Here is a 115,343-nt window from a genome sequence, read left to right on the forward strand (position 1 = left end):
GCTGTGATGCGCGTCCGGCAGCGATCAGCGCCTGAATGGAAGGCGTGCTCAGCCCGTAAATCGTTTCAACTGCATAATCATGATCAGACATCAAAATACTCCGTGACAACATTTATTTACTAACCGGTAAAATAATGTATGAGGTACAATGATGTAAATTGTTTTTATACTGATCGGTAATCAAATGGCACAAAAAGGCAGACCCCGGAATTATGACAGTGCCGCCGCACTGGATAAAATCATGGCTCAGTTCTGGCGCAAAGGGTATACCGCAACGTCTCTCGATGAACTGGCCGCAGAAACGGACATGAGAAAACCCAGCCTGTACGCCGCTTTCGGTAATAAAGAACGGCTTTATCAGCTGGCAATGGATAGGTTCGGTGAAATAGCTCAGGCGCATTATTCCGCAGCACTGGCACCAAAGACGCCCGGTGAGCCGCTGGCCGCCCGCCTGACCCGCTGGTTACAGGCAACAGTCACCCTTTATACCGGAGAGCACGGCCCTGCAGGATGTATGGTGTTATCGACAGCCGCTGCGGAAGTGTACGACCCTGCTATCCGTAAACGTCTTCAGGAAGTCATTGCGGCACAGGAGATAATGGTGCTGGATTGTCTGAATGAAGAGAAAACCGCGCTGCGCGATCCCGATTCCGCCCCGCTGCTGGCGAAAACACTGACCGCGTTTCTGCACAGTATTTCCCTGCGCGCCCGGGCCGGTGAAAGTGCGGAGCAACTGGCAGCGATGGTTCGTGCCGGTCAGATGGTATTGCAGTCTGCACTGACATCACCGGCGGAATGATATCCGCCGGCGGGTATTTCTCAGCGCAGTGAAACCTGACCCCGGATACAGTCTGTCACAGCACCGCCGACCCAAATCCCGTCTGCATCCTGCCGGACACTCAGCCAGCCGTCACGCTTCACACTTTCTCCCTGCCGCGCCAGATAGTGCGGCGGTAATGTGCCGTTGCTGATAAGCCATTGTGCCAGCGCTGCATTCAGGCTGCCGGTTACCGGGTCTTCCGCCCCTCTGCGGTTAATAAATGCCCTTACCGCAAGTGCGGCATCACTGCCTGCGGGATACCGGGCACACACGCCGATTTTATACAATGCCTTATTCCCTGACTGGCTGATCAGGCCATAATCCGGTGTAATTGCCAGCAGGCGGGCAACGGAATCCACTTCAACTCCTGTCCATGCCGGGCCGTTATCAATAAATTTTGCCTGTAAAACAGCACTGCGGGGGATGCCGTATGCCGATGCAACCGTATTACACTCGTCTTCTGTCAGATCCCGTCCGTTAATCATCGGCGGTGCGGCAAAAGCAGTTCCCTGTTCAGACTGACGCAGCGTGATAAGCCCGGCGGCGCATTCCTGAATGATATCCCGCGTTTCACTGAAACCGGTATGCTGCTTCCAGACATGGCAGCTACCCAGCGTCGGGTGTCCGGCAAACGGCAGCTCACCGTCCGGGGTGAAAATCCGGACACGGTAATCAGCCTGCGGATCCTGCGGTTTGAGCAGGAATGTGGTTTCGCTGAGATTTGTCCAGCGGGCAAAGCGATGCATCTCTTCATCCGTCATATCATCCGCATCAATCACCACCGCCAGCGCATTGCCGAGCAGCGGTACATCAGAAAAAACATCAACCTGGTAAAACTGATAAGTGCGGGTATTCAACGTTATTATCCTTTTTATGTGGTAACAGAGCAGAGCTGATGATTTTTATCACAGAAAACGATTATGATGAAATCATTAACCATCATTGTGACCAATCGCTCATGCAGAAAACGGATTCTTTTTCCGGGATTACCGCCATTGCCGCCGCCTGTTGCCGGACTTTCAGCCGCACTGAGATAAAAGCTGCCGCCGCAAAGGCAATTCCCGCCCAGATAATGGTTTCAACACCAAAACTGCGGATCATTCGTCCGCCTGCCATTGCCCCCAGGGTGATCCCGAGATTGGAAAAACCGATATACAGGCTGTTGGCAAACTCCGGTGTATTTCCGGCCTCACGCAGCAGCCAGGTCTGACTGACAATCAGCCCGGACGTATGCAGTATTCCCCAGAGCACCACCACCGGCACCATCAGCCACGACGAAGCACCACAAAGCCAGACTGCCAGATAAATCAGGATAAACAGCAGCGGATACAGTGACGTGGTTTTAATGACATTGCGCTGCAAGTACCGGCTGAAAATAAAGTTGCCGAAATAACCACTGATGCCGAATACCACCAACAGCGCACTGGTCATATTGTTGGAAAAACCGGTGATAGTGACGAGATAATCGGCAATATAGCTGAATCCTGCAAACATTGCGAAAAAAATCAGTGTCACTGCCGCAATACTCAGCCACACATCACCGCGTTGCAGAATCGCCAGCTGTTCACGCACTCTCAGTACCTGTGTCACCGGTAATGACGGCACAAACAGCGCGATCCCCGTAAAAGCAACCACACTGGTCAGCGCACCGAACCAGAATGCGGCACTGAGTGTAAAAATTTCCGCAATAAAGGCACTGAGAGGCATTCCCGGTACCATCCCGACAGCCACTCCGGAAAAAACAATGGCAATCGCATGGGCGGATCGTGCAGGCGGTACCACATTGGCTGCCACCACCAGGGCAATGGCAAAAAATACAGCGTGCGTCAGTGCAGGTAAAATACGGAAAAATAGAATCACATCATACTGATGCGTGATGGCAGGCCCGGTAATGGCGACCACCACAGCATAGATACTGACCAGAAACCCGACCTGAGGTGCCGTGATCTGCAACTGTTCCGTCAGTTGCGGCAGCAAACCTATTACCGCCACTTCAGTGGTAATGACACCAAACACCGCCAGTGACAGAGAAAGTAAAATCAGCATAACGTTATTTTGCATAGAGATACCCGCAGGAGACACGATATTTGTCCCTGATATAAATAATGTGAATTAAAAGTGCGGATATATCCGGTGCTTATCCTGCCAAATCTGCGGTCCGCACGGAAGATCAGTCACGGAAACTGTCAGTAGCAAAAAAGTTGACACTGACCGGAACACACAGTGTCATAATGGCTGCAAAGCACACATTCACCCCGGTGATAAAGGAACTGCGATGAGCGCAAAAATGATCGATAAACTGGCGTTAATTACCCTGAAAGACGGCAAAGTGGCGATGGTACGCTCCCATAACAAAACCCTGTTCTACGCGCCGGGCGGCAAACGTGAAGCCGGTGAAACTGACGAACAGGCACTGTGCCGCGAAATTGATGAGGAACTGACGGTAACCCTGGAACCGGACACCATTACGTTTTACGGGGAATTCACCGGCCAGGCGGACGGCAAACAGGATGGCACACAGGTGCGTATCCGCTGTTATCAGGCGGAATTTACCGGCGTACTGCAACCGGCAGCGGAAATTGCTGAACTGGACTGGCTGGACAGCCGTGATCTGCCCCGCTGTTCTCTGGTCGCGGCACTGATTGTGAAAGACCTGGCGGCACGGAAACTGATCGGCTGATATCGTACGGCTGCGCAATTTTGTACAAGACAGAATGTAACGCAGTGTGATAATAACCGGTTACCGTAAAGACAGAGCAGGACACACCATGCAGAGTGACGAACACGCCCGCGAACAGGCGGACTATTTTCATCTGGACGATTTTTATGGTCTCGGGATGATCTCTGCGCGTTATTATCAGCAAAAATTCAGCCGCCATACGCACGAAGGCTTTTGTATTGGTGTGATTGACGAAGGTGTTCAGCAGTTTTTCCGTACCGGCAGTAATCATTATGCCCCGACCGGCGATATCATCCTGGTGAATTCCGATGAAATCCACACCGGTTCCTCGGCTCTGGAAACCGGCTGGGCCTACCGCGCGATTTATCCGACACCAGAGATGCTGAACACGCTGATGCAGGATCTCAAATCTGCCGATCAGGGCTTTGTCCCCTGGTTTTCTCACGCAGTGGTGCATGATCCCGGCCTTGCCGCGCAGTTACGCCTGTTGTTTGATGTATTGCTGAAGCCGGATAACCGGCTGCTGAAAGGTTCCCTGTTGCTCTCAACGCTGGCCTGGCTTATCACCCGCCACAATAAAAAAGGCTTTCGCCCGGCGGAGATCACCCCGGCCGGTCAGCGCCTGCAGCATATTGCTGAGATGATGAACAGCCATCCGGAAACCGATTACTCCCTGGATGAACTGGCTGCAATGGCGAATCTCAGCCCGTGGTATTTTCTGCGCCAGTTCCGTCTGCGTTACGGCATGCCGCCCCACGCCTGGCTGATTCAGGCGCGTCTGCGCAAAGCGCGTCAGCTGTTGCAAAACGGCGGACGCCCGGCGGATGTCTCTTTACAGTGCGGATTTACCGACCAAAGCCACTTTACCCGCCATTTTAAACGGGCAATGGGGGTCTCACCGGGCAAATTTATGCAGCGCCGCTGATCCCGCTGAACAATTTTGTACAATCTTCCTGTTATCGTGTCATGGCAGAGTATCCGGACTGTTTTACGCTGTACGGATGATAACAATGACAACCACCACAGATTTACCCGCCTCTCCGCTGAAAGATTTCCTCACCGGCGCACTGCATATGACCCCGCTCAACCTGGCCGTGGTGCCGTGGGCGATCCTTGCCGGATCGATGGCGGTGGATAGCGGCCTGACCTTTGCACAAAGTGTCGCGATGTCCGCCATGGTCTTTGCCGGTGCCGCCCAGCTGGTGACACTCGGCCTGCTTAACAGCGGCGCCGGGGTGATCACCATTATCGTCTCAGTCTTTTTTATCACCTCACAACATCTGCTGTACGGGCTGACGCTGCGCCCGCATGTGCGCCTTTTTTCCCCGCTGCAACGGGCTGGTATCGGCTTTCTGCTGACGGATGAACTGTTTGCTGTCAGTGTCGCCGGGCGGCAGCGCCTGAGTTTTGCGTATCTGTTCGGTGCCGGACTGAGTTTTTATCTGGTCTGGGTGCTGGTCAGTATTCTCGGCATTGTGCTGGCACACAGCATCAGCGACCTGAGCCAGCTCCGGCTCGACTTTTCGGTGGTGGCGACATTGCTGGCGATTGTTGTGCCGCTGATCAAATCAAAAAGTGCGCTCGCCGGGGCCCTGTTCTCCTTTATGGTCACGATTATACTGACCCGCGCCGGAATTCAGGGCAGCGCGGTGATTGCCGGGGTCAGCGCTATGCTGCTGGCGGTTCTTCTGGGACGTAAATGGGGGGATGTAAAATGAGCTGGGGATTGATACTCGCACTGACACTGATGCTGTTTTCACTGCGCTTTATTTTTCTGATCCCGGGATTACCGCTGCGGCTGCCGGTCTTTATTCAGCAGGCACTGACCTATTCCGCCCCCTGTCTGCTGGTGGCTATTTGCGCGCCGATTGTATTATTAGAGGAACAGCAGTTCCGTGATATCAGTGATAATCCGTATTTATGGGGTACGCTGTTCTGTATTATCGCTGCACGGCTGATTAAAAATACCCTGCTGACTGTGGTCCTGACGCTGGTATTTTTTTACACCCTGATTTATCTGTTCTGATTATTTAACTGTCCGCACCGGAAACCCGGTGCGGAACTCAGTAAACATTACGGTTTTTCGTGAATTTCCTTTGCCAGTACCGGCAAAATATCAATTGAACGTGGTCCGGGCACCAGTTCAGACAGATTGACTTTAATATAATTTCTGTTTTTCACCGCTTTTACGCCCTGCATTTCCGGCATGGCTTCAATAAACGCGACTTTCTGATCATAATCATCATCATTACGGAAACCTTTATAAACAGGAATAATGATCACTTCCGGATCAGACATAATCACATCTTCCCAGTTGCCGACTGCCCAGGTTTTTCCGGTATTTTTACCGGCAAAAATATTCTTAACGGAAATCAGTTTCAGCATCTCTGAGGTATAACCATCAAAGAAGGTATAGGGTTTGCCGTCCTGAGAATCAAAAATAAAGGCGGTTTTTTCCGGATACGCCTGAATCTGGCTGATAACGGTATTTAGTTTTTCTTTTTCTGCCGCCACGTATTTTTCAGCCGTCTCTTGCACACCGAAGATCTCACCAAATTTCAGCATATCGTTAAAATAGGTATTCACATCTGCTTTCGGTGATGTCATGGATTCCGGCACATAAACGGCAACCCCTTCCGGCACAATTTTATTGGCTTCCAGTGCCAGTTTCGAGAATGAGTTTGCCCAGCCGGTGGCGAAATCGGGTTTGACGGACATAAAGACTTCATAAGACGGCCATTTTTCTGCCAGTACAGGAATTTTGTCATACGCCGCTTTAACCGGCGGATAAATCGGCTCTTCCAGAAAAGCGGTACCGACCATACGGTCCCCCAAATCCAGCGCCAGCAGCATTTCGGTGGTAATCTGACTGAGAGAAACAATACGCTGCGGGGATGTTTCCGGTTTAAAGTGATATTCGTTGCCATCCAGCTTTGCGCTGAATTCAACCGGGACGTAAGCCTGTTCTGTTTTATTTTCCGCAGTGGCTGTCACGGAAAATAATGCGGAGATAACCAGAGTACTCAATAATAATTTTTTCATCATTCCCTCATCCGGATTATAAAAATATGGCGACACGGTCTTCGACCGGTAATACCGTAAATTCCACACCAAATACATCAAACAGACACTCCCGGGTTAATACTTCCGCCGGTGTGCCCTGTGCATAAATTTTCCCGTCATTCATCAGAATCAGATGCTGACAGTATTTTGCGGATAAATTAATATCGTGAATGGTCATAATCACCGTGGATTCTGATGCGGCCAGCGCTTTCATTACTTCCACTTTATAGCGGATATCCAGGTGGTTGGTCGGTTCATCCAGGATCATAATATCGGTTTCCTGGGAAAAACATTTCGCCAGCATCACCCGCTGTTTCTCACCACCGGACAGCGCGTGATACTCTTTATTTTTCATTTTTTGCAGACCAAACAATGCCATGTAGTTGTCTGCAATCACAAAATCCCGGTCGCTGTAATCCACGTAGTGTTTTTTATACGGCATTCGTCCCATCACCACGATTTCCTCAATGGTCAGTTTGCCTTCCACCTGGTCATTAAACTGTGTCAGTACCGAGATATTGCGGGCGAGTGATTTGACGGAGAACTGAGCCACATCCGTATTATCAAAAAAAACGGTGCCCCGTGTTTTGATATCCCGGTAAATATGCCGTAATAAGGTTGTTTTACCGGAGCCGTTAGGCCCGACAATACCGATCACTCTTTTGCCGGAAAATGATAAATTAATGTCTTTCAGTATTCCGTTATAATTCAGGTCAGTAATATCAACAGTACTCACGTTACCGGCTCCTGTTCGCTTTAATAATGATATAAACAAACAGCGGTGCACCTATCAGTGAGGTCAGAATACCTACCGGAATCTCCTCCGGTTTAAACCAGCTGCGGGAAATCGTATCAATAATCACCAGAAATGCACCGCCGACCAGGCAGGAATAGAGCGATAACTTAAAGTGTTTCACCGAAATGGTATTACGGACAATATGCGGAATAATAAGTCCTATAAACGCAATAACACCAACGTTGGCCACAATAATAGACACCACAAATGATGATAAAATAATCACCGCCAGCTTGATGGCTCCGACATTTACACCTAATTGTGCAGATGCATCCGCCCCTAACAATAACGTATCAAGTACATTGCTGAATAACAGACAAAAAATTAATACTGCAATTAATGCCACCAGCGGCAGCGGTATATAAGACCATTTAATACCGGAGAAACTGCCCAGCATCCAGAACATCGCGCTTTTAACCTGACTTTCATTCTTGGACAGATAAATAATGGCAGTAGTGATAGCAGAAAACAGACTGGAAATACCGATACCAATCAGCACCAGATTGGTCATATTACTCTTTTTGAAATTAAATAAGACAATAATGGCAGTGGAAATCAGTCCCCCGGCAAATGCTCCGATATAGACATTATACGGTGACATAAATGCAAATAATCCGAGTACAATGGCCGATACCGCCCCTGCGCTGGCTCCGGAGGAAACCCCGAGAATATACGGGTCGGCCAGTTCATTGCGGGTTATCGTCTGCATCAGGATCCCCACCAGTGACAGGGATGCACCGGTAATCGCCACCAGGATAATCCGGGGCAGACGGATATTATAAATGATGGTTTCATACGGCAGGAGGTCATCACCGTTGATGCCCCCGGTAATAATTTTGATTACCGTATCCAGCTTCTGATGAAACTCCATATTGACGCTGCCGTAAAAGAGTGAAAAAAACATGGCAGCAAGTAATACAGACAGACAGATAAAAAATTGTGAAAAATTCCGGCCATTCAGTTTCTTTTTACGCTGAACGGGTGTTTCTTTTACTGCTTCACTCATTACTGTTAACCTGTATTTCATCAGATCAGAGTCTGTTAACAGATTTACGGAAATATCACATTATGATAACGAAATACCGCCATAATTTGCCTGTCAGTCTCTGTTTCCACTATTTTTCTGATTATAGCGGAGAATACGTCGCGGTTATGTACTCCCCCAGAGTATATTCCGGGAAATAATCAGTAAATATCCATATTTAATGATCTGTATCTGATTAGCACAGAATAAAACGCCGGAATATTCTCCGGCATTTTATTAATCTGAATAACATTATTTTACCGCATCAATATTATTCTGCCGGAAAGTCGTGCAGCGAGTACCCGTCGCTGAAGTGGTTCTCTGGAATTTTAAAAAACCGGTTCTTTTCTCATCCCGTTCAGCATATTACAGTACAGGAAAGCAAAACAGCGCGGAGAGAGAATAAATGAGTCAGATAAATGCGTTCGGACAAATTGTCGGTGATATCGTTCCGGACTGGAGCGCCCGCCCTTACCCTGCCCGCATCAGTGCGGAAGGCCGTCACTGCCGGATCGACCCGCTGAGCCCGGCCCATGCGGATGACCTGTACCGGGCATTTTCACTCGCCCCTGACGGGCGTTACTGGACCTGGCTGCCGGATGAGCCGCCGGCTGATCTGAATGAATACCGCGCCCGCACCGAAAAAAATGTGCAATCGTCGGATCCGCTGTTTTTCACGATCTCGGATAAACACACCGGCAAAGCCGTTGGTCTGTTTTCCCTGATGCGGACCGATGAGAAAAACGGCGTCACCGAAGTCGGCCACGTCCATTTTTCCCCGCTGCTCAGCGGCACTGTAATGTCAACGGAAGCCCACTGGCTGCTGATGAAATATGTATTTGATACCCTCGGTTACCGCCGCTATGAATGGAAATGTGACAGCCTCAATGCACCGTCACGCAATGCGGCACTGCGTCTGGGTTTTCAGTATGAAGGCTGCTTCCGTCAGGCGCGGGTGGTCAAAGACCGCACCCGTGACACCGAATGGTTTTCCATTATTGACAGTGAATGGCCGGTAGTTAACCGCGCCCTGGAACAGTGGCTGTCAGCGGATAATTTCACCCCGGACGGCAAACAGATCCACTCCCTGGCATCTCTGCGTGATGCAGTATGAAAATGATTAATATCGGCCGTGTCGCTGAACTGACCGGCCTGACAACCGCCACTATCCGCTATTATGAAAGCAAAGGCCTGATCACGCCTGCAGGGCGTAAGGGCCTGACCCGCATTTATGATGAAGAGGTGCTGACCCGGCTGTCCCTGATCATTCTCGCCAGACAGGGACATTTTTCACTGGATGAAATCGCGGTAATGCTCAGCGAACTGCCGTCGAAAGGAATTGAACGGACGGCAATTCAGGCAAAAATCACAGAAATTGACCAAAAAATCCGCGAAATGCAAAATCTGAAACAGGGATTGCTGCATATTGAGCAATGTCCGGCAGAAAACCATCTGGCGTGCCCGAAGTTCCGCAAAATCCTGAGTGTCAGTCTGAAAAAAAACAGAAGCAAAGCGGTGAAAAACCCCGCTTGACTTAAAGTTAACTTGAAGTTGTATCATCCGGCATACTGATTTCCGTCTGATGTCATTATTCACTTTTTCTGTTGAATAATAAGGAATTATTATGCCGCGTTCTGTTTACTGGCTCTCCGCCGCCTTAGCTTTATTTACCACCGGAAATGCCCTGGTGCTTTCCGTTGCCGTCCTTATCGGATCACAACTGGCGGAGGATCCGGCACATGCCACGATCCCGCTGCTGGCACAATATATCGGCCTGATTTCCGCCTCGGTGCCGATGGCTCACTTTATGATGCGCTTCGGTCGCCGCGCCGGGTTTATTCTCGGTAATATCGGCGGGCTGACCGGTGCATTACTGGCAATCGCCGGTATTTATACACACAACATGCTGCTGTTCTCTGCGGGAACGTTCTTTACCGGTATTGCCATCGGTACCGCCCAGCAATACCGCTTTGCCGCACTGGAGGAAGCCCCTGCCGCTCTGCGGGCAAAGGCTATCGGCGTAGTGATGAGCGGCGGGATTATCGCCGTGCTGATAGGGCCGTCACTGGCGATGTCCACCCGGACACTGGTGGCGGCTTATCCGTTCCTCGGTACGTTCGGGGCGCTGACGGCTATCTATCTGATGGCTTTTATTCTGCTGACATTCTTACCGCTGAAAGCTCAGCTTCCTGCTCAAACCGGTAATACAACGGCAAACCGGCCTTACCGGCAGTTATATTCCCAGCCGCTGCTGATCCTGATCGCGGTGGTCAGTGGAGCCGGATATGCATTAGTGGTATATATGGCCGGCGCGTTCCCGCTGGCAATGAAAGCACAGGGATTTGAATTCCCGGCAATCGCCTTTGTATTTCAGTGTCATATCCTGGGAATGTTTGCCCCCTCTTTCTTTACCGGGCAGTTGATCAGCCGGGCCGGGGTAAAATGCTTTGTCTGGCTTGGGGTGATTTGCCTGTTAATCAGTAATGCAGTCAGCCTGACCGGCAACAGTTATGCCCATTTCCTGATTGCCATGACCTCGCTGGGACTGGCCTGGAATTTTATTCTGATCAGCACCACGCATCTGTTGCCGCGCACTTATACCGGCAATGAACGGGCAAAAATCCAGGGCGCGACCGATTTTCTTATCTTCAGTTTCGGGGCGCTCGGCAGTCTGCTGGCCGGGTTCGCCTTCTATTACGCGGGCTGGTATTCCGTTAATGTCGCCGGGCTGGCAACCGGTATTGTGATTCTGGTGGTGATGTTTTTACTGCGCCACAGTATGAATGAATCTCCGGCAGAAAATACAGCCTGACGATCCCGCCGCCGCTGTCGTTACAAACAGCGGCGGATGTGCTTACTGCACAGGTGAGGTGGCATACTCCAGTCCGTCACGGTTTCCTTTCGGAGTACTGCTGTAGTTACCGTCAGGAAAATAAAACAGTCGGTTGTGCCATTTATCAAATAACGCGGTTTCCCCGTATGCTTTCGTGAGTGCCGCTGCGCTATTCCAGTTCTGCCCGCCATCATCCGATACCCGGGTGTCTGAATGTAACTCAGCTATCAGTAGCTCAGTGCCGGCATACAAACCGGAAATATAACTGCCGCCGGTTTCCAGTACCGGTGAATAATCCCCGTTACAGTTCAGATGATTCACACTTTGACGCCTGCGCTCTTTTTCTGTCAGTGTGAAATAAAATTCACCGCCGGTTGTGCTGTCCAGTGCACCTATCTCCCCCGGGATAAGCAGATCAGACTCCGTTTTCAGTGTCCGGGTATTAAAGCAGACCAGGGCAACATTTTCCGGGTCGTTTCTTTCATCCGCCATCCATGCCGCGACCTGCCCGTTACCGTTATAGTGCCAGTAAATGCTTTTCAGGCTGACATACTGTTGCCCGTAACGGTCGGTGGTTCTTTTTTTTCGGTGGTTCATACTGAACAACAGACGCCAGTTTTGTCCGTAATCACGCGTCTGATACAGTGTGTTGTTCTGAACCATAAGTCCGCTGCCCGGTGCGGTAACGGCGATAATCTTTGCATCACCCGCGACTTCCGGCATCTGCCACTGCGATAACCAGCGCCAGTTCTGACCACCGTCCCCGGAATAGAAAACATAATTTTTGTACGACCCGTAATCCTGAAACAGGATCAGGCACTGACCCTGCTTATCACAGGCCTGGCTTTCTGCCCGTCCCATAAACATAGCACTGACCCGCAAATCGCCGTCCTGCTCCGTCATAATATAGGTTACCGGCACCAGCGGTCTGCTGCCGTAGACTTCACTGCGTCTCAGTTCATAGGTCTGTTTTTCCAGATAATCACTGATCGCTTTTTTATCCGGAGATATTTTCAGGTTCAGCAGCGGAATATCCGTGTCTTTTACCGGGTCAAAACCCACATTTTTACTGTGGCGGCACGTGCGGGTTTCCCTGTCGCAGCTCTCCAAATCAACCCGCATAGCATCTCTGACACCGGTTATCATCACTCCGTTCTGAAAAGAGCTGATGACCCGTGAGGATAATTTTACGGTTTCTTTTTCCGGCTGATAACTGCGGATGCGTTTTCTGTCCGGCGCGGAAAAAAACGAATCTGAAAACGTCAGCATCAGTGACGTTATAAACACAATGGCCAGAAGCGTAATCCGGGTGCGTCCGTCTGCAAACATCAGTTAATTTCCTGTACAACTGTGTTTTTGCCGTTCCGGATTCTGAGCTGTATCAGCATCTGCCTGACAAAAACAAAACGGGCCGCCCCTGCTGAATTTTTCCGCACAAGCAGCGTCACCACTTCAATCAGCAGCAGAATTCCGCTGATAACCATCATAAACATCAGTGCCATACCACCCAGTGATTTTGCAGCATGCAGCCAGTCCCATTTATCCGGGGTGCCTTTAATACTCCACAAATCATTGAATATAAAAATCATCATCAGCAGCATCATCACCAGAAAAATACCGGTAAACATCTTATACATCAGTTTCACCTGCTGTGAGGATATCGCCATGCCGTCCGGTTTAAGGTAAGCACTGTGATCACGTTCATTATAAAGACCGGTAATGACACCTTTCTGCTGATTGACAATCAGATTGACAGGATCATCCGCGGCAATAAAAAACGGATGGCTGCGGAAAAACAGCGGATTGATATCTTCTGTCATTGAGCTGTAATAGTTACGCAGTGTGAACGGAACGCCGCTGCACAAAAAATAATATTCAATATAGTCGCGGCGGGATTTACCGCTGCCGGTAAAATCGCGGACAGAACGGAGATCTGTAACGGTTCCCTGCACACCGGTCAGTGTCAGGTTTTCCGCATAGCGGTAATCTTCCGGGCGGACCGAATCCAGTTCATTGAAACGTTCTTCATCCCCCGGCTTCCGGGACAGGGCGTTTTTCGTTGTACCGGGCAGCAGATATTCAGCCTGAGAACAGATAGCGGTATTCCCCGCTTTAATCTGTGTCAGACCGTTCAGAAGATGCTTCATGGTTCTGCTGTTGGTCACCAGCAGTGCCTGAACTGACGATGCCAGCATCCACAATCCCGCGCCGAAAACGAGCATCAGTATCAGCGCGGCAATCACACCCGACAGTTGTGTGAAAAACAGCCAGACAGATAAAATGACCATCGCCAGGGAAAGTGCCAGTTTTTTCAGGTTACGCAGATTACCGGTGCCCTCTGTCACCGGGTCCAGATTACCGTGCTCCGGCGATACCAGCCAGTGCAGCCAGTAACTGCCGTCAGCCAGCGGACGGGCACCGATAAAGACCCGGTCCCCCTCCTGCAATTTTTTCAGCACGGCTTTGTCACTGAACTGAGAAGCAAAGGTATAAAACACGTAGTCACCCGCCAGGATACGGCGGTAATTATGTTCCGGTTTAGCGTTGTGATCCTGCCGGACAAAGGGAAGATCAAAAAAACAGACTTTTTTCATAACGGAAAGAGTACCCGGTAATCACTGATTAATTACCCCGAGTTTATCGTTTCAGTGCGTTGCAGAAAACCGTACAGGCCGCAATTCACCGGAGAAAGCCTGTTTTTAAGGTATTTCTCAGTGTTTCAGGTTAGTGTCGGGGAATCATCACTCCCGCTGACCCGGCGCAAGGACAGATAATTAATGACCACACAATATGATGACCCGCGTTACCGCGCCCCTGAGCTGGCGCAGTTTTATGATATGGATAATGAATGGCGGACCGGTTTTGATATGTATCTCACCCGGGTGGCCACTGCCGGACGGATTTTGGATCCGAGCTGCGGGCTGAGTGAGTCACGGCAGACTGCTATTCTGCATCTGCTGGCGGATGCCCTGCACGGTCATACAGCAGCGATCCGCCGGACAGATTACACCATTGAACAGAGCCGGGCGCTGTTTCAGCCGGTACTGGCATTAATTACCGAACTTATTGAAAGCCACGGAGCATCATTATCATGAATATCCGCCCGGTTACCGGTTTACCCGGTGATTTACCGCTGCTGGAAAGCATTGCTCAGGTTTTACATCAGGAATGGCAGGAACTGCCGCAGTGGCAGACAGCGGAAATTATCCTGGCGCGTCTGATAAAACGGATGAACGGTGATAACGGTGAAATACTGTTTGTCGCCACCGATAAAAACGGCGCACTATCGGGGACAGCCAGCCTGATCTGGCGGGAGCTGAAAACCTGCCGCATGGCAAATGCGGACTGGTGGACGGGCGAGATTTACACCCTGCCCGCTGCCCGCGGACAAGGCCTCGGCAGCGCACTGACACAGGTCGTCTTTGCCGCCGCCGGAGAGCGACGCCTGGCAGCACTGAATCTTTACACGCCGGATAAACAGGCCATGTATGCACGGATGGGCTGGCAGGCTATGTATGATGATGTGATCAATGACGAGCTGGTCACAGTGATGCAGCGGACAGTCAGCGAAGCGTGATTCAGGGCTTCAGCGCCTTTCTCAGCAACACCTGCAATCCGCAGAGAAACGCCTCACGGCTGAACTCAGGTTCCATCAGTTCCCGCCCCAGCGTGCCGTCCGCCATCACCAGCAGCCAGGACGCAGTTTGTGCCGGATCCAGCTGCGGATCAATCTCTCCGGCGGTCATCCCGCGTTTGAGCACATCACAGAATTTTGCGTGCAACCGCTGCTCATTAACAACAAAAGCCGTATTCAGCTCAGGGTTACGGCTTGCCTCGGTGATAATCTCCAGGCTGAGGCGGGTATAACCCGGCTCGTTATACAACATAATCAGTGCCGTTATCATTTTTTCAATGATATTTACGGCATGGCCCTGCTCATCACCGATACTCAGAATCGCCTTGTGGTCATCTTCGTCCAGTTCCGCAATCGCTTCAATGATGGCGTATTTAGTCGGATAGTAATGAAACAGATTCCCGGGGCTCATCCCGGCGGCTTTACAAATCTCTGCCGTCGAGGTGGAGTGAAAACCTTTTTCGATAAAACAATGCATTGCAGCGTCAAGGATCTGACGGCGTTTGCGCTGCTGCTTTTCCGTTAATTTTTCCATAAGGAAGTCTCCCCTAAAAGCCGGATAATAAAAACCAGACTGATTACTCTATCTATTATAATACCACATTTTCTGTATTGAAGATTATGACAAACATAATAAAAAACAGTACCTCTGACGCTGATAACGGCAGACTAATAACAGAATGTCTGGATGAAACCGGGTTAGAGCCTGCCACTGCCCTGTTTTATCAGGCATTTTCATCCAAATTCAAAACGGTCAGCACCATGCCGGATGCACAGCGTCAGGCCGTGCTGGCTATGTTCTGGCAGCGCGGACTCAGTGACCCGTATGACCGTCACTTTCAGGTGAAACGTAACGGTAAACTGGTTGCCGTGTACGGCCTGACTTACGGGGTCAGACACCCGCCGCAGAATGCTCCGGCACAGGTTTCTTCTCTGGCTATCCTGCGCAGGGCCGGTTTTATTCCCTTTCTGAAAATCCGCCGGATTTTTCAGATGTTTGTCCATATTCCGGCAGCGGACACGGCTTATCTGTCCTACCTGTGTGTGGATGAATCACTGCGTGGTACCGGGATCGGCAATCAGATTCTCGATGAGATCACCGCACAGTTGCGGGCGGATCCTGCCATTCACCGGTTATCACTGTATGTCTCTGACTTAAATATAAAAGCCAGAGAGTTATATCTGCGCCGGGGTTTTCAGGATGTGAAATACGAAACCTCACGCACCACCGAACGCTATATGGATATTTACGGCTGGTATTACATGGCCTTACCCACACTATAATGAGCTGATTATGTTTATTCTGCCACAATGATGAGTGACGCTGTCACTTGTATCGAATGCCCGTCGGATGATATCAGGCTGAATGGGGTCCGTAATTATGATATTACTGATGCACATATTGATTTTTATGCACGATGCATAATTCTTTTACCAGCGACGGACAGACACATGACACCGATTAACTGGCAGACTGCCGCCCTGCACGACCTCTCCCCGCAGACACTCTACCGCCTGCTGGCGCTGCGCAGCGCGGTATTTGTGGTTGAACAGATCTGCTGTTATCTCGACCCGGACGGTGCCGATCTCACCGCACTGCACGTTTGGGCGGAACAGGACGGTGAAATTATGGCCTGCTGTCGTATTCTGCCGCCGGAAAACAGCACGGCACCGGCAGCTATCGGCCGGGTGGTCATTAATCCGTTATTTCGCGGGCAGAAACTGGGCTATCCGCTGATGGCGGCCGCTGTACAGGCGGTACACCGGCATTTCGGTACACGGCGGATTATTATCAGTGCGCAGGCACATCTGACCGCGTTCTATGAAAAATGCGGTTTTACCGTCTGTTCAGACGTTTATGATGAAGACGGTATTCTGCATTGTGATATGTTCCGCCCGCCACTGCTGCTGTCGGCTCAGGAGCGGCAGGATGTGATGACCTTCGCGGACAGTGATCCGGATGAAAACTCGTGGGTTGCCGGAAAACCCCGCACAGCAGAGATTACGGTCAGTGAATATGATCCCGCCTGGCCCGCCGTTTATGCACAGGAAAAACAGCGCATTCTGGATGCACTGGGTGATAAAGCTCTGCATGTCGAACATGTCGGCTCGACTGCGGTTCCCGGGCTGGCGGCCAAACCGGTGATTGATATCGACTTGATTGTCACCGACCCGGCCAATGAAGATGCCTGGCTTCCGGCTCTGATTGCTCTCGGCTATGAACATACCGTCCGCGAGTCCTCGTGGTATCAGCACCGGATGCTGAAACAGGAGCAGCCGCAGGTCAATCTGCATGTATTTGCCCCGCGCTGCCCGGAGCATCTGCGTCATATTTTGTTCCGCGACTGGCTGATAAGCCATCCGGACGATCTTGCCGCTTATGCACAAAGTAAAATGACGGCAAAAGACGGAGTCAGTAACACCATGGATTACAACCGGAAAAAACACGACACCGTACAGCAGATTTATACCCGGCTGTTTGCCGCATTGTCATAAAACAAACCTTAAGGCCGTTTAAGCACCGCCATTGTCTGTTATTCACAGGCAATGGTATGATGCCTTTATCCATCAACTCAAAAAATAAATAAGGAGGCTAATTATGGTATTAAGTTATGTGATTGAATTCTCACATTTCTTTGGTAATCGTCAGAACTTAGGCTTTTCTGTTAACGCTGTGCGTTAATCCTGCCTGAGTGAAGCTTTACTGAATTTAACATCCTTCCTCAGCTTACAGGGTTATCGCGTTTTATGACCCATGGCATTGTTATGCCTGAAATTTGAGTAAGCTATGAGCACATTATTATCAACCCGTAATCTGTCATTCCATCCCGGTCACACGCCGTTGTTAACCGATATTTCTGTCGCCCTGAATCAGGGGGAAAAGATCGGCCTGATTGGTCATAACGGCTGCGGGAAAAGTACCCTGATGAAGCTGTTGTCCGGCCAGCTGACGCCGGATGAAGGCACCATTACCCCGGCCAACCGCGTCATTATGGCGTATATCGAACAGCATCTGCCGGAATCCCTCAATACCCTGTCACTGGCAGACGCCGTGCTGGAAAAATTACCGGCGGAACAACATCTGTCCGAAATGTGGCGGGCGGAAATGCTGCTGACAGAGATGGGGTTCGATCCCGTACAGTGGCAGTTACCGGTCACCGCACTGAGCGGCGGCCAGCATACCCGGCTGTTACTGGCACGGGCGCTGATCAGCCAGCCGGATTTATTATTACTGGATGAACCGAGCAACCATCTGGATCTGCCGACCATTTTGTGGCTGGAACAGTTCCTGAAAAACTGGCGCGGCAGCTTTATCCTGGTGTCTCACGATAATGCCCTGCTGGATCACGTCACCAACTGCACCTGGGTGCTGCGGGACGGTAACGTTTCAGTGTTCCGTCTGCCCTGCACACAGGCGCGGGAAGCGCTGGCGCAACAGGATGAAAGTGATGAGCACCGCCACAATGCGCAGCAGAAAGAGATCGACCGGATTGCGGTAAGTGCCAAACGGCTGGCGATATGGGGAAAAGTGTATGATAACGAAGCCCTTTCCCGTAAAGCCAAGCAGATGGAAAAACAGATAGACCGGTTGCAGGATGACCAGGTTGAGCTGGCGATCGGCAGTCAGTGGCAACTGAAACTGACCGGGGATGCCCTGCGGGCAGACCGGCTGTGTGCCTTTAATCAGTTATCTGTTATTCCGGCAGAAAATTGTCCGCCGCTGTATGTGACAGACAATGTATCGGTGAAATCCGGTGACCGCATTGCTGTTATGGGCGCGAACGGTACGGGGAAATCCTCACTGCTGAGGATGATCTGGTCGCAGTCTCAGAAACCGGAAGCGACACTGCCGGACAGCCCGCTGGTGCTGCATCCCCGTGTGCATTTGGGGTATTACGATCAGAAACTGGCGCAACTGCATGACGGTGATTCACTGATGAATGCACTGAAGCCATTCGCGTCACTGATTGATGAGCAGCGGAAGATGGCACTGATCAGCGCCGGTTTCCCGTATCTGCGTCATCAGCAGACGGTGTCGGCCCTGAGCGGCGGAGAACGGGCGCGGCTGCTGTTTGTCGGACTGAGTCTGGCCAATTACTCCCTGCTGATGCTGGATGAACCGACCAACCACCTGGATATGGACGGAAAACAGGCGCTGGCAGAGGAAATCAGCCGGTTTGAGGGCGGTCTGATTCTGGTCAGTCACGACCGGGAACTGATAGAAAAAAGCTGTAACCGCTTCTGGTATATCGACGGTAACCGGCTGACGGAATACCACGACCTGGATCAGGTCTATGATGCAATCCTCGCCCTGAATGCGGATTCCGGCACCGGCCATAGTGCATTACCGGCGGCTCTGGTGCCGTCCGTACCAGTCTGTGATGAGGAGGATTCGCTGGCGGCACTGATTACGCTGGAGGAAAAACTGGCGGCGGATTTGCAGCGCAAACCTGCACATCAGAAACCGGCTCTGCAACAGCAGTGGCGCGAACAAATTGCGCAACTGCGGAATGAACTGGGGCTGTAATATGCCATTATAAATGCAGGCCGTTACGTTTTTTGTAACGGCCTTTTTTCGGTTTATCCGTATAAATTCCGGAATATCCGGTCAAGATCAGGCTGTACCCATTTATGTTCTCTGACCGACCAGAGCCATAAACCGGTTTTTCCGGTTTTATATTTACTGTAATCAAATGCAGGAATAATGACGTCCGCCTGCTCATTTAGCAGCATAATCCGGTCATCCATACGGATAATATAAAATGTTCCCTGCGGTAACGTAATGGTTTCGGTAACCACCGGATTTTCTGATGTGGTGCCATCATCATTAAGCCACCGGCCGCTGTCAATTGTGCCGTCAAAGATAAGAATCTGACGGTTTTTGGCCGATGTGATAATCGATGTTCCGTAGCCGAGAATGTCACCCCGGTGATTAAATATAACCTTAGCGGGTTGCCGGAACTGCACTTTGGCAATATAGAAACCATTATAATCGGCTATATAAGCAAACTGTGGTTCAATCAGCCACTTCCGCGAATTCAGATCAAATACCCCGGTTCCGCAGCACTGTGTCACGGTAACCGCATTCCCCGCATCATTAAATTCAACGCGTCTGCCGCTGACAATAAATTCGCCTTTTTGGGTATACAGTTTCAGGGTATCGCCGTCATGTTTTAAATTCGCATCACGCGCCTGAATCAGGCCGTTTTCCCGCGTGTAAACCGTATGATTTTCCGGCGGATTACGGATAATGACGTCACCGGTATCTGCACGCAATAACAGGCTGTTGAAACTGATAAATTCATTATCTTCTGTGGTTCTGTATCCCGGGCTCATATAACGTTCGTCCATCTGATACTGCTGAAAATGCGTCAGACGGGCAGGATCAACAGGACTAAGCTGTAATGGCGAAATCTGACGTAATAACTGCGCGATAATCACCTGAGTCATCAGGTCATTCCCGGTGTCACTCTCTGACTGAAATGTATACTTCAGTGTCAGTCCGGTATTTGTTTCCCCGAGAAAATAAAAAACCGGCGGTGAGTCGTTAATGAAAACATCACGGTAAATCCGGCCCTGCGGATATTCTTTTTTCAGTTCCGTCAGCAATTCTGCGGTTGTCGCTTTATGTAACGTTGCAAATACGGTTACCGGGTTATCCGTAAAGAAACCGGATAAACGGCTTAAGCCAATTCCTATTCTGCCGTTTGTTGCGTTTTCCGGATAACGGAAAAAGAATTCCGGTGAAACAATGGCGTTATTCACCTTGTCTGTCACCATTCCGGCCAGACTGTCTTTATTACTATAATCATTCAGCGGTGATTTGAATTTTTTCTCAAACGTCGCGTTGTCTGCTGCCAGATCACTTTCCTGAACCATAATACCGGCGTTATCCGGATTCAGTGTGCGGATAACCGTATAATCGCGGAGAAAAGAGTCAGAAACCGCTCTGAAACCATCAGATAATACAGCAAGATACAGAATGCGCGCCGGGGCATCGTAATAATAATACAATCCGGTGAGCGATTCCGTATCAGAATAGAAAACCGCCCCCTGTCCTTCATCAAAAACGGTCGCATTCATTTTTTTGAGAACCGGCTGCAAATCTGTCACCGGATCACTGTCTTTTACTGCGATTATCACGCCTTTATGATAGCGGCTGCCGGTATAATGATAAGTACGGATACTATCCACCTGATACGGCAGATTAAACCAGGATAAATACGTTTTGATATCGTCATCATCATCCGGTTTTATTTCAGTCAGCGTGTCACTGAAATTCAGCTTCAGGCTGTGCGGGGATATGTCCGGCCAGCCGATATTAACGTGCCTGCCGTTAAAACCGGCCGGAGGATATTGTGTAAATGCGTCCGCCTGAGACAAATATCCTGCCGACAGCAGTACGGTCAGCATCGCGTATTTTGCTTTTATCAGCCGGATCTCATTGCCGTTCTCCGTCACCGGTTTCAGTGTCATCGTAATGGCACACTCCCGGATGCAGGCACTGTTTTTATCAAAAATGAGCTGCGGTTTATCCGGATTGGCGTTATTTAACCTGAACCGGTTGATATCAATAGTATAATAACCGTCATTGTCCGGATGAATAACGTTTTCAGTCCGGTGTGTGTACCAGGTCAGTGATTTATCCGGCTGAACCCGCAGATACATATTATCGCCGCTTTTTTTTATATTACTGACAATACCGGCATATTCATCAGCCGGTTTATCATCAAATAACTGAATGTTAAAATCGCTGACAATATAATACTGCTCACCTGACGATGTTTTTTCTTTGCATCCTGACAGAAATACACCACTGAGTAACAGTGCCGCCGTTAAAATCCGCTTTTTCATCTTTTAAGTCCGTCTGCTTCCAGCCACCCTTCCGTGACCTTGCCGGTCGCCGGATGTATATAACGGCCATGAACAAATCCCTGATACGGCTGAGGACGATCCACCCAGATCGCATCATCTTTCACCACAAAATCCGCAGCATCAGTAATACACGCCTTATCCGGCGCATCATAAAAACGCAGACGTTTTTGTATCACACTGTATTTGTATGAGGAGGGTTTGTTGTTTTTCAGGCCGGCCTGATACTGTTTATCCGCTTTTTCGCTTGCCGTATCACACAGGTCGTCCTGCGACGCCAGCCGGTTAACATTAATCCAGCCCTGCGCATTGCCGTAAGCCACCAGCAGCCAGCCTTCTTTTTCCCCTTTCACCGGCTCCGTTGCCCGTAATCCGACCACCTGAAGCACATCCCCCGGCACCACAAAGGCATTATCATTGCGGCACTGTTCCGCCGGCGCTGCATAAAAATAAGCCCGGCCTTTGCCGGTAACGCGCCACTCCGGCGACATGGCAATAAAGGGTTTTAACCGGAGCGTACTGAGGATCTGCCGGCACGTTTTCTCTTTTTTCAGACAGGATTGCAGGCGCTCACCTTGTGCCGCACTGAAAGTCAGCGGGACGGGATGCTCCACATCCGCCCCTGTCGCCATCAGGGTATTTTCTTTGATATTGTAAGTCACCCAGCCCAGTTGCCCCGCGCCCGGTGACTCCGGCGAGGGCTTTTGCCGTGTATCAGAGAGCTGAATCGCCAGCTCATTGATATCCCGGTTTTCAATATAAATCCCCAGCCTGTCGGCAGTGACCTTTTCCGCGCGGACGAGCCCGTGATTGCTGCCCGCAATCAGCTTTATCAGTTCTCTGTCACAGTCAAATAACGGGCCGGACGCTGTCGCAGGAATTGTTGCGTCATTATCCATAATAACCTCCGCCGTTGCCGGTGCGGCGGCTGCCATCACCGGCAGAATGGCAAAAAATAAACTGCTCCCTAACATTGTTGTGCGAAAACCTGCTGTACGAAAACGCATCCGTATTCCTTTTTTAACTGATTTCCTGCTGCAATGCCTCGCGCTGCAACAGCCGTTTTTTCCGTTCGATCCCCCAGCGGTAACCCGCCAGTTCCCCGCCGGTTCTCACCACCCGGTGACACGGGATAGCGACCGCCAGGCAGTTCGCCGCACAGGCGCCGGCCACCGCCCTGACCGCTTTTGGTGAGCCGATCCGCTCTGCGATCTCCCGGTAACTGACAGTGGTACCCGCCGGGATGGACTGCAATGCCTGCCAGACCCGGCGCTGAAATGCAGTTCCCCGGATATCCAGCGGCAAATCAAGCCCGGAAGACGGTGCTTCCACAAACCCGATAACCCGTGAAACCACCTGTTCAAACTGTGCGTCGCCGCCGACCAGTTCCGCATTGGGAAACTGATCCTGCAAATCCCGCAACAGCGCTTCCGCATCATCCCCCAGCAGAATGGCACAAATGCCTTTTTCACTCTGTGCCACCAGGATATCCCCCAGCGCACATATCGCCAGGGCAAAGAAAATCCGCGCCCCTTTGCCGCCTGCCCGCCAGCTTTTCGGGGTCATGCCGAGCAGTGTATCTGAAGATTCATAAAACCGGCTGCCGGAACTGAAGCCGGACTCGGCGATTGCTCCGGTGATTGTCGTCTGTTTTGTCAGTTGTTCCCGCAGTTTATCCCCGCGATAGGCTTTTGCCCATGCCGCCGGTGTCAGCCCGGTATGTGACCGGAAAATACGGTGAAAATGAAACTGGCTCACGCCGCACAGTGTGGCCAGCTCTGCCAGTGACGGCAGCGGTTCGCCGTTATCGATCCGCGCTTCCAGCTCACGGCAGGCCAGCACCACCTGTTCCGCATGGCGCTGCGTCATGGCCTCACCGCTGCGCTGACGGCGTTTTCCTGCGCGGTAGCCGTGAGCCTCCGCCTCTTCCGGTGTGGCAAAAAATTCGGTATTTTCCCGTTTCGGCAACCGCACAACAGTGGACGGAAATCCCCATGTCTGTGTGGTTTTCACCGCATACACAAACAGCGTATCGGCTGTTTTATCCCGGGCGACCAGCGCGGCCCAGCACGCATCGTCTGAGAGTATTGTCTGTTTTGTCATCCTGCTTCTCCGTTACCGCGCGCAGCGGAAAGTCAGATTAAACCGCCGGGCACCCGCAAGCGGATGCACCCCGGCTCTTACCGGACGGACAGCATGGTAATTCAGACGGGAACGGCCGCCCCATACCAGTACATCTCCGTGCTCAAGCGCAAAGGTTTTCAGGGGATGATGGCGCTCACTGCCCCCGAACTGAAACTGCACCGGCAGACCGAGTGAAAATGACACAATCGGCTGACGGCGATCCGGCTCATCCCTGTCCTGATGCAGAGACATACCGGCGCCCGGTGCATAACAGTTAATCAGACAGCTGTCCGGCGAAAATCCGTGAAACCCGGCACGCTCCGCCGCCTGCTGCGACAGTGACAAAAACACATCCGGCAGCGGCGGCCACGGATTGCCGGTCAGCGGATCGGTCGGGGAGTAGCGGTAACCTTTGGCATCGGAGATCCAGCCGCATGTGCCGCAGCTGCTCATGGCCGCAGACATCCGGTATCCGCCGGGGGTCTGCATATGGCGGAACGGTGAAATGGCGGTCAGGCGGCGGATTTCCGCCAGCAGCATCTCATCCTCATCACTGAGAAAACCTTTGAGCAGATACGCATCGGGTGCCACTGCAAGCGGTTCATCGTGAGCAAAGAGATCTGACATAACGCCTCCGTTCTGTTTCCTGTGTCTTTCCGGTGATGACAGTATTGCAGGCCGGATACAGACAAACACTCCGGCTCTTGCTTTTCAATTCTGAGGCACAGTATATAGCGGCGGGCAGTCAGGATGAAATGTTCTGTTCCTGTTTCAGGCGGCGCCATAATGTGGTGCGGCTGATACCCAGCCAGTCGGCGGCGGCGCGGCGATCTCCCCGGAAACGGGCCACCGCTTCCGTTGCCGTGGCAGTATTGACCGGCGCCGGCGGGTGATCCGGTAATGGTGCGGGAGCGGCCTCTGTCCGCCGCTCAGGAGAAAGTTTCAGTAACAATGATTCGCTGATAATTTTATCCGGATAGGCGCTGCAATACAGCGCCACCCGTTCCATCAGATTACGCAGTTCGCGGGCATTTCCCGGCCAGCGGTAGTGATAGAAAAAGTCACTGCATGCCAGGATTTGCTGCAAATGGCCGCGGTGCAGCGGTAAATCCAGTTCGGCAAACGCCAGCTTGAGCAATTTTTCTGTCAGCAGCAGAATATCCGCCCCGCGATCACGCAGTGCAGGAAGTTGCAGACGCAGAACGCCCAGACGGTAAAACAGATCCGCACGGAATGTCCCCGCCGCCACACGGTTGTCCAGATCATTGTGAGTGGCACAAATTACCCGCACATCCACAGTGATCGGTTTATAGCCGCCGATACGTACGATAGCCCGGTCTTCCAGCACCCGCAGCAGGCGGGTTTGCAGAGAAACCGGCATTTCACCGATTTCATCCAGAAACAGTGTGCCACCGTCCGCTGCCTCAAATAACCCGGCACGGCCGCCCCGCCGCGAGCCGGTAAATGCGCCCTCCTCATAACCGAATAACTCCGCTTCCAGCAGACTCTCCGGAATAGCCCCGCAGTTCACCGCCACAAACGGTGCAGCGCGTTTCATCCGTTTATGTTTGTGAAACAACGTATATTCATGATGAATAGCTTGTGCCGCCATCTCTTTACCAGTGCCGCTTTCCCCCTGGATCATCACTGTTGCTTTCGAACGTCCGAACAGCGTGATAGTTTCACGCACCTGCTCCATCACCGGCGAGGTGCCGAGAATATCGTTCAGTATATGGCGGACATTCAGCGATCCCGCTGCCGGCAAAGGCATATTTTGCGGCTGGTCACGGATGCGCGTCAGTTCTATCGCATCGGTGAATGCCCGGCGGACCGCATCATTGGAATAAATAAAAATACAGGTCATACCGCACTCTGCGGCGATATCAGTAATCAGTCCCGCCCCCACCACCACAGAAATACCGTCCGCTTTCAGGGCAAGGCAGGCTGCCCGTGCATCCTCGGCAGTCACATAACTGCGCTGTTCAATCTGCATGCCGAAACTCTGCGCCAGCGAGTCCAGCGCCGGAAACGTATTACGGTAATAAATGAGGCCGATGCGCTGACTGAGCTGCCGCGCCCGTGCCAAAGCCTGCATGATGTCGAACCCTCCGGGGGCTGCGACTATCACCGGCACCGGCAGATGCTGTTTCAGATACGCGCCGTTAGAGCCGGCACTGACAATCGCATCACAGCGTTCTGTTTTCAGCCGTTCACGAATCGCCTCCACCGCAGCATCAAATCCCAGATTAATCGCGCTGATACTGGCACGGGCACTGAATTCCGGGCTGATATCACGGAACAGGGTAAAAAGACGCGAAATGGAGACCGTCCAGATCACCGGTTTGTCACTCTGAGCCATGTGTTTCTCCCCTGTTTCATGCGTTTCAAATGTTTCATTTATATTTCATGAAACACACTAGCAGCTATTTTGAAACATAAATAGCATCATCATCACAGAAAGCCAACATCCTGCTTGTCAGACGGAATCGGCAAATTCTATAGTGGGTAACGTAATGACAGGATAAATACGCCAAATGCGTGATGTATCTCGCATTTTAGTTACCTTACCCGGCTGATTGGCATAGCGATTGCTTTATAACATCTGAGTATCAAACTAATAACAAGGTGAATATATGGCACTTTATTCCGCAGGACGCGCATTCCGCGACGCTGTACAGTCTGAATCCCCGCTGCAGCTGGTCGGTGCTATTAATGCCAACCATGCACTGCTGGCAAAACGTGCGGGTTACAAAGCGATTTATCTCTCCGGCGGCGGTGTTGCTGCAGGCTCTCTGGGTATTCCTGACCTGGGCATTTCCACACTGGATGATGTACTGACGGATGTCCGCCGTATTACGGATGTGTGTGATCTGCCGCTGCTGGTGGATGCGGATATCGGTTTCGGCCCGTCAGCCTTTAACGTGGTGCGCACCGTGAAGTCCCTGATCAAAGCCGGGGCTGCCGGGATGCATATTGAAGACCAGGTCGGCGCAAAACGCTGTGGTCACCGCCCGAACAAAGAAATCGTCTCAAAACAGGAAATGGTTGATCGCATTAAAGCGGCGGTCGATGCACGGACTGATGAGAATTTCGTGGTGATGGCGCGTACCGATGCGCTGGCAGTGGAAGGCCTGGAATCCGCGCTCGACCGCGCACAGGCTTATATCGATGCCGGTGCGGATATGCTGTTCCCGGAAGCGATTACAGAGCTGGCAATGTATCGTCTGTTCACTGACAAAATCCGGGTGCCGGTACTTGCAAACATTACCGAGTTCGGTAAAACGCCGCTGTTTACCCTGGATGAGCTGCGCAGTGTGAATATCGCTATCGCCCTGTACCCGCTCACCGCCTTCCGCGCCATGAACAAAGCCGCTGAAAATGTCTATAACACCCTGCGCCGTGAAGGCACGCAACAGAGCCTGATTTCACAGATGCAGACCCGTGATGAATTATACCAAAGCATTAACTACTACGATTATGAAGATAAGCTCGACGCACTGTTTTCGCAGAAAAAATAACCTCTGAAAGATAACGCGAAGCAGGTTGTACACTCACTATAATAATAAGGATCACCCGTCATGAATGAACAACTTAGCAAACCTGAACCTGCACTGAAGAAAGGCAAAAAATCCGTCGCACTGTCCGGCGTTGCTGCCGGCAATACTGCACTCTGTACTGTGGGGATTAACGGGAACGACCTGCATTACCGCGGTTATGACATTCTGGATTTAGCCACACAATGTGATTTTGAAGAAGTCGCTCATCTTCTGATCCATGAAAAACTGCCGAACGCAGCAGAACTGGCCGCTTACAAGGCGAAACTGAAATCACTGCGCGGCCTGCCGCACAGTGTGAAGAAAGCCCTGGAAGCGCTGCCGGCCTCCGCTCACCCTATGGATGTGCTGCGTACCGGCGTGTCTATTATGGGCTGCGTCCTGCCGGAAAAAGAGGGTCATCCGTTATCCGGTGCCCGTGATATCGCCGATCGCCTGCTCTCTTCCCTGACCTCCATGCTGCTTTACTGGTATCACTATGCGTTTAATGATCGCCGCATTGATACCGAAACCGATGACGACACCTGCGGCGGCCATTTCCTGCATCTGCTGCACGGCAAGAAACCGTCTGAAAACTGGGTGCGTTTTATGAACTCTTCGTTCATTCTCTATGCAGAACATGAGTTTAACGCCTCCACCTTTGCTGCCCGTGTTATCGCCGGTACCGGAACCGATTTTTATTCCTCCATCACCGGTGCGATTGCCGCACTGCGCGGACCAAAACACGGCGGTGCCAACGAAGTATCTCTGGAGATCCAGAAACGTTACAGCTCACCGGATGAAGCTCAGGCCGATATTCTCGCCCGCCTCACCCGCAGTGAAGTCGTGATGGGTTTCGGTCACCCTGTGTATACCATTGCTGACCCGCGCCACCAGGTTATCAAAGCGATTTCCCGTGAGTTATCCGAAGAAGCGAAAGATTTCCGTCTGTTTGATATTGCGGATCGTATTGAATCCGTGATGTCTCAGCACAAGAAGATGTTTCCGAACCTCGACTGGTTCTCAGCGGTGGCGTATCACCTGATGGGTGTGCCGACCGCCATGTTTACCCCGATTTTTGTTATTGCCCGTTCCGCAGGCTGGGCTGCACACATCATTGAACAGCGTCTGGATAATAAAATTATTCGTCCGTCCGCCAATTACACCGGACCGGAAAACCAGACCTTCGTACCCCTTAAAGCGCGCTAATTATTGATTAAAAAGGAAGATAAAGTATGTCAGCATCTTTTACCCCGCAGCATCAAGAGTACGACAAGGTCATTCAGGACATCACTGATTATGTTCTGAATATGGACATCAGCAGTGATCGCGCTTATGACACCGCGTATTACTGCTTCCTGGATACCCTGGGCTGCGGTCTGGAAGCCCTGGAATATCCGGCGTGCAAAAAAATGCTCGGCCCTGTTGTGCCGGGAACCATTGTCCCGAACGGAGCCAAAGTGCCGGGTACCCAATTCCAGCTGGATCCGGTTCAGGCGGCCTTCAATATCGGTGCCATGATCCGCTGGCTCGATTTCAACGATACCTGGCTGGCGGCGGAATGGGGTCATCCGTCCGATAACCTCGGCGGTATCCTGGCGGTCGCAGATTGGTTATCCCGTGAGGCGATTGCCAAAGGCAAAGCACCGCTGCCGCTGAAACGCGTGCTGACCGCCATGATCAAAGCCCACGAAATTCAGGGCTGCCTGGCACTGGAAAACTCATTTAACAAAGTCGGCCTTGACCACGTTGTACTGGTGAAAGTTGCCTCCACTGCCGTTGTCGGTGAAATGCTGGGACTGGATCGTGAACAGTTATTAAGCGCGGTTTCTCATGCATGGGTGGACGGCCAGTCTCTGCGGACCTACCGCCATGCGCCGAATACCGGTTCACGTAAATCCTGGGCTGCGGGTGATGCCACTTCCCGTGCGGTGCGTCTGGCGCTGTTCGCGCAGAAAGGCGAAATGGGCTATCCGACCGTGCTGACCGCCAAAACCTGGGGCTTCTATGATGTGCTGTTTGACGGCAAGCCGTTTAAATTCCAGCGCGATTACGGCTCTTATGTGATGGAAAACGTGCTGTTCAAGATCTCATTCCCGGCAGAGTTCCACTCTCAGACCGCCGTTGAAGCAGCAATGACACTGCATCGCAAACTGGCGGCACTGGGTAAAACCGCAGATGATATTGAGAAAGTCACTATCCGCACCCATGAAGCCTGTATCCGTATTATCGATAAACACGGCCCGCTGAATAACCCGGCTGACCGTGACCACTGTATCCAGTATATGGTGGCGGTTCCGCTGATCTTCGGTCGCCTGACCGCGGCAGATTATGAAGACGGGATCGCGTCAGACAGCCGCATCGATGCGCTGCGTGCCCGCATTCACTGTGAGGAAGATACTGCATTCACCCGTGATTATCATGATCCGGAAAAACGCTCTATTGCCAACGCCCTGACCGTAACGCTGAAAGACGGTACCGTGCTGGATGAAGTTGTGGTCGAATATCCGGTCGGGCACGCCCGCCGCCGTGAGGAAGGTATTCCGCTGCTGCTGGCGAAATTCCGCACCAACCTGGCGCGTATGTTCCCGGAAACGCAGCAGCAGCGCATTCTGAATGCTGCCCGTGATCGTAAAACACTCGAATCCATGTCAGTCAGCGAGTTTATGGATCTGTTTGTTATTTAATTTCTCTGCCCGGCAACGCAGAAAAACGAAGCGGATACTCAGGTATCCGCTTTCTGCTTTATTTGGCTTCAAACATCGCCAGAATATCCTGCTCAGTCAGCATCGGCGTTTTTTCCGCAAAATTGTAATACGCCGGTTTGCTGTCGGTGTAAATCTGCATTGAGAGGCGGGATTCTGTTGTCTCCCCCAGCAGTGCCGCAGAGACATAATACTGATCTGCCGGTTTCAGATAATAAAACAGGTGTGTCCCGCACTCACGGCAAAAACAGCGGTCGCCCCATTCAGAGGAGTGATAACGGGTGATATGTTCCTCACCACTGAGCGTAACATCACTGCCGCAATCCACAGACATAAACGGCGCACCATTCCATTTTCTGCACATGCTGCAATGGCAGACAGAAACATCGTGCACCGGCTTTGGCACAGATACTGTTACTTTACCGCACAAACATTGACCCTGAACCATTTTCTGTCTCCTGTATATAATCAGGTTGTTATCGATTAACTTCAGTGTTTTTCCGCGATGAAAACTGAAAAACGGAATCTGTGACCCGCTTTCTGTCATGCAGACACGATACACTATCAGGATATTACCACCGGTATTATATCGCCATGGTTATTGTTATTTTTTCCGGGGATCCCCGCTGACAGAATCGGAGTATGTGATGATTGTTTTAATTACAGGTGCAACAGCAGGTTTTGGTGAGGCATTTGCCCGCAAATTTATTGAGAACGGCCATACCGTTATCGGCACCGGCCGCCGTATTGAGCGCCTGGCGAAACTGCAAAAAGAGTTCGGAAGCAAATTTTTCCCGCTGGCACTGGATATGACAGACAGCCCGGCGGTCGATAATGTGATTAATTCACTGCCTGAATCCCTGCGCGAAATTGATGTCCTGGTCAATAACGCCGGTCTGGCGCTGGGTATGGAAACCGTTGATAAAGGTAACCCTGCAGAATGGGATGTGGTGGTGGACACCAATATCAAAGGGCTGCTGCATATGACCCGTGCTATCCTGCCGGGGATGGTGGAAAGAAACCGTGGTCATATCATTAACTTAGGCTCAACCGCCGGGTCATGGCCGTATGCCGGTGGTAACGTTTACTGCGGAACCAAGGCGTTTGTCCGTCAGTTCAGCCTGGCACTGCGCGCAGATCTGGCCGGTAAAAAAATCCGTGTGACTGACATTGAACCGGGCATGGTCGGTGGTACGGAGTTCTCCGGCATCCGCTATCGCGGGGATGAGGAAAAAGCCGCAAATACCTATAAAAATACCGATCCGCTGATGCCGGATGATATCGCGGAAGCGGTTTTCTGGGTTGCAACATTGCCGCCGCACGTAAATATTAATACTATGGAAATGATGCCGGTCTGTCAGTCATTCGCCGGGCTGAGCGTGCACCGCGAAGGCTGAAACCACCACAAAAGATAAGCCGGTATCCGTATAATCAGGTAATTTTCTTAAATTACCTGAAATTATCGCTGAAAAACGTTGTCTTTTATTGGTGCATTAATACACTTTGCTATAATGCTCACGATTAGAATGACGTTTGCAGGTTTGAACTTTGAGGAAAACACGACAATGACTAACTCCATGCTCAAAAAGTGGTTTATCGCAACCGCCTTTGCTGCACCTTTCATGTTTGCAGCTCATGCAGGCGCGGCCACCACCAATTGCAGCCCCGGCAGCACTTGTGTGATCAGCGGCGGCGATACTGCGCTTGAAAAAGAAAGAGCACGCCAGGAAAAAGAGCAATGGGATGATACCCGTTCCCTGCGTCAGAAGATCAACCGCCGTGCGGAAAAAGAGTTCGACAAAGTTGACCGTGCTATTGATGCTGAAGATGCATGTTTAAAAAGCTCGGTTGTTACCGCGTATTGGGAACCTAATACGCTGCGCTGCCTTGATGCAAATACAGGGCGTGAAGTTTCCACTGGCTGGAAATAAAGACATTTAAGGATAAATGATGAAAAAACTGATTGCGCTCAGTGCTGTTCTCTTTGCCGTTGCACCCGTTATAGCACAGGCATCCTGTGAAAGTGTGACTGAGGAAATTTCGCAGAAAATCATCAGCAATGGTGTTCCTGCTGACGGTTTTACACTGACTGTAGTTCCGGCTGAAGAAGCGGCACAGGCAGATGGTCAGGTTGTGGGTAACTGCAACAACGAAACTCAGAATATTATTTATCTGCGTAAATAATATCTCGCTGTCAGGTTTTGACCATGAAAAAGGGCTGATTTATCAGCCCTTTTATATTTCTTACCGGAGACTCAGGACGCCGCTAACGCCTCACCCCAAAGCATTTCAATCTGCTCTGCATTGAGATAATGCGATAATTCCCGCTCTTCCGGACGCAGCAGATACGGGATCTCGCCCAGCAGTGGTGCCGGTAAATGCGTCAGTAAGCGATCCATAACCTGTGCATAGTGTGATAACCCCGGGTTTATCCGGTTCGCAATCCAGCCGATAATTTCCAGACCATCATTTTTAATCGCTTCGGCGGTTAATAATGCATGGTTAACACAACCGGACTGAATCCCGACCACCAGGATCACCGGCAGTTTTTCCTTTTTCACCCAATCGGATAAAAAAGTTTCGTTATTCAGTAAATAACGCCATCCGCCGTTCCCTTCCACCACGACCTGATCCGCCAGATGACTTAATTTTTCCAGCCCTTGCGATAATGCAGGAAACTGAACGTCTGCGGTCGTCTGACCGTAATTACTTTCCAGCATTACCGGGTTGATATCCTGATAAGAAACATCAACTGATGATGAATCATGCAGGATCATCGCGTCACGGTTACGTTTGCCGTTAAGTGTGTCGTGGTATTCTGTCGCGATTGGTTTATAGCCAACGACAGATTTACCCAGGCGGTTGATGGCTTGCATTAAAGCCCGCGTCGCAACAGTTTTGCCGATATTTGTATCTGTGCCGGTTATAAACAAGCGCCTTAACATAGATGTTTTTCCGTTATATCAAGAGGTGCGTATCAAAATTGATAACGGAAGCAGTGTAAGACATCCGGTTTATATCAGGCTTGCGCCAGCGCAATTTTTTGCGAAAATCCTGTTTTCATGAACAAATCCCTGTCATTTATTTGTTTTATGTCAAAGATGAATACTACAGAATTACTTAACCATCCATCAGTTTGATAAGAAGTGAGCCGTTATACAACGCCTCTTTAATTAACGCTGCGCCGGGTAATGTCCCGCAATTAGTAAATTCACATGAAGTCATTGTCAGTTCCCGGCTGAATGCCGGCAAGGCACGCTGCGTAATCCGGGCGCGGATGGCGGGAAACAGAACAGAGGATGCAGGATTTAATGGTGAGCCAATCAGGATAATCTCCGGATTAAAGATATTAACCATCACGGCGGCAATATCCCCGATATGCTGCCCCACCTGCTCTATCAGCGCACGGGCTGCAGGATTACCGTCCAGTGCCGCACGGCACAGCATTTCTGCGGTCAGCGTTTGCCCCTCCGGGACGACCAGGAACTGAGCTGCCATTTCCAGTACATGATGCAGACCAATTTCGGTTTCCAGACAACCGTGATTTCCGCAATAGCAGGGTTTGCCCTGCGGGTTTATCTGTGTGTGACCGATTTCCGCCGTGCTGTGACTGCCGGCATGCAGCAGCGCGCCATCCGTAATAATGGCAGCACCGACATTTTCATCAATCACCAGCTGGATAATATTTTTACACTCTTTCGCCGCACCAAAAAAATATTCCGCCAGAGACCAGGCTGAAATACCGTGCTGGAGAAACACCGGCATTCCGGTGTGCTGATAAAGAATTTCCGCTATTGGTAAATCGGTCAGCTGATAGTACGGGGAGTGGCGGATAATACCGTTTGCCGGGTCAACAATGGCATCGGTAGTGATGGCAATAGCTGTAAGCCGCTCAGTTATCCGGTGATTACGGGAAAAGAAGGCATCAACCTGTGCCAGAAACAGGGTGACAAAATCCCGGTTATCCGCCTGAAATGCAATGATATCTTCGGCCAGTAACTTTCCGCTCAGTTCCCGCAGCGCAAAAACCAGTTCCCCCCGGTTAATGCGGATACATAAAAAATGCCAGCCGTCACAATCCGTTTTCAGCCCCACCGCCGGACGGCCGCGAAAGCCTAATCCCGGAAACTCGGTTTCCCGGACCAGATGCGCATCCATCAGCTCACGGGTGATTTTGGTGATACTCGCCGGTGCCAGCCGGGTTTTTTTAGAGAGTGAAATGCGGGAAATGGGACCTTCACGATCAATATAACGGTACACAACCCCCATATTGGTTTGTTTTATATGGTCAATATGTCCGGGCTGTGCTGAAGGTTTCACCAATAATAATCCTGTGCAGATGATGCTAAGATGTTAATTATCCGAATAAATACACGCTTAGTAAGTGGCTTCACACAAAACTGTGAAATGATTCACAGTCAGGAGGCAAAAGCGGAACGATAAACCACAATTCCGGTTTTATTTTGCAGATATGCCCGTAATGGTGAATCAATAACCCGTTGCTCGTTCCGTTTTGATGAGGCATTACGTAAAAACAACCCGTCCGGAGTACGGATAATAACCCCGGCATGAGAGACATCCAGGCCCGGACGGTCAGAATAGATACCGATATAATCACCGGTCTGCAATTGTGAGAGCACAGCGGGTGTCAGCACGGAGACCGGCAGCCAGGCAATATCCCGTGCCGTAACCGGAATATCCGGGATATAACGTGAGCCGTTTTTTTTCTGATTCAGCATCTTGTGTGTCACAAGGTAATCCGGCGACAGTTGCCGGGTGATATCCTGTGCCACAGGCAGCGGACCGCTGACCCAATCCGACAAAAAATGACGACGCTGATAATAATTCACCTCTCCGTTTTTATAACGGATGTGCATCAGTCTGTTGCGGAAATCCTGTTGCTGCGGGCTGCGTTTCAGTGCTTCGGTGTAATCGAGAAAAGTGAAACAGTCTAATGCGTTCAGGTCAGCCACCAGAATTTCCGGTGACCCGGGGGAACCAATCAGTTGGCCGGCGCGGTAAGGTACACCCAGAAACTGTCCGGTCAGTGCAGTAATATTGTCAGGCGCAATTTTGCGTGAACCATCAGGCTGATAGAAATGGCTGAGCGCTACCCCTGCGCCTGCGGCACTTGTACTTATATATAAAAGAAATGCGGTAATGGCAAAAAACCGGTATCGCCGGAACATCCGAACTCCTGACAGTCAGATTCCGCTCAGCGGAACACGTTATTTTTCAGCATCTCAATCAGCCGCTGGCCGGCCGGAGAGAGCGTGTTGTGCTTATGATACACCAGCCAGACCTCAGAAAATGCCTGATTTTCGGCTAAATGTATGTAACGGACGCCATCCACTTTCATACGGGTAAAAGATTCCGTTACCAGTGAAACACCTAACCCGGCAGAAACCAGCCCCAGAATAGTCATGGCTTCCCCCGCCTCCTGGGCGATAACCGGTGTAACACCTGCTTTTTTCAGCAGATTGATAATCTCATCATACAACGCCGTTCCCACATCCCGCTCAAAGAAAACCAATGGTACGCCAGTGAGCATCTCCAGGGGAATACCCGTTTTGAGGTATTTCATCAGCGGATGATCATCATAGACCGCCAGCATAAATCGTTCTTTAAACAGCAATTCGTGAACCAGATTATCCGGTAGTTGCGTGTTGCGCATGACACCGAAGTCAATCCGGCCGCTCAGCAGCGGATTAATCTGCTGTTTGGTATTCATCTGATGCATGTGAATAGCCACATCCGGGTATATTTCACGGTACTGGCGGAATGTCGCCGTAATATGACGCATAAACGGGGTTGTGGAGGTGAACCCGACAGAGACCTCACCCAGTTCCCCGCGATCCATTCTGGCTGCTTTTTCAACCGCTGCCTCGACCTGAGTGCGGATTTGATAAGCTTCACGCAGAAACATTTCACCCGCCGGGGTCAGGCTGACATTCCGGTTGTTCCGTGCCAGTAGTTTGGCCGGAATCGCGTTCTCAAGTGCCTGAATCTGCTGACTGAGCGGAGGCTGGGAGATATTGAGACGCTCCGCTGCCCGGCCGAAATGTAATTCTTCAGCAACCGCGATAAAATAACGCAGATGGCGGAATTCGATCATTATTCCCTCATTAGGTCGTAAAACATATCAAACAAGAGTATTAATATATTAGACAAAATACCAGCATCTTTTTATGCTCGGTATTATTACCAAATGCTGAGATAAGTGTATGACAGACGAGAATAAACTGATAACTGACAACCGTGTGGCCTCACCGGTGCAGAATGATCAGGCAAAGCAGCACTATATCCAGCGCGACGACAAACTGTATCTGCGTGTCACCCTCTCTTTCTTTATGGTTGGTCTGGCGACGTTTGCTCTGCTCTATTTTGTACAGCCGATCCTGCCGTTGTTATCAGAAGATTTTTCGGTATCACCGGCGCAGGCCAGTTTGTCCCTTTCTCTGGCGACCGGATTTATGGCAGTCGGGCTGCTGATCACCGGCCCGTTATCGGATGCGGTCGGCCGTAAAAATGTGATGGTGATATCCCTGACCTGTGCGGCAATCTTTACTCTGCTCAGTGCGTTTACCACCAGCTGGGCGGGGATCCTGGTTGTCCGTTCCCTGGTCGGATTATCTCTCAGTGGCGTCGCCGCCGTGGCCATGACCTATCTGAGTGAGGAAATCCACCCCAGCTATGTTGCTCTGTCTATGGGGCTGTATATCAGCGGGAACTCTATCGGCGGGATGAGCGGACGCCTGATTACCGGCGTTATTGCCGATTATGCCAGTTGGCGGATTGCCGTTCTGGTACTGGGGACATTTTCCCTGTTCGGTGCTTTTCTGTTCTGGCGGTTACTGCCGCCGTCACGCCATTTCAGAGCCAGTTCACTGAAACCGAAAAGTCTGTGGAAATACCTGATCCTGCATTGCCGTGATGATGGTCTGCCCTGGCTGTTTGCCATCGGTTTTATCATTATGGGCAGCTTTGTCACTTTGTTTAACTATATCGGCTACCGGCTGATGGAGCCACCGTATCACTTCAGCCAGGCCGTTGTCGGTATGTTATCGATTGTTTATCTGTCAGGAACTTACAGTGCCTCTAAAGCCGGCGCACTGACACGGAAATACGGCTACGGAAGAGTACTGATTGGCGCTGTCACATTAATGCTGACCGGGATTCTCATTACTCTCGGCAGTTCACTGGCAGCGGTTCTGATCGGCATGCTGGTACTGACGACGGGATTCTTTGCTGCCCATTCCGTCACCAGCAGCTGGGTCGGACGCCGTGCCCGCCGTGCCAGAGCCCAGGCATCCTCACTGTATCTGTTTTGCTATTACGGCGGTTCCAGTATTGCCGGTACACTGGGTGGTGTTTTCTGGTCTTACTGGCGCTGGGATGGTATCGGCTGGTTTATTGCCGCTATGCTGGCAACCGGTGTGCTGATTGCCCTGTATCTGAATAAGCACGCACACTCATGATACATAACCAATACAGTCAGGTAATTAATAGTGATGTCATATAAAATACCTCATCGGGTTAATTGCCGGATAACATGTAATTCCGTATCCTGCCCCTGTTTCGCAAAAACCCTCCTTCCTGCTGGCCCGGCCGCCTGTCGGACCAACAGAAAATCCGGGTGAGTGATTTATCGCGTAATAAGCACCATTGGTATTAACGTCTTCATATTTGTATTCTTTTGCACCATCTTATTTTTAGGTCTCAACATTCATCACCACCATTGACATCATTGGTGGTGATTTTTATTTGTCACATTGCTATATTTTTCTTATTAAAATAAAAATTCAATAATCACGTTTTCATTTTTATGGAATATAAAATACCCCATCAGGTTAATTTCATTATCGTATAAGCATGTCTACAGTTATAAAGCTCCACGCATTTCCATTTCCATAAAACAGAATAATGAGGTTCATATGCTGACACTGATATTAAGCTCTGCCCTGATGATAAACCCGGTATCTGCCCATGTATGGCAAGCGCCCCCTCCTCCGCAAAAAACTGTTATTATTTATAACAATGAGGTTACCTCACCGCTACCACAACTAAGAGACGAAGCTACGTTTCAATAAAAAACATCCGTGTTTACACCCCCATTCCAACGCTGCACCCTATGCTGGAATGGGATCAGACAGCCACTGAACAGAGACGATTATGCTTACACTGTTATTAACAAGCACCTTGTTTTTTTCTCCCGCGGAATCATTTGAGTCCTGCGATATAGTTGCACCTGAATATTGTTCCACCGACTGGTGGAATTAAATGGTCATATAATATAATGAGGCACTTTTATGCTGACACTTATTTTAAGCAGTTCATTAATGGTTAACAGTTATTACCCTAACCCTAAAAATGATGAGCCAAAACCGGATGTCTGGGAACCAAAATCAGCGCAGTATATTTATGATTCATGCCCTAAAGATAAACCCTATTGTCACATGCTGTGATAACAACGGGCAATATTACTGTCCATCCTGAACAAACGTTGTTTATCCGTTTATTTTACACGGTACAACTAAACATAGTTGTTCTTATAAAAACTCACTGAGTTTTTGCCATTAACCCACGTTTATGTGGGTTAACGGTGCTTACCATCTTACCAGCGCGCCCTTTTCTTTCATACGAAGCAAAAATTAGCTTGTACAAAGCACGATGCTGGATTAGTCTGATATAAACACATTGTATGTTGTAACTAAAATGGTGATGTATGCGATATGATGCAATAATTTCTCTTACCGACTGCTTTAATCAGCTGGAATCGGCGCTGAGTGCATTATGCAACGCTATCCGGCAGCATCCTTCCCCTGCGGCTGAAGTTTATCAGTTACCTGAAATACTAAAAGGTGAGGAGAATAATACCGTCAATACTATTTCTGTTATTCCGGTCAGTGGCGAAGATGCTGTTCCTTTGGCGCTATCTCACTATCAGCGTTTGTTTATCTTCGATAATGATCAGGAAATCAGCAGCAAATCTGCCATCCGGTTACCAGGTGTGCTACTGATTACACTCTCCCCCGCGCAACGAAAAATAATGCAGCAACAGCTTGATGAGGTTAACCGGCTAAAACAGCAACTGGCCGCAATCGTGACAGAAACCTCCGGTGTGGATAAAACACAGCGTTTTGAATTCGTACACAACCAGATAAAAGGATTGATTACGCTCAATGCCTACCGGCAGATCCAGTCAGTCACCTCCCCTTCCTCTGTCCGGTTTGGCTGGGCCAATAAACACATTATTCAGAAAGTGGATCGTGATACGCTGTTATCCCAACTGGAGGAGCAGTATCAGAACCCGCGCGCCATTCAGTCTCTGACGAGGGAAGAGCGGCAGGTTTATCTGGCGAAAGAGATATCCGCCTTAAAACAGGTGCCGGAAGACGCCATACTGAAAATCAGGCGACCGGTAAAAGTACAGCCAATCGCCAGAGTCTGGTACAGCGAAGCACAAAAGCAGGTGCAGTATGCCTGTGCATCTCCACTGATTGTATTTTGTGATGAAAATGATGAAAAACCGGTAACGGGTGTACTACCGGATTATGATGCAGAAAACATCAAAATCCGTCACAGGCCGAAAGCAAAGAAATTAATTCCTGTGATACCACGCCTGCATTTATATATGGAAGTGATGTAAAAACGGAGCCATCAGCGGCTCCGTTATGACTATGACTATCCCTGACTGAAGATTACTTCATGCTGCCGACCATATCTTCCGGACGAACCCACGCATTAAACTCAGCTTCTGTCAGATAACCTAACTTCATTGCGGATGCTTTCAGGGTCAGACCTTCTTTATGGGCTTTTTTCGCGATTTCGGCGGCTTTGTCGTAACCGATATGCGTATTCAGCGCCGTAACCAGCATCAGTGATTCATTCAGCAACTGACTGATCCGTTCGCGGTTTGGCTCTATACCGACAGCACAGTGCTCATTAAAGCTGCGCATACCATCAGCCAGCAGGCGGACAGATTGCAGGAAGTTATGGATCACCATCGGACGGAACACGTTCAGCTCGAAGTTACCCGACGCCCCGCCGATATTAACCGCCACATCATTACCCATCACCTGAGCACACAGCATTGTCATGGCTTCGCATTGTGTCGGGTTCACTTTGCCCGGCATGATAGAGCTGCCCGGTTCGTTTTCCGGAATCGCAATTTCACCGATGCCGCAACGCGGACCGGATGCCAGCCAGCGGACATCATTGGCGATTTTCATCAGTGAGGCTGCCAGCCCTTTCAGTGCGCCATGGGCATGAACCAGTGCATCACAGGTGGCCAGTGCCTCAAATTTATTCGGTGCCGTCACAAACGGCTGACCGGAGAGTTCAGCAATTTTTTTCGCCACACGAACCGCGTATTCAGGATGAGTATTGAGGCCGGTACCGACCGCAGTCCCCCCCAGTGCCAGCTCACTCAGATGCGGCAGACTGTTTTCCAGATGTTTCAGGTTATATTGCAGCATTGCCGCCCAGCCGGAAATTTCCTGGCCCAGTGTCAGCGGTGTCGCATCCTGTAAGTGGGTACGGCCAATCTTCACGATATCGCGGTAAGCTTCCGCTTTCGCGGCCAGAACACTGTGCAGGGATTTCAGTTCCGGAATCAGCTGTGTGCTGACCGCAATCACGGCAGCGACATGCATCGCTGTCGGGAACACGTCATTAGAGCTCTGGCTTTTGTTCACATCATCATTCGGGTGCACGATACGCTCACCGCCGCGCTTCCCGCCGAGGATTTCACTGGCACGGTTTGCCAGCACCTCATTCATATTCATATTACTTTGTGTGCCGGAGCCGGTCTGCCAGATTGCCAGCGGAAACTCTTCCGGATGTTTACCGGCAAGCACTTCATCCGCTGCGGCAATTACCGCATCCGCCCGCTCTTTCGCCAGCAGTCCCAGATCACAGTTGACAGCTGCCGCTGCTTTTTTTGTAATGGCCAGCGCAGCAATCAGATCCGCAGGCATTTTTTCAACTGAAATACGGAAATGCTCCAGAGAGCGCTGGGTCTGAGCGCCCCATAATTTGTCCGCAGGAACATCGATAGGGCCCATTGAGTCTTTTTCAATACGCGTGGCTGCCATTAGTCTCTCCTTAGCACACAAAATAAAATGGATTTAAAATCCCGAAAGTTACAGATAGACTCTGAAAACGGGCTTATCTTGCCATACTTTCATTTCCGATTATGCGATCCGGGCAGAGTTATTGCTTTATTGTTACTATCTTATTGTTAACTGTTTAAAAAGAGAGCGTTGCTATGTTAAAAATGCAGAATCAGGTGCAATTCTATGATTGGGGAAGCCATACCGCGATGACAGAAATGTACGGTTACCCGAACCCTGACAAGCAGCCGATGGCCGAATTATGGATGGGGGCTCATCCGAAAGCCAGTTCGGTAGTGACAGACACCCGCGGCAACACCTGCTCTTTATATGATTTTATTGCCGGTGACCCGCAGTCCGCGCTCGGGGATGAAATTAACCGCCGTTTTCACCGGCTGCCGTTTCTGTTTAAAGTACTGAGTGCTGCTCAGCCGCTGTCGGTACAGGTTCATCCGGATAAATCCGCCGCAGAGGCCGGATTTGCCCGCGAAAACCAGGCAGGGATCCCGCTGGATTCACCAGTCCGTAATTATAAAGATGATAACCATAAGCCGGAGCTGGTTTATGCCCTCACCCCGTTCCGCGCAATGAATGCGTTCCGTCCGCTGGCCGATATTGCCGGGCTGCTCAGTGAGGTCGCTCCGGCGCATCCTGCCATTGAACGTTTTATTGCCTCGCCGTCAGAGGAGCACCTGTCTGTTCTGTTTACCCGTCTGCTCTCCATGAGCGGAGACACCAAAGAGCGGGCAGTCGCTGTGCTGAAATCCGCACTGAACAGCCGTCAGGGTGAGCCGTGGGATACCATCCGTAAGATGACAGAGTTTTATCCTGACGATAATGGCCTTTTCACCCCGCTGCTGCTCAATGTGGTTGAATTAAAACCCGGAGAGGCAATGTTTCTGTATGCCCGCACCCCCCATGCGTATCTTGAAGGAACTGCACTGGAAGTGATGGCTAACTCGGATAATGTGTTACGCGCCGGTCTGACACAAAAGCATATTGATGTCGGTGAATTGCTGAATAACCTTGATTTTGTACCGAAACACGCAAAAAGTTTATTTATGCAGCCGGAACATATTAACAACACTGAAATTTTCCCGATTCCGGTTGATGATTTTTCTTTTTCGGTGATGAAATTGCATAATCAGGAAATGATTATTGAGAATAACAGTGCTAATATTCTTTTTTGTGTGGAAGGTCATGCAGTTATCACTACAGAAACAGAACAATTAAGAGTTATCTCAGGTGAATCTGTTTTTCTTTCTGCTATAGAAAGAAAGTTTAAAATAGATGGTGAAGGAATCATTGCCCGCGTTTATAATGCTGTGTAAGTAACTTCTCTAATTTTCTCCGGGCAGTCCGCCATTGAACTGCCCGTTAATTTTGATACCGTGCGAAAACCTGCAAAATAAATCGCATATAAAGGATGGATTTATCTATGAAAAAGTCGTTAGTTGCTGTTGGCGTTATTGTCGCATTAGGCGCCGCATGGGGTGTGGCTTCATGGCAGACAGGTAAGAAAATTGAAGCAAACCTTGATGAGTATATCGCCAAAGCGAATAAAGCAATCAAGGATAACTACCCTGATGCACCTGTCACGCTGACCGCCAAAGATTTTTCACGCGGTATTTTCAGCTCTGATGTCAAACTGATCATCAAAGAAACGAAAAAAAGCGGTGATACCTCCGGCGAAGAACTTGTGATCCTCAATACCATCGATCACGGTCCGTTCCCGTTATCTCAGCTTAAGAGCATGGTGTTCTCGCCAAATATGGCTGCGGTCCACTCTGAGCTGGAAAATAATGACATCACCAAACAGGCCTTCGAGATCACCGGCGGTAAATCCCCTGTTGCAACGGATACCCGTATCAGCTACGACCAGAGTTTCGATATTGATCTTGCTGTCAGCAAAATCAACTATAAGAAAGACGGCGAAGAGCTGGCATTCTCCGGTGCTGATCTGAACGTTAAATTCGACAAAGAATTCAAAAACGTCAAAGGTAAAGGCAGCAGCAATGAACTGACTTACCGTAAAGGCGATCGCGAAAGCATCGTGATGAAAGGTCTGTCATTTGACAGCGATGTTGCCAAATCAGGTGACAGCTACTTCTACCTGGGTGACCAGAATCTGAGCCTGAAAGAGTTAGCGGTTGTTAATTACAGCGATACCGTTTCTCTGAAAGATCTGAAACTGAACGGTACCTCCGGCAGCAAAGATAACAAACTGACTGCAGATGTTGATTACAGTCTGGGTTCACTGAGCTACCGTGATATCGACCTCGGCGCTATCAGCCTGAAAGGTTCTCTGAAAGATCTGGATGCCACTTCCGCAAATACGCTGATGGCGTCTGTTGAAGAGTACACCAAGCTGTCTGAGTCTATGTACACCGAAGATTTCGACGATGCGAAAATGGAAGCACTGGATGAGAAAATGAAATCCAATGCACTGGGTCTGTTCAAGTACAGCCCGTCCTTCGCTATCGCACCTCTGAGCTGGAAAAACAGCGGCGGTGAGTCAAAAGTTAACCTGAACGTAACGTTCAACGCACTGAACGAAGAGAGCTTTAAAGCTCTGGAACACGCAGGCAGCTTTGAGAAAGTTCTGCCGGTTCTGGTGAAAGAGTTCGGTTTCAATATGGATCTGTCCAAGCCGATGCTGACTGATTTCGTTGCGGTTGCCATGCAGTCACAGGGTATGGGCGCGAAAGAAGCCAAAGAACAGGGTGAACAGGGTGTTGCTCAGATGGCCAGCATGGGTGCCATGATGGAAATCGTGAAAGTGACCGATAAAGCGATCACCATGGATCTGAAATACAGCAACAACAACATCGATTTCAACGGTAAGAAATTCACCGTTGCTGAATTCCTGGAAAAATATGACCAGTACGGCGCACTGAGCGATAACAGCGGTGACGACGAAGGTTACGAGGAAGAGGCAATCGAAATGGATCCTAACGGTGATGTTACTGAAGAAGTCACTATCGGTGAAGAACCGGCTGCTGACGTTGCGGCTCCTGCTGCTCAGTAATTTCACACTGTTATTATCTGTTGATCAGACAAAAGCCAGTCGTCAGACTGGCTTTTTATCATCTGAGGAATACCACAATGATTAACCGCTCACTTCCCCTGACCGATCTGCACCGCCATCTCGATGGTAATATCCGCTTGTCCACCATTCTGGATCTGGCCCGTCAGCACAATTTGCCGCTGCCCGCTTATGAGACTGAAGCACTGCGCCCGCATGTGCAGGTGATGAGCAATGAACCGGATCTGGTGCAGTTTCTGAGCAAGCTGGACTGGGGCGTTTCCGTGCTGGCAGACCTCGATGCCTGCCGCCGAGTGGCAGCTGAAAACGTTCAGGATGCCGTCAGCGCCGGGCTGGATTACGCCGAACTGCGCTTTTCCCCTTATTATATGGCGATGAAGCATCATCTGCCCGTTGAAGGCGTGGTGGAAGCGGTACTGGATGGTGTGGCATCCGAAGTCCGTAGCAGCCCGGTGCGGATTAATATAATTGGTATTCTGAGCCGGACGTTCGGCACAGATGCCTGTCATGAAGAGCTGAATGCCCTGCTCGCTCACCATGAGCGGATTGTGGCGCTGGATATTGCCGGTGATGAATCCGGTTATCCGGGCGATTTATTCACCGACCACTTCCGTAAAGCCCGTGATGTCAACTGGGCCATCACCGCCCATGCCGGAGAAGCTGCCGGCGCCGCCAGTATCTGGCAGGCTATCCGCGACCTGGGTGCGCAGCGCATCGGCCACGGAGTGATGGCGATTGAAGACCCGGCGCTGATGGATTACCTGGCAGAGCACCGTATCGGTATGGAATCCTGCCTGACCTCCAATATTCAGACCAGCACTGTGCCGTCACTGGCCGCGCATCCGCTGAAACAGTTCCTGGCACACGGCATTGCCGCTACTATCAATACCGATGACCCGGCAGTTGAAGGTATTGAGATTGCCCATGAATACAATGTTGCTGCCCCGGCTGCCGGTCTGACCCGTGCGGAAATTGAACAGGCGCAAATTAACGGGCTGGAAATTGCCTTTTTATCCGCAGAGGAAAAAGCGGCACTGAGAGATATGGCGGCTAAACGCAGTCAGTAAGCACCGTTCCGGTACAAAAAAGCCGTGGCATTCTGTGTCACGGCTTTTTTATGCCTTTTACCAGCTCCCGGAAGCACCGCCACCACCACTGCTGCCGCCTCCGCCACCGGACGATCCGCTGCTTCCGGAACTACCGCCGGAACTGCTGCTGTAGCTGCCGCCGTCAGAACCGGATGAATATCCGCCTCCTGTACCCGCCATGACACCGGTTAATTTCCGCATTTCCGCTTCCTGAGTACGATATTCCGGAATTAATACATATAGCAAATAACAAATAAATAGTGAGCCAAATACATTAAGAAAAATGAGCATCATGATGCTGATAAATAATGCGTCTGGGTCAGGATCTCCGTCTATCAGGACCCGTGTCATTATAAAAATCAGAACTGAATAAAATAACACACTCACAGTATGGCCGAGCGGTGTCGGATAAATATACTTATACTGCAAAAATGCCGTCAGGCGTTTCTGTGTAAGGCGGATTCCTCGTTCGGGCTGACGTTTCTTCTTGTTTTTGGATTTTTCATGTTCCTTTCTCAGATATTCAATATCTTTGAGAACCTGTTTTTCTATTCTTTTTTTACGGCGGGAAGAACCAATAAATAATGACCAGAGATACACCGTAATAAAGGTCAGAAAATAAATAATCGTCAGTCGTTTAAGTTTTAATGGTTCTGTTCCGGATGTCTCTGATTTGATATATTCCGGTTCATTCCCGCTGATAATATCAATGGCATCGGTCACACCCGCCCCAATCCCGGTAAAATAATGGCCTTTTTTAAATTCAGGCGTGATGCGCTGACGGATAATACGACCTGCGGAGACATCCGGCAGAATACCTTCCAGGCCGTAACCGACCTCAAAACGCAGATTACGGTCATTCACCGCCACGACCAGCAGCAGACCATTATTCTGACCTTTACGACCGATTTTCCAGATATTAAACGCACGGTGTGCGAATGTCTCAATACTTTCCCCGCCGGTTGACGGCACAATAAACACCACGAACTGACTGCCGTCATTGCGGCTCAGTTCGTACTCAGTGAGTTGCCGGTTAAGCTGTGCGAATTGCGGGCCGGTCAGAAGACCGGCGCTGTCAATAACCCGCGCCCGTTTCAGTTCCGGCAGCGGTTGTATATCCGCACGGGCAAAGAAACTGACAAAAAGAAGTATAAGGCATCCTGCCATAACTCTGCTCATCATTACTCCTGTGAATGCTCTTTTCCCTGCCGCGCATAGCGCGCCGCCATCACCGCACACACCATCAGCTGGATCTGATGAAACAACATCAGCGGCAGCACCAGAATACCGACTACGGCAGGCGGGAACATTACGTTTGCCATCGGTACGCCGTTTGCCAGGCTTTTCTTCGAACCGCAGAAGACAATCGTGATTTCATCAGCCTTATTAAAACCCAGTGCCCGCGCACCGTACACGTTGATCACCAGCACAATCGCCAGTAAACCACACGACACCACCGCAATCTGCAGAATAGACATTGCATCAATCTGCTGCCAGATCCCTTCGGCAACCGCTTCACTGAAAGCGACATACACCACCAGCAGAATAGAAGTGCGATCCGTTTTATTAATGATTTTTTTATTGCGATCCACCCACTTACCGATCAGCGGACGGGAAAGGTGTCCGACCACAAACGGCAGCATCAGCTGCAGTAAAATAGAGCGGATAGCACCCAGAGTATCCAGGTCATGCGCGCCCTGCGTTTCCATCATAAAACCGATAATCACCGGTGATAAAAACACACCAAGGATACTGGAGGCAGATGCACTGCAAATCGCCGCCGCCACATTTCCGCCCGCGACAGAGGTAAAGGCGATAGCCGATTGTACTGTCGCCGGTAAGGCACATAAGTATAAGAAACCCATGTAAATGGTCGGAGACATCCATTCCGGCACCAGAAACTGCAAACCCAGCCCCAGCAGCGGGAAAAGGATAAAGGTACTGGAGAACACCATCAGATGCAGACGCCAGTGCCCCATCCCCGTCACAATCGCTTCCCGCGAGAGTTTTGCACCGTGGAAGAAGAACAATAACGCAATCGCGGCGGTGGTCAGATAGCGGAATCCGGTCGCCACACTGCCGGTTGCCGGAAAGAGTGACGCCAAAATAACAACCGTGATCATTATGACCAGGAACGGATCTAACCGCAGTTTCTGCCACCAGTTTGTCATGCGTTATTCACTTTTGTCTGCAATAAGAAGTAATGATTATTTGTTACAGTGTCACAGTCCGTCCGGTTTTATGAGATTCCATGCCGGCCTCAATAATACGGATAATTTCCGCCCCTTCCTGCGCGGTCACAGGGTTCGGCCCGTTATTGATAATCGCCTCTGCCACTTCTGCGTAATAGCGGCCATAGTGCCCGGCTTTGTTCGGATACGTTTCCGTGATCACTTCAACGCCATCCGGTGACAGGCTCAGTTCCCCGTCGCGGCTGTCATGCCCCCAGTTAACACCGACCGGCATCTGCCCTGCTTTCAGTGCATTCTCCTGCGGATCCAGCCCGTACTTCACATAGCTGCCTTTCATACCGTGAACGATATACACCGGGGATTCCGCTGCCGCGACCGTGGTGGCATGAAGTACGACTTTGACATCCGGATAGTGCAGTTGTGCATGGAAATAATCCACTGCTTCCGCGCCCGGACGGATCATCCCCAGGTCGGCGGTGATCGCCGTTGGTTTGCCGAAAAACTGCAGTGCCTGGTCAATCAGATGAGAGCCCAGGTCATACCAGATACCACTGCCCAATGCGGCAGCTTCACGCCAGCGTTTTTGCGGATGCGGGCGGTAACGGTCAAAGTGGACTTCAAAATATTTGATATCCCCGAGTTTTTTACTTTCAAACAGGGATTTGAGTGTCAGATACCCGGAATCAAAACGGCGGTTATGATAGACAGACAACACCAGCCCGGCATCATCCGCCTGTTTTGCCAGGGTAAATCCTTCTTCCGATGTCAGGGTAAAGGGTTTATCCACCACCACGTGCTTACCGGCAGCCAGCGCCATCCGCGCCAGCGGGAAATGGGTGTCATTCGGGGTCGGGATCACGACGAGGTCAATGGCCGGGTCAGCAAAAATATCTTCCGGCGTGGCGACAACCTGCACATCCGGATAATCCGCATGCACTTTGGCGGCATCACTGCTCGCGACTTTGGCCAGTTCCATATTGGCATTATTGACAATAAACGGCGCATGGAATGTTTTTCCGGCAAAACCGTATCCGATCAGGCCCACTTTCAGTATTTTCGTCATCACTCCCTCCGGGGGATTGTCATGTTAACGGATAAAAACATGCTTTCAGAATCTGTCATCCTCCTGAAAAGTACCACTAACTGATTCCGTGACGCAAATACTGTGCCCGGTTTTCGTCAGTTTTGCCGCTTTTTCATTCTGATACACACAGTTATCCGCGCTTTCACACAATCCCGATAACCCCGGATGCCCGGGGATTGCTATTATTCACCCCGCTTACCGGGGATCCCGGTTTTTTATGTGCTTTATTTGTATGTTTTGAATGACTCGCTTTGGGCATTGTAATGGCTGACTACTTATTACTTTTTGTCGGGACGGTGCTGGTTAACAACTTCGTACTCGTCAAATTCTTAGGATTATGCCCCTTTATGGGGGTCTCCAAAAAACTGGAAACCGCGATAGGCATGGGGTTTGCCACCACGTTTGTGATGACACTCGCCTCCGTCTGCTCGTGGCTGATGGATACCTTTATCCTGATCCCGCTGGATATTCTCTATCTGCGCACACTGAGCTTTATCCTGGTGATCGCCGTGGTGGTGCAGTTCACCGAAATGGTGGTGCGTAAAACCAGCCCGGCACTCTACCGGCTGCTCGGGATCTTCCTGCCGCTGATCACTACCAACTGTGCGGTTCTCGGCGTGGCACTGCTGAATATCAACCTGTCGCATAATTTCCTGCAATCCGCCGTTTACGGCTTTGGTGCGGCAGCCGGTTTCTCCCTGGTGATGGTGCTGTTTGCCGCTATCCGTGAGCGGCTGGCAACGGCAGATGTGCCGGCGCCTTTCCGCGGGGCGTCTGTCGGGCTGGTCACTGCTGGTCTGATGTCTCTGGCCTTTATGGGCTTCAGTGGTCTGGTGAAATTCTGATGACAATGATTTGGATTGCCGTTGCCGTACTCAGCCTGCTGGGTCTGGCATTCGGTCTGATACTTGGTTACGCCTCCCGCCGGTTTAAAGTGGAGGAAGATCCCATTGTGGATAAAATTGATGACATTCTGCCGCAGAGTCAGTGCGGTCAGTGCGGTTTTCCGGGCTGCCGCCCGTATGCGGAATCTGTTGCCAATGGCGGCGCAATAAACCGCTGTGCCCCCGGCGGCGAGCAGGTAATGCTGAAACTGGCGGATATGCTGGGCGTGGATCCGCAACCGCTCGACGGTGACGAGTCCGTACTCAATCCGGTGCGCAAAGTGGCCTTTATTCATGAAGATCAGTGCATCGGCTGCACCAAATGTATTCAGGCGTGTCCGGTGGATGCCATTATCGGTGCCACCCGCGCCATGCACACCGTGGTTGAAGATCTCTGCACCGGGTGTGACCTGTGTGTCGCCCCCTGCCCGACAGACTGCATTGAGATGATTCCGGTCGCCGTCACTCCGCGTAACTGGAAGTGGGATTTAAACACCATTCCGGTCAGAAATATTCCGGCAGATACCAGCGGTACTCCTGTCAAACCTGTTCAGATTGAGGCGTCGTAAGTTTTATGTTCAATTTGCTCAATTTTCTGAAAAAAGACCGGGTATGGGATTTTGACGGCGGCATCCATCCGCCGGAAATGAAATTACAGTCCAGCCGGACACCGATGCGGGTGTGCCCGGTACCGGACGAATTGATTATTCCGTTGCAGCAGCATATCGGCAACGAAGGTGATGTGCTGGTCAGCCCCGGCGACCATGTTCTGAAAGGTCAGCCGCTGACTCGCGGAACCGGCCGCAGCCTGCCGGTGCATGCCTCATCATCCGGCACAGTGACTACCGTGGAGCCTTGTGTGACCGCACATCCGTCCGGGCTGACCGCGCCGTGCATCCGCATCCGGACTGACGGACTGGATACCCCGTATCCGGCAGAAAAAACCACGGATTTCACTGTTCTCGCCAAAGCGGAACTCACTGATCGCATTCATCAGGCCGGGATTGCCGGTCTCGGCGGCGCGGGTTTCCCGACCGCCAGCAAGCTGAAAGGCGGCGGTGATCTTATCCGCACCCTGATTATCAATGCGGCGGAGTGTGAGCCTTATATCACGGCGGATGACCGTCTGATGCAGGAACATGCCGGGGAAATTCTCACCGGTATCCGTATTCTGATGCACCTTCTGGAACCGGAACAGGTGCTTATCGGCATTGAAGACAATAAACCGGAGGCGATCGCCGCACTGCGCGGGGTCACTGCCGGTGAAAAACAGATTTTCGTACGGGTGATCCCGACTAAATACCCGTCCGGCGGTGCCAAACAGCTGACCAAAATTCTCACCGGCCGCGAAGTGCCGTCCGGCGGACGTTCCTCTGATATTGGCGTACTGATGCAGAACGTCGGAACCGTGGTCGCCATCAAACGCGCCATTACCGACGGCGAACCGCTGATCCAGCGCGTGGTAACAGTGACCGGCGAAGCGGTCGGATCACCGGGCAACTTCTGGACACGACTCGGTACACCGGTCCGTTTCCTGCTGCAACAGGCTGATTTCCGTCCGCAGCATGAACAAATGGTTGTGATGGGCGGCCCGCTGATGGGCTTTACACTGCCGGATCTGGATGTGCCGGTGGTGAAAATCTGTAACTGTATTCTGGCACCGACCACAAATGAGATGGAGCCTGCTGCGCCGGAAGAAGCCTGCATTCGTTGCAGTCATTGTGCGGATGCCTGTCCGGCCGGATTACTGCCGCAACAGCTCTACTGGTTCAGTAAAGGTAACGAACACGAAAAAGCAGAGCAACACCATCTGTTTGACTGCATCGAATGCGGTGCCTGTGCCTGGGTCTGCCCGAGCAACATTCCGCTGGTGCAGTATTACCGTCAGGAGAAAGCACAGGTTATTGAGATCCGCGAAGAAGCCCAACGCGCCGCAGATGCCAAAATCCGCTTTGAAGCCAAACAGGCACGAATGGCACGGGAAAAAGAAGCCCGTGAAGCCCGTCATAAAAGTGCGGCTGTTCAGGTGGATGAGAAAGACAGTGCCGCTATCAGCGCCGCCCTTGCCCGTGTGAAAGCCAAAGACAGTAATACAGGGATGACGATTTCTGTTAATCCGTCCACCTTACCGGATAACAGCGCCGTGATTGCTGCCCGTGAAGCCCGTAAAGCACAGGCCCGTGCGCATCAGGCAGAGAAAGCGGCACTCGCGGCTGAAACCACACAACCGGCAACAGAAACAGATGCCGATCCGCGTAAAGCCGCAGTGGCTGCCGCTCTTGCCCGCGCCAAAGCGAAGAAAGCCGCTCAGGCTGCTGAAGCTCCTGCGGAAGCGGCACAACCGGCAACGGAAACAGAAACGGATCCGCGCAAAGCTGCTGTTGCTGCCGCCCTTGCCCGCGCCAAGGCGAAGAAAGCCGCTCAGGCTGCCGAAGCGCCGGCGGAAGCGGCACAACCGGCAGCAGAAACAGAGACAGATCCGCGCAAAGCCGCTGTCGCAGCCGCGATTGCCCGCGCCAAAGCGAAAAAAGCCGCCCAGGCTGCCGAAGCTCCGGCGGAAGCTGAACAACCAGCAGCGGAAACAGACACAGATCCGCGCAAAGCTGCTGTTGCTGCCGCCATTGCCCGCGCCAAAGCGAAGAAAGCCGCTCAGGCTGCTGAGGCTCCGGCGGAAGCTGCGCAACCAGCCGCAGACGCAGAAACGGATCCGCGCAAAGCCGCTGTTGCTGCTGCCATTGCCCGCGCCAAAGCGAAGAAAGCCGCTCAGGCTGCTGAAGCTCCGGCGGAAACGGCACAACCGGCCGCAGACGCAGAAACGGATCCGCGCAAAGCTGCTGTTGCTGCCGCGATTGCCCGTGCCAAAGCGAAAAAAGCCGCTCAGGCCGCCAAAGCGCCGGCAGAAGCTGTACAACCAGCCGCAGAGACAGAAACGGATCCGCGCAAAGCTGCTGTTGCTGCCGCGATTGCCCGAGCCAAAGCGAAGAAAGCCGCTCAGGCTGCTGCACAACATTCTGAAGAAACCACTGATTAATGAAGCGAAATAAGCATGAAATTTAGGCCCGTTTCCTCAAACGCCCCGCACCGGCTGAAAATTGCGGGATCACCGTTTACGCATAACCGTGACAACACCTCCGCCATCATGCTGTGGGTGGTGATTGCTATGATCCCGGGGATTGCCGCGCAGCTCTGGTTTTTCGGCGCCGGTACCCTGTTTCAGATTCTGATTGCAGTTGTGACTGCACTGGTCACCGAAAGTATTGCTGTTCGCCTGCGCAATAAACCTGTGATGCCATATCTGAAGGATAACTCCGCGCTGGTCACAGCGGTGCTGCTGGCTGTCAGTATTCCGCCACTGGCACCGTGGTGGATCATTGTTATCGGTACATTCTTTGCCGTAATTATTGCTAAGCACATCTATGGCGGCCTCGGGCAAAACCCGTTTAACCCGGCAATGGTCGGTTATGTGGTGCTGCTGATCTCCTTCCCGGTACAGATGACCGGGTGGCTGCCGCCGGAGAGTCTGCAAATCACCCCGGTTTCACTCAGTGACAGTCTGCATGTGATTTTCACCGGGTTATCAGACGGTGGCCAGACACTGGAGCAGTTACGCGCCGGTGCGGATGGCATGAGCCAGGCGACCCCGCTCGACAGTTTCAAAACCGGTCTGCTGACCCGCGACATGTCAGAGATCCTGACACAACCTGTTTTACAGGGCTCTGTCGCCGGTATCGGCTGGCAATGGGTGAATATCGGTTACCTGATCGGCGGCTGTATTCTGCTCAACCGTAAAGTGATTTCATGGCAGATCCCGGCCGCCATGCTGGGAACACTCGCAGTACTGTCTGTGATCGGGTACCTGATTGATTCATCACACTTTACATCCCCGGTTATACAGCTGTTTTCCGGTGCCACCATGCTCGGGGCATTCTTTATCGCCACCGACCCGGTCACCGCCTCCACCACGCCGCGCGGCCGCCTGATATACGGGATGCTGATCGGCCTTCTGCTGTGGGTTATCCGCGTTTACGGCGGTTATCCGGATGCGGTGGCATTTGCCGTTCTGCTGGCCAATATCACCGTGCCGCTGATCGATACCTATACACAACCGCGTGTTTACGGGCACAAACGGGGGAATAAATGATTGCCACATTACGCCGTTACGGCCTGATCCTCGCGCTGTTTGCCGCCGGTACCACCGGACTGAGCGGTTTTGTCTATACCCTGACAAAACCGGAAATTGATAAGCAAGCCGCCGCACAGCAAAAGGCACTGTTTGCCGAAATCCTGCCGGAATCGGTTTATAATAATGATGTGATTGCAGAGTGTTATCTGGTCACCGATCCTGCCCTGGGTAATGAACTGCCGCACCGGCTGTATGTTGCCCGCAAAGACGGCACACCGGTCGCCGCTGTGCTGGAGTCCACCGCGCCGGACGGCTATTCCGGTAATATTCAGCTGCTGGTTGCGGCTGATTTTAACCGCACCGTGCTCGGCTCCCGTGTCACCGAACACAAAGAAACGCCGGGACTGGGTGATAAGATTGATACCCGTATTTCAGACTGGATCACTTCTCTGAGCGGCAAACATATTGAATCCGCCAATGACCCGCACTGGGCAGTGAAAAAAGACGGCGGGGATTTTGATCAGTTCACCGGTGCCACCATCACGCCGCGCGCAGTCGTCAATGCTGTCCGTGCAACAGCGGATTATATGCAGACACTGCCGCCGCTGCTGAACACTTTACCTCAATGCGGAGCAGAATAATGAGTCAGATTAAAGAGTTATTCGCCGACGGATTATGGAAAAACAACTCCGCCCTCGTCCAGGTGCTGGGGCTGTGTCCTCTGCTGGCGGTCTCCTCCACTGTCACCAACGCGCTGGGTCTGGGGCTGGCCACCACGCTGGTGCTGATTTGCACTAACGTGGCGGTTTCCGCGCTGCGCCGCTGGATCCCGTCAGAAATCCGCATTCCTATTTATGTGATGCTGATTGCGTCTGTGGTGACCGCAGTACAGCTGCTGATCAACGCCTATGCTTTCGGCTTATATCAGTCGCTCGGTATATTCATCCCGCTGATTGTGACCAACTGTATTGTTATTGGCCGTGCCGAAGCGTTTGCTGCCAAAAATGCGGTTTATCCTTCTGCGATTGACGGTCTGGCGATGGGGCTTGGTGCGACCGCCGCGCTGTTTGTGCTCGGTGCCATGCGTGAGATTCTTGGCAACGGTACCCTGTTTGACGGCGCGGATCTGCTGCTCGGCGACTGGGCCAAAGTGCTGCGCGTCGATGTGCTGCACCTTGATACCCCGTTCCTGCTGGCCATGCTGCCGCCGGGTGCCTTTATCGGGCTGGGCTTAATGCTGGCGGGTAAGTATCTTATTGATGAGAAAATGAAAAAGCGCAAAAATGCACCTGCCGCTCCGCAATATGAAACAGAAAAAGGATGCGGAAGCCATCTGGTCAAATAACTGTATAATTAAGCAGGCTCCTCTCCGGGAGTCTGCTTTTATCATGAATGAGCCAATGTCGTTATGAATAAAGAAAAACGTATTGAAATCCTGACCCGCCTGCGGGACAACAACCCGCAACCCACCACCGAACTGCTGTTTGATTCTCCGTTTGAATTACTGATCTCCGTCTTATTATCCGCCCAGGCGACTGATGTCAGTGTCAATAAAGCCACCCGTCCGCTGTATGCCGTTGCCAATACGCCGCAGGCCATTCTGGATCTGGGTGTGGACGGTGTGAAATCCTATATTAAAACCATCGGGTTATTTAATACCAAAGCAGAGAATGTGATTAAAACCTGCCGGATGCTGGTTGAGCTGCATAACGGTGAGGTGCCGGAAGACAGAGCGGCACTTGAGGCGCTGCCGGGTGTGGGCCGCAAAACCGCCAATGTGGTGCTCAATACCGCGTTCGGCTGGCCGACTATCGCTGTTGATACTCATATTTTCCGTGTTTGTAACCGCACAAAATTTGCCCCCGGTAAAAATGTGGATGAGGTGGAACAAAAATTATTGCGGGTTGTTCCGGCAGAATTTAAAGTCGACTGCCACCACTGGTTTATACTGCACGGGCGTTACACCTGTGTTGCCCGCAAACCCCGCTGCGGTTCATGCATCATTGAGGATTTGTGTGAATTCAGCGAAAAAGTGTATCCGGAAGATTAATCTGCTGCGCTTTAAACAGAAATTGCCCTCTGTGCTTGCGGGCAGCGTGAATTCGCGTAAAAATAACCATAAATTTGCTCACCCAACCAGTACGGGAACCTATGTTTCAAGATAACCCGCTGTTAGCTCAGCTAAAACAACAGCTCCACGATAAAACATTGCGTGTCGAAGGGATCGTAAAAAGTACCGATAAAGGCTACGGTTTCCTGGAAGTTGACGGACAAAAATCCTATTTTATTCCGCCGCCACAGATGAAAAAAGTCATGCACGGCGACCGCGTCACTGCCGCTATTCACACAGTGAATAATAAAGATGTGGCTGAGCCGGAAGCGCTGATCACTCCGTTCCTTGACAGGTTCGTCGGCCGTGTGCAGCGCAAAGAAAATGACGACCGTCTCTGGATCATTCCTGACCACCCGCTGTTAAAAGATTCCATTCCCTGCCGTCCGGCAAAAGGCGTTGATCACGAGTTTCGCCAGGGTGACTGGGCGGTTGCGGAAATGCGCCGCCACCCGCTGAAGGGTGATCGCAGCTTCCACGCGGAAATCACCGGCTTTATCACCGATGCGGACGACCATTATGCGCCGTGGTGGGTGACTCTGACCCGCCATCAGCACGCACTGAAAGAGCCGGAGCCGGTTGAGGTGACCATGGCGGATGATAATCTGCCGCGCACTGACCTGACCCATCTGGATTTTGTCACTATCGACAGTGCATCCACCGAAGATATGGATGATGCACTTTATATCACCACCGGTGATAACAATCAGCTTCAGCTGACTATCGCGATTGCTGACCCGACCAGCTACATCCCGGCCGGCAGCGAGCTGGATGCTATTGCCCATAAACGCGCATTTACCAACTATCTGCCGGGCTTTAATATCCCGATGCTGCCGCGCAATCTGTCTGATGACCTGTGCTCACTGCATCCTCATGTACGCCGTCCGGCGCTGGTGTGTCAGGTGTCCATTAATGACGATGGCTCTCTGGCTGATGATGCCGTATTCTTCGCCGCCTGGGTTGAATCCAAAGCCAAACTGGCTTACGACGATGTCTCCGATTTGCTGGAGGGTGTGGCTGACCGCGTGACAACGGATGAAACGATCCGCCGTCAGATTTCCCTGTTACAGGATATGTATCAGCGCCGCCATCACTGGCGTGAAACTCATGCGCTGGTCTTCAAAGATCGCCCTGATTACCGCTTTATCCTTGATGAAAACGGTGTGGTAACCGATATCGTGGCAGAGCAGCGCCGCAGTGCCAACCGCATTGTGGAAGAAGCGATGATCACGGCGAATATTTGTGCCGCAGAGGTACTGGATCAAAAACTCGGCTTTGGTGTCTATAACGTGCACACCGGGCTGGATCCTCTGACCATCAGTCAGGCCGTTGCCCTGCTCGCCGAAAATGGTATTAACTTCAGCGCGGAAGAATTACTGACCCTCGACGGTTTCTGTCGTCTGCGCCGTGAACTGGATAACCAGCCGACGCAGTTCCTCGACAGCCGTATCCGCCGCTTCCAGACCTTTGCCGAAGTCCGCATGGAAAAAGGCCCGCACTTTGGTCTGGGACTGGATGGTTATGCGACCTGGACATCCCCTATCCGTAAATACAGTGATATTGTGAACCACCGTCTGCTGAAAGCCATTATCGCCGGTCAGTCTGCGGAAAAACCGGCTGAAGCCCTGGCCGAGCACCTGGCAGAACGCCGCCGTGCCAACCGCATGGCAGAGCGTGATGTCGGTGACTGGTTGTATGCCCGTTATCTGCATCCATATGCCGGTACAGATACCCCGTTCCCGGCGGAGATTATTGATATCACCCGCGGCGGCGTGCGTGTCCGTCTGACAGACAACGGTGCGGTCGCCTTTATCCCGGGTACCTTTATCCACCCGGTCAAAGATGAACTCCAGTGCAGCCAGGAAACCGGCTCAGTGCTGATTAAAGGTGAAGTCCGTTACCGCCTCAATGACATCATTCCGGTGAAAATTGAGGAAGTTAAGATGGAAACCCGCAGTATTCTGGCTCGTCCGCTCTGATCCGGAATCACTGACTGATAAGAGCCGCCGTTTTGTATTAACGGCGGTTTTTTTATTCCTGCCACTCAGAACCCGCCGCTGTTCCTGTCATTAAACTCCGGACATTAATACCTTTATCAGCATTTAAATTTTATTTAAATCATGAGGATAGTAATTAGCAACGTGATTGCTATAGTGATAATAATCAGACATTCAGCGGGGAAATAAGATGAAGAAAATAGTAACGGCATTGCTTGTTGCCGGTGGCCTGCTGGCACTCAGCGGCTGTAAAAACCTGTCAAAGCAGGAGAAAGATACCGCAATTGGTGCTGAGTTAGGTGCTATCAGTGGTGCGATTCTGACGGACGGGTCCGGTCTGGGTACAGTGGGTGGTGCTGCCGTCGGCGGGATTATCGGCCACGAAGCCGGTCAGTAATAAAGGCGTCCGGACGGACGCCTTATCTCTCTGTCAGCCACCTGCCAGTTTGACTTTGAAACCTTTCTCTTCCAGCAGTTGCTTCAGTAAATCGCGTTTATCGCCCTGAATTTCGATAATACCGTCTTTCAGCGCCCCGCCGCAGCCGCAGCGTTTTTTCAGATCTGCCGCCAGCTTGCTCAGTGCCGCATCATCCAAATCAATACCGGTGATCAGACACACGCCCTTACCTTTGCGGCCGCTGGTCTGGCGCTGAATGCGGACAATGCCGTCACCTTTCGGGCGTTCCGCTTTGACTTCCGGCTCATCAATACGGCCGGCATCTGTGGAATAAACCAGCCGTGAATTATTGTCCATCTTATAATACTCCCACTGAAGCATTAATCGCCTGCAATGCCGCCTGCGGGTTATCACTGCGGGTGATTGGCCGCCCGATAACCATATAATCCACCCCGGCACTGAGTGCCTGCGGTGGTGTCATGATACGGCGCTGGTCACCGGCATCACTGCCTTCAGGGCGGATCCCCGGTGTGACCAGTTTAAATTCCCGGCCCAGGGTCTCTTTCATCAGTTTCGCTTCATGAGCGGAACAGACCACGCCATCCAGCCCGCAGTTCTGTGTTAATTTTGCCAGACGCAGCGCGTGCTCTGCCGGTGTGGCATCAATACCGGTACCGGCCAGGTCGGACTGCTCCATGCTGGTCAGCACTGTCACAGCGATCAGCAGCGGTGCATCGTTGCCGTACGGTAACAGGATCTCTTTCGCCGCTGCCATCATACGTTCGCCGCCTGCCGCATGGACGTTAACCATCCACACTCCCAGTTCAGCCGCTGCCCGCACCGCATGCGCCGCGGTATTCGGAATATCATGGAATTTCAGGTCAAGAAAGACCTCAAACCCGCGCTGCTGCAATGCACGGACACATTCCGGCCCGCAGAAGGTAAACAGCTCTTTACCGACTTTCAGACGGCACCGTGCCGGATCGATACGGTCAGCAAAAGCCAGCGCGTCATCCGGGTTGTCGTAATCGAGCGCAACAATAACAGGCGATGCGATATCTGCACGGCCTGTATGCGAAGAAAGAGATGTCATGAATGCATTACCTGTGGTTGGTGAATTAATACGGGTAAATAATTACGGGTAAATGTGACGTTGTCACTGTCCGTCCAGCCCTCTGATAGGCTTGATAGTATCCCATGACCGGCAGGACGGGCAGTGCCAGTACAGGGCGTGTGATGTAAATCCGCATTTGCCGCAGCGGTAATCCGGTTTTGTCCGGATTTGTTCGCCGACCATGTTACGCAGCAGGCCGAGACTCTCTTTGGCACGGCCTTCCTCCGCCTCTGACAGATAATATTCCATCAGACGGCAGAACAGACGCATGGTCGGATGGCGCTGCAACTGGCGGTTAACATAGGTGATCGCCATTTCCGGCCCTTCCTGCTGTTCAATAATATCCGCAAGATAGAGTTCGGCAATAGCGCCGATATTTTCATCCGAACAGTACAGCAGGTATTCTGCCCATTCCGCCGGCTGATTAAGGTGCGTATAGCAGGTTTCCAGCATCGGCAGTGTTTCACTGACCATTTCTTTATCCTGCTCAAACACCCGCTTGAGCACGGTAACGGCTTTACTGTATTCCGCCCGTTCAATATGAATACGCCCCTGCATAATCGACACCCGGGCACAGTTTTTATCCGCTCCCGCAGCTTTCGCAAGATACGCAAATGCCCCGTCAGTGTTATCGCTGCCCAGCGCCTGCAATGCCAGTTCACAATAAAAGTTAGCGATATTCTCCCGCTGCCCGGTATCACCCTGTTTCAGCAGTTTTTCACCGATATCGATGGCTTTGCTCCAGTCACTGGTGGACTGATAGATCGATAACAATGACTGAAGCGCGCTTTGTCTGAAATCTGCCTCATCAATCAGCTGTAAAAACAGCGCTTCCGCCCGGTCATAGACCCCGGCGGCCACATAATCGCGGCCCAGCTGTTGTGTGGCGAGGAGACGCTGGTCATAGGAGAGAGAGGCGCTTTCCATCAGTGACTGGTGGATGCGGATGGCGCGTTCCACTTCGCCGCGCGAACGGAACAGGTTGCCGAGCGTCAGGTGAGCTTCAAATGCAGAGCTGTCTTCTTTCAGCATGTCGAGGAACAAATCAACTGCTTTATCCTGCTGATCGGACAGCAAAAAGTTTACGCCTGCCACATAGTCACGTGACAGGCGGTCAGCATGTTGTTGTTGATTCTGCTGCGCGCTGCGCCGCCCCATATACCAGCCGTATGCGGCAGCAATGGGCAACAGAAGAAACAACAGCTCAAGCATAATGCTTATTCCTTAGTGGTGTCCCGCAGTGCAACCGAACCGGAAGACTGCACCGTCTGATCAGCTTCCAGACGTTTGATCCGGTGCCGGGCACGTGCCAGCGACAACCGCAGACGTAAATAAAACAGACCGCAGACAATCCAGCCCAGCACAAAACCGATACCGAACAGTACGGCCAGCAAGGTGGATACAGAATACTGTCCCTGCGCAATCAGATAATTAAATGTGACTACCTGATCGTTATTTGCGCCCAGTGTCACCGAAATGATGAAAACCACCAGTACAAGGATAAAAATCAGAAAATATTTCACCGGCGTTCCTATTATCAGGCTTGCATTCCACGCCTGCTCCTTGCAGACGCACTAACCCCTTAAGTTACCATTTACCCCGGGGAGAATGAAAGTAATTTGTTGTGTTCCCGAGTTTTTTCCGCTTTTCTGCCGGTATCCGCACAGAATACCGGCAACGGGTTTCACGCGCCTTATAATAACATGATTTCAGCTCAGCGGCGGCGGTTACACACCATTTTCCTTCTGTCTGTTAAGCCAGATAAAGAATATCCCTGCCAGGATTGCGTTAATAATCACGGACATAATGATGTCTGACGGCCAGTGCATCCCCAGCACCAGACGGCTGTATTCCGCCAGAATGCCCCACAGCAGAATCACACCCGCCAGCCCGCGCCGGCCCTGTGCGGTAAAAAACACAAAGAGTATCAGCGCCCACGCACTTGCAAACAGAGCATGACCGGACGGAAACGCATAACCGGTTTCACTTTTCCAGTGTTTCAGCAGCCAGCCGGGCACCTGATAATGATTTTTTACGGTATTTTCCAGCAGTTGTGCTCTCTCTTTCCGGGAAAGGTCATAGAACCCTTCTTCTGACACCACATTTTGCTGTGCCAGCCAGACCACATACGGGCGCGGTTCTTTAATGGTGTTTTTCATCGCCACTTTGATGCCCTGTCCCGCAGCCACCACCACCAGGATCAGTGCTGCCGCGCGCAGTGCCTGCTTTCTGCTGCCGCGAAACAAACGGACAAACAGGATACAAAAAAAGAGTGATACGATAATCGCCAGCGGATACGCAGCAGTATCCGTCAGATGCCACAGGCCACGCAGCAAATCATCATCACCTGATGGTTGCCAGCGCCAGCCGGTCAGTAATGTTATCAGCGGTACCAGTATCAGGAGTATGACACCGGCAACAAAGGGTTTTGTCAGGTTTTTCATCCGGGTTGAATCATTCCGTTAAAAAATAAATATTATTTTGTCAAACTGATGTACTACTATGGTCATGTTCAGTTATTTGACCCGGAAAGGGAATGTCAGTTTCATTTCCCGGGCAACGCAGATAATAACATCGCCAACACGATTATGTGCGTTTAAATAAAGATATTTATATCAATGAGTTAATAAATCATGAATAAAGAGTTGCAGTTAAAACGTGTCGCACAGGCAAAATTACCTACCCCGTTCGGGGAATTTTTGATGGTCGGATTTGAAGAAATTGCCACCGGTCACGATCACGTGGCTCTGGTGTTCGGTGATATCAGCGGTGATGAGCCGGTGTTATCCCGTGTCCATTCTGAATGTTTAACCGGTGACGCGCTGTTCAGCCTGCGCTGTGACTGTGGTTTCCAGCTGGAAGCTGCCCTGAAACAGATCTCGGAAGAAGGCCGTGGTGTATTACTGTATCACCGTCAGGAAGGCCGTAACATTGGCCTGCTGAATAAAATCCGTGCCTACGCATTACAGGATACCGGGCTGGATACCGTTGAAGCCAACCAGAAGCTGGGTTTTGCCCCTGATGAACGCGATTTCACCCTGTGTGCTGATATGTACAAACTGCTGGATGTACACGCTATCCGCCTGCTGACCAATAACCCGGAAAAAGTCGAGATTCTGACTCAGGCCGGAATTAACATTACTGAACGCGTGCCGCTGATTGTCGGCCGTAATCCGGCTAATGCCCATTATCTGGATACCAAAGCGGAAAAAATGGGGCACATGCTGTGCCAGTCTCCGGGCTGTAATCACTGATCCACCTGCAAAAAGTAAAAACAGAAAAGCGCGGCAAAAATACCGCGCTTTGTTTTTCCCCGTCTGACTACGTTACGCCAGCATCTGCCGGATCACATAACAGAGGATTCCGCCGTGGCGGTAATATTCCAGCTCAGTCTGTGTGTCGATACGGCACAGCGCTTTCAGTTCAGTCACCCGTCCGTCCGCATGTGTGATTTTCACCGGTACAATCTGTTTTGGTGTAACGCTGTTCAGGCCGCCGACGTCAATCAGTTCATCCCCGGTCAGCCCCAGTGTACGGCGATCGGTTCCCGCCGGAAACTCCAGCGGTAATATCCCCATACCAATCAGGTTAGAACGGTGGATCCGCTCATAGGATTCCGTCAGTACCACACGTACGCCCAGCAGATTAGTGCCTTTCGCTGCCCAGTCACGACTGGAGCCGGAGCCGTACTCTTTCCCGGCAATCACCACCAGGGGTGTCCCTGACTCCTGATAACGCATCGCGGCATCAAAGATAGCCAGTGTTTCCCCGGACGGAATATGACGGGTAAATCCGCCTTCCGTGCCCGGCACCATTTCATTGCGGATACGGATATTGGCAAACGTCCCGCGCACCATCACTTCATGGTTGCCCCGCCGTGAGCCGTAGGAGTTAAAATCCGCCGGTTTCACGCCATGTGCCTGTAAATAACGCCCCGCCGGACTGTCTGCTTTGATGTTTCCCGCCGGAGAGATATGGTCAGTGGTGACTGAGTCACCGAGGATCGCCAGAATCCGCGCCTGTTTTACATCTTTTACCGGTGCCGGGGAGACCGGCATTCCCTCAAAATACGGCGGATGGCGGATATAGGTGGAATCCGGCTGCCATTGGTAAGTCGGGGTGTTTTCCACCGGCAGAGACTGCCATTGCTCATCCCCGTCAAAGACCGCCGAGTACTCTTTGCGGAACATCTCTGTTTTCACTTTTTCCACCGCAGCAGCAATCGCGGCATTATCCGGCCAGATATCTTTTAACAGCACCGGTTTGCCCTGTTTATCATAGCCCAGCGGATCGGTTTCGAGATTACAGTGCAGATTGCCGGCCAGTGCATAAGCCACCACCAGCGGCGGAGAAGCCAGCCAGTTGGTTTTCACCAGCGGATGGATGCGCCCTTCAAAGTTACGGTTACCGGACAGCACGGCACCGACTGTCAGATCATGGCCTTTGATAGCGGTCTCGATTTCTGCATCCAGCGGCCCGGAGTTACCGATACAGGTAGTACAACCATAACCGACAAGATTAAATCCCAGCTGATCCAGATACGGCGTGAATCCGGCAGCATTCAGGTAATCTGTCACCACTTTCGAACCGGGAGCCAGAGAGGTTTTCACCCACGGCTTACGGATCAGCCCTTTTTCAACAGCATTTTTTGCCAGCAGACCGGCAGTCATCAGCACACCGGGGTTAGAGGTGTTGGTACAGGATGTGATAGCGGCAATCACCACTGCACCGTCTTCCGGGGTAAAGTGGTCACCATGCAGAGAAACAGGTACTTTTTCCGCAGGGGATTTTTTGTTCAGTTCCAGATCAACCGCCGCCTGAAACGCACCCGGTACCTGCGCCAGCACCACTCTGTCCTGAGGACGTTTCGGCCCTGCCAGGCTGGTCTGTACATCCGCCAGATCCAGCGCCAGCCCGGAGGTAAAGCGCGGCTCATCTCCCTCGTGACGCCACAATCCCTGCTCCTTGCAGTACGCTTCCACCAGCGCGATTTCGTCATCACTGCGCCCGGTCAGACGCATATAACTGAGTGTGACCTCATCCGCCGGGAAGAAACCACAGGTTGCACCGTACTCTGGTGCCATATTGGCAATTGTGGCACGGTCAGCCAGCGGCAGCTGCGCCAGACCGTCACCCCAGAACTCAACAAATTTGCCCACCACACCGTGTTTGCGCAGCATTTGTGTCACGGTCAGCACCAGGTCAGTGGCAGTGATCCCCTCACGCAAACGACCGGTCAGTTTAAATCCGACCACATCCGGGATCAGCATCGACACCGGTTGTCCGAGCATCGCAGCTTCCGCCTCAATACCGCCCACGCCCCAGCCCAGCACGCCGAGGCCGTTAATCATGGTGGTGTGGGAATCTGTCCCGACCAGGGTATCCGGATAAGCATAGGTTTTACCGTCACGGGTTTCATACCAGACGGATTTCCCGAGGTACTCGAGGTTGACCTGGTGGCAGATCCCGGTACCCGGCGGTACCACACGGAAGCGGTCAAAGGCCTGCTGTCCCCAGCGTAAAAAACGATAACGTTCATTATTACGTGACATCTCAATGGCCACGTTATCGGCAAAAGCCTGCTCACTGGCATACTCATCCACCATCACCGAATGGTCGATAACCAGATCGACCGGCGACAACGGATTGACCTTATTCTCTTCTCCGCCCAGCACGCGGATAGCCTGGCGCATCGCCGCCAGATCCACCACCGCCGGTACACCGGTAAAATCCTGCATCAGCACACGGGCGGGCCGGAAGGCAATTTCATGGTCAGCTGAGCCGGTTTTCTGCCAGTCGATCAGCGCCTGTAAATCGCGCACCTGCACACTGTCACCGTCGAGATTACGCAACAGGTTTTCGGCCAGCACTTTCAGGGATTTGGGTAATTTATCGAGATTGCCGAGCTGTTTTGCCAGGCGGGAGAGATGATAGATATGGTAGTGTTTTCCGCCCGCCGTCAGCAGGGTTTCACACTGTTGCTTTAAGGTTAACGACATAACGCCTCCACACAGAGTGTACGGGTTAAACAGGTATCTTCCTTATTATTTTCATTATAAAGATACCATATTCCCGTAATCTTTGCGGGGGCAGCCACACAATTTGTTAATTCAATGTAACTAAAACTAACAATTTTGCAGGATAATTAATCTGGGCTGTATTCCGTAATAACCCGGGTTCCCTGCCCGTCAGTCTCAAATGTGATGGTATCCTGACCGCCGTTAAACAACTGCGTTACCGTCAGGTGATTATTACCCTGCCATTTATATTCCAGACTGACCGTATCACCGTAATCCGTGAAAGACTGATCCGTGCCGGGTGTCAGTTTTTCCGTCAGATTTTTCGGCTCCCCGGTTGTACTGCGGTAGAGCCCGTAAGTTTGTACCAGATTACTGCCTTTGTAGTAGCATTCATCCGTTGAATCATAGCTTTCCGGGTCACGCACGGTCTCTTTACAGACCGGTGCCGCCGGTACGGATGCAGATACAACCACCGGCAACAGCCCGGCGGCAAGCAGGACAGCGCCTGCCAGTGCGGATAATTTACTCATCAGTTCCCCTGATAATAAGCATTCAGACAATCGGCAGCGGAATGTCTTTAAACATGGCTTCGATGTCTTCATTATTACGCAGCGCAATCGCTTTATCCACCACATCACGCGTCAGATGCGGCGCGAAACGCCACATAAAATCATACATATAAGTTCTCAGGAAACTACCGCGCCGGAAACCGATTTTTGTGGTGCTGTAACTGAATTTATCCCGCATATCGATACTGACGAGATCTTTATCCGTCTCCGGATCAACCGCCATACTGGCAATAATCCCGATCCCGAGCCCGAGGCGGACATAGGTTTTTATCACATCCGCATCCGTTGCGGTAAAGACCACTTTCGGCTTCAGCCCCTGTTTTTCAAAGGTGCTGTCCAGCTCGGAGCGGCCTGTGAAACCGTGGGTATAGGTGACAATCTCATACTCCGCGATATCTGCGATAGTCAGGTCGCGCCGCTGCGCCAGCGGGTGATCACGGCGGACCACCACGGCCCGGTTCCACTGGTAGCACGGCAGCATAATCAAATCGTTATACAGATGCAGGGCTTCTGTCGCGATAGCAAAATCGCTGTTGCCTTTGCAGACATCCTCGGCTATCTGTGTCGGCGTGCCCTGGTGCATATGCAGGGAAACGTGCGGGTAACGCTCAATAAAGCCTTTAATCACCGGCGGCAGTGCATAACGTGCCTGGGTATGGGTCGTGGCGATACTCAGGGTTCCCTGCTCCGGATACGTGTGCTCACTGGCAACAGCTTTGATGGCATCTATTTTCGCCAGCACTTCACGGGAGATGCGGATAACAGATTCCCCGGCCGGTGTCACGTGGGTCAGATGTTTACCGCTGCGGGCAAAAATCTGCATTCCCAGCTCATCTTCCAGCATCCGGATCTGCTTACTGATACCGGGTTGTGATGTGTACAGCCCCTCGGCAGTCGAGGAGACATTCAGATTGTGATTAACCACTTCCACAATATAGCGCAGCTGCTGTAATTTCATCCGCTTATTCCTTTCCGTGCAGGTTCGGCATTGCTTACTCCTTTTTCATCTTTATTATTCCGAAAAAGAATAAGTGAGCAAATTGTTATAACGTTATTCTATTCAGTGACGATATAACAAAAAATGCACGGGCACCAGCCAAAAAATAACAGCTCAATCCCCTGATACTGCGCATTTCTCAGTAAAGCGCGGAAAATCACGGCTATTCCTTTCTTAGGTTATTTTATTCAATGCTTATAACAAAATGATATTAACCTCTGTCTGCCGGATCTTTATCACCCTTCAGTAATGCGGTCATCCGCGCTTTTACCTGAGTATCAGGTTCAGCCAGTTCCCCTTTTTCCAGCAATCCGGTCACATCCTGCGGCCAGCTTTCGCGGGCTCTGGCGTACAGTGCATTCAGCGCCTTATTGCGGTTACGGACAACCGGGCTTTGCAGCCCGCAGCGGATCAGCGGCCAGCCGATATCCGGAAAACGGTACAATTCCTGTAATACGGAGTCCAGTTTGCTGTGCGGTTCCCAGTCCGGCCCTAATCCCATCGCATCTGACGGCCCGGAGGCTATCGCCACCAGCGGTAACTGCTGCTCTGCCAGTTCCGCCACCTGCCGTGCCCGTTCCGGATTATCAGTCTGCATCAGTGTCAGCCAGTCATCATTTCCGGCATTCTGCTGTTGCTGCACAAACAGTTCAGGCCAGATATCGATCCGGAACAACCGCCCGGCGCGGATAGCCTGATAACGTGTCTGTTCATCCGTGCTGCGGATTTGCTCACTGACAAGCTGAGCTATCCGCGGGCTTGCCAGCAATTCCGCTGCCAGCCCTTTCAGTATCTCTGTGTTATCGAACTGCGCCGGGTTATCGCTGAGGTAATCATTCACCGACCACACCAGGCTGTAATGCTCCAGTGCAGGTTCAGTGTATGTCAGCTGATTAAGATAACGAAGGCAGCACTGTGCACGGTCGTCATAGTCTGAAATATCCTGTGCGGGGCCGCCGTTAAACAGCGCCTGAAGGATCTCTGTTGCACCGTGCAGCAGTTCCGTATCCGCCGGTTCCGTCAGTGCCTCCGCCAGTCCCCCCTGCGTGGCGCAATACCATGCGGTGTATTCATTCATCACGGCATTATTGTAACCATCACGCAGCAGCCACTGACGCAGCGGTTTACCGGGATTTTCCGGGATGCGTTCGATCATATGCACCCGTCCCCAGCCATCAACACGTTTGGCCATACGCCACCAGAGCGCTTCATACGCCTGCGGATTTTTTGTCATTGCCGCCTGAGCCACAATGCCATACAGCGTGAACTCATCATGAGCCGCCAGCACAAACAGGATATCGCTGTTTTCCTGCCCGGGGAAAAAAGCCAGTACCGACATCGCCAGCTTGATGACATTCCGCTCCGGGCTGTTCTGCGCGAGCCAGGCACTGAAATCAGCCAGTTTTTCCGCATCAATGCCCTGCTGCTCCACGATCAGCTGTAACAACTGATCAATGTACCCCAGCGGGCTTTCCTCTCTGACAGCGGCCAGAAACGCGGAGACAGACGCCTTATCCCCTTTCTCCGCTGCGGCTTTCAGCAAGTCACGGATTTTCTGCACATCCGTTTCATCACCACCGGCCATATGATGAGAAAAAACACCGTCCAGCGCGCCGTCAGACCAGCTGATTTCATTCTCTTTGCGCGGCAGGGTATCCGGCAGCCTGCGCAGATTTTCCGGCAGCGGACCGGGTTCCCCGCGCCAGGGCAGTAACTGCTGATACGCTGACGGAAGTGCGTCATTCCATACCACCGGCCAGGCCGGTTTTTTGCCGGAGAAAAGATTACTGAACCATGATTTCATTGCATAACATCCTGTAATAAACCACTTATTGTTCCCAGTATAAAAAAACCGGTCAGGGAAATCCTGACCGGTTTTTATTATTGCGATACCGCCGAGATTATAACGACAGATTATTTAGCTTTCTCAACCCATTTTCCGTCAACATAGAATGCAGACCAGCCGGTTGCTTTGCCGTCTTTATCGGATGCCACATACTGCTGTTTGGTTTTGCGGCTCCAGCGGACAGTCGTCGGATTACCGTCCGGATCCGCCACCGGCGCTTCCGCCAGATAACGCATCTTCTCAGACAGACGATCTTTGAAGCGAACCAGTTCTGCCACCTGCGGTGCACGGGTTTCCCGTGATTTAGGGAAGTTATGCGCCGCCAGGAAAATACCGGCAGCACCATCACGCAGTACAAAGTACGCGTCTGATTTTTCGCACGGCAGCTCCGGTAACGGGACCGGATCTTCTTTCGGCGGAGCTACTTCGCCGTTACGCAGAATTTTACGGGTATTTTTACACTCATCATTGGTACAGCCCATGTACTTACCGAAACGCCCCATTTTCAGGTGCATCTCAGAGCCGCATTTTTCACATTCAACGACCGGGCCGTCATACCCTTTAATACGGAATTCACCTTCTTCCACCTCGTACCCTTCACATTCCGGATTGTTACCGCAGACATGCAGTTTACGGCCGGTGTCGATCAGGTAGCTGTCCATCGCGGTGCCGCATTTCGGGCAGCGGCGGCGGGCACGCAGCGCATTGGTTTCCGCATCATCCCCTTCGAGGATATTGAGGATTTCGTGTTCCGGGATCAGGTTGATGGTCTGCTTGCAGCGCTCTTTCGGCGGCAGAGCATAGCCGGAACAACCCAGGAATACCCCGGTGGATGCGGTACGGATCCCCATCGGACGGGAACAGGTCGGACAGATGATCGAAGTAATGACCATCGGGTTCGTCCGCATACCGCCTTCTTCCGGATCTTTGCCCGCGTTATCCAGCTGTTTGCTGAAATCAGCAAAGAACTCATCCAGCACTGATTTCCATTTCGCTTCATTATTGGCGATATGGTCGAGCTGATTTTCCATCCGTGCGGTAAAGTCGTAGTTCATCAGTTCCGCAAAGGTTTCTTCGAGACGATCGGTGACAATTTCACCCATTTTCTCAGCATAGAAACGGCGGTTTTCCACTTTCACATAACCGCGATCCTGAATGGTGGAAATAATTGACGCATAGGTGGACGGACGACCGATACCACGTTTTTCCAGCTCTTTAACCAGAGATGCCTCACTGAAACGTGCAGGCGGTTTGGTAAAGTGCTGTACCGGATCAATCGCTTCGCGTGTCATGACCGTACCCGGCGCAATCGCAGGCAGCGTATTATCTTCATCATTCTTACGCAGTGCAGGCATCACTTTGGTCCAGCCGTCGAAACGCAGCGTGCGTCCTTTGGCTTTCAGTGTGAAATCGCCCGCTTCTGCGGTCAGTGTGGTGGAATCGTATTTTGCCGGTGTCATCTGACACGCGACAAACTGACGCCAGATTAACTGATACAGGCGACGCGCATCCGGCTCCATATCCTTGAGCATCTCTTCCGTTACAGCGATATCAGACGGACGGATAGCTTCGTGCGCTTCCTGGGAATTCTCTTTGTTGCTGTACAGATTCGGCGAGGCAGGCAGATACTTATCACCAAAATTCTCAGTGATATAGTCACGTGCCATTGTAATGGCATCCTGACTCAGGTTAGTGGAATCGGTACGCATATAGGTGATGTGACCGGCTTCATAAAGACGCTGTGCCATCATCATGGTTTTCTTCACACCAAAGCTCAGGCGCGTACTCGCGGCCTGCTGGAGTGTGGAGGTAATAAACGGTGCGCCCGGCTTGCTGGAGGTCGGACGGTCTTCGCGGTCAGTAATTTTAAAGGTCGCTGCCTGTAACTTGCTGACAGCAGCATGTGCCTGTTTCTCATTGACTGCTTTAAAGGGTTTGCCGTTTTCCTGCACCACTTCCATGCGCAGCTGATCTTTTTTATCAGACAGCAGTGCGTGGATCTGCCAGTACTCTTCCGGCACAAACGCTTTGATTTCGCGCTCGCGCTCAACAATCAGACGCACCGCGACAGACTGCACACGACCGGCGGATAAACCACGGGCAATTTTCTTCCACAGCAGCGGAGAAACCATGTAACCCACCACGCGATCCATAAAGCGGCGTGCCTGCTGGGCATTCACGCGGTCAATATTCAGTTCGCCCGGCTGTTCAAACGCCTGGCTTATCGCATTTTTGGTGATTTCATTAAACACAACCCGGCTGAAGCGGCTGTCATCACCGCCGATCACTTCCCGCAGGTGCCATGCAATGGCTTCCCCTTCGCGGTCAAGGTCCGTTGCGAGATAGATGTGTGATGCATCGGCAGCCAGGTGCTGTAATTCAGAAACAACCTTTTCTTTGCCCGGCAGAATCTGATAATCCGCTTCCCAGCCGTGATACGGGTCAACACCCATCCGGCTGACCAGCGCTGTGCGTTCGTCTTTTTTAACTTTTTTCGTTTTATCGCCTGCAGCAGCGGGTTTACGGCTCGCTGAACCACTCGTCGGCAGATCCCGGATATGACCGACGCTGGATTTCACCACGTAGTCTTTGCCGAGATACTTGTTAATCGTTTTGGCTTTTGCCGGGGACTCCACGATGACAAGAGCTTTACCCATAATTATCATTACCTAAATTTTCGGGGCGATTATAAAAACGCCAATTTTTGCGTTAAATACACTGCCTTTTATATTGAGGCACTTTCGTAATAGATCAACTCTTTTTATACTAATGCTTTGTTTCAACTCAAAACATCTGTCAGGAAATGATGTATTTTTAATATCGCCGTCACCGGAGTGTATTACGCAAATAGTCTTCCCGCCAGTATGCGGGGCTCTTGAAAAGTTCACACTCTACCTGATAAATAGTGATGCGCAACAAATTATTTTTCAAAGGAGTTCACAGAATGCAAAAAGAAACCATCGCCATCAGCAAAGAAGAGCTGTTAGAAAAAGCCAATAAAATCATACAGGAACACGACGATTTTCTGGAAGGTATGCAGGCTGATGATGTTGAACAGAAATCCGGCGTATTGGTTTTTAAAGGTGAATACTTTTTAGACGACCAGGGTCTGCCGACACTCAAAAGTGCGGCCGTCTTTAATATGTTTAAACATCTCGCTCACGTTCTGTCAGAACAATATCATCTGGCGGATTAACAGACAGATACCGGAATAGTCACCGGCCGGATAATAATAATCCGCAAAGAATAACGGCAGCCTGCGCTGCCGTTATTTATATTGGGACGGTTATTTCCCGACCGGGCCATTCCCGCGCTGCCACCAGCGGAGAATAAGGCGGTCAGCACTCATCATCACACTCTGGGTGATTTTATCGATAAGACGCTTACGGCGGAAATAACGCACCTGAATAACTTCGTGGTCAGGAATTGCCGCGACAATTAAATCATCACTCACTGCCAGCTCATCAACCAGACCCAGCTCTTTCGCCTGGGTACCGTACCAGTGTTCACCGGTTGCCACTTTATCAATATCCAGAGACGGACGGTTCTGAGAAACGAAGTTTTTGAACAGAACGTGCGTTTCATCCAGCTCCTGCTGGAATTTCTCACGGCCTTCATCAGTATTTTGCCCGATGAATGTCAGCGTGCGTTTATATTGACCGGCAGTATGCATTTCCACATCAATATCATTTTTCTTCAGCAGACGATGGATGTTAGGCACCTGTGCCACCACACCAATCGAGCCGACAATCGCAAACGGCGCGGCCACAATTTTATCCGCCACACACGCCATCATATAACCACCGCTGGCCGCGACTTTATCAACCGCGATGGTAATACGGATATTTTTCTCACGCAGACGGGTCAGCTGAGCAGCAGCCAGACCATAGGCGTGAACCAGTCCGCCCGGGCTTTCCAGACGCACCAGCACTTCATCCAGACCCGGCTCGGCCACGGACAGAATAATGGTAATTTCTTCACGCAGTGATTCCACTTCGTGAGCATCCAGGCTGCCTTTAAAGTCAATTACATAGATACAGGATTTGCGCAGCCGGGTCTGACCGTTTTTGGCGTTGCTTTTGTCTTTTTTATCTTCGTTTTTTTGTTGTTTTTTAAACGCTTTATTCCAGACTTTCTGCTCTGCTTCGCTCATGCGGGCATGTTGCATTTCACGCTGTCTGTCGCGGTAATTTTCACCCAGATCCGTCAGACGTAATTTACCCAGAGACTGCCCTTTACGGATGCTGAGCATGACAAAGAACACGACAATGGCAATGATTGCCAGAACAATAGTTACGGTTTCTGCAAGAAACAAACCGTATTGTGAGAGAAACTCCACCGGCACACCTTAATGCTGTTAAATTGAATGGCGCTATTTTAACTAAAAAATCTGATAAATGCTCAACTAGTTTTGTAACCCTTGATGGCAATCACGCCCTGAGGACGGTATGATAAAAACGGGTTCACACCCTGTCCGGGATGTGATACCCGTCCATTTGCTTTTCCGGAGTTATCACCATGCATAATAATGATGTATCCCGCTTTTCCCCGTCCTCCCCTGATGCACTGAAGAATAAAATCATCCTGATAACCGGTGCCGGTGACGGGATCGGCCGCGAAGCCGCCCTGACCTATGCCCGCTACGGCGCGGAACTAATCCTGACCGGCCGGACAGAATCCAAATTACAGGCCGTCCGTGATGAAATCACGCAGCGTTACGGGTCAGTACCGCGTATTTATCATCAGGATTTGCTGACACTGACAGAAGCGCAAAGCCGTCAGTTCGCTGCCGCACTGGCACAGGAGATCCCGCGTCTGGATGGTGTACTGCACAACGCCGGTATTCTGGGTGTGGTCGCGCCGGTCACTGAGCAGCCGGTGCAGTTATGGCAGGATGTGATGCAGGTGAATGTTAACGGCACCTTTATACTGACACAGGCACTGTTACCGCTGCTGCTGAAATCCCCGCAAAGCTCGCTGGTATTCACATCATCAAGCGTCGGCCGCGAAGGCCGTGCCGGATGGGGAGCGTATGCCGTCTCAAAATTTGCCACTGAAGGTATGATGCAGGTTCTGGCTGAAGAATACAAAGGCACAGGGCTGCGCGTCAGCTGCATAAATCCGGGCGGTACCCGCACGGCCATGCGCGCCGGCGCATTTCCGGATGAGGCATCAGAAAAGCTGAAAACCCCGGCAGATATTATGCCGACCTATTTATATGTGATGTGTGATGACAGTTCCGGTAAAAACGGGATCAGCTATGATGCGCAGCCCGGCCGTAAAGCCGGACCGGCGGAATAATTAAAAACAGTAACGTCAGTGTACCGGGGGCGTTTCATCCGTTTGCAGCGGTAAAACCCCGGCACCGAAAATTTCACCGGTTTCCTGCACAAACCCGCTGAATTTCCGGCTCTCTTCTTTATCTGTCTTATTCTCTTTATCGCTTTGCAGCAGTATCTGGCGGTAACGATTAGCCATCCGCATCAGCACAGTGTGATAACGGCTGTATATTTCATATTTCTTTGTCACATCGGTCTGATGCCGGAACTCCGTCACAATATCTGTGATTTTCTCAGCATCCTCATGCAATTCCGGATCCTGAAACTGAATATCAGACAGACGGTTATTATTACCGGTATCCGCATCCTGTTCCGGGGTGATCACGGTATTATCCGGTAATAAACTGACACCACGCGGGTTGTATTCCAGGAACCGGCGGAATTCATTTTCATTCATACAGATTGTCACCATTCCTTTTTCCCCGGCAACAAATCTGTCCAGCACCGCTTTTATATCCGGTACATCGGAAGGATACCGGCATTTAAACAGGTTATTATCGATAACGTCTGCATTACTGATCCGTAACGGCCCCTGATAATAATGACCGTCAAATTTAAATGTCTTCACCATGGCATTAAATTGCGGTGAATACAGCATATCGCCGTCATGAATGGTATAGGAATAATAACGGGCACGGGACGGATTAAGGATCCCGCCGCTGTTTCCGGGATAGGCCATAAAGGAAATCTGTTGTCCCTGCGGGGTTTCCAGCTTATTCAGGCCGGACGGAAGATAAACAATACCCTCTCCGTTATGTGCAAGGTGATAACTTTTTCCGTTTACCGTAAAAAACAGATCATCCCCGGTAATATTACTGTAGTAATACCGGCTCATTTCAGGTGCGTCGGGCTGTGTTTCGTCACCACATCCGGGGAGCAGAAAGATGAGCGTTAACAGACCGCATCTGGTTATCGCAATAATCATCTCCTCGCAGATATATCTCTGTTTCCCGGTCATTCACCGGCGGGAAATACTGTTTTGGTTATTTTAACCCACACTGCGGGTATTTGCATGATCCCTGTACAAAAAAACGCCCCGCGCGATGGCACAGGACGTTTATAAGAACAAATACAGGCTGAAATAACAGAAAATACCGGTTTTACATAACCGGATTATTATTTACCGGTACGGCGTTTCTGTGTATTTCCGGTACCCTGACGGGTTGATGACGGGCGTCCGGAATTACGTTTTGATGCCGTGGTGCCGACTTGTGAGTGACGTTTTACTGCACGGCGGATCTGATTAGCTTTGATCCGGCGTTTATCACTTTCCACAGAAACCTTGGTGGTGGTTTCCGCAGGCAGTCCCACCAGTTCACGCAGATAGTTGGTTTTTTCCAGGTTCAGCTCCACCCATCCGCCGCGCGGCAGCGCTTTCGGCAGATCGATATCACCATAGCGGACACGGATCAGGCGGCTGACCTGCACACCGACCGCTTCCCACATCCGGCGGACTTCACGGTTACGGCCTTCGGTCAGGGAGACATTAAACCACTGGTTGATACCTTCACCGCCTTTAAATTTCAGTGAACGGAACGAGGCCGGGCCATCTTCCAGTTGCACACCCTTAAGCAGCTGATTACGTTTGGCATCATCTACTTCCCCGAAAACGCGGACCGCATATTCACGCTCCACTTCACGGCTCGGATGCATCAGGCGGTTTGCCAGTTCCCCGTCCGTCGTGAACAGCAGCAGACCGCTGGTATTCACATCCAGGCGGCCGACAGCAATCCAGCGGGCTCCCTGAATACGCGGCAGACGATCAAAAACCGTCGGACGGCCATCCGGGTCGTGGCGGGTACATAATTCCCCTTCCGGCTTGTAATACGCCAGTACACGGCACGGGTTTTTCTGTGCATCTTTGATGCCTAAAATCCGGCCGTCGAGGCGGATTTTAGCATTAGTATTAACATCGATACGGTCACCCAGTGTGGCAGTTTTGCCGTCAATGGAGATACGGCCCGCTTCGATGTAACTTTCAATTTCGCGGCGTGAGCCATGCCCTGCATGCGCCAACACCTTTTGTAACTTTTCTGTTTTCTGGCTCATTGAGCACCCTCTGCTGTCGCCTTCACAGGCGTCATAAAAATCAACCGCAGCATTATACACAGGTTAATGCACGGCGCTAACGCATTTTACACATGTGACGCACACGGCTGTCACAGGAACGGCGTTACATCTCCGGTTCCTTCACGCACCACAACCGGCACGTCGTCAGTCAGATCGATAACCGTGGTCGGCTGCTGGCCGATATAACCGCCGTGGATCACCAGATCCACCTGCTTGCCCAGGGTATCATTAATTTCTTCCGGATCAGATTCCGCAAAATCATTGCCCGGTAAAATCAGACTGGCTGACATCAGCGGTTCGCCCATTGCAGCAAGTAAATCCATGGCAATCGGGTTTGCCGGAATACGCAGACCAATGGTTTTGCGTTTTTCACTCATCAGACGGCGCGGCACTTCTTTGGTCGCCCGCAGAATAAAGGTGTAATTACCCGGTGTATTATTTTTGATTAAACGGAATACCGTGTTATCCACATGTGCATAGGTGGAGATATCCGATAAATCGCGGCACATCAGGGTAAAGTTATGATTACTGTCTATCTGACGCAGGCGGCAGATCCGCTGTAATGCGTCTTTATCTTCCAGGCGGCAGCCGATGGCATAGCCGGAATCGGTCGGGTAAATCACCACGCCGCCTTTGTTAAAAATCTCCACGCTCTGATTGATCAGGCGTGCCTGCGGGTTATCCGGATGGATATAAAACATCTGGCCCATGTTGTTTCCTCTGTTAATCCTTCAATGACCAATCCTGCCAGATTGGTATTACATCACCCGGTAACCACAATTTACGGCCCAGTTCTATCCACGAACACGGCTGATGAAAATCGGATCCCTGGGAGGCTTTTAATCCGTATGTTATTGCGTACTGTGCCAGAGTCCGGCGCTCATCCGGGGCCTGCTGACACTGCGCTACTTCCATGCCATCCCCGCCTGCCTGTTTAAAAAAATCACACAGGCGTTTGAGCCACTTGGCGGATAAGCCATAGCGGCCGGGATGAGCCAGTACGGCCTGTCCGCCGGCGGCATGAATGGCCTGCACCGCATCCGGGATATCACACCACTGCGGCGGCACATAACCGGTTTTGTTACGGGCGAGATAGCGTTTGAACACTTTCGGGATCGTCGGTTCCACACCACGGGCGATCAACACCCGTGCGAAGTGTCCGCGCGTAACTTCACCGCCCTGCGCCAGCTCATTCGCCTCTTCCCAGGTGCCTTCAATTCCGGCCTTTGCCAGCCGTTCACTGATAAGCATCCCGCGTGCCCGGCGCCGTTCTGACTGCTGCGCCAGTAATTCTGTCATTGCCGGATGGGTAATATCAATATTCAGCCCGACAATATGAATCTCATGATGTTCCCAAAGCGTTGATATTTCAACACCATTAATCACCGTCAGCGGTAAATTATTTGCCTGCTGATAATGATGTGCCGCCGGAAGTGCATCCGTGGTGTCGTGATCGGTAATTGCCAGCACGGTCACCTTCATCTCAACGGCCCTGTCCAGTAACTGCTCCGGTGTCAGCATGCCGTCTGACGCAGTGGTATGGCTGTGTAAATCATAGCACGACAGGTCAATACCTGTATTTTCCGGCTCCATCGCGTCTCCCTTCTGTTCTGACAACTCGTTGTCAGAAGTGACCACATAAAGTTTCACCCGCTTTTTGCGGGACGCACAGTATTCCACAAAAACCCTTGACACACCAATCTCGATCTAGTTAACTAGTACACAGAGCAAGTTATCTGAAATTACTGTTTATACTGAGGACATCCCATGAACATGCACAAACTGAACAATCGTTGGTGGCGCAATCTTTCCCGTCGGGCGGAATGGTTGTGCGTGCATGTCAGTTAACCGGCTGTACCAGAGCACAGAACCCGCCCCCGTGGCGGGTTTTTTTATGGCAAAAAATTCACATAGCAAGGTAATAATCATGGACAGCACGATTTTCACACAACACATCCGGACAGATTATCCGGCTTATCAGCCCGACCCGGCGGCGGTATTCACCGCGCTTTGCGCACAGCGTCCAGCAACGCTGTTATTAGAATCCGCCGAAATAGCGTCCAGAGCAAATTTAAAAAGCATGCTGGTGCTGCACAGCGCACTGCGCGTCTGCTGCACCGGACACACTGTCACCGCAGAAGCACTGACCGCCAACGGCGCGGCACTGCTGCCGGTGTTACAGGCTCGCCTGTCCGCCGGGACTATCTGCGGTAACACACTGACACTGCATTTCACTGCACCGGCCGCCCATGCGGATGAAGATACCCGCCTTCGTGCCGCCTCGGTCTTTGATGTGCTGCGCACCCTGATGAACCTGCCGTCACAGGCAGATGACCGTCACGCGCTGTTCTGCGGCGGGCTGTTCAGTTACGACCTGGTCGCGGCCTTTGAGGCACTGCCGCCGGTTGAGCGCACCAACAGCTGCCCGGATTACTGTTTTTATCTGGCGGAAACGCTGCTCACCATCGACCACCAGCAGCAGACAAGCGAGCTGCTCACCCTGACATTTACAGCGGATGCCGCAGAACAAACCCGCCTGACAGCACAGCATCAGCAGGTATTAACGGCGCTGGCACAGCCGGTAACCGGTTCTGCGGCTGTTACGCCGGTGGATATCAACGTGACAACGTCACATTCAGATACCGATTTTTGCTCTATTGTTGATCAGTTAAAACAATCCATTGTTCAGGGTGATATTTTCCAGGTCGTACCGTCACGCCGTTTTCAGCTGCCGTGCCCGTCACCGATGGCCGCTTACCGCGAACTGAAAACCCGTAACCCGAGCCCTTACCTGTTCTTTATGCAGGATGCGGATTTCACCCTGTTCGGTGCATCACCGGAAAGTGCGCTGAAATATGACCCGGCAACCCGTCAGATTGAAATCTACCCGATTGCCGGTACCCGTCCGCGTGGTTTGTCAGCAGACGGTTCAGTGGATGCGGATAAAGACAGCCGCCTGGAACTGGATCTGCGCACGGATCAGAAAGAGCTGGCCGAACACTTTATGCTTGTTGATCTGGCCCGTAATGACCTCGCCCGTATCTGCCGTCCCGGCAGCCGCAGTGTGGCGGAACTGACCAAAGTGGATCGCTATGCGTTTGTGATGCACCTGGTGTCCCGCGTCACCGGTGAATTACGCGATGACCTCGATATTTTCCATGCCTATCAGGCGTGTATGAATATGGGCACCCTGACCGGCGCACCGAAAGTCCGCGCGATGGAACTGATTGCCCGGGCCGAGAAAGTCCGTCGCGGCAGTTACGGCGGCGCGGTCGGCTATTTCCGCGGCGATACCACCTTTGATACCTGCATTGTGATCCGTTCTGCCTATGTGGAAAACGGTATCGCCACTGTGCAGGCCGGCGGCGGCGTGGTGCTGGATTCCGACCCGCAGGCGGAAGCCGACGAAAACCGCAACAAAGCCCGCGCGGTGATCCGCGCCATCACCCGCGCCCATCATGCAGAGGAGACATTCTGATGGCTGATATTTTACTGCTCGATAATGTCGATTCCTTTACCTATAACCTGGCCGATCAGTTCCGTGCTCAGGGGCATCAGGTGGTGATTTACCGCAACCGGGTACCGGCGGAGGTCATTCTGTCCGCGCTGGAAACCATGAAAAACCCGGTGCTGGTACTCTCTCCGGGACCGGGAAAACCGGCAGATGCCGGATGCCAGCCGGAAGTGCTGAGCCGTGTCAGAGGGCGTTATCCGGTGATCGGAATTTGTCTCGGCCATCAGGCGATTGTTGAAGCCTACGGCGGTAAAGTCAGCCACGCCGGTGCAGTGCTCCACGGTAAAGCCAGTCAGTTGCATCACGATGAGCAATCCATGTTTTCCGGTCTGCCGAACCCGATGAAAGTGGCACGCTATCACTCTCTGGCAGCAGAAATCATCCCGGAAGCGCTGACCGTGTGTGCCTCCAGCGACAATATTGTGATGGCCGTCCGCCATGAACAGGACAAAGTCTGCGGCTTACAGTTTCACCCCGAATCCGTCCTGACACCGGATGGTGCAGCCCTGCTGGCCAATACCCTGGCGTGGGCACAGGCATAACTCAACCTGAATAACAGATAAAAAACAGATTAAGGAACAGAGAGATGCAAACATTATTTGAAAAACTTTACCGGGGTGAAACACTGACCCTGGCGGAAAGCCGGGAATTATTTTCCGCGATTATCCGGGGAGAACTGAGTGAAACCCAGCTGGCGGCAGCACTGATCAGCATGAAAATGCGCGGCGAACAGCCGGATGAAATTGCCGGTGCCGCCCAGGCCTGTCTGAACAACGCACGTGCCTTCCCGCGTCCGGACTACCGTTTCAGTGATATTGTCGGCACCGGCGGTGATGCCTCCGACAGTATCAATATCTCCACTGCCAGTGCCTTTGTGGCAGCGGCCTGCGGGATAAAAGTCGCCAAACACGGCAGCCGCAGTGTCTCGAGCAAAACCGGCTCTTCTGATTTACTGAACGCCTTCGGGATCGCGCTGGACACCCCGGCGGATGTGTCCCGCAGCGCACTGGATGATGTCGGCGTCTGCTTTCTGTTTGCCCCGCACTACCATGACGGCTTCCGTTTTGCCGCGCCGGTGCGTCAGCAGCTGAAAACCCGTACCTTATTTAATGTCCTCGGGCCGCTGATTAATCCGGCCCGCCCGCCGGTTGCCCTGATCGGTGTATACAGCCCTGCGCTGATCCGTCCTGTTGCGGAAACGCTGAAAGTCCTGGGCTACCAGCGTGCAGCCGTGGTGCACAGCGGCGGGATGGATGAAGTTTCCCTGCATGCACCGACACAGGTTGCTGAACTGCATAACGGAGAGATCCGCGAATACCGTCTGACCACAGACGATTTCGGCCTGCCGGGTTATGACATGCAGGAACTGCGCGGCGGTACCCCGGAAGAAAACCGTCAGTTGCTGACCCGGTTATTACAGGGAGAAGGCACTGCGGCACAGAGTCACGCCGTGGCAGCCAATGTCGCCCTGCTGATGAAACTCAATGATAACGAAGACTTACAGGACAATGCTCAGCACGCGCTGGCAATGATCCGCAGTGGTAACGCCTTTGAGCGCGTCACCGCCCTGGCCGCGAGAGGATAAACCATGAAAGGCACTGTATTAGAACAGATTGTGAATGATAAACGTATCTCCCTGGTTGCGCGGAAGAAACAGGAGCCGCTGCTGAGTTTCGCGGATGATCTTCCGCTGAGTGACCGCGATTTTTATCAGGCGCTGCGCAGCGCGGAAACCGCGTTTATTCTGGAGTGCAAAAAAGCCTCTCCGTCGAAAGGGCTTATCCGTCAGGATTTTAATCTCAGTGAAATTGCAGCGGCCTATGCGCCGTATGCCTCGGCGGTATCAGTGCTGACAGACGAAAAATATTTTCAGGGACAACACGACTATCTGCGGCAGGTGCGCGCGCTGATTACTCAGCCGGTATTGTGCAAAGATTTCATTATTGATGCTTATCAGGTGTATCTCGCCCGCCATTACGGCGCGGATGCGATTCTGCTGATGCTCTCCGTCCTGAATGATGCGGATTATCACTCACTGGCGACCCTGGCTCATTCCCTCAATATGGGCGTACTGACGGAAGTCAGTACGGAAGAGGAACTGTACCGCGCCATTGCCCTTGATGCACAGGTTATCGGCATCAATAACCGCGATCTGCGCGACCTCTCCATTGACCGCCGCCGGACAGCGGATTTCGCACCACATATTCCGGCTGACCGCATTATTATCAGTGAATCCGGTATTACCACCCATCAGCATATCCGCGAATTGCGTCCCCATGCTGACGGGTTCCTGATCGGCAGTGCCATTATGGCGCAGCCAGATCTGGACACAGCCATCCGCCGCCTGATTTACGGCGAACACAAAGTCTGCGGACTGACCCGTGCGGACGATGCCCGCGCTGCCTATGATGCCGGTGCCACCTTCGGCGGCCTGATTTTTGTCAGCAAATCGCCGCGTTATGTGGATGAAGCACAGGCAGCGGAGGTGATGTGCGGAGCACCGCTGGCATACGTCGGCGTGTTCCGTAACCACGACCCCGCAGATATCGCAGCCATTGCCCGCCGCCTGAAACTGCATGCGGTTCAGTTACACGGTGATGAAAACGAGCACGATATCGCGCTGCTGCGCCTGCATCTCCCGGCAAAATGTGAGATCTGGAAAGCGCTGGATATGTCGCACGGTGCGGATATCACCGTTCCGGACGGCGTGGTGCGCCTGGTCCTGGATAACGGCAAAGGCGGCACCGGGCAGACGTTCGACTGGCAGACCCTGCCTCCTTCACTGCCGGTGCCCTTTACCCTCGCGGGCGGGCTGAATGCGGAAAACTGTGTCTCCGCCGCCGCCTCCGGTGCTGCCGGGCTGGATTTTAACTCCGGCGCCGAGTCCGCCCCCGGTATTAAAGATGCAGAAAAACTTCGTCAAATATTTAATCAATTACATCAGCAAGTTGCCTGACTACGACTGAAAAGAAAAAGGATCAGAAAACAATGAGTAAATTAAATCCCTATTTTGGTGAATTCGGCGGGCAGTTTGTGCCGCAGATTTTAATCCCGGCACTCGACCAGCTCGAAGATGCCTTTATTGCCGCTCAGGAAGACCCGGAGTTTCAGCGTGAATTTACCGATCTGCTGCAAAACTATGCCGGACGCCCGACTGCCCTGACCCTGTGCAAAAACCTGACAGCCGGCAGCAAAACCAAACTGTACCTGAAACGCGAAGATTTACTGCACGGCGGTGCGCACAAAACCAACCAGGTGCTCGGCCAGGCGCTGCTGGCAAAACGGATGGGAAAAACGGAAATTATTGCCGAAACCGGCGCCGGACAGCATGGTGTGGCGGCAGCACTGGCCAGTGCGCTGCTCGGCCTGAAATGCCGGGTGTATATGGGGGCAAAAGACGTGGAACGTCAGTCACCAAACGTATTCCGTATGCGGCTGATGGGCGCGGAAGTTATTCCGGTGCACAGCGGCTCCGCAACGCTGAAAGATGCCTGCAATGAGGCGCTGCGCGACTGGAGCGGCAATTATGACCGCGCCCACTATTTATTAGGCACCGCGGCAGGCCCGCATCCGTACCCGACCATTGTCCGCGAGTTCCAGCGCATGATTGGTGATGAGGCACGTGCCCAGATCCTCGCCCGTGAAGGTCGCCTGCCGGATGCGGTGATCGCCTGTATCGGCGGCGGTTCAAATGCTATCGGTGCATTTGCCGGGTTTATTCCCGATGAATCTGTCGCGCTGATCGGCGTCGAACCAGCCGGGCACGGTATCGAAACCGGCGAGCACGGCGCACCGCTCAAACATGGCCGTATCGGTATCTATTTCGGCATGAAATCACCGATGATGCAGACAGAAGACGGTCAGATTGAGGAATCTTACTCCATCTCCGCCGGTCTGGATTTTCCGTCTGTCGGGCCGCAGCACGCGTATCTGAATGCTATCGGCCGGGCGGATTATGTTTCCGCCACCGATGACGAGGCACTTGACGCGTTTAAAACCCTGAGCCGTCAGGAAGGGATTATCCCGGCTCTTGAATCCTCCCATGCCCTGGCACACGCACTGAAAATGATCCGTGAAAATCCGGAGAAAGAACAAATTCTTATCGTCAATATTTCCGGTCGCGGAGACAAAGACATTTTCACTGTTTATGACATTTTTAAAGCAAGAGGTGATTTCTGATGAGCCGGTATGAACAACTTTTTCAGCGTTTGCAGTCCCGTAATCAGGGCGCATTTATCCCGTTTGTCACTCTGGGTGATCCGTCGGCAGAGATTTCCCTGCAAATTATTGATGCTCTGGTGGCCGGTGGTGCGGATGCCCTGGAAATCGGTATTCCGTTTTCTGATCCGCTGGCAGACGGTCCGGTGATTCAGGATGCCAACCTCCGTGCCTTTGCCGCCGGTATGACCCCGGCGCACTGCTTTGAGCTGATTGCACAAATCCGGGCAAAATATCCGGAACTGCCGGTGGGACTGCTGATATATGCCAACCTGGTCTTCCATAACGGCATCAGTCAGTTTTATGAAACAGCGGCAAAAGCCGGGGTGGATTCGGTGCTGATCGCCGATGTGCCGCTGCATGAGTCTCAGCCGTTCCGGGATGCCGCACTGGCCAATAATATTGCGCCGGTCTTTATCTGCCCGCCGGATGCGGATGATAAGTTACTGGAAACACTGGCAGCCGCCGGAAAAGGCTATACCTACCTGCTCTCCCGCGCAGGCGTGACAGGAACAGAAAAACGGGCTGAAAAATCCCTGGCTGATCTGACGGCAAAACTGACCGCACTGAATGCCGCACCGCCGGTTCAGGGATTCGGGATTTCAGAACCGGAACAGGTACAGGAATCGCTGCAAAATGGTGCTGCGGGGGCGATTTCCGGCTCTGCTGTGGTAAAAATCATCGCCGCAAATCTGGATGATGTACCACGGATGTGTCAGAAACTACGGGAATTTACGCAGAAAATGAAAAACGCAACGCAATTATAATGATTCACGCCGCCCGCTGTTAACAGCGGGTTATTTTTTGTTGAGAAACATTCGGTTTTCATCAATACTAAACAGGTCAGGCACACATTATTCTGCGATCCGTGCCGGTAATAAGGAGAACATAATGAAGTACATGAAACTGGTCACCTCATTTTTTGTTGTCATGTTTATGGCTTTTACCCTGTCTGCCTGTGCCCCGACGTCGACCACTGAAGGTACCGGGGGCTATTTTGATGATTCCGTCATCACCACAAAAGTGAAAACGGCGTTGCTGGGTGAGAAAGGCATTAAATCCACTCAAATCAGCGTGGAAACATTCAAAGGTAAAGTTCAGCTGAGCGGATTTGTCTCTTCAGAGAAAGAAGCTAACCTTGCGGTAAATACCGCGCGTAAAGTACCGGGTGTGCAGGTTGTTATTAACTCAATGAAGTTGCGGTGACCCTGAATATCAGATTACCGGATAAAAAAACGGCGCAATAATAATTGCGCCGTTTTTTTATGGTACTGATAACACGAATTATCAGAATTTGTAGCCCGCACCAAACATAAAGACAAACGGGTCAAGACGGGTTTTATAAGAGTAACTGTCATTACCTGCTTTGAAGTCCACATCTGTTTCGATGTTCATCCACCAGACTGACGCATTCAGCAACCAGTGGTCATCTAACTGATAATCCAGACCAGCCTGTGCCGCAAAGCCCCAGGAATCACCTAAACTCAGATCACGTAAACCTGCGCCACTTCCGGTACCGTTAAACCCTTCATCAAAGAAGAAGGTATAGTTCACACCCACCCCTAAATACGGACGCAGTTTATCTTCCGGAGTACGGAAATAATACTGAGCCATTAAGGTTGGCGGCAGATCTTTAACTGATGCGATTTCACCCAGGGATGATGGCAGTGAAACTTTGTGTTCAAACGGAGTCGCAGCCAATAATTCAATACCGATATTATCGGTTGCCATATAAGTAAAGGTCAGACCCAGCTGCGTATTGTTATTTGCTTCAAAAGAGCCGGCAAAACCCAGAACATTATCAGAGCCTGTATTCGGACGTACAGTCGCAGTACCACCACGAACGATAAAATCACCGGCCTGGTGTGCCATTGAAACTGACGGTAAAACAGTTGCCAGTGCTAAACACACTGCAGAAAGCTTTTTCATTATCTATCCCATCCTAAAAAAAAGAAAAAAAACACAATAAGTACAGTTTGAAATATACAACCTTAAATCCAATTATGATCTAAGACAGATCACAACATTTAAATAAAAAACGCATTTTTCACAAAGATCTAAATTATTATTCCACGGTGATATTTTCATTTATTGATTTACATCAAAAACAACCTTTGTCATTTTTAGTGCAATCATTGTTTGTGTGTTTTATATCAATTTGTAAAATAAGATGCTTACTATTCAGCCGAATATTTTGTTTTATTATTGTTAATAATTTGTGATTTTTCAGCTATCTGTTTCCGTATATTCCGTCTGAGAACTGTATTTCTGCCGGACGAACAGGTTACAATCTCCGCCATACTGTTTTACAATTGCATCAACGTTTTTATTTCATGCCTTACAGGAGTTGTTCCATGTCCATGCCGGTGCCGGTTCTTGCCCGCGACAGTCTTAATTTTTTCCGCAATCAGCTGTTGTCTGTCCTGATCATTTCGCTGCTCACCGCCGCTGTGACCGTCGGGCTCAATGTGCTCCTGACTTACAACTCCAACGGACTGTCGCTTATCCGCGCACTGGAAACCACCTATGCCACTGAAGGCTCCGGCGGCTTTCAGCGGGCGGTCGCCGCACTGACATCCGATGACCAGTGGCAGATGCTGAAAACCGGCCTCGGAACTATCTTCAGCTCTCTGCTGGGCAACGCTGTCTTTGTGACCGCCATGATTTTTCTGATCTTCAGTGCCTCACAGGGTCAGCCTGTATCCGCGTTGCAGGCCATCACCGGCTCTGCCGGACGCATTCCGCGCATGCTGGTGCTGCTGTTGATCTGCTCGCTGGTGATTGCCCTCGGGCTCGTCGCCATGTATCTGCCGGGATTAATCCTGGCCATGTTACTGGCGCTGGCGCCGATCATTATGTTCACCGAAAAGAACAGTGTATTTACCGCTATTAAAATCAGCGGAAATATTGCCCTGAAAAATATCAGAACACTTCTGCCTGCTATTTTAATATGGTTTGCCCTGAAACAGGCATCCGTAGTGTTTCTTAGTAAACTTCCGATAGAAAATGAGCATATTCTGATGACTGTTATTCTGTTTATTAATAATGTCATCAGCGGACTGGTGATTATTTATCTGTTCCGGTTCTATCAGTTATTTACACAATCACAATCTGCCAGCGACTATCAGTAAGGCCGGATAATGCGCACAGATAATGATATTGTCTTTTTTGTGTAAAGGAATACGATTATGATCACCCTGCCCGTCACGCTCACTGTTCAGGATCTGGCTGACTATCAGACTTTCAGTTTCCGGCATTTTTATCAGGAACCGGTCGGGTGGAGACGTATTCCTTATATTCTTATCTGGCTGATATTATGCGGGATGTTATTGCTTATTTTCAGTACCTTTTCACCGCTGCCGGGCAAGTTTGATATTTATTCTGTTTTTTACGGACTGAGTTGCGGGTTCTTATCACTGCTGGTGTTTATTTACAGCCGTTTTGTCAAAAGCAGGCGGGTTATGCGTCAGTTTTCTGTTCAGTCCGGACATTATCTCCTGCGGCCGGCAACATTTGAACTGAATAATGACGGGATAAACCAGGTTTCTGCCCTTTACCATTCTTTTTTTGCCTGGGAATCAGTCATTGATTATGCCGAAAGCGCCACCGGGCTTTATCTTTACCACGGTAAATATGACGGTATTATTATTCCGCTGCGGGATATTCAGTCAGAGGCACAAAAGAACGATATTTTGCATCTGCTGTCACAGAAAATAAGAAATGTGCAGATAAAGAATCAGGCCAGTAAGATGGCCTGATTATCCGGTGTGTCTGCGGTGGTGATTACTGTACTTTGCGCACCGCTTTTACATCCAGTTCAGTTTTATTCCACTCTTTGTCGATTTCCCCTTCGACCTCGATTTCATCCTGCGGCGTAACTTTCAGTCCGTCCCAGCGTTTCGGGGAGATTTCAGCACGGATAGTCCCGGTGCTGTCTTTAAATTCATAATGTTTGTTATCCAGCTGGCGGACGATCGTACCGCGCAGCACAACCGGTGCATCATCGGATAATTTCAGTGCATCCGCAACGGTCATTTTACGGGCATCAGGGCCGCTGAAACCGCCGTTTTGTGTCGTCGTGGTGGTTGTCACGGCTGTCGCGCCGGGACCTTCAAAACCGCCGTTGGCTGCAAAAACGGAACCGGCTGACCCTGCCAGTAAAGTGGCAAGTAATGCGAGTGCAGGTAATTTTTTCATCATTTATCTCCTTTATGAGGAAGCGTCTTTGCTTCATGGACACTATTAAACCATTAAGTTCTTAACAGGATCTTAAGGGGATGTCATTTTTGGTTATATTTTTAATTTCAGAAAAAACAGGTGGTTATCCTGAGATATCTGAGTTAAAACTAGTATAGCGCGATTTATACGGATAAGAATTATGCGGATATTATTAATTGAAGATGACCGGCTGATTGGCGACGGGCTGAAAATCGGCCTGAGCAAACTCGGCTTTACGCCTGACTGGTTTACCGATGGTCTGACCGGTCAGCAGGCGCTTTATGCTGCTCCTTATGATGCCGTGATCCTCGATCTCTCCCTGCCCGGCATGGACGGACTGGATATCCTGAAACAGTGGCGGTCAGAGGGGCGCGACGAGCCGGTACTGGTCCTGACTGCCCGTGATGCTCTTGAGCAGCGCGTCAGCGGTTTACAACAGGGTGCAGATGATTATCTGTGCAAACCGTTTGCCCTGGCGGAAGTGGCGGCGCGGTTACAGGCGCTGATCCGCCGCCGCTACGGTCAGGTCTCTGAAAAACTGGTGCTCGGCGACGTGGAGATGGACCCGGTGGCGATGACCGTCACCCGCAACGGCGTACCGGTGTCACTGAAAGGCAAAGAACTGGCGCTGCTGGCACTGTTTCTGCGCAACCCGCAGAAAGTACTGTCCCGCGCAATGATTGAGGAGAAACTGTATAACTGGGATGAAGATGTCTCCAGTAATGCCGTTGAAGTGCATATTCACCATCTGCGCCGCAAACTGGGACGCGGATTTATCAAAACCATCCATGGTGTCGGGTATGTTGCGGGAAAAAATGATGAAAACGTATAGTCTGCGCCTGCGGCTGGGCGGTTTATTATTGCTGATCACGGTGCTTACCTGGGGAGTGGCCAGTGTGTTTGCCTGGATACAGACCACAAAATCCATCAATGAATTATTCGATACGCAACAAATGGCTTTTGCCAAACGCCTGTCCGTTTTGCCTTCCGGACTGGAATTTCCGCCGTCTGCAATTCAGAAAACCAAAAAAATGCTCTCCGGTAACCGGGGAAAACAGGATGACGATGCATTCGCTTTTGCTATTTTCAGCCCGTCGGGCGAGCGGGTACTGGATGACGGCGAAAACGGCCGGAAAATTCCGTTCTCAGACAAGAAAAACGGGTTCCGTGACGGTTCGCTGGCGGATGATAACGACCGCTGGCGCTTTGTACAGCTGCCTTCCGCCGATGGCCGCTACATCATCGTGGTCGGTCAGGAATGGGAATACCGCGAGGATATGGGGCTGACTATTATCACTGCCCAGGCGGTCCCGTGGCTGGTGGCACTACCGCTGATGCTGCTTCTGTTCCTGTGGCTGCTGACCCGCGCCCTGACTCCGCTGCGCCTGCTGGCACGGCAGTTACAGCGCCGTAATCCGGCAGAGCTGACGCCGCTGGCCCCGCCGGTGCTGCCGAAAGAAGTCAGTCCGATGCTGGACGCTCTGAACGGGTTGTTTCTGCGGATCCGCGATCTGCGGGAACGGGAAAGCCGCTTTACCTCTGATGCCGCTCATGAACTGCGCAGTCCGCTGGCCGCGCTGAAAGTACAGACTGAAGTGATGCAGATTGCCGGGGATGACCCCGCCACCCGGGAACATGTGACCGCGAATCTGATCACCGGGATTGACCGCGCCACCCGTCTGGTGGATCAGCTGCTGACCCTCTCGCGGCTGGAATCACAGTCTCACCCGCAGGAAAGCACAGAGCTGCGCTGGTCAGACATTATTAATGATGCTGTTGCACAAACAGCTCCGGATGCGGCGGCACATCAGGTCAGTGTGATACCTGACCTCACCGCGCCTGAACTGACTGTCCGCGGCGAACAGCTGCTGCTGACCGTCATGCTGCGCAATCTGCTGCATAATGCCATCCGCTACGGCAAAACCGGCGGCACAGTTCAGCTGACGCTGACACCGCAGCGGTTAGTGATTGAAGATGATGGCCCGGGCGTCAGTGATGCGATACTGGCCCGGCTGGGAGAACGTTTTTACCGGCCGCCGGGACAGGAAAAAACCGGCAGCGGTCTGGGATTATCTATCGTTAAACGAATTGCGGAACTGCATCATATGACCATACAGTTCCGCCGCAGCCCGCAGGGCGGGTTTATTGCTGAAATCAGGTGGTGAGCGGTTTTTCCGCTCCCTCTGCCGCCTGCTCCATCGCCTCTTCTATCGCTTTGACACGGCTTTGCTGCTTGCTCTGAATCAGCCGGATAGCGAAATAGAGATCCGGCACAATAATCAAATCATCATCATTGCGTTTGATTTTATTTTCCGACACCCAGCGTGTCAGTTCGGTGCGCCGTCCCGCCAGGATCAGAGTGACACCTTTGATTTTCAGCTCGGTCACCAGCTCATTCAGTGTACTGAACACACTCATGTCATTATTGATAAAGCTGACGGTCGCATCCACCGCCACCCATCCGGGACGTTTCGGTGCGGTATTCACCACCTGTAGCACCCGTTTTTTAAAATACGCGACGTTGAAATAGGTCAGCGGTGAGTTAAAGCGATACATCAATAATCCGTCAACCTGATTAATATCCACGTTACTGTTGTTGATGGAATGGATCATCCCCTGCTCATCCACACCCAGTAACTGGTCTGTCGGACGAAAAACAGTGCGCAGGAACTGTACCAGTCCCAGCAGAACTGCAAATCCGATACCGTTGATCAGCCCCACCACCAGTACCGCCACCAGGGTAAACAGCGCCAGAGTGAATGCCGATTTATTCCGTTTACGGAAAGAAAAAATCTGACGGATGCTGAACATTGACCAGGAGGAATAAATCAGCACCACCCCGAGTGTCGCCAGCGGGATATGTCCGAGGAAGCCGGTCAGGAAAAACAGCACCAGTGCGATTAATCCGGCGGCGATCAGAGACACCATCTGTGTTTTACCGCCGGTGGCATCGTTGACAGCGGTACGGCTGGTTGCGGCACTGACCGCGAATCCCTGCGATAACCCGGAGGCAATGTTGATATACCCCTGTGCCCGCAGTTCCTGATCCACATCGATGGCATAGCCGTTTTTCTCGGCAAAACTGCGCACCGTCATCATAAAGCTGACAATACTGATCACCGCAAGGTTCAGTGACGGGATCACCAGTTCACGCAGCAGACCGGGGTCAAATGCCGGCATTTTGATATGCGGCAGCCCGTTACCGAGATTACCGACCACTGCAATCCCCATTGAGGCGAAATCCAGCTGTGCACTGACCAGTGTGGCAATCGTCATCACAATCAGCGGCCCCGGCCAGGTGCGGCGGACAGCCCGTAATAAAAACAGCGCCGCCAGGCTGGCACCGGAGAGGATCAGGGTCGGCATATGCATAAGATGCAGATGATCCGGCAGTGCCACCAGGCACTCAATCAGCTGGGACGGCAGTTCATCCAGCCCGAGTACATTACCTATCTGCCCGACAATAATTGTCACCGCCACGCCGTTAAGCAGCCCCTGTAAAATCGGCTGTGATAAAAAATCCGCAAACGCGGCAAGTTTGAAATGTCCGGCGATCAGGCACCAGACACCTGTCATCAGCGTCATAATAATCGCCAGTTGCCACAGCGTATCCGGGTCACCTTTAGCCAGCGGAATAATCGCCGCCGCAATCACCGCACAGGTTGCCGCATCCGGCCCGACAATCAGCTGACGGGAGGAGCCGAACAGCGCATAAGTCACCATCGGCAGGATACAGGCGTAGAGACCGACAATCGCATTAATGCCCATCAGTCCCGTGTAAGCGATAGCCACCGGCAACGCCACGGCAGCAACAGAAAGCCCCGCGCGGATATCAAAGCGCAGGTTTTTGCGTTCATAGTGCAGAAAAACAGAAAGTCCCGGCATCCAGCGCAAAAGTCGGTTCGACTGCATTATCGCCCCTTATAAAAATAGCGTATTAAGATGTACAATTTAATTTTACTGCTAATAGTTAAACTGATTTATAACCGAACGCGGATAAAGAAGATAGTCAGACCGCGTCTTATGGTAAAATATTGCAAAATCAATTGTAATATATTTTTTTTCTTTAAAAATAAGTGACTGGATGCCACGTGCTTAAAATAAATTTAAATTTCGGACAGACTCAATTATGAAGCAACTACTCGACTTTATCCCCCTGGTTATCTTTTTTGCCATATATAAAACCGTGGATATCTATTACGCCTCCGGTGCCTTAATTGCCGCGTCTGCGGTGGCGCTGGCCGTCCGCTGGTTCATGTATAAACATCTGGAGAAATCTGCCGTTATCACCTTTGTGATTGTGGCCATCTTCGGCACCCTGACCATCGTTTTCCATGATCCGCAGTTTATCAAATGGAAAGTGACCATTATTTATGCGCTGTTTGCTCTCGTGTTACTGGGCGGCCAGTTTATCTTCGGTAAGCCGCTGATTCAGAAAATGCTGGGCAAAGAGCTGACCCTGCCGCCGCAGGTCTGGCAGCGTCTGAATCTCGCCTGGGCGCTCTTCTTTATCGTCTGTGCGGCAGTCAACGTGTATGTCGCGTTCTGGTTATCCATGGATACCTGGATGAATTTCAAAGTGTTTGGTCTGACCGCTGTAACACTGGTATTTACCGTTGCCAGTGTGGTATATATTTACCGTCATCTGCCACGGGAAGAAGAAAAATAATAAAATCAACCGGATATCGGTTTGTTTACGCCGCTATCCTTTTTCGTTAAACGGATGTAAGTGTTTCTCATGACTCAACAACAATGTTTACCTAACGGGGAACTGGTGCTGCGCACCTTAACCATGCCGACAGACACCAATGCCAACGGGGATATCTTCGGCGGCTGGCTGATGTCGCAGATGGATATCGGCGGGGCTATTCTGGCAAAGGAGATTGCTCTCGGCCGCGTGGTGACAGTCCGCGTGGACGGCATTACCTTTCTGCGCTCTGTCGCAGTCGGTGATGTAGTCTGCTGTTATGCGCGCTGCCTGAAAACCGGGAATTCATCCATGACAGTCAAAGTCGAGGTCTGGGTGAAAAAAGTGGCTACCGATCCTATCGGTGACCGTTACCGGGCAACAGAAGCTGTCTTCAGTTATGTTGCGGTGGATGCGGATAACCGTCCCCGCCCGCTGCCCGACGGAAAACGTCATTTTCAGTTAGACAGCAGTAACAGTGATTTAAAATAATGTGTTTCATAACGGCCACTCTCCTGAGTGGCCGTTTTGTCTGCCGGAATAAACCACAGGTTCCCCGCGACACCGGCGTCCGGTAATAGTATCATTGCCGCAAATCTCTCTTTTTATTTAATCCGGAATTTTCATCGTGACCTCATTTGCTGAACTTAATGCACTTCCCGCAGAACAAATTACCAACCTGAATGAACTGGGTTATCTGACCATGACCCCGGTTCAGGCCGCCGCATTACCGGCCATTCTCGCGGGTAAAGATGTCCGTGCGCAGGCCAAAACCGGCAGCGGGAAAACCGCCGCATTCGGCCTGGGGCTGTTACAGCATATCGATGCCGGACACTTTATGACTCAGGCTCTGGTTCTGTGCCCGACCCGCGAACTGGCAGATCAGGTCGCCGGTGAGTTGCGCCGTCTGGCGCGTTATCTGCCGAATATCAAAATCCTGACCTTATGCGGCGGTGTGCCGTTCGGTGCCCAGCGGGATTCCCTGATCCACCCGCCGCACATTATTGTGGCCACCCCGGGTCGTCTGATTGACCATCTGAACAAAGACACGCTGCACCTTGATGCTGTCCGCACACTGGTGCTGGACGAAGCTGACCGTATGCTGGATATGGGCTTTGCTGACGATATTACTGAAATTCTCTCCCGTACCCCGGAAGAACGTCAGACCCTGCTGTTTTCCGCCACCTGGCCGGATGAGATTGCTGCCGTCAGCCGCCGTTTTCAGCGTGATCCGCAAACCATTGAAATCAACAGCACAGATGAACTCCCGGCGGTTGAGCAGCAGTTTTATGAAGTTTCACGGCGCGGCAAAACTGAATTGTTACAGAAATTACTGAGCCGCGAACAGCCGGCATCCTGTGTGGTGTTCTGCAACACCAAGAAAGATTGCCAGGATGTGTATGAAGCCCTGGAGAGCAGCGGACAGAGTGTTTTAGTGCTGCACGGTGATATGGAGCAGCGCGAGCGCGACCAGACCCTGATCCGCTTTGCCAACGGCAGCAGCCGTGTGCTGGTTGCCACTGATGTGGCGTCACGCGGGCTGGATATCAAAGCCCTTGAGCTGGTGATCAACTATGAACTGGCGTGGGATCCGGAAGTGCATGTTCACCGCATCGGCCGTACCGCCCGTGCCGGTGAAAGCGGGCTGGCGATCAGTCTGTGCGCACCGGAAGAAGCTGTCCGTGCAAATGCTCTGGAAGAGATGCTGCATATGAAACTGAACTGGCAGCCAATCCCTGCCGGGCTGCGCATCACTCCGCTGGATGCGGCAATGGCAACGCTGTGTATTGACGGCGGTAAAAAAGCCAAAATCCGTCCGGGGGACATTCTCGGCGCCATGACCGGTGATATGGGGCTCAACGGCGAAGATATCGGTAAAATCGTGATCCACCCGATGCATGCTTATGTCGCGGTGCGGCAAGGTATCGCGCAGCAGGCACGCAAACTGCTTCAGCAGGGTAAAATCAAAGGGAAACCTGTCAGAGTCAGATTGCTGAAATAATTTCAAAGGACAGCATTTCCCGTCAGCGGATGACATCTCTGTTTTGTATCCGGCCGGCCTTTTCTGGCCGGCTTTATTCCACCTGCATCTCAGCATTCTGCTGAGGCGTTTTCTGTTAAAGGGTCTTTGTATGGCAGCGCTGTTTAATGCTTTAGTCTCTGATTCAGTTATTTTATTTGTTGTTATCTTTATTTTATCTGTCAGCTCGGCCTATGCCGGAAAATACCTGTTCAAAAAACGTCACGGTAAAACCGAATTAGCGGATGATGAAACCAAAATTGTTCTCGGTGCCGTATTATCCCTGCTGGGCTTATTAATCGGCTTTTTACTGACGATTTCTATCGGCGGCTATAATAACCGCGAACAGATGGAAGAAAACGAAGCTATTGCTGTCGGTAATGCATTCCAGCGGGCACAATTACTGTCTCCGGAAAATAACCTGCGGGCAAATACCCTGCTTAACACTTATATTGACGCACGTATTGATTTTTTTAACGGCGGCTCACAGGCAAAAAATGAAAAATGGCGGGATATCTCCCTTGAGGCTCAGTCTTCTCTCTGGGAGATCGCAGCATCTGAAGCCCGCACGGCACCGAATCCGGTGATTGCCTCTGTGCTGACCGCATTCAGTGATCTCTATGTTTCCGAAGAAAAAACCATGGCCAGCTGGCGCTATCAGATCCCGGGAGCTGCCTGGGTATTACTGATTTTATTTGCCGTCAGTGCCAATGTGCTGATCGGGTATAATATCCGCGGACTGCGCGGCAGCAATATTATGATTTTAATTCTGCCGCTGCTGACCACCATGGCTCTGTTTATGATTGCAGAAATTGATATTCCGGGTGAAGGGGTTATTCATGTGGTACCGGATAACCTGGTGAATTTACGTGCTGATCTTTTCCCGGCAAAATAAGACAGAAACAAAAAACCCGGCATTTTTATGTGCCGGGTTTTCTTTTTTATCGGATCACTGAATAGAGGTTTTACCGTCGATCCGGAAAATAATGGTTGTCGTCATGCCTTTCTTCGGCTTTTTCTCGTAACGCCATTTACGCATCGCATTACGGACTTCGCGTTCAAACATATTTTTCGGTGATGCTTCGATAATATCGATATTCTGAATACGGCCATCGGTATCAACATCAAATCTGACCCGCACCTTCCCTTCTTTGCCGAGGCTGCGTGCCCGTGCCGGATAGACCGGATCAGCGCGGTTCAGGGCTTTCGGGTCACCGCCGCCAGCATCACTTTGTCCGGCAGAGGCCACATTTCCGACCGGGCCTGCAGGGGCTTTCTGCACGTTCTGCTGACCTTCCGGCGTACCACTGAACAGCGGTTTATCGGAGACCGGTGCTTTGGTTTCAACCGGTTTTACGGCCGGTTTCTCAATTTTTTTCTCTTTTTTCGGTTTTGGTTTTTTCTCAACCGGTTTCTTTTCCACCGGTTTTTCAATAACCGGCTTCACGACCGGTTCAGGTTCAGGCTCGGGCTCCGGTTCTGTTTCGGGTTCCGGTTCAGGCTGAGGTTCAGCCACAGCAGCTGCCGGTGCCGGCGCAAACGCCGCCATTTCCACCATCAGCACTTTAGGTTCGTCCTCAACCTCCTTATTCATGTTGTAGTAAATCGCTGCGGCCACAGAGGCATGCAGACAAAGAGAAATGAGAATTGGCCAGCTGATCCAGCGAAAAATAGGCATAGTCGATACAATCTTATAAGCAGCTAATAATGACAATGGTCACTAGTGTAAATGCAAATAGCAATCAATTTCAATACGAAAGACGCAACCATTGTCACTTATCGTGCTGATGGTCACTTCTTAGTGGCTTAATCCAGCCTGAGCAAACAGCAGCGAACGGCGTTGTCTCGCAATATCCAGCTTGCGCAGAGCAAAAATCCGGATGTTCCGCCGGGACTGACTTTCCAGCCAGCGACGACGACGACGGGTTGCCTGCCGTAACATACGCCAACGTGCAACTTCCGGTCTGCTGTGTCTCATAACTAAACCCTTTTTTAGACTGTGTGAAAAAATAAGCTAATAATAAGGGCAATTATTATAAACTGCCTGACACAATAACCAACCGCTTTCCCGCAATATCTGCAAACATCAGCAGAAAAAAGTGGCTAAACTGACTTAAATCACAAATATAGCAGCATTACAGAAAGCTTTCTGATACATTTTCCGTTGGAGTTTCAATCAGATCCTGTGCCTGTTTTGTCTGCAAACCTTATTCTTAGGGAAAGATAATACCTATGTCGACATTTTATACGCTGTTATACTGGCTGAGTATTCTTTTCTACTGGCTGCTGGTGGCCGGTATCTCTGTCCGCGTGATGTACAAACGCCGCCCGGTGACATCTACCATGACCTGGTTACTGATCATCTATATTCTGCCTTTTATCGGGATAATCGCTTATCTCGCTTTCGGTGAACTGCATCTCGGCCGCCGCCGGGTTGAGCAGGCAAAAGGAATGTGGACGTCAGTCTCCGGCTGGGTTGAAAATCTGCGTCAGTCAAAACACATTTTTGCCACTGAAAACAGCACCCAGGCGACCCCGCTGTTTCAGCTGATCGAACACCGCCAGGGTATTCCCGGGGTAAAAGGCAACCAGATTCAGCTGTTTACCACCTGCGAAGACTCATTGCGCCAGATTGTCAAAGATATCGATAATGCAAAACACAGCATTGATATGGTGTTTTACATCTGGAAACCGGGCGGTGATGTGGACAATGTCACCAATGCCCTGCTCGCCGCCGCAAAACGGGGCGTAAAATGCCGGATTATGGTGGACTCTGCCGGTAGCTGGCACTTTTTCCGCCATGATTATCCGGAGATGATGCGGAATGCAGGGATCGAGTTTGTCGAAGCCCTGCCGGTAAATATTCTGCGTTTCGCCCTGCGCCGCATGGATTTACGCCAGCACCGGAAAATCGTCACTATCGATAACTATATTTCCTACACCGGCAGTATGAACATGGTGGATCCGCGCTACTTTAAACAGGATGCCGGTGTCGGTGAATGGGTGGATATTCTTGTCCGGATGGAAGGCCCTGTCACCACCCTGTTCGGTATTATCTACGCACTGGACTGGGAAATGGAACGCGGCGAACGCCTGTTACCGCCGCCGCCGGACGATATTGAAATGCCGTTTGAAAAAGACAGCGGTCATACCGTCAATATTGTGGCTTCCGGTCCGGGTTACCCTGAAGAGCTGATCCAGCAATCCCTGATGACGGCTATTTTTTCCGCACAGGAGCGTCTGACCTTCACCACACCGTATTTTGTTCCGAGCGATGACCTGATGCATGCCATCTGTACCGCCGCCATGCGTGGTGTGCGTGTTGCGATTGTGATGCCGCGCCTTAATGACTCATTCCTCGTCCGCTGGGCAAGCCGTGCGTTCTATACTGAACTGCTGGAAGCCGGTGTGGAAATCTATCTGTTCGAGGATGGTCTGCTGCACACGAAAAGTGTCCTCGTGGATGACCAGCTCAGTATGGTCGGTTCCGTAAACCTGGATATGCGCAGCCTGTGGCTCAACTTTGAAATCACCGCCGTTATCGATGATGAAAGTTTTGCCGGTGACCTGAATATTGTCCAGAATGACTATATTTCACGCGCAACCCGCCTCGATTACACCGAGTGGGAAAAACGTCCGCTGACCAACCGGGTTCTTGAGCGGTTATGTTATTTCTTCAGCCCGCTGCTGTGATAAACTGACCCTCTTTATTATCCCCGCCGGTATAAAACGGCGGGGGATCACCGGAATGTAACCTGACCTATGAGTACCTCTCTGCCCCGTCGCCTCAGCGAGCAAGAAACGATTGAAATGGCCTATGACCTGTTTCTGGAACAGGCAATGGATAACCTTGACCCCGCAGACGTCCTGCTGTTCAACCTTCAGTTTGAAGAGATCGGTGGTGCTGAAATTGTACCAACCGGCAGTGACTGGTCAGAGTTTGCACCTTTTCTGGCACAAAACCCGGCATGTGCCGAAGTGGTTATCGGCCTGGCTCCGGATGAAAATGCCGATATCGACCAGATTTTTGCCAGGGTACTGATTTCCCGGCATTTTACCGGCTCACCGGAATACGCCGTCCGCTGGCGGGAATAATCTCCCCGCCGGGCACGCTGTCAGCAGCGGCATTTTTCCCGCCGGGCAATTAATGACCTTGTGATAATGTCAATTTCAGCGGGATCTTCCGCAGCCCCTGCCCGTAATGCCACATTCCATTTGCTGACAATTTTTGCGTTTTCTGCCAGCTCAGAATGTGCAGCCAGCCGCCCCTGAGCCATCAGCCAGGATGCGACCGCAGCCCAGTCCCATAACGGGGATTGTCCGCGCAACCGCTGTACCGGTCCCGGAAAGGTTCCCGGGCCGCGTGCGCCATCTTTGAGTAACGCGATTGCCTGACGTGACATGCCGGTCAGTTCCGCAATATCACTCAGGCCGACAAGAGCGGAATCCACTGATTCCACCCGTGCATTCACACCGGCTGACTCCACGTCTTCCACCGCCGTGCGGATTGCACAGTCCAGAGATGGTGCTTCCCGGTCAAATTCCAGATAGACCGATTTGCCGTAAAAACAGAGTAATGCATCATCACAACCGCCTGTAAATAAGGCATCCTCCAGGTTCTCTGTATCCGCCGTCACACCGGACAGCGTCAGCGTAAAATTATACAGTGCCATTATTTTCCCCTTTCCTGCTGCCCGTTTTCACTGACAGGTATCCACTTTTCGTCTGATCTGTTTTGCATGGTTTTCCGGATTCCGCGGTGTTGACCAGACACTCATCTGATGCTGCCGGTGCTCATCATACGGTGACCCGCACCGTAACCGGCAGAATGCATGTGAGGAATTCCCCGGTGCAATCCATATCCATCCCTGCAACAGTGCATATTCAATCGCAGACTGAATATGTTTATCCGGATGTTTCTTCATTTCCTGTACCTACTGTAGTTTATGTGTTGACATTAGTCAACACTCCGTTATTGACACCTGAAAAACCGGCTGTGCTTTTTAATAACGGAATCAGTAAGCTGCCTGCAAGGCCGCGAAGTACGCTCTGTCAGATTTTGCGGCTGATGCGGAAAAGCAGGATGTGAAGATGAAAAAAAAGCGCCCGTACCGGGCGCTCTGTCTCAAAAATAAGATTAACGGCTTTACCGTATTTACAGCGGATCAACCTTCAGGCAGGAAACCGCATGGCGGAAACTGCCTTCCAGCAGCGGCCGGGTTCTTGCACATTCACTGTCCGCCAGCGGACAGCGGGTGCGGAAGACACAGCCGGACGGCGGATTAATCGGTGACGGCAGTTCCCCTTCCAGCAGCTGAATTGTTTTATTCTGCTCTTTGTCCGGATCAGGTACCGGCACCGCAGACATCAGCGCCCTGGTGTACGGATGCAGCGGGTTATGATACACCTCGTCATACGTACCGAGTTCCACTGCGTGGCCGAGATACATCACCAGCACACGGTCAGAAATGTGTTTCACCACTGCCAGGTCGTGAGCGATAAAAATAAGGGACAATCCCATCTCCCGCTGTAATTCTTTCAGCAGGTTCACCACCTGGGCCTGGATAGACACATCCAGCGCTGAAACCGGCTCATCACAGATAACCAGTTTCGGCTCGAGGATCAGCGCGCGGGCGATACCGATACGCTGACACTGTCCGCCGGAAAATTCATGCGGATAGCGGTTCACCAGATTCGGCAGCAGCCCGACTTTCATCATCATGGCTTTGACTTTGTCTGTCACTTCCGTCTTACTCATTGACGGATAATAAGTGCGCAGCGGCTCTGCAATAATATCGCCGATAGTCATACGCGGGTTGAGTGATGCCAGCGGATCCTGGAAAATCATCTGGATGTCATTGCGGACGTTATGCCAGTCTTTTTCACTCATACCGCACAGGTCTTTACCCAGCCAGGTTACCCGGCCGGCCGTGGATTTCACCAGGCCGATAATCGCGCGGGCAAACGTGGATTTCCCGCAACCGGATTCCCCGACCACCCCGAGTGTTTCACCTTCATACAGACGGACTGTTACGCCATCCACCGCTTTCAGGCTTTTGGCCGGCTGCCAGAACCATTGCTTATTGTCTCTGATGGAAAAATGGACTTTTAAATCTTCAATTTCCAGCAGAACCGGACGTTCTGAATGTGTCATTATGCCAACTCCTCTGCAGTTCTGAAGCAGGCACGCAAACGGCCCTGAGAAAATGCCTGTAACGGTGGTTCATTCCGCGCGCATTCGTCAGTCGCATACTGGCAGCGCGGACGGAACGGACAGCCTGCCGGAAGACGCAGCAGGTTCGGCGGGTTACCCGGTATCGTGGCGAGTTCACTGTCTTCCTGCCCGTCAAGGCGCGGAACCGCCTTAAGCAGCCCGATAGAGTACGGGTGTGACGGATGATAAAACACATCGCGGGCCGTACCGTATTCCATGGTGCGTCCGGCGTACATAACCAGCACTTTGTCACAGATACCGGCGACCACACCCAGGTCATGGGTGATCATAATAATCGCCGTGTTAAATTCATTCTTCAGCTCATTGAGCAGTGTCATGATTTGCGCCTGTACTGTCACATCCAGCGCCGTGGTCGGTTCATCCGCAATCAGCAGCTTCGGCTTACACAGCAGCGCCATCGCAATCATAACGCGCTGGCGCATCCCGCCGGAGAACTCATGAGGATACATATTCATCCGTTTGCGGGCTTCGGGCATTTTCACCGCGTCCAGCATCCGGACAGATTCCTCAAAAGCATCATGAGAACTCAGACCTTTATGCAGCATCAGCACTTCCGTCAGCTGTTTGCTGACTTTCATGTACGGGTTGAGCGAGGTCATCGGATCCTGGAAGATCATGGAAATCTCTTCCGCCCGCATTTTGTTCAGTGCTTTCTCTTTCAGATTGAGAATTTCACGCCCGTTGAACACCGCAGAGCCGCTGACCACACCATTGCGGGCCAGCAGTCCCATCAGCGCAAACGCCGTCTGTGATTTTCCGGAGCCGGATTCACCGACAATCCCGAGTGTCTCACCCGCCGACAGCGAAAAATTCAGTTTGTTCACAGCGGTGACATCGCCGTCCGGCGTTTTGAATGTCACGTTCAGGTCGTTAACCTGTAATAACTGAGTCATTGGCGGCCTCCTCAGCGATCTTTCGGGTCAAGGGCATCGCGCAGCCCGTCACCGATAAAGTTGAAACAAAACAGAGTCACCACCAGGAATGCTGCCGGGAACATCAGTAACCAGGGCGAAACTTCCATTGAGTTAGCACCGTCATTGAGCAGCGCGCCCCAGCTGCTTAACGGCTCCTGTGTGCCCAGTCCGAGGAAGCTGAGGAAGGATTCAAACAGGATCATACTCGGCACCAGCAGTGAGGCGTAAACCACCACCACACCCAGCACGTTCGGGACAATATGACGCAGAATGATATTGCGGGTCGGCACACCGCACACTTTCGCCGCCTCAATAAATTCTTTGCTCTTCAGGCTCAGTGTCTGGCCGCGCACAATACGCGCCATATCCAGCCAGGAAACCATACCGATAGCCACAAAAATCAGAAAAATATTCTGACCAAAGAAGGTCACCAGCAGGATAACAAAGAACATAAACGGGAAGGAGTTGAGGATTTCCAGTACACGCATCATGACAGAGTCAGTTTTGCCGCCGACATAGCCGGACATCGCACCGTACAGTGTTCCCACCAGCACAGCGACCAGCGCTGCCGCCAGCCCCACCATCAGCGAGATACGCCCGCCGATAGCCACACGCACCAGCAGATCACGGCCCGAGGAATCAGTACCAAAATAGTGGCCGCTCTCCGTATCCGGTGCTGCGGACATCATGCCCCAGTCGGTATCGTCATACGCGAACTCCGACAGCATTGGCATAAAAATCACAAACAGGGTAATTAAAAACAACAGACACAGACTGGTGATCGCGGCTTTGTTATGCATAAAGCGGCGGCGGGCATCCGCCCACAAGCTGCGTCCTTCGACATCAAGCTGCTCCGTAAAATTTTCCAGAGCTTCGCGGTTTTTTTCATTCGGTAACATAGCGTGCTCCGGGACTAATAACGGATTTTCGGATCGATAACGGCATACAGCACGTCAACGATACAGTTAAAGGCGATGGTCAGTGTGCCGACCAGGATGGTCAGACTCAGCACCAGAGAGTAATCACGGTTCAGCGCGCCGTTGACAAATAACTGCCCCACGCCCGGTAAACCGAAAATCGTCTCAATCACCATTGAACCCGTGATAATCCCCACAAATGCCGGTCCCATATAAGAGACCACCGGTAACAGTGCCGGGCGCAGCGCATGCCGCCAGACAATCTTACGCATCGGCAGACCTTTGGCCCGTGCGGTACGGATAAAGTTGGAGTGCATCACCTCAATCATGGAGCTGCGCATAATACGGGAGATACTGGCGATATAGGCCAGTGACAGCGCGATCATCGGCAGAATGATATTGCTGAGCTGCCCGTCGTTCCAGCCGCCGCCCGGCAGCCAGTGCAGATGGATGGCAAAAATAAGTACCAGCAGCGGCGCTACCACAAAGCTGGGGATAACCACCCCGGTCATGGCAAAGCCCATGACGGTATAGTCCCATTTGGTGTTCTGGTTCAGCGCGGCTATCACACCGGCACTCACCCCGACAATCAGTGCCAGCACAAACGCCGCCAGCCCGAGTTTTGCGGAGACCGGAAACGCGGAGGCGACCAGGTCATTCACCGAGTAATCTTTATATTTAAAGGAAGGCCCGAAGTCCCCCTTTGATAACTGAACTAAATAATCAAAATACTGAACGTGAATCGGATCATTAAGATGGTATTTGGCTTCAATATTCGCCATCACTTCCGGCGGCAATTGACGCTCACCGGTAAATGGGCTGCCCGGAGCCAGACGCATCATAAAGAAAGAGATGGTAATTAACACAAAAAGCGTCGGGATCGCCTCGAGTATACGGCGAAGAATAAACTTAAACATTGCCCGTTCCTATACAGTACCCGCTTCCCGGGGTACACACTACACAGGCCGCCCTTCGCAGGGCGGCCAACCGTCGGTATTATTTTTTAATCATATATAAGTTTTTGGTGTGGAAGTGATCCAGCGGATCTTTTCCGGTATAGCCACCCACATACGGTTTCACTAAACGGGTACTGACATAGTAATAGACCGGCACGATGGCAGAGTCTTTATCCAGCTGAGCTTCCGCCTGCTGATAGATCTGCGCACGTTCCGCATCGGTTTTCACCTGAAGGGATTGTTTCATCAGCTTATCAAACTCCGCACTCTTATAATGCGGGGTATTGGTGCTGCTGTAAGAGAGAACCATATTCAGGAATGAAGACGGTTCGTTATAATCCGCACACCATGCGGCGCGGGCAACATCATAGGTTCCCTGATGGCGGGTATCGAGGAAGGTTTTCCATTCCTGGTTAACCAGCTGAACTTCCGCACCGAGGTTTTTCTTCCAGATAGACGATGCGGCGATCGCCATTTTCTTATGCAGATCAGATGTGTTATACAGCAGATTAAATTTCAGCGGATTATCTTTATTAAACCCGGCTTCTTCCAGCAGTTTGCGTGCTTTTTCGTTACGCTGATCCTGCGTCATATTCGCGAACCACTCAGGCTTTTTGGCTGACATACCATCCGCAAACGGCGGAGTGAAACCAAATGCCGGGGTATCCCCCTGTGCTTTGACTTTGTTGACCATAATGTCGCGGTCAAGGCTCAGTTTCAGGGCTTCACGGACTTTCGGGTTATCAAACGGCGCTTTTTCGTTATTGATTTCGTAGTAATAGGTACACATATACGGTGAAATGCGCAGTTCGTCAGGAATTTCTTTTTTCAGTTTCTGGAACAGTTCAATCGGCAGGTTGTTATAGGTCATGTCGATTTCACCGCTGCGGTAGCGGTTAACATCAGTAACTTCAGAGGAAATCGGCAGGAAACGGACATTATTGATAACGGTTTTTTCGTTATCCCAGTATTTCGGGTTGCGGGTCAGTTCAATTTTTTCGTTAACCACCCAGTCTTTCAGGGTGTATGCACCGTTGCTGACATAGTTGCCCGGCTGAGTCCACTTATCACCGAACTTCTCAACGGTGGCCGGATGCACCGGAGACATGGAGTTATGCGCCAGCAGTTTCGGAATGTACGGCACTTCTTCGGAGAGGGTCAGTTCAAGGGTTTTATCATCCAGCGCTTTGATGCCCAGCTCTTCCGGCTTTTTCTTCCCGGCGATAACATCATCAATATTTACCACATGGGCATACTGGAGATAACTGGCATACGGTGATGCGGTATTCGGATCAGCCAGGCGGCGCCAGCTGTAAACGAAGTCCTGCGCGGTGACCGGGTCACCGTTGGACCATTTTGCATCTTCGCGGATTTTAAACGTCCAGACTTTAAAATCTTTATTTTCCCAGGAAATTGCCGAGCCCGGCAGAATTTCACCACTTGGCCCTTCCAGGGTAATACCTTCCATCAGGTCACGGATAATATTCGCTTCCGGTACCCCTTCCACTTTATGCGGATCCAGTGACTGCGGCTCAGAGCCGTTATTGCGGATTAAATCCTGCTTATCTGCCAGCTGAACACCGGCCGGTACATCCGCAGCAAACGCCTGTGTACCAATTCCCATCCCCATAGCTGCGACCACACTGAGTGCCAGCAGTGTTTTTTTCGTTGAATTAACCATCTTACATAAACTCCCCATTGACGAATGTGTTTTGCGTTTGTTGCGTTTTTATCAGGTGCTTTTCGTTTTAACTTCCGCACCTTCATTTTTTTCGCACTCTGTGAGTGCAAATTTTTTATTATTAATGTGTTTCTACCATATATAAGCGCTTAATATCCATATAATCAAGCGGGTCATTGCCGGTAATTCCGCCGACTGATGGTTTTATCAGCCGGACACTCACGCGATAATAAACAGGAATTAATGCAGAGTCCTGATCTAACTGAGTTTCTGCCTCCTGGTAAGCGGATTGACGTGTTTTTACATCCGTTGCCAGCAAAGCGCGCTGCATTGCACTGTCAAACGCGGTATTTCGGTAGAAACTGGTGTTATTACTGCTGTCTGACAGAAAAATATTCAGAAATGAGGACGGCTCATTATAATCCGCGCACCAGGTCGCCCGCGCTACCTGATAATTCCCTTCATGACGGTTCTGATTGGATGTTTTCCATTCCTGGTTTTTCAGCACCACTTTCGCACCGATATTTTTCTGCCACATGGACGCGGCGGCAATCGCCTGCTGTTTATTCTGATCGGACGTGTTATAGAGTAATTCAAAGGTCAGCGGATTTTTTTCGCTGTAACCGGCTTCTTCCAGCAGTTTGCGCCCTTTTTCATTGCGCTGTTCCTGCGTCAGGGATGCCCATTCCGGCGTGGTGAAATGCCCGCCGTTAATATAATGCGGGGTAAAACCGTAAGCGGGAATTTGTCCCTGCCCCATGATTTTATGAGTGATAATATCGCGATCCAGCCCCAGTTTGACGGCTTCGCGTACTTTCGGGTCGGTAAACGGTGCCGCAGTATTATTTATTTCATAATAGAACGTGCATAAATACGGGGAAATCTGAACCTGTGCCGGAATATCTTTTTTCATTTTGGCAAATAAAACCGGCGGCACTGAACTGTTGGTGACATCGATTTCACCGGCACGGTAACGGTTAATATCACTGGTTTCTGACTGGAGCGGCAGGAATGTAGCCTGTTCAATCACGGTTTCTTTATCATTCCAGTATTTCGGATTGCGCTTAAGCACCAGCCGTTCATTCACATTCCAGGCAGACAGGGTATATGCGCCGTTACCGGTAAATTTTCCGGCGGATGTCCATTTATCACCAAATTGTTCAATCGCCCCTTTCGGTACCGGCTTCAGTGCAGTATGGCTCAGCATATCCGGGAAATACGGCACCGGCTGAGTCAGCTGAACCTGAAAGGTTTTATCATCAATCGCTTTGACACCGAGGCTTTCCGGTGGTTTTTTACCGCTGATAATATCATCCACATTTTCGACATAGGCATAATGCAGATAACTGCCGTAAGGTGATGCGGTTTTCGGATCAGCCAGCCGCCGCCAGCTGTAGACAAAATCCTGTGCGGTCACCGGCGAGCCGTCACTCCACTTTGCATCCGGCCGCAGTGTGAATGTCCAGATGCGGTTATCCGGGGACGACCAGCTTTCTGCCACTCCGGGCACAATATGACCATCACCGTCAGTGGAAACCAGCCCTTCCAGCAGATTAAGAATAATGTTGGATTCCGGCACGCCTTCCACTTTATGCGGATCAAGTGATACCGGTTCAGTACCGTTATTGATAACAATAACCTGTTTTTCCGCCAGTTTGGTTCCCGGCGGAACCTGTGCCGCCCATGCGGAATAAGAGAGTGCACTCAGCAGCAGCGCCTGCGTGAGAGAAACAGCAATAGTGTGTTTTTTCATCTTCCGTCCCTTCTGAATAACACCTGTTAAATGAACAACGTGATTAAAAAATCGCAAATGCTTTATTTATAAGTGCCGTCAGCGACGGGATCAGCCTGTTTTTCGGTGCTGTTTTCCGGCCTGATGTGCATTTTCCGGGGCAGTGATTGTTTTTATCTGCAAACAGTACCGTTCTGCCGCTGAAATAAAACATTAACCCAAGACTGCTTATGATCCGTCTGTTTTGTTCAGCCCGGATAAAAAAATAAACATTTAATTAACAAAAAGCAATTTTTCCAGATAAAAACCCTGCTTCCATCACAGTTTTAACTGATTAAATATTAACAACCACTTAAAAAACAACTGTAAATAAAAAGAGTAAAGCAAAAAATTTCACTGAAATATCAATCTGGTGAGCACTGAAAATAATGGATTGACGGCAAATATAGTTTCTGTTGTTTATTTAACCATCTTTATCTGTTATACCCGTTTATTACTGAACGGTACGGGTTAGCGTATCCGCCCATACCGCGCCATTTTTAGTGTGATTTTTTATGAACTGATAACCCGTTGTTATATTACTGCTGTTTTTCCGCTTTTTTTGCCGGTGAAATCTCCCGGTCAGCAATTTCAGACTATGATTAATTTTAGCTATAACGAAAAGTTATAAACAAGCACGTAACAGACTTTGCAAAACAGCGCTGTTTTTTTTAACGTGTCAGTATTACAAAAATCAATAACACCGCGTTTCAGGGGAAATATATGAAAAAAACATATCCGGCAGCGTCACTGGCTCTGCTCTTTTCCGTCTCCGCATTTGCCGCCACACCACCGAATACCTTAATTGTTGTCCAGAGCCTGGATGATATTGTCAGCCTGGATCCGGCAGAAAGTAATGAACTGTCCAGTATCCAGACCGTTCCCAGCTTATATCAGCGTCTGGTGCAGCCGAACCGTGATAATCCGGAGCAGCTTGACGCGATCTTACTGGAAGACTGGCAGGCCGATGCCGCCAATAAAACCCTGACCGTCCGGATTAAAGAGAATGCAAAATTTGCCTCCGGCAACCCGGTACGCCCGGAAGATATTATTTTCTCTTACCAGCGAGCTGTGGTCATGAATAAATCGCCTGCATTTATTCTCAATATTCTCGGCTGGAATAAAGAAAATATCGCGCAGCAGTTTGAAAAAACCGGCGACCGCACCCTGAAAATAAAATGGAGCGCGGATATCAGCCCGGATGTGGCACTGAATCTGTTATCCACCCCGATAGCCTCGGTGGTGGATGAAAAACTGGTGACACCGAATATTAAAAATAATGACTTCGGTAATGCATGGCTGAAAATGCACTCTGCCGGCAGCGGTGCTTATTCTCTGAAAGTCTATCAGCCGAACCAGGCCATTGTGATGGCTGCCAACCCGCATGTCTCCACCGGCGAGGCCAAAATTCCGTCCGTTATTATTAAAAATGTGCCGGACCCGGCTTCACGCCGTCTGCTGATTCAGCAGGGTGATGCGGATATTGCCCGTGAACTGGGTGCTGACCAGACTGCGGCACTGAAAAACAGCGCCGGGGTGCGGGTGGAAAATATTCCGTCCGCCGAGCAGGATTATATGGCGTTCAACACCGGCAACAATGCCAATCCGCTGCTGAAAAACCCGGCATTGTGGGAAGCGGCCCGTTATCTGGTGGATTACGAGGGTATTACCCGCGATTTACTGAAAGGCCAGTATTTTATTCATCAGAGCTTCCTGCCGGTCGGTTTACCGGGCGCGCTGGAAAATAACCCGTATAAATTTGATCCGGCCAAAGCCAAAGAGATTCTGGCAAACGCCGGGATTAAAGATGCTCATTTCACCCTCGATGTGGAAAACAAACCGCCGTATATCACTATTGCCCAGTCGCTTCAGGCCAGTTTTGCTCAGGGCGGCATAAAAGTGGAATTATTACCGGCGGCAGGCAGTCAGGTCTATTCCCGCGTACGGGCACGCCAGCATCAGGCAGCCATCCGTTTCTGGATCCCTGACTATTTTGATGCCCATTCCAATGCCAGCGCCTTCGCCTTTAATGACGGCAAGAGCAGCACCGTTGCGTGGCTGAACGGCTGGGATATTCCTCAGTTATCACAAACCACACTGAAAGCCGTGGCGGAGCCGGATAAAGCCAAACGTGCGCAGATGTATACCGCCATGCAGGAAGAGTTACAGCGCAGTTCTCCGTATGTCTTTATGGCACAGGGACAAAACCAGGTGGTACTGCGTGATAACGTGAAAGGCTATCAGCAGGGACTGAACGCAGACATGGTGTATTACGACAGAGTCACCAAATAATCTGCTGATTTTCCGGTTATCACCCCGTCAGTACCGCTGACGGGGTTTGTGTGTTTTGTTTTTATTCAGGAACTGCTGTATGTCCGATATTTCTCCTGCCGGAACCCTGTTTCGCCATACGCTGCGTGTGACGCTTCAGGGTCTTTTTACGCTGGCTCTGACACTGCTCGGCTTACTGGTGATCACCTTTGCATTATCGGCTCTCTCCCCGGTTGACCGGGTATTACAGATTGTCGGCGATCACGCCAGCCATGAGACCTATGAGCAGGTACGGCTGGAGCTGGGACTGGATCAGCCCGTCTATATTCAGTTCTGGCATTATGCAGAACGTCTGCTGCACGGCGATCTCGGTATGGCCTCCTCGATGGGACAGCCGGTGCTCGACGGCGTGCTGACCACCCTGCCCGCCACCATCGAACTGGCAACACTCTCACTGCTGATTGGTGCTTCGCTCGGCATCCTTTGCGGCGTGTTATGTGCCCGTTATGCCGGTACGCCGTTTGATTTTATCATCCGTACCCTGACACTCCTCGGCAACTCGGTGCCGGTTTTCTGGCTGGGACTGCTGATGCTGCTGCTGTTCTACGCCACGCTGCAATGGAGTCCCGGCCCGGGACGGCTGGATGATATCTACCAGTATACCGTCGAGGCCAAAACCGGTTTTGTGCTGATCGATACCTGGTTGTCGGATGACCCCGGTGCATTTACCAACGCAGTAGCGCACCTGATCCTGCCGGTATCGCTGCTGGCCTATTTCTGCCTGGCGGGGATCACCCGGCTGACACGCGCCGCCTGCCTGAGTGAAATGAATAAAGAGTATGTCACACTGGCACGCGCCAAAGGCAATACCGACATGCAGGTGCTGTTCCGCCATGTGCTGCCGAATATCCGGGGGACACTGATCACCGTCATTGCCCTTGCTTATACAGGGATGCTGGAAGGTGCGGTACTGACCGAAACGGTCTTTTCCTGGCCCGGTATCGGCCGTTACCTGACTGCTGCCTTGTTTGCCGGGGATACCACCGCCGTGATGGGCGGAACCCTGGTGATAGGTATCTGCTTTATCTTTATTAATAACGTGACCGATATGATTGTGCGTTTAACGGATCCGCGGGTGAAATTATGACATTACTGCCGAAAATCCGCCGATCCCCGTCCGCGCTGACAGGCACTCTGATTATTCTGTTTCTGCTGCTGGTGGCGCTGTTTGCGCCATGGCTCGCCCCCTATGACCCGGTACTGCAAAACCCGGCACAGCGTCTGCTGGCACCGGATGCACAACACTGGCTCGGAACGGACAGCTACGGGCGTGATGTGCTCTCCCGCCTGATCTACGGCACCCGCCCGATGTTTGGTCTGGTTGCGCTGGTCGCCGCCATCACCCTGCCTGCCGGGTTATTAATCGGCATTCTGGCCGGATTTTACGGTCGCTGGGTGGAAACCATTCTGATGCGCTTTACCGATATTGTCATGTCAATGCCGCGCCTGATCCTCGCGTTTGCCTTTGTTGCCATTCTCGGACCGGGGCTGATTAACGGCGCACTGGCACTCGCCCTGACCTCCTGGCCGGCCTATGCCCGTCAGGCGCGCAGTGAAATCCGTCATCTGCGCAACAGTGATTATCTGGCCAGTGCGGAAATGCTGGGGATCCGTGGTCTGCGTCTGCTGTGGGGGCACATTCTGCCGCTCTGTCTGCCGTCAGCTATTGTCCGGCTGGCGCTGGATCTCGCCACCATTATCCTGGCGGCGGCCGGTCTGGGTTTCCTCGGGCTGGGCGCACAGCCGCCGATGGCGGAATGGGGAGCCATGATTGCCGATGGTATGCAGGTTATTTTCGACCAGTGGTGGATAGCTGCCGTTCCAGGTGCAGCTATTTTGATTGCCGGTATGGCATTCAATCTTCTGGGTGATGGTTTACGGGATATTATGGAGCCGCAACATGACTGAGCCGCTTATTTGTGTCCGTAATTTGTGTGTGGATTACCCCCGCGCGCAGGTGGTGAAAAATGTCTCCTTTACCCTTGGACAGGAGCGGCTGGCGCTGGTCGGAGAATCCGGTTCCGGTAAATCCATGACCGCCAGGGCGCTGATGGGACTGGTGCGCAAACCGAGGATTGTCAGTGCGGATACGCTGACATTTGGTCAGACCCCCCTGTTGTCTCTGCGGGAAAAACAGTGGGCGGCACTGCGCGGCAATGACATTGCCATGATCATGCAGGATCCGCGCTATGCGCTGAATCCGGTCAGAAATCTGTATCAGCAGATTGAGGAATCCCTGCTGCGCCATCAGACACTGAACAAATCTGATCGCCGCGACCGTGTTTTTGAAATGGCCCGTGCCGCAGGGTTATCAGAACAGGCGCTCTCCCGCTATCCGGGGCAGCTTTCCGGCGGCATGGGACAGCGCGCCATGATTGCGATTGCTCTGATCAACAACCCGTTAGTCTTAATTGCCGACGAACCGACCTCCGCTCTGGATGCCCGGCTGCGCCACCAGATTCTGGAGCTGATTGTCAGCCAGTGTGAGGAGCGCCGCATGGGGCTGCTGCTGATAAGCCACGATTTACCACTGGTGGCGGCCCATTGTCAGCGCGTGATGGTGATGTATCAGGGCCGGCAGGTGGATGAACTGCCCGCCGCACAACTGCCGCAGGCAACGCATCCTTATACCCGCACATTATGGACCTGCCGCCCGGATGCACAGACGTACGGCACCGACTTACCGGTATTGGATCGCACCGCCCTTCAGGCGTTACTGACTCAGGAGACACATCATGCCGGAGAATAACTCAGTGCCGATTATTGAAGTTAATAATCTTTCCGTCAGTTTCGGACAGCGACAGGTTGTTTGTCAGGCCGGTTTTCATCTCAATGCCGGAGAGACGTTCAGTCTTATCGGTGAGTCCGGCTGCGGAAAATCCACCATTTTGCGGGTGATCGCCGGGTTACAACGTGAATGGCTGGGTGGTGTGCAACTACTGTCGCAACATATCCACCCCGGCCAGCGTTATCAGGGAGCTTTGCGCCGCAATGTGCAGATGGTCTTTCAGGATCCCTATGCGTCTCTGCATCCGTTCCATACCATTCACCGGGCGCTTTCAGAACCACTACGCATTCACCGCGAACATGATATCGGCAGCCGGGTGGCAGAGGCCATTGTATCTGTCGGACTGACACCGGATGTGGCACAGCGTTATCCGCATCAGCTCTCCGGCGGGCAGCGCCAGCGTATTGCTATTGCCCGCGCCCTGATGCTGCGCCCGCAGATCCTGCTGCTCGATGAACCGACATCCGCACTCGATATGTCCGTGCAGGCGGAAATTCTCAATCTGCTTAACCACCTGAAAACCGCCCACGGTATGACCTATCTGCTGGTCAGCCATGATGCGGATGTGGTGGCTCATATGTCAGACCGGGCGGCATTTATGGCGAACGGGAAGATTGAACGGGAATTTGATCGCGCCGCCCTGCTGCGCGGCGATCACCGGATGGAGAACTGAGAGATGTAAAAACGGGGCCATTGGCCCCGTTCTGATAATAATGAACTGCGTGATTATGACAATAATCCCGGAAAACTCATTTTCATGCCGGTAATGATCAGTTCGATTCCTAAAGACATCAGCATCAGACCCATAATACGGGTCACGACGTTGATACCGGTTTGTCCGAGATATTTCACCCACAATCCCGCCGAGCGGAACAGCAGCCAGCAACAGAACGCAAACACAATACTGGTCAGCGCCAGCCCGAAAAAGTTCTGCCAGCCCTGCCAGCGGGCACTCCAGACCACACAGGAACTGATAGCCCCCGGTCCCGCCATCAGCGGCAGCGCCAGCGGCACCACGCCAATATTGTCGCGGATAGCCGTTTCCGACTGTTCCTGTTTGTTCTGCTTATCTTCCCCCAGCTTACCGCTGATCATGGACATGGCAATGAGGACAATCAGTGTTCCCCCGGCTATCCGGAAAGATTCGATAGAAATACCGAACATAATGAGGATCTTATCGCCGACCAAAAGTGATGTGCACAAAATCACGGCCACCGAAAAGTTCGCAATCATGTTGGTCTTATTGCGCACTGCGGCAGTCTGATAATTTGTCATGCTCATAAAGACCGGTAAAATACCGACCGGGTTGACTAAGGCAAATAAGCCGACAAAAAATTTTAAATAACCGGAAAAATCCAGCAAAGTGTTGCCCACAAAGGATCCTCAACCTGATGATAATACAGTGATAGTCTGCTGATAATAACAGCAGGCTATCGCTTGGGGGGTTGTAATAATTATAAATGTGATTATTAACACAGACATCATACCGTTGAATGTGCAGGAAAAGGAATTGCTTTACGCAGAATATTTTCTGCTTCCTGCTGATTCGATACAGTTATATCGCCTTATTTCTGTCTGAATTTCAGACAATCATCAGTTCTTCTGTGAAATTGAGACCCGATATCATTTACGTTACGGTGTGACGTTCCCGTTTTGACCCATGCTGAATGGTGTCAGCTTGATATATTTGTGATTTGGATCACTTTAATATTTCCCCTGAATGTTAAGCTGCTTTCATTATAGTTGAATCGATTCAACTATAATGCGGACAGAAAGACCTGACGGGCTTTTTAAGCAAATCAGCGGGCATATCTGCATTATGTTACCGGCAAAATCGATTTAGTTACCGGAAGATATCACCGCTATAATCAAATTGTATCAATCCGCTGATTTGCTTAAAAAGTTTAACAATTTATCAGGAGTGATCTGTATGGCCGTAACGAACGTTACCGAACTCAATGAATTAGTTGCCCGCGTGAAGAAAGCTCAGCGCGAGTTTGCCGGTTTCTCCCAGGAACAGGTGGATGCTATCTTCCGGGCGGCGGCACTCGCTGCAGCAGATGCCCGTATCCCGCTGGCAAAACTGGCGGTTGAAGAGTCCGGCATGGGTATTATTGAAGATAAAGTGATCAAAAACCATTTTGCTTCTGAATATATCTATAACGCCTACCGCGATGAGAAAACCTGCGGCATTTTATCGGAAGACCCGACCTTCGGCACTATCACCATCGCAGAGCCTATCGGTATTATCTGCGGTATCGTCCCGACCACCAACCCGACCTCCACTGCTATTTTTAAAGCGCTGATCAGCCTGAAAACCCGTAACGGGATCATTTTCTCCCCGCATCCGCGTGCGAAAAAAGCCACTAACAGAGCGGCTGAAATTGTCCTCAACGCCGCTGTTGCCGCCGGAGCCCCGAAAGATATTATCGGCTGGATCGACGAGCCGTCAGTGGAATTATCCAATGCCCTGATGCATCACGCGGATACTAACCTGATCCTCGCCACCGGCGGGCCGGGCATGGTGAAAGCAGCCTACAGTTCCGGTAAACCGGCCATTGGTGTGGGCGCGGGTAACACCCCTGTCGTGATTGATGAAACCGCAGATATCAAACGCGCGGTGGCCTCTATTCTGATGTCAAAAACCTTTGATAACGGCGTGATTTGTGCGTCTGAACAATCTGTTATCGTGGTGGATGATGTCTATGAGCAGGTCAAAGAACGTTTTGAAACCCACGGCGGTTATATTCTGAAAGGCAAAGAGCTGAAAGCCGTTCAGGACATTATTCTGCTCAACGGCGGGCTGAATGCGAAAATTGTCGGTCAGTCTGCGGTAAAAATTGCTGAAATGGCCGGTATCGAAGTACCTGCCTGGACCAAAATTCTTATCGGTGCGGTCTCCGTGGTGGATGAATCCGAGCCGTTTGCACATGAAAAACTCTCCCCGCTGTTAGCCATGTACCGCGGCAAAGATTTTGAAGATGCGGTGATCAAAGCGGAAAAACTGGTGGAAATGGG

General features: G+C 51.5%; 110 protein-coding genes and 1 pseudogene (2 of these 111 cut by a window edge). 59 read left to right on the plus strand and 52 right to left on the minus strand.

The features are described from left to right. Positions 1 to 91 carry the beginning of a DJ-1/PfpI family protein gene (locus AB7038_RS00290; protein ID WP_368888326.1) on the minus strand. 695 nt of this gene lie to the left of the window's left edge, so 91 of the gene's 786 nt are visible here — the first part of the coding sequence; the start codon lies at positions 89 to 91; its stop codon lies beyond the left edge, outside the window. Positions 92 to 184: 93 nt separating this feature from the next. Here AB7038_RS00290 and AB7038_RS00295 point away from each other — a divergent pair, with 93 nt between their 5' ends. Beyond that, positions 185 to 799: a TetR/AcrR family transcriptional regulator gene (locus AB7038_RS00295; RefSeq protein WP_368888325.1), complete on the plus strand. Its 615-nt coding sequence runs from the start codon at positions 185 to 187 to the stop codon at positions 797 to 799. A 20-nt stretch (positions 800 to 819) separates the two neighbouring features. On the opposite strand, the gene AB7038_RS00300 is transcribed toward AB7038_RS00295, so the two are convergent. Together AB7038_RS00300 and AB7038_RS00305 are read right to left on the minus strand one after the other, a co-directional pair. Continuing rightward, positions 820 to 1,677 (minus strand): PhzF family phenazine biosynthesis protein, encoded by an 858-nt coding sequence (locus AB7038_RS00300; protein ID WP_369452568.1) that lies wholly within the window; start codon positions 1,675 to 1,677, stop codon positions 820 to 822. A gap of 82 nt (positions 1,678 to 1,759) precedes the next feature. Continuing rightward, positions 1,760 to 2,881: an MFS transporter gene (locus tag AB7038_RS00305; RefSeq protein ID WP_369452569.1), complete on the minus strand. Its 1,122-nt coding sequence runs from the start codon at positions 2,879 to 2,881 to the stop codon at positions 1,760 to 1,762. Between the two features lie 214 nt (positions 2,882 to 3,095). Between AB7038_RS00305 and AB7038_RS00310 the strand changes: the two genes are divergently transcribed. The 4 genes from AB7038_RS00310 to AB7038_RS00325 all read left to right on the plus strand — a co-directional run bounded on the left by AB7038_RS00310 (position 3,096) and on the right by AB7038_RS00325 (position 5,526). After that, positions 3,096 to 3,500, plus strand: coding sequence for an NUDIX hydrolase (locus AB7038_RS00310; RefSeq protein ID WP_072868080.1), 405 nt, complete (start codon positions 3,096 to 3,098; stop codon positions 3,498 to 3,500). A gap of 88 nt (positions 3,501 to 3,588) precedes the next feature. Then, the gene (locus tag AB7038_RS00315; RefSeq protein ID WP_368888321.1) at positions 3,589 to 4,425 is read left to right on the plus strand and encodes an AraC family transcriptional regulator; all 837 of its coding nucleotides are present in this window, start codon (positions 3,589 to 3,591) and stop codon (positions 4,423 to 4,425) included. 85 nt (positions 4,426 to 4,510) lie between these two features. Further along, positions 4,511 to 5,218: an AzlC family ABC transporter permease gene (locus AB7038_RS00320; RefSeq protein ID WP_369452570.1), complete on the plus strand. Its 708-nt coding sequence runs from the start codon at positions 4,511 to 4,513 to the stop codon at positions 5,216 to 5,218. Further along, positions 5,215 to 5,526, plus strand: a complete 312-nt coding sequence (locus AB7038_RS00325; RefSeq protein ID WP_024473104.1) for an AzlD domain-containing protein — start codon at positions 5,215 to 5,217, stop codon at positions 5,524 to 5,526. The genes AB7038_RS00320 and AB7038_RS00325 overlap by 4 nt, the downstream gene beginning before the upstream one ends. Before the next feature lie 47 nt (positions 5,527 to 5,573). On the opposite strand, the gene AB7038_RS00330 is transcribed toward AB7038_RS00325, so the two are convergent. Genes AB7038_RS00330 through AB7038_RS00340 form a run of 3 tightly spaced genes read right to left on the minus strand, consistent with a single transcriptional unit; the run spans position 5,574 to position 8,365 of the window. Further along, complete coding sequence (locus AB7038_RS00330; RefSeq protein ID WP_354621086.1) at positions 5,574 to 6,545, minus strand: ABC transporter substrate-binding protein; 972 nt, start codon at positions 6,543 to 6,545, stop codon at positions 5,574 to 5,576. A 13-nt stretch (positions 6,546 to 6,558) separates the two neighbouring features. Beyond that, positions 6,559 to 7,299, minus strand: coding sequence for an ABC transporter ATP-binding protein (locus tag AB7038_RS00335; RefSeq protein ID WP_214191575.1), 741 nt, complete (start codon positions 7,297 to 7,299; stop codon positions 6,559 to 6,561). Position 7,300: 1 nt separating this feature from the next. Beyond that, the gene (locus tag AB7038_RS00340; protein ID WP_368888317.1) at positions 7,301 to 8,365 is read right to left on the minus strand and encodes a FecCD family ABC transporter permease; all 1,065 of its coding nucleotides are present in this window, start codon (positions 8,363 to 8,365) and stop codon (positions 7,301 to 7,303) included. A 424-nt stretch (positions 8,366 to 8,789) separates the two neighbouring features. Between AB7038_RS00340 and AB7038_RS00345 the strand changes: the two genes are divergently transcribed. From AB7038_RS00345 to AB7038_RS00355, 3 genes are all read left to right on the plus strand, one after another. Then, a complete protein-coding gene (locus AB7038_RS00345; protein ID WP_369452571.1) occupies positions 8,790 to 9,497 on the plus strand; it encodes a GNAT family N-acetyltransferase in 708 nt (235 codons plus the stop codon). Beyond that, positions 9,494 to 9,916, plus strand: a complete 423-nt coding sequence (locus AB7038_RS00350; RefSeq protein WP_369452572.1) for a MerR family transcriptional regulator — start codon at positions 9,494 to 9,496, stop codon at positions 9,914 to 9,916. Before AB7038_RS00345 ends, AB7038_RS00350 begins: the two co-directional genes overlap by 4 nt. A 91-nt stretch (positions 9,917 to 10,007) precedes the next feature. Further along, entirely contained in the window at positions 10,008 to 11,195 is a 1,188-nt protein-coding gene (locus AB7038_RS00355; protein ID WP_369452573.1) for an MFS transporter, read from the plus strand. A 42-nt stretch (positions 11,196 to 11,237) separates the two neighbouring features. On the opposite strand, the gene AB7038_RS00360 is transcribed toward AB7038_RS00355, so the two are convergent. Then, positions 11,238 to 12,545 carry a hypothetical protein gene (locus AB7038_RS00360; protein ID WP_369452574.1) on the minus strand — a complete coding sequence of 436 codons (1,308 nt, stop codon included), beginning with the start codon at positions 12,543 to 12,545 and terminating at the stop codon, positions 11,238 to 11,240. Further along, the gene (locus tag AB7038_RS00365) at positions 12,545 to 13,810 is read right to left on the minus strand and encodes a hypothetical protein (protein WP_369452575.1); all 1,266 of its coding nucleotides are present in this window, start codon (positions 13,808 to 13,810) and stop codon (positions 12,545 to 12,547) included. The genes AB7038_RS00360 and AB7038_RS00365 overlap by 1 nt, the downstream gene beginning before the upstream one ends. Positions 13,811 to 13,993: 183 nt before the next feature. Between AB7038_RS00365 and AB7038_RS00370 the strand changes: the two genes are divergently transcribed. Both AB7038_RS00370 and AB7038_RS00375 read left to right on the plus strand, forming a co-directional pair. Continuing rightward, complete coding sequence (locus AB7038_RS00370; RefSeq protein WP_369452576.1) at positions 13,994 to 14,311, plus strand: hypothetical protein; 318 nt, start codon at positions 13,994 to 13,996, stop codon at positions 14,309 to 14,311. Further along, positions 14,308 to 14,793 carry a GNAT family N-acetyltransferase gene (locus AB7038_RS00375; protein ID WP_369452577.1) on the plus strand — a complete coding sequence of 162 codons (486 nt, stop codon included), beginning with the start codon at positions 14,308 to 14,310 and terminating at the stop codon, positions 14,791 to 14,793. The genes AB7038_RS00370 and AB7038_RS00375 overlap by 4 nt, the downstream gene beginning before the upstream one ends. 1 nt (position 14,794) lies before the next feature. Here the strand turns inward: AB7038_RS00375 and AB7038_RS00380 are convergent, their stop codons facing one another. Next, the gene (locus AB7038_RS00380; protein ID WP_368888310.1) at positions 14,795 to 15,385 is read right to left on the minus strand and encodes a TetR/AcrR family transcriptional regulator; all 591 of its coding nucleotides are present in this window, start codon (positions 15,383 to 15,385) and stop codon (positions 14,795 to 14,797) included. Positions 15,386 to 15,471: 86 nt separating this feature from the next. Between AB7038_RS00380 and AB7038_RS00385 the strand changes: the two genes are divergently transcribed. The 3 genes from AB7038_RS00385 to AB7038_RS00400 all read left to right on the plus strand — a co-directional run bounded on the left by AB7038_RS00385 (position 15,472) and on the right by AB7038_RS00400 (position 19,378). Continuing rightward, complete coding sequence (locus tag AB7038_RS00385) at positions 15,472 to 16,134, plus strand: GNAT family N-acetyltransferase (protein ID WP_368888309.1); 663 nt, start codon at positions 15,472 to 15,474, stop codon at positions 16,132 to 16,134. Between the two features lie 168 nt (positions 16,135 to 16,302). After that, positions 16,303 to 17,346, plus strand: coding sequence for a GNAT family N-acetyltransferase (locus tag AB7038_RS18160; RefSeq protein ID WP_440590454.1), 1,044 nt, complete (start codon positions 16,303 to 16,305; stop codon positions 17,344 to 17,346). 292 nt (positions 17,347 to 17,638) lie between these two features. Then, positions 17,639 to 19,378: an ABC-F family ATP-binding cassette domain-containing protein gene (locus AB7038_RS00400; RefSeq protein ID WP_369452578.1), complete on the plus strand. Its 1,740-nt coding sequence runs from the start codon at positions 17,639 to 17,641 to the stop codon at positions 19,376 to 19,378. 53 nt (positions 19,379 to 19,431) lie between these two features. Here the strand turns inward: AB7038_RS00400 and AB7038_RS00405 are convergent, their stop codons facing one another. The 5 genes from AB7038_RS00405 to prpR form a co-directional block, all read right to left on the minus strand. Continuing rightward, on the minus strand, positions 19,432 to 21,705 hold the full coding sequence (locus AB7038_RS00405) for a hypothetical protein (RefSeq protein ID WP_369452579.1): 2,274 nt from the start codon (positions 21,703 to 21,705) through the stop codon (positions 19,432 to 19,434). After that, the gene (locus AB7038_RS00410) at positions 21,702 to 22,730 is read right to left on the minus strand and encodes a hypothetical protein (protein WP_369452580.1); all 1,029 of its coding nucleotides are present in this window, start codon (positions 22,728 to 22,730) and stop codon (positions 21,702 to 21,704) included. Before AB7038_RS00410 ends, AB7038_RS00405 begins: the two co-directional genes overlap by 4 nt. 13 nt (positions 22,731 to 22,743) lie before the next feature. Beyond that, positions 22,744 to 23,826 carry a bifunctional DNA-binding transcriptional regulator/O6-methylguanine-DNA methyltransferase Ada gene (gene ada / locus AB7038_RS00415; RefSeq protein ID WP_369452581.1) on the minus strand — a complete coding sequence of 361 codons (1,083 nt, stop codon included), beginning with the start codon at positions 23,824 to 23,826 and terminating at the stop codon, positions 22,744 to 22,746. Positions 23,827 to 23,838: 12 nt separating this feature from the next. Then, positions 23,839 to 24,474, minus strand: coding sequence for a DNA oxidative demethylase AlkB (gene alkB / locus AB7038_RS00420; protein WP_368888304.1), 636 nt, complete (start codon positions 24,472 to 24,474; stop codon positions 23,839 to 23,841). 118 nt (positions 24,475 to 24,592) lie between these two features. After that, a complete protein-coding gene (prpR, locus tag AB7038_RS00425; RefSeq protein WP_369452582.1) occupies positions 24,593 to 26,206 on the minus strand; it encodes a propionate catabolism operon regulatory protein PrpR in 1,614 nt (537 codons plus the stop codon). Positions 26,207 to 26,480: 274 nt separating this feature from the next. Between prpR and prpB the strand changes: the two genes are divergently transcribed. Genes prpB through AB7038_RS00440 form a run of 3 tightly spaced genes read left to right on the plus strand, consistent with a single transcriptional unit; the run spans position 26,481 to position 30,067 of the window. Beyond that, positions 26,481 to 27,365, plus strand: coding sequence for a methylisocitrate lyase (gene prpB, locus AB7038_RS00430; protein WP_072868116.1), 885 nt, complete (start codon positions 26,481 to 26,483; stop codon positions 27,363 to 27,365). Between the two features lie 60 nt (positions 27,366 to 27,425). Continuing rightward, the gene (gene prpC / locus AB7038_RS00435; protein WP_025153162.1) at positions 27,426 to 28,589 is read left to right on the plus strand and encodes a bifunctional 2-methylcitrate synthase/citrate synthase; all 1,164 of its coding nucleotides are present in this window, start codon (positions 27,426 to 27,428) and stop codon (positions 28,587 to 28,589) included. 26 nt (positions 28,590 to 28,615) lie between these two features. Further along, positions 28,616 to 30,067, plus strand: coding sequence for a bifunctional 2-methylcitrate dehydratase/aconitate hydratase (locus AB7038_RS00440; protein ID WP_368888302.1), 1,452 nt, complete (start codon positions 28,616 to 28,618; stop codon positions 30,065 to 30,067). 58 nt (positions 30,068 to 30,125) lie between these two features. On the opposite strand, the gene AB7038_RS00445 is transcribed toward AB7038_RS00440, so the two are convergent. After that, complete coding sequence (locus AB7038_RS00445; protein ID WP_368888301.1) at positions 30,126 to 30,632, minus strand: GFA family protein; 507 nt, start codon at positions 30,630 to 30,632, stop codon at positions 30,126 to 30,128. Between the two features lie 100 nt (positions 30,633 to 30,732). Between AB7038_RS00445 and ydfG the strand changes: the two genes are divergently transcribed. The 3 genes from ydfG to AB7038_RS00460 all read left to right on the plus strand — a co-directional run bounded on the left by ydfG (position 30,733) and on the right by AB7038_RS00460 (position 32,269). Then, complete coding sequence (gene ydfG, locus AB7038_RS00450; RefSeq protein WP_143971063.1) at positions 30,733 to 31,482, plus strand: bifunctional NADP-dependent 3-hydroxy acid dehydrogenase/3-hydroxypropionate dehydrogenase YdfG; 750 nt, start codon at positions 30,733 to 30,735, stop codon at positions 31,480 to 31,482. Between the two features lie 168 nt (positions 31,483 to 31,650). Then, the gene (locus tag AB7038_RS00455; protein WP_004239248.1) at positions 31,651 to 32,016 is read left to right on the plus strand and encodes a DUF1283 family protein; all 366 of its coding nucleotides are present in this window, start codon (positions 31,651 to 31,653) and stop codon (positions 32,014 to 32,016) included. Positions 32,017 to 32,035: 19 nt separating this feature from the next. Next, positions 32,036 to 32,269 (plus strand): DUF1161 domain-containing protein, encoded by a 234-nt coding sequence (locus tag AB7038_RS00460; protein ID WP_368888300.1) that lies wholly within the window; start codon positions 32,036 to 32,038, stop codon positions 32,267 to 32,269. A gap of 71 nt (positions 32,270 to 32,340) precedes the next feature. Here the strand turns inward: AB7038_RS00460 and bioD are convergent, their stop codons facing one another. Beyond that, positions 32,341 to 33,030 carry a dethiobiotin synthase gene (gene bioD / locus AB7038_RS00465; RefSeq protein WP_072868124.1) on the minus strand — a complete coding sequence of 230 codons (690 nt, stop codon included), beginning with the start codon at positions 33,028 to 33,030 and terminating at the stop codon, positions 32,341 to 32,343. On the opposite strand from bioD, the gene AB7038_RS00470 reads away from it, so the two are divergent. Then, positions 32,951 to 33,151, plus strand: coding sequence for a hypothetical protein (locus AB7038_RS00470; RefSeq protein WP_369452759.1), 201 nt, complete (start codon positions 32,951 to 32,953; stop codon positions 33,149 to 33,151). The genes bioD and AB7038_RS00470 overlap by 80 nt on opposite strands. Positions 33,152 to 33,205: 54 nt before the next feature. On the opposite strand, the gene mlc is transcribed toward AB7038_RS00470, so the two are convergent. From mlc to AB7038_RS00485, 3 genes are all read right to left on the minus strand, one after another. Next, positions 33,206 to 34,405 (minus strand): sugar metabolism global transcriptional regulator Mlc, encoded by a 1,200-nt coding sequence (gene mlc / locus AB7038_RS00475; RefSeq protein ID WP_369452583.1) that lies wholly within the window; start codon positions 34,403 to 34,405, stop codon positions 33,206 to 33,208. Positions 34,406 to 34,503: 98 nt separating this feature from the next. Beyond that, on the minus strand, positions 34,504 to 35,274 hold the full coding sequence (locus tag AB7038_RS00480) for an N-acetylmuramoyl-L-alanine amidase-like domain-containing protein (RefSeq protein WP_369452584.1): 771 nt from the start codon (positions 35,272 to 35,274) through the stop codon (positions 34,504 to 34,506). 26 nt (positions 35,275 to 35,300) lie between these two features. After that, positions 35,301 to 36,203 carry a LysR family transcriptional regulator gene (locus AB7038_RS00485; protein ID WP_024473132.1) on the minus strand — a complete coding sequence of 301 codons (903 nt, stop codon included), beginning with the start codon at positions 36,201 to 36,203 and terminating at the stop codon, positions 35,301 to 35,303. A gap of 106 nt (positions 36,204 to 36,309) precedes the next feature. On the opposite strand from AB7038_RS00485, the gene AB7038_RS00490 reads away from it, so the two are divergent. Together AB7038_RS00490 and tus are read left to right on the plus strand one after the other, a co-directional pair. Next, positions 36,310 to 37,563 (plus strand): MFS transporter, encoded by a 1,254-nt coding sequence (locus AB7038_RS00490; RefSeq protein WP_368888297.1) that lies wholly within the window; start codon positions 36,310 to 36,312, stop codon positions 37,561 to 37,563. Between the two features lie 1,247 nt (positions 37,564 to 38,810). Further along, complete coding sequence (tus, locus tag AB7038_RS00495) at positions 38,811 to 39,734, plus strand: DNA replication terminus site-binding protein (protein WP_368888296.1); 924 nt, start codon at positions 38,811 to 38,813, stop codon at positions 39,732 to 39,734. A gap of 52 nt (positions 39,735 to 39,786) precedes the next feature. On the opposite strand, the gene fumC is transcribed toward tus, so the two are convergent. Further along, complete coding sequence (fumC, locus tag AB7038_RS00500) at positions 39,787 to 41,181, minus strand: class II fumarate hydratase (protein WP_368888295.1); 1,395 nt, start codon at positions 41,179 to 41,181, stop codon at positions 39,787 to 39,789. 173 nt (positions 41,182 to 41,354) lie between these two features. On the opposite strand from fumC, the gene manA reads away from it, so the two are divergent. The 3 genes from manA (at position 41,355) to add (ending at position 45,312) form a co-directional block, all read left to right on the plus strand. Further along, positions 41,355 to 42,530: a mannose-6-phosphate isomerase gene (gene manA, locus AB7038_RS00505; protein WP_368888294.1), complete on the plus strand. Its 1,176-nt coding sequence runs from the start codon at positions 41,355 to 41,357 to the stop codon at positions 42,528 to 42,530. A gap of 107 nt (positions 42,531 to 42,637) precedes the next feature. Beyond that, positions 42,638 to 44,227, plus strand: a complete 1,590-nt coding sequence (locus tag AB7038_RS00510; RefSeq protein WP_214180569.1) for a YdgA family protein — start codon at positions 42,638 to 42,640, stop codon at positions 44,225 to 44,227. Positions 44,228 to 44,304: 77 nt separating this feature from the next. Continuing rightward, entirely contained in the window at positions 44,305 to 45,312 is a 1,008-nt protein-coding gene (add, locus tag AB7038_RS00515; protein ID WP_369452585.1) for an adenosine deaminase, read from the plus strand. Positions 45,313 to 45,369: 57 nt separating this feature from the next. Here add and AB7038_RS00520 read toward each other — a convergent pair whose 3' ends face one another. The 3 genes from AB7038_RS00520 to AB7038_RS00530 are packed head-to-tail and all read right to left on the minus strand — an operon-like array spanning position 45,370 to position 48,588. Continuing rightward, entirely contained in the window at positions 45,370 to 46,515 is a 1,146-nt protein-coding gene (locus AB7038_RS00520; protein ID WP_368888292.1) for a YgcG family protein, read from the minus strand. Continuing rightward, on the minus strand, positions 46,515 to 47,504 hold the full coding sequence (locus AB7038_RS00525) for a bile acid:sodium symporter family protein (RefSeq protein WP_072868141.1): 990 nt from the start codon (positions 47,502 to 47,504) through the stop codon (positions 46,515 to 46,517). Before AB7038_RS00525 ends, AB7038_RS00520 begins: the two co-directional genes overlap by 1 nt. Positions 47,505 to 47,547: 43 nt before the next feature. Beyond that, a complete protein-coding gene (locus tag AB7038_RS00530) occupies positions 47,548 to 48,588 on the minus strand; it encodes an oxidoreductase (protein ID WP_368888291.1) in 1,041 nt (346 codons plus the stop codon). 284 nt (positions 48,589 to 48,872) lie between these two features. Here AB7038_RS00530 and rsxA point away from each other — a divergent pair, with 284 nt between their 5' ends. The 9 genes from rsxA to AB7038_RS00575 all read left to right on the plus strand — a co-directional run bounded on the left by rsxA (position 48,873) and on the right by AB7038_RS00575 (position 58,120). Then, the gene (gene rsxA / locus AB7038_RS00535) at positions 48,873 to 49,454 is read left to right on the plus strand and encodes an electron transport complex subunit RsxA (RefSeq protein ID WP_015422727.1); all 582 of its coding nucleotides are present in this window, start codon (positions 48,873 to 48,875) and stop codon (positions 49,452 to 49,454) included. Continuing rightward, positions 49,454 to 50,062 (plus strand): electron transport complex subunit RsxB, encoded by a 609-nt coding sequence (rsxB, locus tag AB7038_RS00540; RefSeq protein ID WP_262882498.1) that lies wholly within the window; start codon positions 49,454 to 49,456, stop codon positions 50,060 to 50,062. Before rsxA ends, rsxB begins: the two co-directional genes overlap by 1 nt. Before the next feature lie 5 nt (positions 50,063 to 50,067). Then, positions 50,068 to 52,524: an electron transport complex subunit RsxC gene (gene rsxC / locus AB7038_RS00545; protein ID WP_369452586.1), complete on the plus strand. Its 2,457-nt coding sequence runs from the start codon at positions 50,068 to 50,070 to the stop codon at positions 52,522 to 52,524. A gap of 15 nt (positions 52,525 to 52,539) precedes the next feature. Then, positions 52,540 to 53,634, plus strand: coding sequence for an electron transport complex subunit RsxD (gene rsxD / locus AB7038_RS00550; protein ID WP_369452587.1), 1,095 nt, complete (start codon positions 52,540 to 52,542; stop codon positions 53,632 to 53,634). Continuing rightward, positions 53,631 to 54,257, plus strand: a complete 627-nt coding sequence (gene rsxG / locus AB7038_RS00555) for an electron transport complex subunit RsxG (protein WP_123568733.1) — start codon at positions 53,631 to 53,633, stop codon at positions 54,255 to 54,257. Before rsxD ends, rsxG begins: the two co-directional genes overlap by 4 nt. After that, positions 54,257 to 54,961, plus strand: a complete 705-nt coding sequence (locus AB7038_RS00560) for an electron transport complex subunit E (RefSeq protein WP_004238126.1) — start codon at positions 54,257 to 54,259, stop codon at positions 54,959 to 54,961. Before rsxG ends, AB7038_RS00560 begins: the two co-directional genes overlap by 1 nt. A gap of 63 nt (positions 54,962 to 55,024) precedes the next feature. After that, positions 55,025 to 55,666, plus strand: a complete 642-nt coding sequence (gene nth, locus AB7038_RS00565) for an endonuclease III (RefSeq protein WP_004238127.1) — start codon at positions 55,025 to 55,027, stop codon at positions 55,664 to 55,666. A gap of 101 nt (positions 55,667 to 55,767) precedes the next feature. Beyond that, positions 55,768 to 57,705 carry an exoribonuclease II gene (locus AB7038_RS00570; RefSeq protein WP_369452588.1) on the plus strand — a complete coding sequence of 646 codons (1,938 nt, stop codon included), beginning with the start codon at positions 55,768 to 55,770 and terminating at the stop codon, positions 57,703 to 57,705. 208 nt (positions 57,706 to 57,913) lie between these two features. Beyond that, on the plus strand, positions 57,914 to 58,120 hold the full coding sequence (locus tag AB7038_RS00575) for a glycine zipper 2TM domain-containing protein (protein WP_369452589.1): 207 nt from the start codon (positions 57,914 to 57,916) through the stop codon (positions 58,118 to 58,120). A gap of 33 nt (positions 58,121 to 58,153) precedes the next feature. Here AB7038_RS00575 and yciH read toward each other — a convergent pair whose 3' ends face one another. From yciH to AB7038_RS00600, 5 genes are all read right to left on the minus strand, one after another. Further along, positions 58,154 to 58,477, minus strand: a complete 324-nt coding sequence (yciH, locus tag AB7038_RS00580) for a stress response translation initiation inhibitor YciH (protein WP_186848659.1) — start codon at positions 58,475 to 58,477, stop codon at positions 58,154 to 58,156. Between the two features lies 1 nt (position 58,478). After that, a complete protein-coding gene (gene pyrF / locus AB7038_RS00585) occupies positions 58,479 to 59,213 on the minus strand; it encodes an orotidine-5'-phosphate decarboxylase (RefSeq protein WP_368889296.1) in 735 nt (244 codons plus the stop codon). A gap of 63 nt (positions 59,214 to 59,276) precedes the next feature. Then, a complete protein-coding gene (gene lapB / locus AB7038_RS00590) occupies positions 59,277 to 60,446 on the minus strand; it encodes a lipopolysaccharide assembly protein LapB (RefSeq protein ID WP_369452590.1) in 1,170 nt (389 codons plus the stop codon). A gap of 5 nt (positions 60,447 to 60,451) precedes the next feature. Next, on the minus strand, positions 60,452 to 60,757 hold the full coding sequence (locus AB7038_RS00595) for a LapA family protein (RefSeq protein ID WP_015422730.1): 306 nt from the start codon (positions 60,755 to 60,757) through the stop codon (positions 60,452 to 60,454). A 204-nt stretch (positions 60,758 to 60,961) separates the two neighbouring features. Continuing rightward, a complete protein-coding gene (locus AB7038_RS00600; protein WP_369452591.1) occupies positions 60,962 to 61,678 on the minus strand; it encodes a phosphatase PAP2 family protein in 717 nt (238 codons plus the stop codon). A gap of 201 nt (positions 61,679 to 61,879) precedes the next feature. On the opposite strand from AB7038_RS00600, the gene ribA reads away from it, so the two are divergent. Next, positions 61,880 to 62,488, plus strand: a complete 609-nt coding sequence (gene ribA / locus AB7038_RS00605) for a GTP cyclohydrolase II (RefSeq protein WP_024473150.1) — start codon at positions 61,880 to 61,882, stop codon at positions 62,486 to 62,488. Between the two features lie 72 nt (positions 62,489 to 62,560). Here the strand turns inward: ribA and acnA are convergent, their stop codons facing one another. The 5 genes from acnA to topA form a co-directional block, all read right to left on the minus strand. Further along, positions 62,561 to 65,233: an aconitate hydratase AcnA gene (acnA, locus tag AB7038_RS00610; RefSeq protein ID WP_369452592.1), complete on the minus strand. Its 2,673-nt coding sequence runs from the start codon at positions 65,231 to 65,233 to the stop codon at positions 62,561 to 62,563. Between the two features lie 146 nt (positions 65,234 to 65,379). After that, on the minus strand, positions 65,380 to 65,784 hold the full coding sequence (locus AB7038_RS00615) for a hypothetical protein (RefSeq protein WP_369452593.1): 405 nt from the start codon (positions 65,782 to 65,784) through the stop codon (positions 65,380 to 65,382). Positions 65,785 to 65,806: 22 nt separating this feature from the next. Then, positions 65,807 to 66,781, minus strand: coding sequence for an HTH-type transcriptional regulator CysB (gene cysB / locus AB7038_RS00620; RefSeq protein ID WP_004238139.1), 975 nt, complete (start codon positions 66,779 to 66,781; stop codon positions 65,807 to 65,809). Positions 66,782 to 67,031: 250 nt separating this feature from the next. Next, the gene (locus AB7038_RS00625; RefSeq protein ID WP_369452594.1) at positions 67,032 to 68,624 is read right to left on the minus strand and encodes a hypothetical protein; all 1,593 of its coding nucleotides are present in this window, start codon (positions 68,622 to 68,624) and stop codon (positions 67,032 to 67,034) included. 110 nt (positions 68,625 to 68,734) lie between these two features. Then, positions 68,735 to 71,323: a type I DNA topoisomerase gene (gene topA / locus AB7038_RS00630; protein WP_369452595.1), complete on the minus strand. Its 2,589-nt coding sequence runs from the start codon at positions 71,321 to 71,323 to the stop codon at positions 68,735 to 68,737. A 287-nt stretch (positions 71,324 to 71,610) separates the two neighbouring features. Between topA and AB7038_RS00635 the strand changes: the two genes are divergently transcribed. After that, complete coding sequence (locus AB7038_RS00635; protein WP_368889288.1) at positions 71,611 to 71,862, plus strand: YciN family protein; 252 nt, start codon at positions 71,611 to 71,613, stop codon at positions 71,860 to 71,862. Positions 71,863 to 71,952: 90 nt separating this feature from the next. On the opposite strand, the gene sohB is transcribed toward AB7038_RS00635, so the two are convergent. After that, entirely contained in the window at positions 71,953 to 73,005 is a 1,053-nt protein-coding gene (gene sohB, locus AB7038_RS00640; protein WP_368889287.1) for a protease SohB, read from the minus strand. Positions 73,006 to 73,184: 179 nt separating this feature from the next. Here sohB and AB7038_RS00645 point away from each other — a divergent pair, with 179 nt between their 5' ends. After that, the gene (locus AB7038_RS00645) at positions 73,185 to 73,967 is read left to right on the plus strand and encodes a YciK family oxidoreductase (protein WP_368889286.1); all 783 of its coding nucleotides are present in this window, start codon (positions 73,185 to 73,187) and stop codon (positions 73,965 to 73,967) included. Between the two features lie 15 nt (positions 73,968 to 73,982). On the opposite strand, the gene AB7038_RS00650 is transcribed toward AB7038_RS00645, so the two are convergent. The 4 genes from AB7038_RS00650 to rnm form a co-directional block, all read right to left on the minus strand. Continuing rightward, positions 73,983 to 74,840, minus strand: coding sequence for a hypothetical protein (locus AB7038_RS00650; RefSeq protein ID WP_369452596.1), 858 nt, complete (start codon positions 74,838 to 74,840; stop codon positions 73,983 to 73,985). A 281-nt stretch (positions 74,841 to 75,121) separates the two neighbouring features. Continuing rightward, positions 75,122 to 76,054: a 23S rRNA pseudouridine(2605) synthase RluB gene (gene rluB / locus AB7038_RS00655; RefSeq protein WP_004238146.1), complete on the minus strand. Its 933-nt coding sequence runs from the start codon at positions 76,052 to 76,054 to the stop codon at positions 75,122 to 75,124. Between the two features lie 110 nt (positions 76,055 to 76,164). Next, complete coding sequence (locus tag AB7038_RS00660) at positions 76,165 to 76,785, minus strand: L-threonylcarbamoyladenylate synthase (protein WP_004238147.1); 621 nt, start codon at positions 76,783 to 76,785, stop codon at positions 76,165 to 76,167. Between the two features lie 13 nt (positions 76,786 to 76,798). After that, complete coding sequence (rnm, locus tag AB7038_RS00665; RefSeq protein ID WP_032098134.1) at positions 76,799 to 77,668, minus strand: RNase RNM; 870 nt, start codon at positions 77,666 to 77,668, stop codon at positions 76,799 to 76,801. A 334-nt stretch (positions 77,669 to 78,002) separates the two neighbouring features. Here rnm and AB7038_RS00670 point away from each other — a divergent pair, with 334 nt between their 5' ends. The 6 genes and pseudogenes from AB7038_RS00670 to AB7038_RS00695 all read left to right on the plus strand — a co-directional run bounded on the left by AB7038_RS00670 (position 78,003) and on the right by AB7038_RS00695 (position 85,013). Further along, positions 78,003 to 79,553, plus strand: a complete 1,551-nt coding sequence (locus AB7038_RS00670; RefSeq protein WP_368889285.1) for an anthranilate synthase component 1 — start codon at positions 78,003 to 78,005, stop codon at positions 79,551 to 79,553. Further along, positions 79,553 to 81,174 (plus strand): annotated as a pseudogene (gene trpD / locus AB7038_RS00675) (bifunctional anthranilate synthase glutamate amidotransferase component TrpG/anthranilate phosphoribosyltransferase TrpD). The gene AB7038_RS00670 and the pseudogene trpD overlap by 1 nt, the downstream one beginning before the upstream one ends. Before the next feature lie 3 nt (positions 81,175 to 81,177). Beyond that, positions 81,178 to 82,545: a bifunctional indole-3-glycerol-phosphate synthase TrpC/phosphoribosylanthranilate isomerase TrpF gene (trpCF, locus tag AB7038_RS00680; RefSeq protein ID WP_369452597.1), complete on the plus strand. Its 1,368-nt coding sequence runs from the start codon at positions 81,178 to 81,180 to the stop codon at positions 82,543 to 82,545. A gap of 32 nt (positions 82,546 to 82,577) precedes the next feature. After that, on the plus strand, positions 82,578 to 83,768 hold the full coding sequence (gene trpB, locus AB7038_RS00685; RefSeq protein WP_024473163.1) for a tryptophan synthase subunit beta: 1,191 nt from the start codon (positions 82,578 to 82,580) through the stop codon (positions 83,766 to 83,768). After that, positions 83,768 to 84,574 (plus strand): tryptophan synthase subunit alpha, encoded by an 807-nt coding sequence (gene trpA / locus AB7038_RS00690; RefSeq protein WP_369452598.1) that lies wholly within the window; start codon positions 83,768 to 83,770, stop codon positions 84,572 to 84,574. The genes trpB and trpA overlap by 1 nt, the downstream gene beginning before the upstream one ends. A 124-nt stretch (positions 84,575 to 84,698) precedes the next feature. Then, entirely contained in the window at positions 84,699 to 85,013 is a 315-nt protein-coding gene (locus AB7038_RS00695) for a BON domain-containing protein (protein ID WP_072868199.1), read from the plus strand. An 81-nt stretch (positions 85,014 to 85,094) separates the two neighbouring features. Here the strand turns inward: AB7038_RS00695 and ompW are convergent, their stop codons facing one another. Further along, positions 85,095 to 85,736, minus strand: a complete 642-nt coding sequence (gene ompW, locus AB7038_RS00700; protein WP_369452599.1) for an outer membrane protein OmpW — start codon at positions 85,734 to 85,736, stop codon at positions 85,095 to 85,097. A gap of 425 nt (positions 85,737 to 86,161) precedes the next feature. Here ompW and AB7038_RS00705 point away from each other — a divergent pair, with 425 nt between their 5' ends. After that, on the plus strand, positions 86,162 to 86,938 hold the full coding sequence (locus AB7038_RS00705) for a YciC family protein (RefSeq protein WP_369452600.1): 777 nt from the start codon (positions 86,162 to 86,164) through the stop codon (positions 86,936 to 86,938). A 57-nt stretch (positions 86,939 to 86,995) separates the two neighbouring features. Continuing rightward, the gene (locus AB7038_RS00710; protein WP_368889281.1) at positions 86,996 to 87,565 is read left to right on the plus strand and encodes a YcxB family protein; all 570 of its coding nucleotides are present in this window, start codon (positions 86,996 to 86,998) and stop codon (positions 87,563 to 87,565) included. A 25-nt stretch (positions 87,566 to 87,590) separates the two neighbouring features. On the opposite strand, the gene AB7038_RS00715 is transcribed toward AB7038_RS00710, so the two are convergent. Further along, the gene (locus AB7038_RS00715) at positions 87,591 to 88,004 is read right to left on the minus strand and encodes a YgiW/YdeI family stress tolerance OB fold protein (protein ID WP_072868208.1); all 414 of its coding nucleotides are present in this window, start codon (positions 88,002 to 88,004) and stop codon (positions 87,591 to 87,593) included. 181 nt (positions 88,005 to 88,185) lie between these two features. On the opposite strand from AB7038_RS00715, the gene qseB reads away from it, so the two are divergent. Next, positions 88,186 to 88,857, plus strand: coding sequence for a quorum sensing response regulator transcription factor QseB (gene qseB / locus AB7038_RS00720; RefSeq protein WP_369452601.1), 672 nt, complete (start codon positions 88,186 to 88,188; stop codon positions 88,855 to 88,857). Further along, positions 88,844 to 90,190: a quorum sensing histidine kinase QseC gene (qseC, locus tag AB7038_RS00725; protein ID WP_369452753.1), complete on the plus strand. Its 1,347-nt coding sequence runs from the start codon at positions 88,844 to 88,846 to the stop codon at positions 90,188 to 90,190. The genes qseB and qseC overlap by 14 nt, the downstream gene beginning before the upstream one ends. Here the strand turns inward: qseC and AB7038_RS00730 are convergent. Further along, positions 90,180 to 91,937 (minus strand): SulP family inorganic anion transporter, encoded by a 1,758-nt coding sequence (locus AB7038_RS00730; protein WP_349418068.1) that lies wholly within the window; start codon positions 91,935 to 91,937, stop codon positions 90,180 to 90,182. The genes qseC and AB7038_RS00730 overlap by 11 nt on opposite strands. Before the next feature lie 217 nt (positions 91,938 to 92,154). Here AB7038_RS00730 and AB7038_RS00735 point away from each other — a divergent pair, with 217 nt between their 5' ends. The 4 genes from AB7038_RS00735 (at position 92,155) to AB7038_RS00750 (ending at position 95,627) form a co-directional block, all read left to right on the plus strand. Then, a complete protein-coding gene (locus tag AB7038_RS00735; protein WP_004239196.1) occupies positions 92,155 to 92,694 on the plus strand; it encodes a septation protein A in 540 nt (179 codons plus the stop codon). 69 nt (positions 92,695 to 92,763) lie between these two features. Next, a complete protein-coding gene (yciA, locus tag AB7038_RS00740) occupies positions 92,764 to 93,204 on the plus strand; it encodes an acyl-CoA thioester hydrolase YciA (RefSeq protein WP_004238167.1) in 441 nt (146 codons plus the stop codon). Positions 93,205 to 93,340: 136 nt separating this feature from the next. Then, complete coding sequence (gene dbpA / locus AB7038_RS00745; RefSeq protein ID WP_369452602.1) at positions 93,341 to 94,714, plus strand: ATP-dependent RNA helicase DbpA; 1,374 nt, start codon at positions 93,341 to 93,343, stop codon at positions 94,712 to 94,714. Between the two features lie 130 nt (positions 94,715 to 94,844). After that, a complete protein-coding gene (locus AB7038_RS00750) occupies positions 94,845 to 95,627 on the plus strand; it encodes a hypothetical protein (protein ID WP_369452603.1) in 783 nt (260 codons plus the stop codon). Positions 95,628 to 95,681: 54 nt separating this feature from the next. Here AB7038_RS00750 and AB7038_RS00755 read toward each other — a convergent pair whose 3' ends face one another. Then, positions 95,682 to 96,410: a TonB family protein gene (locus AB7038_RS00755; RefSeq protein ID WP_369452604.1), complete on the minus strand. Its 729-nt coding sequence runs from the start codon at positions 96,408 to 96,410 to the stop codon at positions 95,682 to 95,684. A gap of 120 nt (positions 96,411 to 96,530) precedes the next feature. Beyond that, on the minus strand, positions 96,531 to 96,710 hold the full coding sequence (locus AB7038_RS00760) for a YciY family protein (protein WP_108656983.1): 180 nt from the start codon (positions 96,708 to 96,710) through the stop codon (positions 96,531 to 96,533). Positions 96,711 to 96,964: 254 nt separating this feature from the next. Here AB7038_RS00760 and cls point away from each other — a divergent pair, with 254 nt between their 5' ends. Further along, a complete protein-coding gene (cls, locus tag AB7038_RS00765; RefSeq protein WP_072868224.1) occupies positions 96,965 to 98,425 on the plus strand; it encodes a cardiolipin synthase in 1,461 nt (486 codons plus the stop codon). Between the two features lie 69 nt (positions 98,426 to 98,494). Further along, a complete protein-coding gene (locus tag AB7038_RS00770; RefSeq protein WP_024473172.1) occupies positions 98,495 to 98,827 on the plus strand; it encodes an HI1450 family dsDNA-mimic protein in 333 nt (110 codons plus the stop codon). 20 nt (positions 98,828 to 98,847) lie between these two features. Here the strand turns inward: AB7038_RS00770 and AB7038_RS00775 are convergent, their stop codons facing one another. The 8 genes from AB7038_RS00775 to AB7038_RS00810 form a co-directional block, all read right to left on the minus strand. After that, a complete protein-coding gene (locus AB7038_RS00775; protein ID WP_369452605.1) occupies positions 98,848 to 99,405 on the minus strand; it encodes a helix-turn-helix transcriptional regulator in 558 nt (185 codons plus the stop codon). Between the two features lie 27 nt (positions 99,406 to 99,432). Next, positions 99,433 to 99,657: a hypothetical protein gene (locus tag AB7038_RS00780; protein ID WP_072868228.1), complete on the minus strand. Its 225-nt coding sequence runs from the start codon at positions 99,655 to 99,657 to the stop codon at positions 99,433 to 99,435. Between the two features lie 230 nt (positions 99,658 to 99,887). Beyond that, positions 99,888 to 100,886 carry a murein tripeptide/oligopeptide ABC transporter ATP binding protein OppF gene (oppF, locus tag AB7038_RS00785; protein WP_029990959.1) on the minus strand — a complete coding sequence of 333 codons (999 nt, stop codon included), beginning with the start codon at positions 100,884 to 100,886 and terminating at the stop codon, positions 99,888 to 99,890. Next, a complete protein-coding gene (locus AB7038_RS00790) occupies positions 100,886 to 101,860 on the minus strand; it encodes an ABC transporter ATP-binding protein (protein ID WP_369452606.1) in 975 nt (324 codons plus the stop codon). Before AB7038_RS00790 ends, oppF begins: the two co-directional genes overlap by 1 nt. Positions 101,861 to 101,871: 11 nt before the next feature. Further along, positions 101,872 to 102,780: an oligopeptide ABC transporter permease OppC gene (gene oppC, locus AB7038_RS00795; protein ID WP_004238179.1), complete on the minus strand. Its 909-nt coding sequence runs from the start codon at positions 102,778 to 102,780 to the stop codon at positions 101,872 to 101,874. Positions 102,781 to 102,794: 14 nt separating this feature from the next. Further along, positions 102,795 to 103,715, minus strand: coding sequence for an oligopeptide ABC transporter permease OppB (gene oppB, locus AB7038_RS00800; protein WP_368889274.1), 921 nt, complete (start codon positions 103,713 to 103,715; stop codon positions 102,795 to 102,797). Positions 103,716 to 103,794: 79 nt separating this feature from the next. After that, the gene (gene oppA, locus AB7038_RS00805) at positions 103,795 to 105,435 is read right to left on the minus strand and encodes an oligopeptide ABC transporter substrate-binding protein OppA (RefSeq protein WP_369452607.1); all 1,641 of its coding nucleotides are present in this window, start codon (positions 105,433 to 105,435) and stop codon (positions 103,795 to 103,797) included. Positions 105,436 to 105,556: 121 nt separating this feature from the next. Then, the gene (locus tag AB7038_RS00810) at positions 105,557 to 107,188 is read right to left on the minus strand and encodes an ABC transporter substrate-binding protein (RefSeq protein WP_368889272.1); all 1,632 of its coding nucleotides are present in this window, start codon (positions 107,186 to 107,188) and stop codon (positions 105,557 to 105,559) included. Between the two features lie 741 nt (positions 107,189 to 107,929). Here AB7038_RS00810 and AB7038_RS00815 point away from each other — a divergent pair. From AB7038_RS00815 to AB7038_RS00835, 5 genes are all read left to right on the plus strand, one after another. Continuing rightward, positions 107,930 to 109,498, plus strand: a complete 1,569-nt coding sequence (locus tag AB7038_RS00815) for an ABC transporter substrate-binding protein (RefSeq protein ID WP_368889271.1) — start codon at positions 107,930 to 107,932, stop codon at positions 109,496 to 109,498. A gap of 79 nt (positions 109,499 to 109,577) precedes the next feature. Continuing rightward, positions 109,578 to 110,624: an ABC transporter permease gene (locus AB7038_RS00820; protein ID WP_368889270.1), complete on the plus strand. Its 1,047-nt coding sequence runs from the start codon at positions 109,578 to 109,580 to the stop codon at positions 110,622 to 110,624. Next, positions 110,621 to 111,445 carry an ABC transporter permease gene (locus AB7038_RS00825; protein WP_004238189.1) on the plus strand — a complete coding sequence of 275 codons (825 nt, stop codon included), beginning with the start codon at positions 110,621 to 110,623 and terminating at the stop codon, positions 111,443 to 111,445. Before AB7038_RS00820 ends, AB7038_RS00825 begins: the two co-directional genes overlap by 4 nt. Then, positions 111,438 to 112,286, plus strand: a complete 849-nt coding sequence (locus AB7038_RS00830; protein WP_369452608.1) for an ABC transporter ATP-binding protein — start codon at positions 111,438 to 111,440, stop codon at positions 112,284 to 112,286. Before AB7038_RS00825 ends, AB7038_RS00830 begins: the two co-directional genes overlap by 8 nt. Positions 112,287 to 112,290: 4 nt before the next feature. After that, positions 112,291 to 112,998 carry an ABC transporter ATP-binding protein gene (locus tag AB7038_RS00835; protein WP_369452754.1) on the plus strand — a complete coding sequence of 236 codons (708 nt, stop codon included), beginning with the start codon at positions 112,291 to 112,293 and terminating at the stop codon, positions 112,996 to 112,998. A gap of 53 nt (positions 112,999 to 113,051) precedes the next feature. On the opposite strand, the gene AB7038_RS00840 is transcribed toward AB7038_RS00835, so the two are convergent. Further along, a complete protein-coding gene (locus AB7038_RS00840) occupies positions 113,052 to 113,699 on the minus strand; it encodes a YchE family NAAT transporter (RefSeq protein WP_004239175.1) in 648 nt (215 codons plus the stop codon). Positions 113,700 to 114,255: 556 nt separating this feature from the next. Between AB7038_RS00840 and adhE the strand changes: the two genes are divergently transcribed. Beyond that, on the plus strand, positions 114,256 to 115,343 hold the beginning of the coding sequence (gene adhE, locus AB7038_RS00845; RefSeq protein WP_004239173.1) for a bifunctional acetaldehyde-CoA/alcohol dehydrogenase. Its footprint extends 1,573 nt past the window's final position; 1,088 of the gene's 2,661 nt are visible here — the first part of the coding sequence; its start codon is at positions 114,256 to 114,258; its stop codon lies beyond the right edge, outside the window.

The sequence above is a fragment of the Morganella morganii genome, assembly GCF_041099235.1.
In the GTDB taxonomy this organism is placed as follows: domain Bacteria; phylum Pseudomonadota; class Gammaproteobacteria; order Enterobacterales; family Enterobacteriaceae; genus Morganella; species Morganella morganii_E.

What these genes read in the sequence shown, in the direction of transcription:
- topA (WP_369452595.1), bottom strand. Translation starts at nt 71,323, where the DNA reads ATGGGTAAAGCTCTTGTCATCGTGGAGTCCCCGGCAAAAGCCAAAACG.
- AB7038_RS00705 (WP_369452600.1), top strand. Translation starts at nt 86,162, where the DNA reads ATGTCCATGCCGGTGCCGGTTCTTGCCCGCGACAGTCTTAATTTTTTC.
- AB7038_RS00560 (WP_004238126.1), top strand. Translation starts at nt 54,257, where the DNA reads ATGAGTCAGATTAAAGAGTTATTCGCCGACGGATTATGGAAAAACAAC.
- AB7038_RS00365 (WP_369452575.1), bottom strand. Translation starts at nt 13,810, where the DNA reads ATGAAAAAAGTCTGTTTTTTTGATCTTCCCTTTGTCCGGCAGGATCAC.
- AB7038_RS00520 (WP_368888292.1), bottom strand. Translation starts at nt 46,515, where the DNA reads ATGATGAGCAGAGTTATGGCAGGATGCCTTATACTTCTTTTTGTCAGT.
- AB7038_RS00320 (WP_369452570.1), top strand. Translation starts at nt 4,511, where the DNA reads ATGACAACCACCACAGATTTACCCGCCTCTCCGCTGAAAGATTTCCTC.
- rsxB (WP_262882498.1), top strand. Translation starts at nt 49,454, where the DNA reads ATGACAATGATTTGGATTGCCGTTGCCGTACTCAGCCTGCTGGGTCTG.
- AB7038_RS00385 (WP_368888309.1), top strand. Translation starts at nt 15,472, where the DNA reads ATGACAAACATAATAAAAAACAGTACCTCTGACGCTGATAACGGCAGA.
- AB7038_RS00570 (WP_369452588.1), top strand. Translation starts at nt 55,768, where the DNA reads ATGTTTCAAGATAACCCGCTGTTAGCTCAGCTAAAACAACAGCTCCAC.
- AB7038_RS00715 (WP_072868208.1), bottom strand. Translation starts at nt 88,004, where the DNA reads ATGAAAAAATTACCTGCACTCGCATTACTTGCCACTTTACTGGCAGGG.
- AB7038_RS00650 (WP_369452596.1), bottom strand. Translation starts at nt 74,840, where the DNA reads ATGAGCCGGTATTACTACAGTAATATTACCGGGGATGATCTGTTTTTT.
- AB7038_RS00445 (WP_368888301.1), bottom strand. Translation starts at nt 30,632, where the DNA reads ATGACAGAAAGCGGGTCACAGATTCCGTTTTTCAGTTTTCATCGCGGA.
- AB7038_RS00480 (WP_369452584.1), bottom strand. Translation starts at nt 35,274, where the DNA reads ATGTTCCGGCGATACCGGTTTTTTGCCATTACCGCATTTCTTTTATAT.
- AB7038_RS00755 (WP_369452604.1), bottom strand. Translation starts at nt 96,410, where the DNA reads ATGCCTATTTTTCGCTGGATCAGCTGGCCAATTCTCATTTCTCTTTGT.
- AB7038_RS00370 (WP_369452576.1), top strand. Translation starts at nt 13,994, where the DNA reads ATGACCACACAATATGATGACCCGCGTTACCGCGCCCCTGAGCTGGCG.
- prpB (WP_072868116.1), top strand. Translation starts at nt 26,481, where the DNA reads ATGGCACTTTATTCCGCAGGACGCGCATTCCGCGACGCTGTACAGTCT.
- ydfG (WP_143971063.1), top strand. Translation starts at nt 30,733, where the DNA reads ATGATTGTTTTAATTACAGGTGCAACAGCAGGTTTTGGTGAGGCATTT.
- pyrF (WP_368889296.1), bottom strand. Translation starts at nt 59,213, where the DNA reads ATGACATCTCTTTCTTCGCATACAGGCCGTGCAGATATCGCATCGCCT.
- AB7038_RS00525 (WP_072868141.1), bottom strand. Translation starts at nt 47,504, where the DNA reads ATGACAAACTGGTGGCAGAAACTGCGGTTAGATCCGTTCCTGGTCATA.
- rluB (WP_004238146.1), bottom strand. Translation starts at nt 76,054, where the DNA reads ATGAGCCAGAAAACAGAAAAGTTACAAAAGGTGTTGGCGCATGCAGGG.
- AB7038_RS00310 (WP_072868080.1), top strand. Translation starts at nt 3,096, where the DNA reads ATGAGCGCAAAAATGATCGATAAACTGGCGTTAATTACCCTGAAAGAC.
- AB7038_RS00815 (WP_368889271.1), top strand. Translation starts at nt 107,930, where the DNA reads ATGAAAAAAACATATCCGGCAGCGTCACTGGCTCTGCTCTTTTCCGTC.
- AB7038_RS00350 (WP_369452572.1), top strand. Translation starts at nt 9,494, where the DNA reads ATGAAAATGATTAATATCGGCCGTGTCGCTGAACTGACCGGCCTGACA.
- oppC (WP_004238179.1), bottom strand. Translation starts at nt 102,780, where the DNA reads ATGTTACCGAATGAAAAAAACCGCGAAGCTCTGGAAAATTTTACGGAG.
- AB7038_RS00400 (WP_369452578.1), top strand. Translation starts at nt 17,639, where the DNA reads ATGAGCACATTATTATCAACCCGTAATCTGTCATTCCATCCCGGTCAC.
- AB7038_RS00615 (WP_369452593.1), bottom strand. Translation starts at nt 65,784, where the DNA reads ATGAGTAAATTATCCGCACTGGCAGGCGCTGTCCTGCTTGCCGCCGGG.
- nth (WP_004238127.1), top strand. Translation starts at nt 55,025, where the DNA reads ATGAATAAAGAAAAACGTATTGAAATCCTGACCCGCCTGCGGGACAAC.
- AB7038_RS00645 (WP_368889286.1), top strand. Translation starts at nt 73,185, where the DNA reads ATGCATAATAATGATGTATCCCGCTTTTCCCCGTCCTCCCCTGATGCA.
- AB7038_RS00695 (WP_072868199.1), top strand. Translation starts at nt 84,699, where the DNA reads ATGAAGTACATGAAACTGGTCACCTCATTTTTTGTTGTCATGTTTATG.
- trpA (WP_369452598.1), top strand. Translation starts at nt 83,768, where the DNA reads ATGAGCCGGTATGAACAACTTTTTCAGCGTTTGCAGTCCCGTAATCAG.
- AB7038_RS00360 (WP_369452574.1), bottom strand. Translation starts at nt 12,545, where the DNA reads ATGTTTGCAGACGGACGCACCCGGATTACGCTTCTGGCCATTGTGTTT.
- AB7038_RS00380 (WP_368888310.1), bottom strand. Translation starts at nt 15,385, where the DNA reads ATGGAAAAATTAACGGAAAAGCAGCAGCGCAAACGCCGTCAGATCCTT.
- acnA (WP_369452592.1), bottom strand. Translation starts at nt 65,233, where the DNA reads ATGTCGTTAACCTTAAAGCAACAGTGTGAAACCCTGCTGACGGCGGGC.
- AB7038_RS00410 (WP_369452580.1), bottom strand. Translation starts at nt 22,730, where the DNA reads ATGCGTTTTCGTACAGCAGGTTTTCGCACAACAATGTTAGGGAGCAGT.
- AB7038_RS00315 (WP_368888321.1), top strand. Translation starts at nt 3,589, where the DNA reads ATGCAGAGTGACGAACACGCCCGCGAACAGGCGGACTATTTTCATCTG.
- AB7038_RS00810 (WP_368889272.1), bottom strand. Translation starts at nt 107,188, where the DNA reads ATGAAAAAACACACTATTGCTGTTTCTCTCACGCAGGCGCTGCTGCTG.
- rnm (WP_032098134.1), bottom strand. Translation starts at nt 77,668, where the DNA reads ATGGAGCCGGAAAATACAGGTATTGACCTGTCGTGCTATGATTTACAC.
- rsxA (WP_015422727.1), top strand. Translation starts at nt 48,873, where the DNA reads ATGGCTGACTACTTATTACTTTTTGTCGGGACGGTGCTGGTTAACAAC.
- AB7038_RS00440 (WP_368888302.1), top strand. Translation starts at nt 28,616, where the DNA reads ATGTCAGCATCTTTTACCCCGCAGCATCAAGAGTACGACAAGGTCATT.
- AB7038_RS00770 (WP_024473172.1), top strand. Translation starts at nt 98,495, where the DNA reads ATGAGTACCTCTCTGCCCCGTCGCCTCAGCGAGCAAGAAACGATTGAA.
- prpC (WP_025153162.1), top strand. Translation starts at nt 27,426, where the DNA reads ATGAATGAACAACTTAGCAAACCTGAACCTGCACTGAAGAAAGGCAAA.
- prpR (WP_369452582.1), bottom strand. Translation starts at nt 26,206, where the DNA reads ATGGCTCAGAGTGACAAACCGGTGATCTGGACGGTCTCCATTTCGCGT.
- alkB (WP_368888304.1), bottom strand. Translation starts at nt 24,474, where the DNA reads ATGTCAGATCTCTTTGCTCACGATGAACCGCTTGCAGTGGCACCCGAT.
- rsxD (WP_369452587.1), top strand. Translation starts at nt 52,540, where the DNA reads ATGAAATTTAGGCCCGTTTCCTCAAACGCCCCGCACCGGCTGAAAATT.
- trpCF (WP_369452597.1), top strand. Translation starts at nt 81,178, where the DNA reads ATGAAAGGCACTGTATTAGAACAGATTGTGAATGATAAACGTATCTCC.
- qseB (WP_369452601.1), top strand. Translation starts at nt 88,186, where the DNA reads ATGCGGATATTATTAATTGAAGATGACCGGCTGATTGGCGACGGGCTG.
- ada (WP_369452581.1), bottom strand. Translation starts at nt 23,826, where the DNA reads ATGACAAAACAGACAATACTCTCAGACGATGCGTGCTGGGCCGCGCTG.
- ompW (WP_369452599.1), bottom strand. Translation starts at nt 85,736, where the DNA reads ATGAAAAAGCTTTCTGCAGTGTGTTTAGCACTGGCAACTGTTTTACCG.
- AB7038_RS00530 (WP_368888291.1), bottom strand. Translation starts at nt 48,588, where the DNA reads ATGACGAAAATACTGAAAGTGGGCCTGATCGGATACGGTTTTGCCGGA.
- AB7038_RS00780 (WP_072868228.1), bottom strand. Translation starts at nt 99,657, where the DNA reads ATGAAGAAACATCCGGATAAACATATTCAGTCTGCGATTGAATATGCA.
- qseC (WP_369452753.1), top strand. Translation starts at nt 88,844, where the DNA reads ATGAAAACGTATAGTCTGCGCCTGCGGCTGGGCGGTTTATTATTGCTG.
- yciH (WP_186848659.1), bottom strand. Translation starts at nt 58,477, where the DNA reads ATGGACAATAATTCACGGCTGGTTTATTCCACAGATGCCGGCCGTATT.
- AB7038_RS00355 (WP_369452573.1), top strand. Translation starts at nt 10,008, where the DNA reads ATGCCGCGTTCTGTTTACTGGCTCTCCGCCGCCTTAGCTTTATTTACC.
- AB7038_RS00775 (WP_369452605.1), bottom strand. Translation starts at nt 99,405, where the DNA reads ATGGCACTGTATAATTTTACGCTGACGCTGTCCGGTGTGACGGCGGAT.
- manA (WP_368888294.1), top strand. Translation starts at nt 41,355, where the DNA reads ATGTTAAAAATGCAGAATCAGGTGCAATTCTATGATTGGGGAAGCCAT.
- AB7038_RS00330 (WP_354621086.1), bottom strand. Translation starts at nt 6,545, where the DNA reads ATGATGAAAAAATTATTATTGAGTACTCTGGTTATCTCCGCATTATTT.
- AB7038_RS00375 (WP_369452577.1), top strand. Translation starts at nt 14,308, where the DNA reads ATGAATATCCGCCCGGTTACCGGTTTACCCGGTGATTTACCGCTGCTG.
- bioD (WP_072868124.1), bottom strand. Translation starts at nt 33,030, where the DNA reads ATGTTAAGGCGCTTGTTTATAACCGGCACAGATACAAATATCGGCAAA.
- AB7038_RS00760 (WP_108656983.1), bottom strand. Translation starts at nt 96,710, where the DNA reads ATGAGACACAGCAGACCGGAAGTTGCACGTTGGCGTATGTTACGGCAG.
- AB7038_RS00730 (WP_349418068.1), bottom strand. Translation starts at nt 91,937, where the DNA reads ATGCAGTCGAACCGACTTTTGCGCTGGATGCCGGGACTTTCTGTTTTT.
- AB7038_RS00345 (WP_369452571.1), top strand. Translation starts at nt 8,790, where the DNA reads ATGAGTCAGATAAATGCGTTCGGACAAATTGTCGGTGATATCGTTCCG.
- AB7038_RS00510 (WP_214180569.1), top strand. Translation starts at nt 42,638, where the DNA reads ATGAAAAAGTCGTTAGTTGCTGTTGGCGTTATTGTCGCATTAGGCGCC.
- AB7038_RS00660 (WP_004238147.1), bottom strand. Translation starts at nt 76,785, where the DNA reads ATGGGCCAGATGTTTTATATCCATCCGGATAACCCGCAGGCACGCCTG.
- AB7038_RS00625 (WP_369452594.1), bottom strand. Translation starts at nt 68,624, where the DNA reads ATGAAATCATGGTTCAGTAATCTTTTCTCCGGCAAAAAACCGGCCTGG.
- AB7038_RS00405 (WP_369452579.1), bottom strand. Translation starts at nt 21,705, where the DNA reads ATGAAAAAGCGGATTTTAACGGCGGCACTGTTACTCAGTGGTGTATTT.
- AB7038_RS00735 (WP_004239196.1), top strand. Translation starts at nt 92,155, where the DNA reads ATGAAGCAACTACTCGACTTTATCCCCCTGGTTATCTTTTTTGCCATA.
- AB7038_RS00455 (WP_004239248.1), top strand. Translation starts at nt 31,651, where the DNA reads ATGACTAACTCCATGCTCAAAAAGTGGTTTATCGCAACCGCCTTTGCT.
- AB7038_RS00825 (WP_004238189.1), top strand. Translation starts at nt 110,621, where the DNA reads ATGACATTACTGCCGAAAATCCGCCGATCCCCGTCCGCGCTGACAGGC.
- AB7038_RS18160 (WP_440590454.1), top strand. Translation starts at nt 16,303, where the DNA reads ATGACACCGATTAACTGGCAGACTGCCGCCCTGCACGACCTCTCCCCG.
- cysB (WP_004238139.1), bottom strand. Translation starts at nt 66,781, where the DNA reads ATGAAATTACAGCAGCTGCGCTATATTGTGGAAGTGGTTAATCACAAT.
- AB7038_RS00575 (WP_369452589.1), top strand. Translation starts at nt 57,914, where the DNA reads ATGAAGAAAATAGTAACGGCATTGCTTGTTGCCGGTGGCCTGCTGGCA.
- AB7038_RS00820 (WP_368889270.1), top strand. Translation starts at nt 109,578, where the DNA reads ATGTCCGATATTTCTCCTGCCGGAACCCTGTTTCGCCATACGCTGCGT.
- AB7038_RS00340 (WP_368888317.1), bottom strand. Translation starts at nt 8,365, where the DNA reads ATGAGTGAAGCAGTAAAAGAAACACCCGTTCAGCGTAAAAAGAAACTG.
- oppF (WP_029990959.1), bottom strand. Translation starts at nt 100,886, where the DNA reads ATGACACATTCAGAACGTCCGGTTCTGCTGGAAATTGAAGATTTAAAA.
- trpB (WP_024473163.1), top strand. Translation starts at nt 82,578, where the DNA reads ATGAGTAAATTAAATCCCTATTTTGGTGAATTCGGCGGGCAGTTTGTG.
- AB7038_RS00600 (WP_369452591.1), bottom strand. Translation starts at nt 61,678, where the DNA reads ATGAAAAACCTGACAAAACCCTTTGTTGCCGGTGTCATACTCCTGATA.
- add (WP_369452585.1), top strand. Translation starts at nt 44,305, where the DNA reads ATGATTAACCGCTCACTTCCCCTGACCGATCTGCACCGCCATCTCGAT.
- AB7038_RS00830 (WP_369452608.1), top strand. Translation starts at nt 111,438, where the DNA reads ATGACTGAGCCGCTTATTTGTGTCCGTAATTTGTGTGTGGATTACCCC.
- oppA (WP_369452607.1), bottom strand. Translation starts at nt 105,435, where the DNA reads ATGGTTAATTCAACGAAAAAAACACTGCTGGCACTCAGTGTGGTCGCA.
- AB7038_RS00790 (WP_369452606.1), bottom strand. Translation starts at nt 101,860, where the DNA reads ATGACTCAGTTATTACAGGTTAACGACCTGAACGTGACATTCAAAACG.
- AB7038_RS00635 (WP_368889288.1), top strand. Translation starts at nt 71,611, where the DNA reads ATGCAAAAAGAAACCATCGCCATCAGCAAAGAAGAGCTGTTAGAAAAA.
- AB7038_RS00490 (WP_368888297.1), top strand. Translation starts at nt 36,310, where the DNA reads ATGACAGACGAGAATAAACTGATAACTGACAACCGTGTGGCCTCACCG.
- fumC (WP_368888295.1), bottom strand. Translation starts at nt 41,181, where the DNA reads ATGGCAGCCACGCGTATTGAAAAAGACTCAATGGGCCCTATCGATGTT.
- AB7038_RS00460 (WP_368888300.1), top strand. Translation starts at nt 32,036, where the DNA reads ATGAAAAAACTGATTGCGCTCAGTGCTGTTCTCTTTGCCGTTGCACCC.
- AB7038_RS00750 (WP_369452603.1), top strand. Translation starts at nt 94,845, where the DNA reads ATGGCAGCGCTGTTTAATGCTTTAGTCTCTGATTCAGTTATTTTATTT.
- tus (WP_368888296.1), top strand. Translation starts at nt 38,811, where the DNA reads ATGCGATATGATGCAATAATTTCTCTTACCGACTGCTTTAATCAGCTG.
- rsxC (WP_369452586.1), top strand. Translation starts at nt 50,068, where the DNA reads ATGTTCAATTTGCTCAATTTTCTGAAAAAAGACCGGGTATGGGATTTT.
- AB7038_RS00305 (WP_369452569.1), bottom strand. Translation starts at nt 2,881, where the DNA reads ATGCAAAATAACGTTATGCTGATTTTACTTTCTCTGTCACTGGCGGTG.
- AB7038_RS00325 (WP_024473104.1), top strand. Translation starts at nt 5,215, where the DNA reads ATGAGCTGGGGATTGATACTCGCACTGACACTGATGCTGTTTTCACTG.
- cls (WP_072868224.1), top strand. Translation starts at nt 96,965, where the DNA reads ATGTCGACATTTTATACGCTGTTATACTGGCTGAGTATTCTTTTCTAC.
- AB7038_RS00470 (WP_369452759.1), top strand. Translation starts at nt 32,951, where the DNA reads ATGGCTTGCATTAAAGCCCGCGTCGCAACAGTTTTGCCGATATTTGTA.
- oppB (WP_368889274.1), bottom strand. Translation starts at nt 103,715, where the DNA reads ATGTTTAAGTTTATTCTTCGCCGTATACTCGAGGCGATCCCGACGCTT.
- AB7038_RS00295 (WP_368888325.1), top strand. Translation starts at nt 185, where the DNA reads ATGGCACAAAAAGGCAGACCCCGGAATTATGACAGTGCCGCCGCACTG.
- AB7038_RS00670 (WP_368889285.1), top strand. Translation starts at nt 78,003, where the DNA reads ATGGACAGCACGATTTTCACACAACACATCCGGACAGATTATCCGGCT.
- lapB (WP_369452590.1), bottom strand. Translation starts at nt 60,446, where the DNA reads ATGCTTGAGCTGTTGTTTCTTCTGTTGCCCATTGCTGCCGCATACGGC.
- yciA (WP_004238167.1), top strand. Translation starts at nt 92,764, where the DNA reads ATGACTCAACAACAATGTTTACCTAACGGGGAACTGGTGCTGCGCACC.
- AB7038_RS00710 (WP_368889281.1), top strand. Translation starts at nt 86,996, where the DNA reads ATGATCACCCTGCCCGTCACGCTCACTGTTCAGGATCTGGCTGACTAT.
- rsxG (WP_123568733.1), top strand. Translation starts at nt 53,631, where the DNA reads ATGATTGCCACATTACGCCGTTACGGCCTGATCCTCGCGCTGTTTGCC.